Origin of the sequence: Corynebacterium sp. MSK150 (assembly GCF_030229215.1) — a bacterium.
GTDB lineage: Bacteria > Actinomycetota > Actinomycetes > Mycobacteriales > Mycobacteriaceae > Corynebacterium.
The window spans coordinates 57,672-173,014 of record NZ_JASPHM010000003.1 but is presented as its reverse complement, the minus strand read 5'-3'; the positions used below and the strand labels follow the sequence as shown (position 1 = coordinate 173,014).

107 protein-coding genes and 1 tRNA gene (2 of these 108 cut by a window edge) are annotated in these 115,343 nt (G+C 58.7%); 27 read left to right on the top strand and 81 right to left on the bottom strand.

The annotated features are described in order from the left end of the window. Nucleotides 1-591 carry the start of a DEAD/DEAH box helicase gene (locus QP941_RS03170; RefSeq protein WP_284867976.1) on the bottom strand. The gene continues 708 nt to the left of window position 1, outside the view, so the window shows 591 of its 1,299 coding nt (coding positions 1-591); its start codon is at nucleotides 589-591; the stop codon falls past the left edge of the window. A 109-nt stretch (nucleotides 592-700) separates the two neighbouring features. After that, nucleotides 701-2,152, bottom strand: coding sequence for an NADP-dependent phosphogluconate dehydrogenase (gnd, locus tag QP941_RS03165; RefSeq protein ID WP_284815933.1), 1,452 nt, complete (start codon nucleotides 2,150-2,152; stop codon nucleotides 701-703). Between the two features lie 59 nt (nucleotides 2,153-2,211). Here gnd and QP941_RS03160 point away from each other — a divergent pair, with 59 nt between their 5' ends. Next, complete coding sequence (locus tag QP941_RS03160; protein ID WP_239278834.1) at nucleotides 2,212-2,658, top strand: PaaI family thioesterase; 447 nt, start codon at nucleotides 2,212-2,214, stop codon at nucleotides 2,656-2,658. On the opposite strand, the gene QP941_RS03155 is transcribed toward QP941_RS03160, so the two are convergent. After that, nucleotides 2,655-3,821 carry a saccharopine dehydrogenase family protein gene (locus QP941_RS03155; RefSeq protein WP_239278833.1) on the bottom strand — a complete coding sequence of 389 codons (1,167 nt, stop codon included), beginning with the start codon at nucleotides 3,819-3,821 and terminating at the stop codon, nucleotides 2,655-2,657. The two genes, QP941_RS03160 and QP941_RS03155, sit on opposite strands and share 4 nt — an antisense overlap. A 23-nt stretch (nucleotides 3,822-3,844) precedes the next feature. Continuing rightward, nucleotides 3,845-4,918, bottom strand: a complete 1,074-nt coding sequence (locus QP941_RS03150) for a magnesium and cobalt transport protein CorA (protein ID WP_239278831.1) — start codon at nucleotides 4,916-4,918, stop codon at nucleotides 3,845-3,847. A gap of 108 nt (nucleotides 4,919-5,026) precedes the next feature. On the opposite strand from QP941_RS03150, the gene QP941_RS03145 reads away from it, so the two are divergent. Continuing rightward, entirely contained in the window at nucleotides 5,027-5,629 is a 603-nt protein-coding gene (locus QP941_RS03145) for a class I SAM-dependent methyltransferase (RefSeq protein WP_284867975.1), read from the top strand. Here QP941_RS03145 and QP941_RS03140 read toward each other — a convergent pair. From QP941_RS03140 to QP941_RS03125, 4 genes are all read right to left on the bottom strand, one after another. Then, the gene (locus tag QP941_RS03140; protein ID WP_284867974.1) at nucleotides 5,626-7,161 is read right to left on the bottom strand and encodes a bifunctional hydroxymethylpyrimidine kinase/phosphomethylpyrimidine kinase; all 1,536 of its coding nucleotides are present in this window, start codon (nucleotides 7,159-7,161) and stop codon (nucleotides 5,626-5,628) included. The two genes, QP941_RS03145 and QP941_RS03140, sit on opposite strands and share 4 nt — an antisense overlap. Then, nucleotides 7,154-7,783, bottom strand: coding sequence for a thiamine phosphate synthase (gene thiE / locus QP941_RS03135; RefSeq protein ID WP_284867973.1), 630 nt, complete (start codon nucleotides 7,781-7,783; stop codon nucleotides 7,154-7,156). The genes QP941_RS03140 and thiE overlap by 8 nt, the downstream gene beginning before the upstream one ends. Next, nucleotides 7,784-8,596 (bottom strand): hydroxyethylthiazole kinase, encoded by an 813-nt coding sequence (gene thiM, locus QP941_RS03130; RefSeq protein WP_284867972.1) that lies wholly within the window; start codon nucleotides 8,594-8,596, stop codon nucleotides 7,784-7,786. 244 nt (nucleotides 8,597-8,840) lie between these two features. Beyond that, a complete protein-coding gene (locus tag QP941_RS03125; RefSeq protein ID WP_284867970.1) occupies nucleotides 8,841-10,184 on the bottom strand; it encodes an NAD(P)/FAD-dependent oxidoreductase in 1,344 nt (447 codons plus the stop codon). 233 nt (nucleotides 10,185-10,417) lie between these two features. Between QP941_RS03125 and QP941_RS03120 the strand changes: the two genes are divergently transcribed. Then, nucleotides 10,418-11,731 (top strand): class I SAM-dependent methyltransferase, encoded by a 1,314-nt coding sequence (locus QP941_RS03120; RefSeq protein WP_284815929.1) that lies wholly within the window; start codon nucleotides 10,418-10,420, stop codon nucleotides 11,729-11,731. Nucleotides 11,732-11,757: 26 nt separating this feature from the next. Here QP941_RS03120 and QP941_RS03115 read toward each other — a convergent pair whose 3' ends face one another. The 3 genes from QP941_RS03115 to QP941_RS03105 all read right to left on the bottom strand — a co-directional run bounded on the left by QP941_RS03115 (nucleotide 11,758) and on the right by QP941_RS03105 (nucleotide 14,129). After that, the gene (locus tag QP941_RS03115) at nucleotides 11,758-12,666 is read right to left on the bottom strand and encodes a Dyp-type peroxidase (protein ID WP_284867969.1); all 909 of its coding nucleotides are present in this window, start codon (nucleotides 12,664-12,666) and stop codon (nucleotides 11,758-11,760) included. A gap of 582 nt (nucleotides 12,667-13,248) precedes the next feature. Continuing rightward, nucleotides 13,249-13,413 carry a hypothetical protein gene (locus tag QP941_RS03110; protein WP_284766470.1) on the bottom strand — a complete coding sequence of 55 codons (165 nt, stop codon included), beginning with the start codon at nucleotides 13,411-13,413 and terminating at the stop codon, nucleotides 13,249-13,251. A gap of 14 nt (nucleotides 13,414-13,427) precedes the next feature. After that, the gene (locus QP941_RS03105; RefSeq protein WP_284867968.1) at nucleotides 13,428-14,129 is read right to left on the bottom strand and encodes a YceI family protein; all 702 of its coding nucleotides are present in this window, start codon (nucleotides 14,127-14,129) and stop codon (nucleotides 13,428-13,430) included. Between the two features lie 475 nt (nucleotides 14,130-14,604). On the opposite strand from QP941_RS03105, the gene QP941_RS03095 reads away from it, so the two are divergent. Further along, on the top strand, nucleotides 14,605-14,988 hold the full coding sequence (locus QP941_RS03095) for an RNA polymerase-binding protein RbpA (RefSeq protein ID WP_023021567.1): 384 nt from the start codon (nucleotides 14,605-14,607) through the stop codon (nucleotides 14,986-14,988). Nucleotides 14,989-15,066: 78 nt separating this feature from the next. Here the strand turns inward: QP941_RS03095 and QP941_RS03090 are convergent, their stop codons facing one another. The 3 genes from QP941_RS03090 to QP941_RS03080 are packed head-to-tail and all read right to left on the bottom strand — an operon-like array spanning nucleotide 15,067 to nucleotide 18,097. Further along, a complete protein-coding gene (locus QP941_RS03090; RefSeq protein ID WP_150850620.1) occupies nucleotides 15,067-15,960 on the bottom strand; it encodes a polyprenol monophosphomannose synthase in 894 nt (297 codons plus the stop codon). A gap of 5 nt (nucleotides 15,961-15,965) precedes the next feature. Further along, on the bottom strand, nucleotides 15,966-17,492 hold the full coding sequence (lnt, locus tag QP941_RS03085) for an apolipoprotein N-acyltransferase (RefSeq protein ID WP_502869194.1): 1,527 nt from the start codon (nucleotides 17,490-17,492) through the stop codon (nucleotides 15,966-15,968). Nucleotides 17,493-17,494: 2 nt separating this feature from the next. Further along, a complete protein-coding gene (locus QP941_RS03080; protein ID WP_284867966.1) occupies nucleotides 17,495-18,097 on the bottom strand; it encodes an FxsA family protein in 603 nt (200 codons plus the stop codon). Between the two features lie 85 nt (nucleotides 18,098-18,182). Here QP941_RS03080 and QP941_RS03075 point away from each other — a divergent pair, with 85 nt between their 5' ends. Further along, nucleotides 18,183-18,968 (top strand): precorrin-3B synthase, encoded by a 786-nt coding sequence (locus tag QP941_RS03075; protein ID WP_284867965.1) that lies wholly within the window; start codon nucleotides 18,183-18,185, stop codon nucleotides 18,966-18,968. Nucleotides 18,969-18,982: 14 nt separating this feature from the next. On the opposite strand, the gene QP941_RS03070 is transcribed toward QP941_RS03075, so the two are convergent. The 13 genes from QP941_RS03070 to QP941_RS03010 all read right to left on the bottom strand — a co-directional run bounded on the left by QP941_RS03070 (nucleotide 18,983) and on the right by QP941_RS03010 (nucleotide 34,224). Continuing rightward, nucleotides 18,983-19,729, bottom strand: coding sequence for an SDR family oxidoreductase (locus tag QP941_RS03070; RefSeq protein WP_284867963.1), 747 nt, complete (start codon nucleotides 19,727-19,729; stop codon nucleotides 18,983-18,985). After that, on the bottom strand, nucleotides 19,729-20,856 hold the full coding sequence (locus tag QP941_RS03065) for a M24 family metallopeptidase (protein WP_284867962.1): 1,128 nt from the start codon (nucleotides 20,854-20,856) through the stop codon (nucleotides 19,729-19,731). Before QP941_RS03065 ends, QP941_RS03070 begins: the two co-directional genes overlap by 1 nt. A gap of 32 nt (nucleotides 20,857-20,888) precedes the next feature. Beyond that, entirely contained in the window at nucleotides 20,889-23,705 is a 2,817-nt protein-coding gene (locus tag QP941_RS03060) for a DEAD/DEAH box helicase (protein ID WP_284867961.1), read from the bottom strand. Between the two features lie 21 nt (nucleotides 23,706-23,726). Continuing rightward, complete coding sequence (gene tatC / locus QP941_RS03055; RefSeq protein WP_502869193.1) at nucleotides 23,727-24,821, bottom strand: twin-arginine translocase subunit TatC; 1,095 nt, start codon at nucleotides 24,819-24,821, stop codon at nucleotides 23,727-23,729. 108 nt (nucleotides 24,822-24,929) lie between these two features. Then, the gene (gene tatA / locus QP941_RS03050) at nucleotides 24,930-25,193 is read right to left on the bottom strand and encodes a Sec-independent protein translocase subunit TatA (protein ID WP_005324774.1); all 264 of its coding nucleotides are present in this window, start codon (nucleotides 25,191-25,193) and stop codon (nucleotides 24,930-24,932) included. 96 nt (nucleotides 25,194-25,289) lie between these two features. After that, on the bottom strand, nucleotides 25,290-26,246 hold the full coding sequence (locus QP941_RS03045; protein ID WP_239278815.1) for a helix-turn-helix transcriptional regulator: 957 nt from the start codon (nucleotides 26,244-26,246) through the stop codon (nucleotides 25,290-25,292). A gap of 2 nt (nucleotides 26,247-26,248) precedes the next feature. Beyond that, nucleotides 26,249-27,235, bottom strand: coding sequence for a helix-turn-helix transcriptional regulator (locus tag QP941_RS03040; RefSeq protein ID WP_284867960.1), 987 nt, complete (start codon nucleotides 27,233-27,235; stop codon nucleotides 26,249-26,251). Nucleotides 27,236-27,271: 36 nt separating this feature from the next. Continuing rightward, nucleotides 27,272-28,690 (bottom strand): Pup--protein ligase, encoded by a 1,419-nt coding sequence (pafA, locus tag QP941_RS03035; protein ID WP_284867958.1) that lies wholly within the window; start codon nucleotides 28,688-28,690, stop codon nucleotides 27,272-27,274. After that, nucleotides 28,690-28,881 carry a ubiquitin-like protein Pup gene (locus QP941_RS03030; RefSeq protein ID WP_239278812.1) on the bottom strand — a complete coding sequence of 64 codons (192 nt, stop codon included), beginning with the start codon at nucleotides 28,879-28,881 and terminating at the stop codon, nucleotides 28,690-28,692. Before QP941_RS03030 ends, pafA begins: the two co-directional genes overlap by 1 nt. Nucleotides 28,882-28,925: 44 nt before the next feature. Further along, nucleotides 28,926-30,458, bottom strand: a complete 1,533-nt coding sequence (gene dop, locus QP941_RS03025) for a depupylase/deamidase Dop (protein WP_284867957.1) — start codon at nucleotides 30,456-30,458, stop codon at nucleotides 28,926-28,928. Further along, nucleotides 30,455-32,020, bottom strand: coding sequence for a proteasome ATPase (gene arc, locus QP941_RS03020; protein WP_284867956.1), 1,566 nt, complete (start codon nucleotides 32,018-32,020; stop codon nucleotides 30,455-30,457). Before arc ends, dop begins: the two co-directional genes overlap by 4 nt. An 85-nt stretch (nucleotides 32,021-32,105) precedes the next feature. Next, nucleotides 32,106-32,942 (bottom strand): tRNA (adenine-N1)-methyltransferase, encoded by an 837-nt coding sequence (locus tag QP941_RS03015; protein WP_005324783.1) that lies wholly within the window; start codon nucleotides 32,940-32,942, stop codon nucleotides 32,106-32,108. Nucleotides 32,943-32,970: 28 nt separating this feature from the next. Continuing rightward, nucleotides 32,971-34,224, bottom strand: a complete 1,254-nt coding sequence (locus QP941_RS03010; protein WP_284867954.1) for a M18 family aminopeptidase — start codon at nucleotides 34,222-34,224, stop codon at nucleotides 32,971-32,973. Between the two features lie 46 nt (nucleotides 34,225-34,270). On the opposite strand from QP941_RS03010, the gene QP941_RS03005 reads away from it, so the two are divergent. After that, nucleotides 34,271-35,101 (top strand): RecB family exonuclease, encoded by an 831-nt coding sequence (locus QP941_RS03005; RefSeq protein WP_284867953.1) that lies wholly within the window; start codon nucleotides 34,271-34,273, stop codon nucleotides 35,099-35,101. Between the two features lie 12 nt (nucleotides 35,102-35,113). Here the strand turns inward: QP941_RS03005 and QP941_RS03000 are convergent, their stop codons facing one another. The 9 genes from QP941_RS03000 to QP941_RS02960 form a co-directional block, all read right to left on the bottom strand. Beyond that, complete coding sequence (locus QP941_RS03000; RefSeq protein WP_284867952.1) at nucleotides 35,114-36,781, bottom strand: formate--tetrahydrofolate ligase; 1,668 nt, start codon at nucleotides 36,779-36,781, stop codon at nucleotides 35,114-35,116. A 140-nt stretch (nucleotides 36,782-36,921) separates the two neighbouring features. Continuing rightward, nucleotides 36,922-38,229, bottom strand: a complete 1,308-nt coding sequence (locus QP941_RS02995) for an anaerobic C4-dicarboxylate transporter (RefSeq protein WP_284867951.1) — start codon at nucleotides 38,227-38,229, stop codon at nucleotides 36,922-36,924. Between the two features lie 353 nt (nucleotides 38,230-38,582). Beyond that, nucleotides 38,583-40,142: an aspartate ammonia-lyase gene (gene aspA / locus QP941_RS02990; RefSeq protein WP_239274247.1), complete on the bottom strand. Its 1,560-nt coding sequence runs from the start codon at nucleotides 40,140-40,142 to the stop codon at nucleotides 38,583-38,585. A gap of 110 nt (nucleotides 40,143-40,252) precedes the next feature. Beyond that, complete coding sequence (hisG, locus tag QP941_RS02985) at nucleotides 40,253-41,098, bottom strand: ATP phosphoribosyltransferase (protein ID WP_284867949.1); 846 nt, start codon at nucleotides 41,096-41,098, stop codon at nucleotides 40,253-40,255. A gap of 29 nt (nucleotides 41,099-41,127) precedes the next feature. Next, nucleotides 41,128-41,391, bottom strand: a complete 264-nt coding sequence (locus QP941_RS02980; RefSeq protein ID WP_204609052.1) for a phosphoribosyl-ATP diphosphatase — start codon at nucleotides 41,389-41,391, stop codon at nucleotides 41,128-41,130. Nucleotides 41,392-41,443: 52 nt separating this feature from the next. After that, on the bottom strand, nucleotides 41,444-42,166 hold the full coding sequence (locus QP941_RS02975) for an HAD family hydrolase (protein ID WP_284867948.1): 723 nt from the start codon (nucleotides 42,164-42,166) through the stop codon (nucleotides 41,444-41,446). A gap of 126 nt (nucleotides 42,167-42,292) precedes the next feature. Then, on the bottom strand, nucleotides 42,293-42,676 hold the full coding sequence (locus tag QP941_RS02970) for a hypothetical protein (RefSeq protein WP_005324796.1): 384 nt from the start codon (nucleotides 42,674-42,676) through the stop codon (nucleotides 42,293-42,295). A gap of 24 nt (nucleotides 42,677-42,700) precedes the next feature. Continuing rightward, entirely contained in the window at nucleotides 42,701-43,939 is a 1,239-nt protein-coding gene (gene mshC, locus QP941_RS02965; RefSeq protein ID WP_284867947.1) for a cysteine--1-D-myo-inosityl 2-amino-2-deoxy-alpha-D-glucopyranoside ligase, read from the bottom strand. Nucleotides 43,940-43,964: 25 nt separating this feature from the next. Next, on the bottom strand, nucleotides 43,965-44,819 hold the full coding sequence (locus tag QP941_RS02960) for an undecaprenyl-diphosphate phosphatase (RefSeq protein ID WP_284867945.1): 855 nt from the start codon (nucleotides 44,817-44,819) through the stop codon (nucleotides 43,965-43,967). A 66-nt stretch (nucleotides 44,820-44,885) separates the two neighbouring features. Between QP941_RS02960 and QP941_RS02955 the strand changes: the two genes are divergently transcribed. Next, nucleotides 44,886-45,932, top strand: coding sequence for an NHL repeat-containing protein (locus QP941_RS02955; RefSeq protein ID WP_284867943.1), 1,047 nt, complete (start codon nucleotides 44,886-44,888; stop codon nucleotides 45,930-45,932). A gap of 4 nt (nucleotides 45,933-45,936) precedes the next feature. Then, a complete protein-coding gene (locus QP941_RS02950) occupies nucleotides 45,937-47,052 on the top strand; it encodes a quinone-dependent dihydroorotate dehydrogenase (protein WP_239278800.1) in 1,116 nt (371 codons plus the stop codon). Between the two features lie 90 nt (nucleotides 47,053-47,142). On the opposite strand, the gene QP941_RS02945 is transcribed toward QP941_RS02950, so the two are convergent. Together QP941_RS02945 and QP941_RS02940 are read right to left on the bottom strand one after the other, a co-directional pair. Further along, nucleotides 47,143-47,535 carry a hypothetical protein gene (locus tag QP941_RS02945; protein ID WP_239278799.1) on the bottom strand — a complete coding sequence of 131 codons (393 nt, stop codon included), beginning with the start codon at nucleotides 47,533-47,535 and terminating at the stop codon, nucleotides 47,143-47,145. Continuing rightward, complete coding sequence (locus QP941_RS02940) at nucleotides 47,535-48,074, bottom strand: YbhB/YbcL family Raf kinase inhibitor-like protein (RefSeq protein WP_284867942.1); 540 nt, start codon at nucleotides 48,072-48,074, stop codon at nucleotides 47,535-47,537. The genes QP941_RS02945 and QP941_RS02940 overlap by 1 nt, the downstream gene beginning before the upstream one ends. A 227-nt stretch (nucleotides 48,075-48,301) precedes the next feature. Between QP941_RS02940 and QP941_RS02935 the strand changes: the two genes are divergently transcribed. From QP941_RS02935 to QP941_RS02925, 3 genes are all read left to right on the top strand, one after another. Continuing rightward, a tRNA-Leu gene (locus tag QP941_RS02935) sits at nucleotides 48,302-48,387 on the top strand. A gap of 78 nt (nucleotides 48,388-48,465) precedes the next feature. Continuing rightward, entirely contained in the window at nucleotides 48,466-49,182 is a 717-nt protein-coding gene (locus tag QP941_RS02930) for a TVP38/TMEM64 family protein (protein ID WP_284867941.1), read from the top strand. Between the two features lie 54 nt (nucleotides 49,183-49,236). Continuing rightward, nucleotides 49,237-49,815: a MarR family transcriptional regulator gene (locus QP941_RS02925; protein ID WP_284867940.1), complete on the top strand. Its 579-nt coding sequence runs from the start codon at nucleotides 49,237-49,239 to the stop codon at nucleotides 49,813-49,815. Here QP941_RS02925 and QP941_RS02920 read toward each other — a convergent pair. Beyond that, entirely contained in the window at nucleotides 49,812-50,651 is an 840-nt protein-coding gene (locus QP941_RS02920; protein WP_200435636.1) for a DUF3097 domain-containing protein, read from the bottom strand. The two genes, QP941_RS02925 and QP941_RS02920, sit on opposite strands and share 4 nt — an antisense overlap. Before the next feature lie 33 nt (nucleotides 50,652-50,684). Between QP941_RS02920 and QP941_RS02915 the strand changes: the two genes are divergently transcribed. Next, entirely contained in the window at nucleotides 50,685-51,458 is a 774-nt protein-coding gene (locus tag QP941_RS02915; protein WP_284867938.1) for an Rv1486c family protein, read from the top strand. Here the strand turns inward: QP941_RS02915 and QP941_RS02910 are convergent. From QP941_RS02910 to QP941_RS02900, 3 genes are all read right to left on the bottom strand, one after another. Next, nucleotides 51,455-52,528 (bottom strand): ferrochelatase, encoded by a 1,074-nt coding sequence (locus tag QP941_RS02910; protein ID WP_284867936.1) that lies wholly within the window; start codon nucleotides 52,526-52,528, stop codon nucleotides 51,455-51,457. The genes QP941_RS02915 and QP941_RS02910 overlap by 4 nt on opposite strands. 31 nt (nucleotides 52,529-52,559) lie before the next feature. Then, nucleotides 52,560-54,014, bottom strand: coding sequence for an NlpC/P60 family protein (locus QP941_RS02905; protein WP_284867934.1), 1,455 nt, complete (start codon nucleotides 54,012-54,014; stop codon nucleotides 52,560-52,562). 1,714 nt (nucleotides 54,015-55,728) lie between these two features. Then, nucleotides 55,729-56,193, bottom strand: coding sequence for an Rv1476 family membrane protein (locus QP941_RS02900; RefSeq protein WP_284867933.1), 465 nt, complete (start codon nucleotides 56,191-56,193; stop codon nucleotides 55,729-55,731). 328 nt (nucleotides 56,194-56,521) lie between these two features. On the opposite strand from QP941_RS02900, the gene acnA reads away from it, so the two are divergent. Together acnA and QP941_RS02890 are read left to right on the top strand one after the other, a co-directional pair. After that, the gene (acnA, locus tag QP941_RS02895; RefSeq protein WP_284867932.1) at nucleotides 56,522-59,335 is read left to right on the top strand and encodes an aconitate hydratase AcnA; all 2,814 of its coding nucleotides are present in this window, start codon (nucleotides 56,522-56,524) and stop codon (nucleotides 59,333-59,335) included. Nucleotides 59,336-59,527: 192 nt separating this feature from the next. After that, nucleotides 59,528-60,103, top strand: a complete 576-nt coding sequence (locus tag QP941_RS02890) for a TetR/AcrR family transcriptional regulator (RefSeq protein WP_284867931.1) — start codon at nucleotides 59,528-59,530, stop codon at nucleotides 60,101-60,103. Between the two features lie 75 nt (nucleotides 60,104-60,178). On the opposite strand, the gene QP941_RS02885 is transcribed toward QP941_RS02890, so the two are convergent. The 5 genes from QP941_RS02885 to QP941_RS02865 form a co-directional block, all read right to left on the bottom strand. Further along, the gene (locus tag QP941_RS02885; protein ID WP_284867930.1) at nucleotides 60,179-61,315 is read right to left on the bottom strand and encodes an ATP-binding cassette domain-containing protein; all 1,137 of its coding nucleotides are present in this window, start codon (nucleotides 61,313-61,315) and stop codon (nucleotides 60,179-60,181) included. Beyond that, nucleotides 61,306-61,998, bottom strand: a complete 693-nt coding sequence (locus QP941_RS02880; RefSeq protein ID WP_284867929.1) for an energy-coupling factor transporter transmembrane component T family protein — start codon at nucleotides 61,996-61,998, stop codon at nucleotides 61,306-61,308. The genes QP941_RS02885 and QP941_RS02880 overlap by 10 nt, the downstream gene beginning before the upstream one ends. Continuing rightward, nucleotides 61,998-62,744, bottom strand: a complete 747-nt coding sequence (locus QP941_RS02875) for an ECF transporter S component (RefSeq protein WP_284766500.1) — start codon at nucleotides 62,742-62,744, stop codon at nucleotides 61,998-62,000. Before QP941_RS02875 ends, QP941_RS02880 begins: the two co-directional genes overlap by 1 nt. A 146-nt stretch (nucleotides 62,745-62,890) precedes the next feature. After that, nucleotides 62,891-63,862: a nucleoside hydrolase gene (locus QP941_RS02870; protein ID WP_284867928.1), complete on the bottom strand. Its 972-nt coding sequence runs from the start codon at nucleotides 63,860-63,862 to the stop codon at nucleotides 62,891-62,893. A 21-nt stretch (nucleotides 63,863-63,883) separates the two neighbouring features. Continuing rightward, nucleotides 63,884-64,558: an NAD(P)H-binding protein gene (locus QP941_RS02865; protein ID WP_284867927.1), complete on the bottom strand. Its 675-nt coding sequence runs from the start codon at nucleotides 64,556-64,558 to the stop codon at nucleotides 63,884-63,886. 104 nt (nucleotides 64,559-64,662) lie between these two features. Between QP941_RS02865 and QP941_RS02860 the strand changes: the two genes are divergently transcribed. Next, nucleotides 64,663-64,932 carry an ACT domain-containing protein gene (locus QP941_RS02860; protein WP_179386521.1) on the top strand — a complete coding sequence of 90 codons (270 nt, stop codon included), beginning with the start codon at nucleotides 64,663-64,665 and terminating at the stop codon, nucleotides 64,930-64,932. Between the two features lies 1 nt (nucleotide 64,933). Further along, nucleotides 64,934-66,298, top strand: a complete 1,365-nt coding sequence (locus QP941_RS02855) for a PFL family protein (RefSeq protein ID WP_284766504.1) — start codon at nucleotides 64,934-64,936, stop codon at nucleotides 66,296-66,298. Nucleotides 66,299-66,322: 24 nt separating this feature from the next. On the opposite strand, the gene QP941_RS02850 is transcribed toward QP941_RS02855, so the two are convergent. The 9 genes from QP941_RS02850 to QP941_RS02810 all read right to left on the bottom strand — a co-directional run bounded on the left by QP941_RS02850 (nucleotide 66,323) and on the right by QP941_RS02810 (nucleotide 75,670). Beyond that, nucleotides 66,323-67,645 (bottom strand): DUF2254 domain-containing protein, encoded by a 1,323-nt coding sequence (locus QP941_RS02850; RefSeq protein WP_284867926.1) that lies wholly within the window; start codon nucleotides 67,643-67,645, stop codon nucleotides 66,323-66,325. A gap of 6 nt (nucleotides 67,646-67,651) precedes the next feature. Then, nucleotides 67,652-69,283: an ABC-F family ATP-binding cassette domain-containing protein gene (locus QP941_RS02845; protein ID WP_239277722.1), complete on the bottom strand. Its 1,632-nt coding sequence runs from the start codon at nucleotides 69,281-69,283 to the stop codon at nucleotides 67,652-67,654. Nucleotides 69,284-69,397: 114 nt separating this feature from the next. Then, nucleotides 69,398-69,805: a metal-sulfur cluster assembly factor gene (locus tag QP941_RS02840; RefSeq protein WP_239235298.1), complete on the bottom strand. Its 408-nt coding sequence runs from the start codon at nucleotides 69,803-69,805 to the stop codon at nucleotides 69,398-69,400. Continuing rightward, nucleotides 69,806-70,258, bottom strand: coding sequence for a Fe-S cluster assembly sulfur transfer protein SufU (gene sufU / locus QP941_RS02835; protein ID WP_005324831.1), 453 nt, complete (start codon nucleotides 70,256-70,258; stop codon nucleotides 69,806-69,808). Beyond that, nucleotides 70,255-71,502, bottom strand: a complete 1,248-nt coding sequence (locus QP941_RS02830) for a cysteine desulfurase (RefSeq protein ID WP_284867925.1) — start codon at nucleotides 71,500-71,502, stop codon at nucleotides 70,255-70,257. The genes sufU and QP941_RS02830 overlap by 4 nt, the downstream gene beginning before the upstream one ends. 45 nt (nucleotides 71,503-71,547) lie before the next feature. Further along, a complete protein-coding gene (gene sufC / locus QP941_RS02825) occupies nucleotides 71,548-72,306 on the bottom strand; it encodes a Fe-S cluster assembly ATPase SufC (protein ID WP_284766507.1) in 759 nt (252 codons plus the stop codon). A gap of 30 nt (nucleotides 72,307-72,336) precedes the next feature. Further along, nucleotides 72,337-73,491 carry a Fe-S cluster assembly protein SufD gene (gene sufD, locus QP941_RS02820; protein ID WP_005328395.1) on the bottom strand — a complete coding sequence of 385 codons (1,155 nt, stop codon included), beginning with the start codon at nucleotides 73,489-73,491 and terminating at the stop codon, nucleotides 72,337-72,339. A 5-nt stretch (nucleotides 73,492-73,496) separates the two neighbouring features. Beyond that, nucleotides 73,497-74,936 (bottom strand): Fe-S cluster assembly protein SufB, encoded by a 1,440-nt coding sequence (gene sufB / locus QP941_RS02815; protein WP_005324837.1) that lies wholly within the window; start codon nucleotides 74,934-74,936, stop codon nucleotides 73,497-73,499. Then, nucleotides 74,933-75,670: a helix-turn-helix transcriptional regulator gene (locus QP941_RS02810; protein ID WP_284867923.1), complete on the bottom strand. Its 738-nt coding sequence runs from the start codon at nucleotides 75,668-75,670 to the stop codon at nucleotides 74,933-74,935. The genes sufB and QP941_RS02810 overlap by 4 nt, the downstream gene beginning before the upstream one ends. Before the next feature lie 269 nt (nucleotides 75,671-75,939). Here QP941_RS02810 and mptB point away from each other — a divergent pair, with 269 nt between their 5' ends. The 5 genes from mptB to QP941_RS02785 all read left to right on the top strand — a co-directional run bounded on the left by mptB (nucleotide 75,940) and on the right by QP941_RS02785 (nucleotide 81,562). After that, complete coding sequence (mptB, locus tag QP941_RS02805; RefSeq protein WP_284867922.1) at nucleotides 75,940-77,664, top strand: polyprenol phosphomannose-dependent alpha 1,6 mannosyltransferase MptB; 1,725 nt, start codon at nucleotides 75,940-75,942, stop codon at nucleotides 77,662-77,664. A 6-nt stretch (nucleotides 77,665-77,670) separates the two neighbouring features. Continuing rightward, entirely contained in the window at nucleotides 77,671-78,600 is a 930-nt protein-coding gene (locus QP941_RS02800; protein WP_284814743.1) for an ABC transporter ATP-binding protein, read from the top strand. A 57-nt stretch (nucleotides 78,601-78,657) separates the two neighbouring features. Further along, nucleotides 78,658-79,422: an ABC transporter permease gene (locus tag QP941_RS02795; RefSeq protein WP_284814741.1), complete on the top strand. Its 765-nt coding sequence runs from the start codon at nucleotides 78,658-78,660 to the stop codon at nucleotides 79,420-79,422. A gap of 69 nt (nucleotides 79,423-79,491) precedes the next feature. Further along, nucleotides 79,492-80,520 (top strand): COX15/CtaA family protein, encoded by a 1,029-nt coding sequence (locus QP941_RS02790; RefSeq protein WP_284766512.1) that lies wholly within the window; start codon nucleotides 79,492-79,494, stop codon nucleotides 80,518-80,520. A 64-nt stretch (nucleotides 80,521-80,584) separates the two neighbouring features. Beyond that, a complete protein-coding gene (locus QP941_RS02785) occupies nucleotides 80,585-81,562 on the top strand; it encodes a quinone oxidoreductase family protein (protein WP_284867921.1) in 978 nt (325 codons plus the stop codon). 85 nt (nucleotides 81,563-81,647) lie between these two features. Here QP941_RS02785 and QP941_RS02780 read toward each other — a convergent pair whose 3' ends face one another. Continuing rightward, on the bottom strand, nucleotides 81,648-82,592 hold the full coding sequence (locus QP941_RS02780) for a heme o synthase (protein WP_284867920.1): 945 nt from the start codon (nucleotides 82,590-82,592) through the stop codon (nucleotides 81,648-81,650). A gap of 348 nt (nucleotides 82,593-82,940) precedes the next feature. Here QP941_RS02780 and tkt point away from each other — a divergent pair, with 348 nt between their 5' ends. From tkt to pgl, 5 genes are all read left to right on the top strand, one after another. Continuing rightward, nucleotides 82,941-85,013, top strand: coding sequence for a transketolase (gene tkt / locus QP941_RS02775; RefSeq protein WP_284868004.1), 2,073 nt, complete (start codon nucleotides 82,941-82,943; stop codon nucleotides 85,011-85,013). Nucleotides 85,014-85,040: 27 nt separating this feature from the next. Beyond that, entirely contained in the window at nucleotides 85,041-86,126 is a 1,086-nt protein-coding gene (gene tal, locus QP941_RS02770; protein WP_284867918.1) for a transaldolase, read from the top strand. Between the two features lie 99 nt (nucleotides 86,127-86,225). Then, complete coding sequence (gene zwf / locus QP941_RS02765) at nucleotides 86,226-87,758, top strand: glucose-6-phosphate dehydrogenase (RefSeq protein ID WP_284867917.1); 1,533 nt, start codon at nucleotides 86,226-86,228, stop codon at nucleotides 87,756-87,758. A gap of 14 nt (nucleotides 87,759-87,772) precedes the next feature. Next, a complete protein-coding gene (locus QP941_RS02760) occupies nucleotides 87,773-88,708 on the top strand; it encodes a glucose-6-phosphate dehydrogenase assembly protein OpcA (protein ID WP_284766515.1) in 936 nt (311 codons plus the stop codon). Nucleotides 88,709-88,750: 42 nt separating this feature from the next. Then, entirely contained in the window at nucleotides 88,751-89,512 is a 762-nt protein-coding gene (pgl, locus tag QP941_RS02755) for a 6-phosphogluconolactonase (RefSeq protein WP_284867916.1), read from the top strand. Nucleotides 89,513-89,657: 145 nt separating this feature from the next. Here pgl and secG read toward each other — a convergent pair whose 3' ends face one another. The 4 genes from secG to gap all read right to left on the bottom strand — a co-directional run bounded on the left by secG (nucleotide 89,658) and on the right by gap (nucleotide 93,241). Further along, nucleotides 89,658-89,891, bottom strand: coding sequence for a preprotein translocase subunit SecG (gene secG, locus QP941_RS02750; protein WP_005324856.1), 234 nt, complete (start codon nucleotides 89,889-89,891; stop codon nucleotides 89,658-89,660). A 184-nt stretch (nucleotides 89,892-90,075) separates the two neighbouring features. Beyond that, complete coding sequence (gene tpiA / locus QP941_RS02745) at nucleotides 90,076-90,858, bottom strand: triose-phosphate isomerase (protein WP_225746913.1); 783 nt, start codon at nucleotides 90,856-90,858, stop codon at nucleotides 90,076-90,078. 39 nt (nucleotides 90,859-90,897) lie between these two features. Then, nucleotides 90,898-92,115, bottom strand: coding sequence for a phosphoglycerate kinase (locus tag QP941_RS02740; protein ID WP_284867915.1), 1,218 nt, complete (start codon nucleotides 92,113-92,115; stop codon nucleotides 90,898-90,900). Between the two features lie 118 nt (nucleotides 92,116-92,233). Then, nucleotides 92,234-93,241: a type I glyceraldehyde-3-phosphate dehydrogenase gene (gap, locus tag QP941_RS02735; RefSeq protein ID WP_239277695.1), complete on the bottom strand. Its 1,008-nt coding sequence runs from the start codon at nucleotides 93,239-93,241 to the stop codon at nucleotides 92,234-92,236. Between the two features lie 540 nt (nucleotides 93,242-93,781). Between gap and QP941_RS02730 the strand changes: the two genes are divergently transcribed. Then, nucleotides 93,782-95,428 carry an L-lactate permease gene (locus QP941_RS02730; RefSeq protein ID WP_502869192.1) on the top strand — a complete coding sequence of 549 codons (1,647 nt, stop codon included), beginning with the start codon at nucleotides 93,782-93,784 and terminating at the stop codon, nucleotides 95,426-95,428. A 132-nt stretch (nucleotides 95,429-95,560) separates the two neighbouring features. Here the strand turns inward: QP941_RS02730 and whiA are convergent, their stop codons facing one another. From whiA to pyrF, 20 genes are all read right to left on the bottom strand, one after another. Next, complete coding sequence (whiA, locus tag QP941_RS02725; RefSeq protein ID WP_284867914.1) at nucleotides 95,561-96,550, bottom strand: DNA-binding protein WhiA; 990 nt, start codon at nucleotides 96,548-96,550, stop codon at nucleotides 95,561-95,563. A gap of 174 nt (nucleotides 96,551-96,724) precedes the next feature. Further along, nucleotides 96,725-97,708: a gluconeogenesis factor YvcK family protein gene (locus QP941_RS02720; RefSeq protein ID WP_284843927.1), complete on the bottom strand. Its 984-nt coding sequence runs from the start codon at nucleotides 97,706-97,708 to the stop codon at nucleotides 96,725-96,727. A 23-nt stretch (nucleotides 97,709-97,731) separates the two neighbouring features. Then, nucleotides 97,732-98,613, bottom strand: a complete 882-nt coding sequence (gene rapZ / locus QP941_RS02715) for an RNase adapter RapZ (RefSeq protein ID WP_284868002.1) — start codon at nucleotides 98,611-98,613, stop codon at nucleotides 97,732-97,734. A gap of 40 nt (nucleotides 98,614-98,653) precedes the next feature. Beyond that, entirely contained in the window at nucleotides 98,654-100,729 is a 2,076-nt protein-coding gene (gene uvrC / locus QP941_RS02710; protein WP_284766519.1) for an excinuclease ABC subunit UvrC, read from the bottom strand. A gap of 3 nt (nucleotides 100,730-100,732) precedes the next feature. Continuing rightward, a complete protein-coding gene (locus QP941_RS02705) occupies nucleotides 100,733-101,281 on the bottom strand; it encodes a PH domain-containing protein (RefSeq protein WP_284867913.1) in 549 nt (182 codons plus the stop codon). Nucleotides 101,282-101,356: 75 nt separating this feature from the next. Next, nucleotides 101,357-101,836: a 6,7-dimethyl-8-ribityllumazine synthase gene (ribH, locus tag QP941_RS02700; RefSeq protein ID WP_239277687.1), complete on the bottom strand. Its 480-nt coding sequence runs from the start codon at nucleotides 101,834-101,836 to the stop codon at nucleotides 101,357-101,359. 29 nt (nucleotides 101,837-101,865) lie between these two features. Then, on the bottom strand, nucleotides 101,866-103,128 hold the full coding sequence (locus tag QP941_RS02695) for a bifunctional 3,4-dihydroxy-2-butanone-4-phosphate synthase/GTP cyclohydrolase II (RefSeq protein ID WP_284867912.1): 1,263 nt from the start codon (nucleotides 103,126-103,128) through the stop codon (nucleotides 101,866-101,868). Nucleotides 103,129-103,139: 11 nt separating this feature from the next. Continuing rightward, on the bottom strand, nucleotides 103,140-103,754 hold the full coding sequence (locus QP941_RS02690; protein WP_284766521.1) for a riboflavin synthase: 615 nt from the start codon (nucleotides 103,752-103,754) through the stop codon (nucleotides 103,140-103,142). Between the two features lie 35 nt (nucleotides 103,755-103,789). Further along, the gene (gene ribD / locus QP941_RS02685) at nucleotides 103,790-104,812 is read right to left on the bottom strand and encodes a bifunctional diaminohydroxyphosphoribosylaminopyrimidine deaminase/5-amino-6-(5-phosphoribosylamino)uracil reductase RibD (protein ID WP_284867910.1); all 1,023 of its coding nucleotides are present in this window, start codon (nucleotides 104,810-104,812) and stop codon (nucleotides 103,790-103,792) included. After that, the gene (rpe, locus tag QP941_RS02680; protein ID WP_284867909.1) at nucleotides 104,812-105,480 is read right to left on the bottom strand and encodes a ribulose-phosphate 3-epimerase; all 669 of its coding nucleotides are present in this window, start codon (nucleotides 105,478-105,480) and stop codon (nucleotides 104,812-104,814) included. Before rpe ends, ribD begins: the two co-directional genes overlap by 1 nt. Before the next feature lie 19 nt (nucleotides 105,481-105,499). Continuing rightward, nucleotides 105,500-107,053: an RsmB/NOP family class I SAM-dependent RNA methyltransferase gene (locus tag QP941_RS02675; protein ID WP_284843923.1), complete on the bottom strand. Its 1,554-nt coding sequence runs from the start codon at nucleotides 107,051-107,053 to the stop codon at nucleotides 105,500-105,502. Then, complete coding sequence (gene fmt / locus QP941_RS02670; protein ID WP_284867907.1) at nucleotides 107,050-107,997, bottom strand: methionyl-tRNA formyltransferase; 948 nt, start codon at nucleotides 107,995-107,997, stop codon at nucleotides 107,050-107,052. Before fmt ends, QP941_RS02675 begins: the two co-directional genes overlap by 4 nt. A 76-nt stretch (nucleotides 107,998-108,073) precedes the next feature. Next, nucleotides 108,074-108,586: a peptide deformylase gene (gene def / locus QP941_RS02665; protein WP_284867906.1), complete on the bottom strand. Its 513-nt coding sequence runs from the start codon at nucleotides 108,584-108,586 to the stop codon at nucleotides 108,074-108,076. Nucleotides 108,587-108,685: 99 nt separating this feature from the next. After that, complete coding sequence (locus tag QP941_RS02660; protein ID WP_284843920.1) at nucleotides 108,686-110,725, bottom strand: primosomal protein N'; 2,040 nt, start codon at nucleotides 110,723-110,725, stop codon at nucleotides 108,686-108,688. A gap of 11 nt (nucleotides 110,726-110,736) precedes the next feature. Further along, nucleotides 110,737-111,969, bottom strand: coding sequence for a methionine adenosyltransferase (gene metK, locus QP941_RS02655; RefSeq protein WP_239277672.1), 1,233 nt, complete (start codon nucleotides 111,967-111,969; stop codon nucleotides 110,737-110,739). A gap of 110 nt (nucleotides 111,970-112,079) precedes the next feature. Next, the gene (coaBC, locus tag QP941_RS02650; protein ID WP_284867905.1) at nucleotides 112,080-113,327 is read right to left on the bottom strand and encodes a bifunctional phosphopantothenoylcysteine decarboxylase/phosphopantothenate--cysteine ligase CoaBC; all 1,248 of its coding nucleotides are present in this window, start codon (nucleotides 113,325-113,327) and stop codon (nucleotides 112,080-112,082) included. 129 nt (nucleotides 113,328-113,456) lie between these two features. Further along, nucleotides 113,457-113,759 (bottom strand): DNA-directed RNA polymerase subunit omega, encoded by a 303-nt coding sequence (gene rpoZ, locus QP941_RS02645; RefSeq protein WP_284867904.1) that lies wholly within the window; start codon nucleotides 113,757-113,759, stop codon nucleotides 113,457-113,459. Between the two features lie 40 nt (nucleotides 113,760-113,799). Beyond that, the gene (gmk, locus tag QP941_RS02640) at nucleotides 113,800-114,369 is read right to left on the bottom strand and encodes a guanylate kinase (RefSeq protein WP_049378220.1); all 570 of its coding nucleotides are present in this window, start codon (nucleotides 114,367-114,369) and stop codon (nucleotides 113,800-113,802) included. Nucleotides 114,370-114,377: 8 nt separating this feature from the next. After that, nucleotides 114,378-114,698 (bottom strand): integration host factor, actinobacterial type, encoded by a 321-nt coding sequence (gene mihF, locus QP941_RS02635; RefSeq protein ID WP_005328460.1) that lies wholly within the window; start codon nucleotides 114,696-114,698, stop codon nucleotides 114,378-114,380. A 259-nt stretch (nucleotides 114,699-114,957) separates the two neighbouring features. Then, on the bottom strand, nucleotides 114,958-115,343 hold the 3' portion of the coding sequence (pyrF, locus tag QP941_RS02630; protein WP_284867903.1) for an orotidine-5'-phosphate decarboxylase. The gene runs 454 nt beyond the window's last position; the window shows 386 of its 840 coding nt (coding positions 455-840); its start codon lies beyond the right edge, outside the window — the gene reads right to left on this strand; it ends in the stop codon at nucleotides 114,958-114,960.

Here is a 115,343-nt window from a genome sequence, read left to right as displayed (position 1 = left end):
CACCAGCTTATTGACTTCGCCGTCAAGCGTCGCCGAAAACAGCAAGCGCTGGCCTTGCACCGGAGTTAGGCGCAGAAGCCTGCGTACCTGGGGCAAAAAGCCCATATCGGCCATCTGGTCGGCTTCATCCAGTGCAGTAATCTGGACCGCATCCAACTGCAGCTTGCCCTGGTCAATGAGATCCTGGGCACGGCCAGGGGTAGCAACAAGAACATCAACGGGGCGGGCGAGGGAGCGGATATGGTGATTAATGTTTACCCCGCCCACGACAGCGAGCACTCTTAAGCCCAGCGTTGCCGCAGGTTCATCAAGGCGCTGGTGAATTTGAGTAGCCAACTCGCGGGTGGGGGCGAGGATGAGCGCACGGGGATGAGCAGGCTTGGACGCGCCTGTTCCGGCAAGGCGGGCGAGCATAGGCAGGCCAAAGGTATAGGTTTTGCCCGACCCGGTTGGGCCGCGGCCGAGTACGTCTTTGCCTGCGAGGGCGTCGGGAATCGCGGCTTTTTGAATAGGAAACGGTTCGGTAATGCCTTGGTTGTGCAGAACGTGCACCAGGCGCTGGGGAAGGCCGAGATCGGCAAAAGTAGTCATCGCTTTCCCATCCTATCGGCAGCGTGTCGGATCGCCGCATTCAACGGGAAAGACCTGCTCGGAAACGTGATTGGGGCCCCGAAGGGCCCCTGAACACGTCACTGCGAATCTAGTCGGTCTGGGTCAGGCTGCGGTCACCGGACCACTCAATGTGGAAGGTGCCCGGCTTGTCGGTGCGCTTGAAGGTATGGGCGCCGAAGAAATCGCGCTGGCCCTGAATGAGAGCGGCCGGCAGGCGCTCGGCACGCAGGCTGTCGTAGTAGGAGAGGGACGACGCAAAGACCGGTGCCGGAAGTCCCAGCTGGGTAGCGGCGACGACCACGCGGCGCCAAGGGTCGATGAGGTCTTCCAGCTCGCCCTTGAAGTAGGGATCGAGGATGAGGGCGGGCAAGTCCGCGTTATTGTCATAGGCTGCCCGGATGCGATCCAAGAACTTGGCGCGGATGATGCAGCCGCCGCGCCAGATGGTTGCTAGATCGCGCGGGTCAACGTCCCAACCAAATTCTTCGGATCCTGCCTTAATCTCGTCAAAGCCCTGGGAGTAAGCAATGAGCTTGGCGGCATAGAGCGCGCGGCGCACATCCTCGATGAACTCGGCCTTGTCCACGTCCAGGGCCTTGATGGTGCCGGCGGGAAGCTGGCCTTCTTGGGCGGCGCTGCGCTGCGCGGTGGAGGAGGACAGCGCGCGGGCGAAGACGGATTCGGCAATACCGGTAATCGGAACGCCGAGCTCCAATCCATTGATGGCAGTCCACCGGCCGGTGCCCTTCTGGCCGGCGGCGTCCACGATGACGTCTACAAGCGGGGCGCCAGTCTCCGGATCCTTTTGGGCCAGAACCTCGGCGGTGATTTCAATGAGGTAGGAATCAAGGTCGCCGGAGTTCCATTCGCGGAATACCTCTGCGATTTCGGCCGGCTCCATGCCTGCGCCATAGCGCAGCAGCTGATAAGCCTCGCCGATGACCTGCATATCGGCGTACTCGATGCCATTGTGGACCATCTTGACAAAGTGGCCGGCGCCGTCCGGACCAATGTGGGTTACACACGGGGTGCCATCCACATTCGCAGCGATGGACTCAAGAATCGGGCCGAGGGTCTCCCACGACTCCTTGGGGCCGCCGGGCATGATGGAGGGGCCATTGAGCGCGCCCTCCTCGCCGCCGGAGATTCCTGCGCCGACGAAATGCTTGCCGCGGGCGGCTACGTCCTTCTCGCGGCGAATGGTGTCAGTGAACAAGGCATTTCCGCCGTCGATGATGATATCGCCATCATCCATGGCCTCGGCCAGCTGATCGATGACCGCATCGGTGGCCTTGCCAGCCTTGACCATGATGATTGCCTTGCGTGGGCGCTCCAAAGAAGCCACAAAGTCCTCGATGGATTCCGAAGGCACGAAGTTGCCTTCTTCACCGTGGGTCTCAATGAGCGCATGGGTCTTTTCAGGGCTGCGGTTATACACCGCTACGGTATTGCCGTTGCGGGCAAAGTTACGGGCCAAATTAGAACCCATGACCGCCAATCCCACGACGCCAATCTGAGCAAGTTCATTCTTATCAGTCATGCTGCCTATCCTACGTCACTAGGATGCGAGGCTGGCATCAATGGCTAGGCTGGTGGACTATGTCGGATACGCAGAAACTCAATGACTTGCTCCACCTCGCGCACACGCGAGTGCTCAATGCAGAAGAACTGGAGTCTCTCAATGCCTTAAACGGCGGCCTTGCGGCATTGCTAGGACTGCAGTTCACCTACGTGGGCCCGCGCGAGGCCCGGGCGACACTGCAGGTGCTGCCGGAGCATCACCAGCCCTGGGGAGTAGCCAACGGCGGGTTGTATTGCTCTATCGCAGAAACCGTGGCCTCCATTGCCAGCGTGGCGGCTGCCGACGCTCCCGCGGTCGGCGTCAATAACTCCAGCGACTTTATTCGATCCACAGGTGAGGGCGAGTTAGAAGCCGTGGCTACGCCAGTGCAGCTAGGCGGCCGCACCCATGTGTGGAGCGTCGAGATGCGGCAAGGCCGCGAGCTTATCGCCCGCACCACCTTGCGCACAATGATTCTGCGCTAGTTTACCCGAGCGGCGGTAAAAGACATGCCGTGGGCGGAAAGCCGCTGCAGATAAGGCTTTCCAAGTCCGGTGGCCGGGGTGAGTACGCCGCCTGCGCGGTTAGTACCGGAGCGCGAATCGAGCAAGCAGAGCGCAGCCTGGCTCAGCATCATGGCGGTGACTTCATAGCCTGGGTCGCCTTGTGCTGACACAGTTGCTCGCCAGCGTTCGCCATCTTCGGTAATGCCGTGGTGGCTGACTTGGAAATGCGCACCGCTAGGTCCGGGTGTGGGCAGAACCTTTTCCACCAGTGGGCGCAGGCGCGACTGAGTGCCATCAAAAAGTAGCTTGGTGGCGAGCGCCAGCCCATAGGCGCGTGCGCGACCGAGAAGACCGGTGCCAGCCCACCATGCTTCCTTGTAAAACAGGCGTGTGCCCCACGCGCGCCCCAGCAGAGCGTTAGAGCGGCGCACCACGCGGGTATTGAACATGGACATGAAAAAGGGGCCTACCCAGCCCACACCGTCGACTTCTTTAATTTCGAAGTCCTTCTGGAGGCCGTCTAAGCGTGGCCCGGCCTTGGGATCCGGGTCCAGGGAGTAAGGATTGTGCAGGTTGCGGGCTACCTCTTTATCCGCGTGCGCGGCATGCGAGACCTGCAGGGAAGACTCGATTGTGCCCGGAGAGATTCCGCCTTTGAGCTTGTCGACGACCATCTGTACTCGTGCAAACGGCTTTCCTGCCGCCTGGTAGAGATTGAGCATGCCAATATCTGAGGGCACGGAATCAAAGCCGCAGGAGTGAACGATGCGCGCACCCGTGGATTGGGCGGTGGCGTGGTGGGAATCGATGCTGCGGCGAATAAAGGGAACCTCACCGCAGAGGTCAACATAGTCCACGCCATGGCGCGCGCAGGCGGCAACGACGTGGCCGCCATACAGGCTGTAGGGGCCGACCACGGTGATAAGCACCTTGGTACCTTCCACCATGCGCTCCACAGCGGCGGCATCATCGGCGGCGGCGATGGCGATGTCCCAGTGCGGATTGAGTTCATCGCGCAGCGCGGCTAGCACCGGTCGGTTCCGGCCGGCCAGAGTCACAGAGGGCGCGTTAATCGAGGCAAGGTAGCGCGCCACCAATTGGCCGACCAGCCCGGTAGCGCCATAAACAGTGATATCGCTCATAGCGCACCAGCGTACCGGAGGGATTAGAGCCAGTGGTTCTTTCGGAACCAAGCCCACAGGCCCACAACGACCAAGATCATGATGATAATCGCCATGGGGTATCCCAGCGCCCAGTGTAGCTCCGGCATAATGTCGAAGTTCATGCCGTAGATACCCGCCACCAGGGTAGGCGCGGCCCACATGCCTACGACCGCGGAAATGGTGCGCATATCCGAGTTCTGTTGCATCGTTACCTTGGCTACCGAGGCGTCGATAAGCGAGGTAAGGCGCTCATCGAAGCTGGATACTTGGTCCTTGACCACGAGCTCATGGTCGTTGACATCGCGCAGGTAGGAGCGCAGTTGCTTTGAAATTAGATCCTTGTGGTCAGAGACCATGGATTTCAGTGCCACCGAAAGTGGGTCAATGGCATGCTTCATCTCCAGCACCTCACGCTTGAACATGTAGATGCGGTCTACATCAAACTTGAGGTTCGGGGTAAAGATTTCTTCTTCCAGCTCATCGACCTCGATACTGATAAGGCGGGAAATCTCCGAGTAGCGGTCCACCATCATGTCCAGGATCTTCCAAGCCATGGCCACTGGGCCGAGCTCCACCAAGTCCTGCTCATCTTCCACCGTATATGCCAGGTTGGGTAGCTTTGCCCCGTGGCGGACGGTGATGATGAAGTTGGAGCCCATAATCATCTGGATCTCGCCGGTAGAAATGATCTGGCGCTTATCCGTGACCTCGTCATGATCGCGGTAGTTCACCGAACGCGCGACCACGAAGAGCTGATCATCGTAGCGTTCGAGCTTAGGGCGTTGATGGGCCATAACGGCGTCTTCTACGATGAGTTCGTGGATGCCAAACTGGGAGGCCACTTTGGTCATCTGGGACTCGTAGGGCTCATGCAGGCCCACCCAAATAAATCCGCGGCCGTATTCCTCAATGGCTTCCAGAGCGGAGCTGGTGGAATATTCCCCGGGAAGCGCCTCGCCATCCACAAAGACGCGGCAATGTTCGATGGCGCGCTCCGGTGGTACCAGCAGGGAAGTGGGCTTACTAGGAGGCTCGGGTTTCTTGCGGCCCCTAAAGGGTGAAGGTACGGATGGCATCTTTTCAGCCTCCTTTGCGCGGTAGTGCGGATATTTTCCCAATGGGCAGGCGGCGATTTTACGCAGCGGGTAAATCTTACACCGAAGCCGGGTAATATAATCGAATCTATGCCTACGTGGAAAGAAGTAACCGAAGCTAATCCCGAGCACTCCCATAACTTTGCTCGCAAATGGAAGGTGCTGGCTGCACAGGGTAAAGACATCAATGGCGAGGCCCGGCTTATCGACGCCATGGTGGAGCGCAACTCCACCATCCTCGATGCCGGCTGTGGCACCGGCCGCGTCGGCGGCGAGCTGCTTCACCGTGGCCATAGCGTTGTAGGCGTCGACGTAGACCCCATTCTCATCGAGCACGCTGAGCACGATTTCCCAGAGGGGCAATGGTTCGTGGGAGACCTGTGCGAGGAAGAGGTGCCAGAAGGTCCCTTTGATATCGCCGTGTCTGCCGGCAATGTCATGGGCTTTCTAGCAAAGGAAGGCCGCGAGCCCGCTCTGCGCAATATCTATAATTCTCTCAAGCCCGGTGGTCGCCTCGTCACCGGCTTCGGCGAGGGCCGTGGGTGGGAATTTTCTGATTTCCTCGACATGGCGCAGAAGGTGGGCTACCGAGTCGACTTCACTTTCTCCTCGTGGGACATGAAGCTCTTCTCGGAGCATTCCACCTTCTTAGTCGCCGTTCTTTCGCGCCCTGGGTCGGACTTGCTGGCCTAAAAGCGCCTATCGGCTTGGTCGAAGAAGTCGACCTCATGGTGGCTGGCGGTGATATAGGCGCGCTCGGCCCGGAGGCGGGTGCACTCATCCGCCCCGGCGAGGGCTTGTTCAACGATGTCGAGGCTCGCGCGAACCCCGTTAAGGAAGTCCTCGCCGCCGTACATGGAAAGCCACGAGTGATAGGGGTGCTCAGGGGAATCAAATTCAGCAAGGTGGAGGCCTACCTCTGCATACAGCCAATAGCAGGGCAGTACCGCCGCAGCGCCCACCACGTAGTCATCCGTATGCGTCGAGCGGATGAGGAAATCCGTATAGGCGCTAGTAACCCGGGAGGCTGCGGTCGTGATATCGCTCTCGAGCCAGCCCCGGTGCAGCTCGGCCTCCACCGCCAAGCAATCATGCGCTCCCTCAGCCCAGTGCAGTTGCTGTGCCGCTTCCGGGGCTTGGCTGGCGAGGCGAGCCAATGCCTTGGAATAAGCATTCAGATACTGGGCATCTTGGTCGAGGTAGAAGCCAAAGGCATCCTTTTCCAACGCTCCCGTGCCCAAGGCCCGAATAAAGGGCAGTGCCTTGATAGCCTCCCAGTGATCCCCGGCTAGGTTCCACAGGCGTTGCGTGTGTGGGCCGGCTGCGGGAACGCGGGGCTGGTCGACGCTTTCCGGTTCTACCAGCTTGCCGGATAAGTACGGCTGGGGCAGGGTAGAGGCCGCCTGCATGAGACGCTGCGAGCGGTGCAGATGGTCCACGGGTCCGTGTCCCTTGCCCACGTGAAGCGCATCCGCATTAGCAATCGCCTCGTGCAGCCATTGGGTGGACCACGCCAGAGCTGCCGCGGGGCTATCGCCGGCTCCCAGGCGGGTGGCTAGGGCAGAAGAAAGGGAACAGCCAGTTCCGTGCGTATTCTTCGTGTCCACTCGGCTTGCGGCAACGCGGTGTACCAACCCATCCGCATTGACCACCGCATTGTCGGCGATGTCGGCATGAAGGTGCCCGCCCTTGACGACGACCGCGGTATTAGCAGCCTTTGCCCACTCCTTTGCCGTGGCAATCGCCTCTTCTAGGTCGCTCGCCTCGTCCGTCTGGGTAAGGACTGCCAATTCCTTCAAGTTCGGGGTGATGAGATCCACCTGGGAGCAGAGATCGCGCACGGCCTGTTCTGCTTCCTTCTCCAGCAGGCGATCTCCGCTGGTAGCCACCATTACCGGATCAAGTACCACGGGGACATCGTCCGGCAGGCGCCGCAGGAAGTCTGCGACCTTGGCGGTAATGGCGGCGTCGGCAAGCATGCCAATCTTTACCGCATCAATCTCCACATCGTCGATGACGGAGTCTAGCTGCTCCTGCAGAAAGTCCACCGGTGGTATGTGGACGCTGCGAACACTCTGAGTGTTTTGAGCCACCAACGCCGTCACGACGCTCATACCGTAGCCGCCTGCGGCAGAGATGGATTTCAAATCGGCTTGAATGCCGGCTCCGCCGGTGGGATCAGTACCGGCAATGGACAGTACTCGGGGATAGATCCCTTTAGCCATGGAAAGCCTCCTTAAGGTGGGCGGCGGCTGCTGCGGGGTCCTCGGCCGCCATGATGTCGCTGACTACGCAAATTCCGGCAAACTCGCTGCCCGCCAGCTCGTGCGCATTATGGGTCTTGATTCCGCCGATGGCGACGGACTCGATGCCACGCTCATGTGCGGCGTGAGCGAGTGCTGCGGCCGCAGCCGTACCCATGCCGGCTGGGGCGTTTTTCTTCGTTGCAGTCGAATGCACGGGCCCGATGCCGATGACGTCTGGGCGCGCATCGTCCGCAATAGCAGCAAGCTCCTCGTTACTGCCGATGGATAAGCCAATAAGCTGTCCCTCACCCAGCTTCTCTCGGGCCTCGCGAAAAGCCATATCATCCTGCCCAATGTGCAGGTGGCAGCCGAGCTTTGCTGCCACCTCTACGCGGTCATTGATGAATAGCGGGACATCGCCCAGTACGTCAAGCAATTCGCGTGCGGTGCGCTCGATCTGTTCATCGCTAGCTTCCTTGTCCCGGAGCTGGACAACGGTAACACCGCCGCGTACAGCCTCCTGCACGATGGGGACCACGTTGTCTCGCCCGCCAGCCAGATCTGGATCGGTGACCAGGTAGAGCGTCCAGTCAATAGCCACTTAAACCTCCTCCACATCAGTGAGCCTGACTAGGCCCTCGATATCCGCGGTCGGAACACCATAGAGCGCATCCAGCCAAGCAACGGCAAAGGAGCCGGGGGCGTGGTGCTTCTCGGCGGCCACGCTTCCCGCCGCACTAACGTGCGCGTGGGCGGCGATGATCGCTTCGAAAGGATCCTCCCACGCGGCCAGATATGCGGCGCAGATAGCACCGAGGGAACAGCCAGTACCGATGACGTTTTGGAGCATCGGGTGCCCTGATTCGAGGTAGACGGCACGCGTTGTAGCGCCGACGTGGACGATAACGTCTCGTGGGCCGGAAATGGCCACGACGGCGCCGGTATCCCTGGAAAGTGCTACTGCCGAATCCAGGGCGGCTTCCACGCCATCGGTAGATTCGACGCCTCGGCCGCCCCGTCCGGTTCCTGCGAGGGCAATGATTTCTGAGGCATTGCCACGGATTGCGCCCGGGCCAAGTGGCAGCACCTCGCGCATGAAGTCGGTGCGGTGGCTCAGGCCGCCGGCGCCTACCGGATCGAGTACCCAGGGGGTGTGGGCGGAGTTCGCCCCAGCGATGGCCTCGCGCATGCCGCCGTATTGCTCTGAGCTGGGCGTACCGCAATTGATGAGTACGCCGCTGGCTACCTGCGCAAATTCGCGCGATTCCTCTGGCGTATCGACCATTGCCGGGCTAGCCCCGATGGCCAGCAGGGCGTTGGCGGTGACGTTGCTGACGACCTTATTGGTCAAACATTGAATAAGCGGCGTGGACTCGCGCACAGCGTCGTGTGCGCGCAGAAAAGCATAATCCACAACTATCCCTTCGCTAGTTCTAACTGAGTGCAGGTTCGATGGGTATTTCTCAGCCGCACCGTGTGTGGCACCCCATGTTGCGTGTCTCAGCCTAACAAAGGTCACGGAAACTATGTGCGAAAACCAGCGTCCGGGTATCCAGTTGTGGAATCGCCGGCGCTAATAACGGGTAGTCCGGGAAAATAAAAATCGCCGCCCGCAGCCTGCGTGCAGCAGGTGGGGCGGCGATGCGAGCGATGAGATATTACTTCTCGTTCTTGTTAATGATATTGCGTGCGATGCGCTGCTGGGTGGTGATTTCCAGATTGCCGCGGTCGCGGGAGAGGATATTGGTTGCCCAGTTAACCAGCACGGCTAAGCGGCTGCGCAGACCAATAACGTAGGTCAGGTGCAGGCCAAGCCATGCTACCCAACCGGCAAAGCCACCGAACTCGGTCTTGCCCAGCTTAACGACGGCGTTGAAGCGCTTGACGATGGCCATGGAGCCCTTGTCAAAGTAGTCGAAGGCTTCCTTCTCATTAGCGGTAGATTCCTCGTCCACCTTGGCCTGAATGAGCTTAGCGACGTGCGCGCCACCCTGGATTGCAACCTGTGCCAGACCCGGCAGGCGGTTGAGGGAGATCATGTCACCGACCATGTAGACGTTATTGTGCTCGCCCACGGTCAGGTCCTCGTTCACGGAGACGCGACCTGCGCGGTCTGCCTCGACGCCAGCCTGCTCTGCAACCATATTGCCCAGTGGGGAAGCGGCCACACCAGCAGACCAGATCTTGGTAGCACCCGTCAGGGTGGTCTCCTCCTCGGTCTTCATGTCCTTGTAGGTGACGGTGTCCGCGGTTACATCGGTCACCATAGCGTTCAGGTGCACCTGTACGCCTTCCTTCTCCAAGGTGCGCTGAGCCTTGCGGCCTAGGCGCTTACCAAATGGCGGCAGTACCTGTGGGGCGCCATCGAGCAGGTAAATCTTGGCAGAGGTGGTGCCGTAGTTGGAGTAGACATCGTTGAGGGTACGGTTTGCCAATTCGGCAATCTGGCCGGTGAGCTCAACGCCGGTTGGGCCAGCACCAACGATGATGAAGGTGAGCAGGCGCTCGCGCTCTGCGGGGTCGTCGGTAAGCTCAGCCTTTTCAAACGCCGAGATGATGCGAGAGCGCAGCTCCAAAGCATCGTCCAAGGTCTTCATGCCTGGGGCGAATTCAGCGAAGTGGTCGTTGCCAAAGTAGGACTGACCGGAACCTGCGGCGACAACCAGGGAGTCATAAGCATAGGTGCGGGAGAACTCGTCCTGCTCGGCGGTCACCGTCTGATCCGCCAGGTTGATATCAGTTACCTCAGCGTTGACGAAGTGGACGTTGTCCTGATCGCGCAGCAGCTGGCGGGTGGAAGGGGCAACCTCACCGGCAGAAATCATGCCGGTTGCTACCTGGTACAGCATCGGCTGGAACAGGTGGTGGTTCTTCTTATCGATGAGGGTGATTTCCACATCGGCGTTCTTCAGCTTCTGAACGGTGTTGAGACCACCGAAGCCGGCGCCAACCACGACGACGTGGTGACGGCCGCCGTTAGGACGATAAGGGGTATCATTCATGGATTTAATGCGACCTTCCTTAAGAAAGCTAATGTTTAGTACCCATACAGTCTAAACACTTCAAACAGAACGCGCATACTTAATGACTGATAAACTTCCGCCGCTCCGTTGCGGTTTCCGTGGGAAGAACCGGCGCGGCTATGCGGAGCGCCTAAACCGGGGTGCGCACAAAGCTGACTAAGGTTGTTCCGGATAGTGACTTCCTCCGCCCACCAAGGAGCGCACCTGGCATTATGACTTTTACCCGCCCTGAGCATTTGAGCTCTATCGATGCAGAATCCTGGCCCAATGTGGCTACGGTGCCCGCACCTCGTTGGCCTGGAATGAAAGCCCGCCGGGCAGAGGCTGAATTTGCCAAGGCCTGCGATGATGCCGGACTAGAACTAGACCTCGAAGCCGAAGGCGGACCAGATCTCAAGGTGGGGCATGATGCCTTGTTTGAGCGCATTGCCGCTAGCGGTTGGCTGGGATTTGCGGAAAGTTATATGGCAGGAGAGTGGACCGTTACCTCTTCCTCGCAGCTAGTAAAGGTGCTCGGCCGCCTATTGGGAGTGGGTTACCTTCCCAAAGCCAAGATGCTAGGTGCTGGTAAGTCGGAGCCAGGGGAGCTGCCGCTGGAATTGGTTCGGCTTTATGCCGGCGATGGATTAAGCCATGTAGGTGGGATATTTTCCAGTGGTGTACCGACCACCATTAGGGAAACGGTGGAAAGCTATAGCCCCAAGGCCGGCCGCAAGGAACCGAAGAGCCACTTCGTCGATGTCACGACGCTGAGTGAGCCCACAAGTGTGGACAGGGATGATCTGGGAGATGCACAGCGCCGCGCAGCGGATTGGCTGCTAGACGCTACCCGTACCGGCGCCGGAACCCACCTGTTGGTGTACCCGGCTGCCGGAATGCAGCCCGCGATGCGGGCGACTAAGCGGCGCGCTACAGTGGACGTTTTGACAAGTGATGTGGACCAAATGAGCCACATGCGCGAGGCCCTCGTATTCGAGGGAGCAGACGATTCCATCCATGTCGAGCGCATTCCCGGTGTCGTCCCGAACCCCAAGCAGTGGCACGGGCACTATGACGCCATCGTCACCGTAGAAAAGGTAGAACAACTCAGCGCTAGTGAGCGCAAGGAGTACATCCGCGCAGTCGACCGCTTCTTGACGCCTGATGGCCGGGCAGGAATCCAGTCCATCGTGGCGACCGAGTCGATGACTGAGGCCGGTAGGGCCTCGCTTCAGGCTTTGCGAGCCTATGTGTGGCCGGGGTTGGACTATCCGCTCACCACCGAGATGCACCAGCTAGTAGATAAGAACTCCAACCTGCGCATCGTGTCCGAAACGCACGTGGGCACCCATTACCTGGAGTCCCTGCGTCAGCAGCGATCCTTTTTTGATGGGCACCTACGGGAGGCAGCGGCCGCTGGATTCGACCCAGTCTTCCGCCGCTTGTGGACCTTCCAATTTGCCCTCCGCGAGGCCCTTATGACGCTCGGGATGATTGACTCGGTGCAATTTGGGTTGGCCCACCGCAACCGCGGGGGCCGGCGTTAGGCGGGCGGCCGTTAGGCAGGTAGCCCTTAGGCCGGCGGCAGCTCGTCGAAGTTCTTCATCAGATCCGCGCTGGGCACAAAGAAATTGGTGCCTGTAAGCGCGGTGGAAAAGTCCAAGATGCGGTCGTAGTTTCCCTCCGGCTTGCCAATGAACATATTGCGCAGGCGCTCCATGACGTTTTCTGGGTCCTTGGCATAGCCGATGAAGTAAGTGCCCATCTCACCCGCGGCGAAAGAGCCAAAGACCATGTTCTCGCGGTAAATATCTTCCTCTAGGTCATTGAGGGCTACGTGAGAATTAGTGGGCTTGGTATCGTCATCCAACTCGATATCGTCGGCCTTGGTGCGGCCGATGACCTTTTCTTGCTCCTCGGTGCTCAGCTCGTTCCACTTGGCTAGGTCGTGGATATATTTTTGGACGGTGACATAGGAGCCACGGGGGTAGTCGGCGTCGTCGCCAAGCAGCACGGTATCTAGTGCCTCTTCGGCGAGGGGATTGGCGGTGCCATCCACAAAGCCCAGCAAGTCGCGTTGGTCTAGGTACTTGAAACCTTGGGTCTCATCGATAACCCTGGCGGCATCGCCCAGCCGATCCAATACCTGGCGGGCCATCTCATGGCACAGGTCATAGTTATTTGCACGGAAGTGCAGAAGAATATCGCCTGGCGTGGCCGGGGCCTTATGCGCGGCGTCAATTGCCTCAAATTCCTTCAGGCGTTCGGGCATAGGTGCACTGGTCAAACGTGGCCACATGGAGGCACCAATGCCAACTACGGTATAAAGTTCGCCTTCGGTATAGCGGAAATTGACGGACTTAAACAGTCCGGCAAACCCCGTGAGCATATCGCGGGTGGCTTGCTCACCGCCGTCCTTGATCTCAAGGACAAGAAAGAGAGCTGCGCGGGAAGGCTTATCTACTACGTGCTGAATTGTCATGGTGCCAATTTTACGCACTCGTCTGCCTTTCAGGACGCCAGCGGGGTGGGATTGCCGCTTGGTGGAGGCCATCTCAGGACCGCGACAGCAAGCCATGTACGACGATAGAGCAACGAGAGGGAACCGCACCCATCTTTAAATTGACATAATGTACATTATCGGACAATTACAGATATCCGAAGGCCACCGTGTGTCGCTCCCATATGCGCCCGAGTGCTAACTCATCTTTCCAGCCCATCTATTGGGCCCCGGTTCAGCTTCCTTCAATTTCCGCGCGATGTTACGGCGCTTTGCTTGGCGACGCCCCGCGGTCTCCGCCGCGCCATGCACCGGCCGCCAGACTCAGGCCCAGGTATGGATTCCGGCTGTAGCTCATTAGGGCTCGGGTTTACGACAGCGGGCCCCATCAGTCTTTCGGGACTTCTTCATTCAGCGGCCAACCGTTATTGGCGGCGTATCGCTCGGCGACCGAAAAGCTGATATCGGGCAAAAATATGCTCTTCTAGTGGGGTCAACTACACCACTATATAACGTCACATTGACGTTATTCGGGGAAGTTCCCTCAACGCCGTGAAGGTCTCATTAGCGATTCCGGTAAGCGCTCCACAGCTGCCAGATAGTCAACAGCGCCAAAAGAATCGAGATGGCCACAATGACCCACATCTGTTGAACGGCTACGAAAATGGTAAACCCGATGACGACGACGAGGCGCAGCCACATAAACGGGATAATCTGACGGGAATTCACAGGCTAGGCCCTCGCTAGTTCTTCTCGAAGGAAATGCGGAGATTTACTTCGCCCTTTTCCTCGACCTTCGCGGCGAGCATCTCCGGGGTCTCTACGCCGTAATCAAGGCGATCAACTGGCACGGTGCCGCCGATAACGATCTGGTCTCCATCGCGAAGGACGTCAAACTCTTGAGTGATCTCGTGCGTCTTATTCTTGATCGTCAGATCGCCGGTGAGCTCAACCTTGCCAATGGTGCCGTCATCCGGGACGTCGGCAAGCGAGGCCGGCTTAGTCAGCTCAAAAGAAGACTCCGGGAAAAGCTGGGTCTCAAAGAGCTTGGACTTCATGTTCTGGTCGCGGACCTTCTTATCCGTGGTCAGCTCGTCCATATCAACGGTGACCGTGGCTGTTTTCAGGGTGGAATCAGAAATATCCGCCTGGCCGGTTACCTCCGTGGTTGATCCCGATGTGGTGGTCTTTTCCGCAGGTAGAACCTCATTAAAGGTAAAACCAACCGAGGTATGATTATTAGCACGGCCCTTGGCTACCTCCCAGGTGCCATCGAGCTCCGTTGATGCGGCCATTGCGCCGTCGGCAGAAACTGGTTCGGTCTTTACTCCGGCGCCCTTGAAGAGTGAATACACCATCGGGCCAATGGCCACGGCGGTGAGCAACACAATCAAAACCACAAAGATGGTGATGACGAGCTTGCGGTTATAAAAAAGCTTTTTCATCTTCTATCGAAGTCCTTCTAGACGTCGCGCCAGGGCAACAAGCTCTTCGCACAAACCGGCAAGCTCCTGCGCACTAGCGCCTTCCTCCGCGGCGGTGTTGATATCTTCTGCGGAACAACGTAGTTCAAAAAGTCCGTCGCGCAAACTCTCTGCCTTGTCTGGAGTAAGGATCACGGCATTGGCGGGAATTCCCGTGCCACTGACGTTATTTCTTTGCTCATAAGCCCGCTGCTTGCAGGAGGCGCTGCAAAACTTCCGTGGCCGTCCCCTACCGCCTTGGTCAATGTCCTTCCCACACCATTGGCAGGAACCGACGTTGCGTTCACGACTAGCTGTACGGATCACCCGATACACTTTAGTCCATTTTGGGCGGGCTGGGAACAAAGACGCGTGGGTGTTCGTTATAATTAGTAGCTCTTAGGCGAAGTTTTGCTTCGCACTCAATCAGGGATCTCTTTGAAAAGGATGATGTTGCATGGCAGATCGCGTACTCCGTGGCAGCCGTATGGGCGCAGTCAGCTACGAAACCGACCGCGACCACGACCTCGCACCGCGCCAGATGGTGAAGTACCGCACCGAAGACGGCGAGATTTATGAGGTGCCTTTCGCGGATGATGCTGAAATCCCTGAAGAATGGATGTGCAAGAACGGCAAGCTGGGCCACCTGGTAGAAGGTGAAGGCGTTGAGTCTAAGCCCGCTAAGCCACCACGCACCCACTGGGATATGCTGCGTGAGCGCCGCTCCATCGAGGAGCTCGATGAGCTGCTTGAAGAGCGCATTAACCACCTGCGCTCCCGCCGCCGTTCCGCAGCTCGCCTCTTGAAGGAACAGCAGGAGCAGCAGCAAAAGAACTCTTAAAGTTCTGCGACAGCATAAGGCCCGTACCTCCCTAGTCTAACTAAGGGACGGTACGGGCCTTATGCGTTGCGGTGGCGCCTACTTCTTGAGCTGCGCAATCTGGTGCTTTGCCAGATGGCCAATCTCGCTGGCGAAGTCAGAAACCCAGCCGGCACCCTTGCGGGCCTGAACGTTGAGGTCATGAATGGAGCCGTCCTTGACCTCACGGTTGACCAACTTGGACACGGCGCCACCGAAGTCCTGCAACTGCTCAGCGCGATGAGCAACGCCCCACTTGGTTACCTCGAGCAAAGAATCCTTCACGAAGGAACCATCGAGCTTGGACTCGCCATATTCGCGTTCGGTGAAGGTGATGGGAACCTCGCGAACGTCGAAGCCAGCCTTGACGGCACGGAAGGCCAAATCCACCTGGAAGATGTAGCCGGCCTTGGACAGCTCATCAAAGTCGATGGACTCGAGCAGCTCGCGGCGGAACGCACGGTAACCGGCGGTCATATCGGACAGGCCAGCGCCCAGCGCTACGGAGATGTAGATATTGCCAAGGCGGGAGAGGTACTCACGAGAAGCCGGCCAGTTGACGGTCTCGCCACCTGGGATATAGCGGGAGCCGATAACCAGGTCCGCGCCCTTGTCCACCTCTTCCAGCAGCAGGTGAAGCTGTTCCGGGGCATGGGAGCCGTCTGCATCCATCTCACACAGCACCTGATAGTCGCGCTCCAATCCCCACTCAAAGCCGGCGATATAAGCGCCTAGCAGGCCGCCTTTGCCCTCGCGGTGGAGAACGTGGATGTGGTCATCCTGTGCTGCGAACTCATCGGCCTTGTCACCAGTTCCATCGGGAGAGTTATCGTCCACGATGAGGATATGGACCTCTGGGACGGCCTCACGGACGCGTCCAGTAATGAGAGGAAGATTTTCGATCTCGTTATAGGTCGGGATGATGACCAAGGTCGAGGATTCAAGCGTGCTCACAGTGTTTATGCTCCTACGTATGTATCTGTGCCGGAGCGGCGCGGGGTGCGTCGCAGGCGGTTTGTGCGCAAAGCTACCAGTGCGCAGACTGTTCCAATAATAACCATGAGCCATTGCAGGGGCGAACCAAACCTCACGGAAAAGGTCTCGCCGCTACGCAAGGGCAACTGCTCTACCAATGCCTCCGGCGTGAAAATCTCCGTGGACTGGCTAACGTGTCCATCTGGGTGAACAATGGCGGATACTCCAGAGGTCGCCGCCACCACCACGGCTCGATCCGTCTCCATGGCACGCAATCGGCTCATGGCCAATTGTTGGTAGGTCATATCGGAATAGCCAAAGGTGGCGTTATTTGTGGGAGTAGTCAGTAGTTGTGCACCATTTTTCACCGACTCCCTAAAGGCGCTATCGAAGGAAACTTCGTAGCACGTTGCCACGCCAACCGGCACGCCCGCCATGGAGACCACACCTGGGCCGTCACCGGGCTTAAAATCGCCGGCGAGGTCCACATAGTCAGAAAACTTGGCAAAGAAATCCCGCATGGGCATGGTTTCACCGAAGGGCTGCAGGTACTTCTTATAGTGATGGTCTCCCACCGTATGTCCGGGAGCAAAGACCTGCATTGTGTTGCGGGCTCCCACCTCATCCCGCGTAGCGGTGCCAACCAAAACAGGTGCATCTATCGCATCGACGGCACCACTGATCGCCGTGGCTGCCTTGCCGTCACGGAATGGATTGATATCGGAGGAGTTTTCGGGCCAGATGACTAGGTCAATGTCCTTTTCGCGTGCGGCCAGCTTCTTTGTTTCTGCAACGTGGTTGTTGAGGACCGCCTGGCGTTGCCCGGCAAAGTCTAGGCCCATGCGGGGTACGTTTCCTTGGATTGCGGCAACCTTTGCTTCCCCGACAGTCAAATCGTCTCGGTTGATGCCTAAGCCTGCCACCGTCGCGCTTGCAAGGGGAAGGATAGCTGCTAGGAGTGCGGAGCTCTTGGCCTTCCATCCGCGTTGAATCAGGAGCGCAGCGAGACCGCAGCCGCACAAAACTGTGGCTGCGGTAATGAGCGAGGTTCCACCCCACGGCGCCAGGTTGGCTAGCGGTCCGTCGACTTGTCCCCAAGCCAATTTCACCCAAGAGAAACCGCCGAAAGGTACCGAAGAACGCAGCACCTCCACCGCGAGGTAGAAGAACGGGAAGGCAATAAAACCGTATTTCCACCGCGCTACCGCCGCGCCGCCAAGGCCCAGCACAATGGCGTATACCGAAAGCCATACGGCCAAAGCGATGTATGGCCCGCTGCCCACCAATTCGCCGATCCATGGCAGTGTTAGCAGGTACAGCACGAGCGAATGCGCGACTGCAAGAAGCGCGCCTACACGGGCGGAAACGTGCCTAGTTCCCCACGGCAGCAAGCTCGCGTACAGCAAGCCCACGCCCACAATGGCAGCCCACCACCAGCCACGGGGCTCGATGGCGGCATACGTGAGCAGACCAGAAAGACCCGCCACTACGAGGCGGGCAAGAGTCAGCATCACTAGTTCTTTCCGCCCTTGGACTCGCCTCCGGAGGGTCCGAAGTCATCTGGATCCAGGTTCTCACTCCAGCGGCGGATCTCTTCCTCATCCAACACCTCATGCGGGCCAGCGTCCTGCGTGCTGGGGTACCCATTTTGGGTTGCTTGGCCACGTCCAAAGGAGCCAAAGTCGCCATAAGAGTCGTGCTGCTGCGCCATTGGGGTGGCCTCGTAGATTTTAACGCCCATGTTTTCGATCTTGCGGTACAAAGAGGCCGCCATCAACGTGCGGAAGACGGCGCGGGTCGGCGAGAAGATAAAGAGGGCTCCGAGGATCGTCGTCAAGAAGCCCGGCAAAGAAAGCAACATGCCGCCTACCAAGGTAAGGCCCACATTGCTGGCGGTCTTGCCCACATTGCCGCCGCGAACCACGTATGCGCCGTCCCCAGTGCGTTCGACCTGCTTTCCCATCAAACGGCGCACTTCAATGCCAGCGATGGACATTCCGAAGAACATGGTGACAAAGAGTGCGATAAGCGCCCAGCCAACACCGATCCATTGAGAAACGGCCCAGAAGGTCAGGGTCTCTGCGACCATGTAGAGAGCAAAATACATAAACGGCATGGCCTCAGTCTAACGAGGCAGACTGATAAAGTGCTGGCAACACTCATGCGCGAAGGTGCAGCCGCGGCAGGTTAAACTAGTGCGCATGTTTACTCCTGCGCTTTTTGAAGACCCCAAATACGGCGCGTGTATCCGCATCCACGTTGCCGGTGGCAGCACCCACGCCCAGGATTGGGTCACTTTGGCGCAGTGCGCCAGTGCTGTTGCGGATGGGTATGTCTACATCGACCGGTTTTCTGCAATCGAGCTGCGCAGTATTAAGGATGCGGAGGCACTCAATCAGCAGCTCCAGCAATTGCAATTGCGCGCCACGGCGATGCCGGTGCTGGCTTCGCCTTTGTCAGCGGAGGCCAAGCAAACGGCCCAGGACATCGCGGCCGAGCTGGAAGCGACGGAAGGCGGTCCCGGACTGGCCGTTATCGCCCACGACGACGTACCGACCGGCGCGGCCGCAGTCAGCCTTAGCATCGACGGGGACGGAGCCCTGCGCCTTGAGTGTTCCCCGCTTGGCGACGCCCCCTCTGCCCCACTGACTCCGCACGCTGCCGCCCGACACTATGAGGCGGTGCTCCAAGGCACCGAATCCCTAGAGCATAATGCCTCCGCCCTGGCAGAGCCCGGCCCCATTGGTTGGCTGGATCAGCATTCGCCCGCTGGCATTGTCGATTTGGGTGCGGGCGTGCACCGCGGCGCCATCCCTGCTGAGTTTGCGCACCTGATCGGCCAGTTAGAGGTAGACATCACCGTCACCCCGTGGGGCGGATTAGTCTTTCACAATATTGCCGAGGGTGACGCCGAAGTGGTACTGCGCGTACTCGCCCCACGCGGTTTTATCTTCGACATCAACTCTCCCCTGCTACGCGCAGACTAAAAGGAACGCAGATTTTAGCGCGGCATGTGCCGCCAGAGTGGGCGCGGTACAAGCCGCATGACCCACGCGAGGCCCTGCAGAGCCCGAGGAATCCATATGGTGTGCGAACGCGGCTTACCCCGCCGTGCATCGCGGTCAATGCAGCCGACAACTGCCTCAGCCACATCTGCCGGACGCACGGAAAGTGGCGCCGGCTTCATTCCTTCCGTCATGCTGCCGATGACAAAGCCAGGGCGCGCAGTAATAAGGCCTACCTGGCTGCCGTGCAGCTTGTCCGCCAGCCCCTGACAAAAGGCATCAAGACCAGCCTTGGTAGATCCGTACACATAGTTTGCCCGGCGGGCCCTCCAGCCTGCTATCGAGGAAAAGGCAACGATATGGCCGCGGTCCATTCGCTGGGAAACCAGCGTAAGCAGTGAAATCTGCGCGGCATAATCGATTGTGGCGATGTCGACCGCGTGGAAAGCATCGCGTTCTGCCCGCTGCTGATCGCCCAAGATGCCAAAGGCGACGACAGCAAGCTCAAGGGGGCCTGCCAGCTCTATGGCGCGATCGACAACCCCGGGGTGAGACGGAAAATCTGCGGCGTCGAAATCAAGCAAATGCACGCTGCGCGCACCCGCCGCCCGGAGCCGGCCTTCCACGCCTTCCATACCGTGGGTGCCACGAGCGGCGAGCACTATATCGTGGCCTGGGGCTACTCTCCTAGCGATTTCTCCGCCAATATCGCTGCGGCCGCCCAGAATCAGTACGCCAGCCATTAACGGACGTCACGCGGAGCTTGGTTGAGGGACTCGTATCCGTCATTGGTCAGCACCACGATGTCTTCCAAGCGCATGCCCCACTTGCCTTCCAAGTAGATACCCGGCTCAATGGAAAATGCCATGCCTTCTTCCAAGGCGAGATCGTTGCCTTCCATAATGAAAGGCTCCTCGTGCGTGGACAGGCCGATGCCATGTCCGGTGCGGTGGACAAAGTAGTTGCCCCAACCGGCTGCCGAGATCGCCTGGCGGGCAATGGCATCGATGTCTGCGGCAGTGCTGCCGGGGTGGGATGCTGCGCGGGCGGCAGCTTGGGCGTCGGCAAGCACGCCATAGGCATCCTGGAAATCCTGCGGGGCCTTGGAAATATCCCCGCCCACTACGTAGGTGCGGGTGCAATCGGAGTGGTAGCCGGAAGGCAAAGTGCCTCCGATATCGACGACGACTGGCTCGCCCTCAGCCAGCAGGCGATCCGAAAAGCTATGGTGCGGGTTGGCACCGTTGGGACCTGAGCCGACAATAACGAAATCGATAACGGAGTGCTCCTGCAAGATGAGTTTTTCCAGCTCGTGGGCCACCTCGGCCTCGGTGCGGCCGGCCTGCAAAAGCTGCGGTACCTGCGCGTGGACCGCGTCAATGGCATGGCCGGCCTTGCGCAGCTCAGCAATCTCAGCCTCGTCTTTGCGGGTAAAGAGTTCGGCCAGTGCGTAAGTGGCCAGTTCAAAGCTGGCGTGTGGAAGCAGATCTTGGAAACGCAGCACGTGGTCTGCAGTCAGCGACTGCCCCAGTGCTACCTTGCCTAGTCCGTCGCCTGCGCCACGCAGTGCAAGCTCATATGGATTTTCTCCGTCATTCCAGCCACGCAACTCTACATCTAGCTCACCTACTGGAGCAGCCTTGATATCGGTGATATCGGTATTAGGCGCGGCGATCCATGCATTGCCCTGCTGAGGCACGACCAAGACCGTCAAGCGTTCGTGGGAAGAAACCCAGGAGCCGGTGAGGTAGGCAAAGTCTGGTCCCGTGCCAATGAGGAGCAGATCGATGCCCTTGTCTGCAGCCGCCTTTTGGGCGACGTGCAGACGCTGGGCGTAGACATCAGCGGAAAAAGTCTGAGTATCAGTCATACCCCAGAGTCTACTCGTCCGCGCCGCGGATTTTAGGCGCCAATGGCTACGACACCGCGCTGAATTGCGTCGATGGCCCGGCGGGCGTTGCGTTGAATTTCGCCGTCGTACCCCGTCTTAGCCACTTGTTGCAGCAGGTCGATGACTTGGCGGCACCAACGGACAAAATCACCGGGGGTGAGCTCGGCGCCGGCTTCGTTTGCCGCAGCCATGCAGTAGCCCAAAGGTGCGCCGGCCGCCCATTGGTGTACCGCCAAGGCGAATCCGGCCTCTGGTTCACGGGTGGGCGGCAGCCGGTGGCGCTGCTCATCAGCGGTAAGTTCGGTGTACACGCGCCACGTGGCATTCATAGCGTCAGCCATGCGCTCGGTGGCGGCTTCCGGTTGCCCACTGGTGGCCTTGCGGTTTTCGAAACAGCACAGGGAGGCAACGCCGGCAAGCTCAGCGGGATCGAGTTCATCCCAAATTCCGCGCTTGAGGCATTGGGCCACGAGCAAATCGGATTCGCTGTGAATTTTGGCAAGGCGCTCGCCTTCTTCGGTGATAACCGGCGTGCGGTCCGCGCCAACCCCGGTGAACTCGACGTAGTCCATCTCAGCGAGGAGGTCCACAATGCGCTCGAAGGTGCGACCCAAAGTATCCGTAGCCTTGTTGACTTTGGACTGGAGCTTGTCCCGATCACGCTCGCGCCGTGCTAGCTTTTGTGCGAGGCCCGCCAGCTGCTCGCGGTCAGTAGCCGGCCAATCGTGAGCTGGATGAGCACGCAGTGCGTCGCGCAACTGACCTACCCGCTTATTTGGCCGAGCGCGGGTATGCGACTTCATGCGCTTGGGCCGGTCGAAGTGTTCGCGGTGCAAAACATCCTGCACATATCGGGTATTGCGGCGCGGGTTCTTGCGCACCGGCTTGGGGATCTTGATGCTACCGACTTGGATCGGTGGGTTATTGATTCCGGCTGCATCGATACGTCCCGACCACCCGGACTCAGTGGTAATCCACGGGCGGGGATCCGCGGTTTGGTTAGCGGGAGTAACAACCGCGGCGAGAATTGGACGCTTCTTGCCGGGCATGGCAATAACATCGCCCAGCTGCAGGCGTCCCAGTACCGCAATCACCTCTTGGTTGCGCTGGTTGGCACTATCGATTTTTGATTGCTTTTCTTCCGCTGTGAGCTCGCGGCGCAGGCGGACATAGTCCATGAGAACCTCGGCGGGATCTTCTCCGTCCTTAGCAGGCGGTGCAAGTGAGGCCACGGCATCATCGAGCTGGTTGCGCAGTTCTCGCACGCGATGCTCGGCGCGTTCAATCTCGCGAGTTTCCTCCACGACGGAGCCATCGGCCTGGAACTGCGCGAAAGACTTTTCCAAAAGGCGGAGAGAATTCTCGAAACCAAGCATTCCCAGCAAATTGATCGCCATATTGTAGCCCGGTGCAAAAGTGGAAATGAGAGGATACGTACGGGTAGAAGCAAGGCCAGCTACTTGACGCGGATCCATGGCGGGGGCCCACTGCACGACTGCATTGCCCAACGTATCGATGCCACGGCGACCTGCGCGGCCAGTCAGCTGCGTGTACTGGCCTGGGGTGAGATCGACGTGCGCCTCACCATTGAACTTGATGAGCTTTTCTAGCACCACGGTGCGCGCCGGCATATTGATGCCGAGTGCGAGCGTTTCAGTAGCAAACACGGCGCGAACGAGGCCGCGTACGAATAGGTCTTCCACGATGTGCCGGAAGGCGGGCAGCATACCTGCGTGGTGCGCGGCAAAGCCGCGGGACAGGGCTTCGCGCCAGCGCTTAAAGTCTAGGACCTGCAGATCTTCTTCAGGGATACCTTCCACACCCGCATCGACGATGTCCTTGATGTGCTGTGCTTCCTCTTGTGAGGTAAGCACCATGCGGCTGCGCAGGCACTGATAGAGAGCGCCATCGCAGCCTGCACGGGAGAAGATGAAGGTGATCGCCGGAAGCATGTCCTGCGATTGCAATACCTTCAATACCTCTGGGCGGCCTAAGGGGCGATAGCGATCCTGCTGTCGGGCGGCGCCGGAGCGCCCCCTTCCCTTACCGTGGAATTCGCTGCGTCCGCCACCCTTGTGACGCGCACGCGCACGAAAGCCCTTGCCGGATTTATAGTCTGCGCGACCATCGTCGGTATCGCCGGCTTCAAGGCGCTGGATCCTACGCTCTAGCTCGGAGTTGACCTGGCCGCCAGATTCTGGCTCGAAGAGCGGATAAATCTTGCGCCCCAGCATCATCCACTGGTCGAGGGGAACTGGGCGGTGTTCGGAGACGATGACGGTGGTATCGCCGCGCACGGTAGAAAGCCAATCGCCGAATTCTTCCGAATTGGACACTGTGGCAGATAGGCCGATGATGGAGACATGATCCGCGAGGTTGAGGATGACCTCTTCCCACACCGCGCCGCGGGAGGCATCAGCCAAAAAGTGGATCTCATCCATGACCACGTGGGTCAAGCGATCGAGGGCCGGCGATTCTGCGTAAATCATATTGCGCAGCACCTCTGTGGTCATGACGACGATCTCTGCATCAGAGTTGATCGATACGTCGCCGGTGAGCAGGCCTACGGCTTCTTCGCCATGCTCTTCCACCAAGTCGTGGTACTTCTGATTGCTCAAGGCTTTAATCGGCGTCGTATAAAAGCACTTGGTTCCCCGGCTCAGCGCCAAAGAGACAGCAAATTCGCCCACGATGGTTTTGCCGGCGCCGGTCGGCGCGCAGACCAGTACGCCGTGACCGTCCTCCACGGCTTGGCAGCCCTTTACCTGGAACTCATCCAACGGGTATGGCAGGGCTGCGGTAAAAGAATCCAGATGAGTTTCAGTCATGACTCCCCAGGCTACCCGTGCCTAGAGGACATCGTCGAAAAAGCCGCCGCCGGTCGACGGAGCGTCCTTGCCACCGGTGGTCCACGTCTGCTGCGGCTGCTGCTGTGCCTGTTGTACTGGCTGTGAAACGGATTGAGTGGGTCCCGGTGAAGGGTTTACTCTGCTCGGCGCCTCGACAGGGGTTGGCCCGCCTATGGCTCCTGGTCCAGCGCCAAGTGGCGAAGCAGTCTCATCATCGAGATCCATCCACTCGGGGCGTTCGCGCTGCATGCGCTTATCGTGGAGGCGGCAGAACTGGAATGCGATCTCGATGAGCAAGATCAGTGAACCAGCCAGTACCACCATCGAGAAAGGATCCTGGCCTGGGGTGACGAAGGCGGCGAAAATCATCACGACGACAATGATGATGCGACGCTTGTCTTTGACGTGTTCATATTCGAGCACGCCAATAAGGTTCAGGGACACGATAAGCAGTGGGATTTCAAAGCTGATGCCAAAGATGAGCAGCAGAGCCAGGAGAAAGTAGAAATATCGCTCACCGGTCAGGGCCGCTGTTTGATACTCGGCGCCGATACCCATGAGGAATTCCAAACCCACGGACAAGATGAAATAGGCCAGCACAGCACCGGCAACGAATAGGCCCACCGCGGCGCTGACAAAGCTCAACGTGTAGCGGCGCTCGTTCTTATGGAGACCAGGCACAACGAAGGCCCAGACCTGATACAGCCACACCGGCGAGGACAATACGGTGCCGGCCAAAGCGCCTACTTTCAGGCGCAATAGGAGCATTTCAAACGGGCTGGTGGCCAATAGACGGCACTCGCCGTCCGCGCTAAAGGAGGCGCGCTTATCTGGGGGCAGCGCACAATACGGCTCTCGTAGAATTTCGCCCAACGGAGACAGCCCGAATGGGGCTCGTTGGTACCAAATGAACCCAATGATGGCCCCGACGACAACCGCTAACACGGAAATAATGATGCGACGGCGCAGCTCCTGCAGGTGCTCCACCAAGGTCATCTCCCCGGTAGGGTTCTTTTGCTTGCGCGAAAAGCGCAGCTTACCCTTGACGCTCTTGCTTGCCTTCTGGGGAGATAGAGGCTGTGACTGTGACGACATCAGTGTGGCTCTTTCAACGCAAAGAAGCGAACACTTCCCTACTGCACGGATTGCGGGTGCATATCCGCGCGCTGCAGGGGTGTTCGCGCGACGACAGGTTAGGGGCGTTTACTGCTGAGTATTGGTGTTGTTCTGCTGGCCCGGCTGCATGTCTGGTCGGTTCCAGAATTCCTCATCGGACTGCTGCTTCTGGTTCAGCTGTGCTTGAGACTGAGAACGCTGGGCATCCTCGGAATGCATCTCATTGACCTCAGACTTGAAGATGCGCGCGGAACGGCCAATAGAGCGTGCCAATTCCGGCAACTTCTTTGCACCGAAAAGCAAGACGATGGCAAGAACGATCAGGCCGATTTCCATAGGTCCTAGGCTCATGGAGAAACCTCTTTCAACTAGTGCACCAGCATGCCGGAAAGCATCACCGCCGGCTTTTTGCCAGCGAGCAGGCGCAGTAAACGGGCAAGTAACTGGCTACAGAGTATAGCCGCTCAATGCAGTGTTTCCTCGCTCCGCAATGAGGTTTACCACGGATTGAGGAGCCACTACCCGCAACCTATCAGCCTGAGCAAGGGCAAAGCGAATAAGCCAATCCACTGATCCCATAGGCATTGTTGCAGCTATTTCCCCATTTCCCAGGTCTTCGCCCAGACGCATATCGTAATACTCAGCCAGCCACGTGAATTCTTGGTTAATTGCTAGTTGCACGGTGTCTCCATCGCCCAAATTAAAGGGTGAGGAGGCATCAAAGTCGAGTTCCTTCAGGTGCGGCTGAGCCTTTTCCTCCGTGAGGCATGCGCTTCTAATGCGGTCTATGCGAAAGGTGCGATGGGCTTGCTTAGCTTCTTCCCACGCAGCCAAGTAAGGCTCAGAATCGACAATAAAAATGCGGGCTGGATCCACTACCCTTTCGGATTCTGCATTCGAAGAAGCACTCCAGTAGTGCAGCCGGATCCGCTTTCGTTCATCAACCGCCTGGGACAAAAGCGCCTGGATATCCGTCTCTTCAGGGGCTGGAGTAGATAGCGAATCATAAATGGCAACAGTTCTTTCATCCATGATGCCGCGCAGCTTAGCGGCGGCGGATTCGACCGCGCGGGCGTCGATTAGCCCTGGCATCGCCTGCAAGGACTCCAAGGTAAGAAGCAAGGCACCGGCTTCGGTTGGGGTGAGCCGCAGTGCCTGGCTTAAGCCTTGATCATTATGGATGGTTACCCCATCGCGATAGCTAAAGGAGAGATCGATGAGGTCTTCGGTATTGCGCCCCGTGCCGGAGCAAAAGAGGCGATCGAGAGCTTCCTTCAGCTCGCCGGGTTCCATACCTAAGTCCTTGGCCGCTTCCATGGGCGTCTTGTCGGGATGATTCTTGAAGTACGGAATCAGGTTCAAAGAGCGCACGAGCGCCTGGAGCTTCTGTGATCCATCAGCCATGACTAGCGTCCTTCCTGCGGATGTGCTGCCCTGCGCAAAAGGGAAACGACCTCCTGGCGTACTTCGGCTGGTTCCACCACTTGTACCTCCGGCGCATACCCAGCCGCGGTGCGTACGAGCCAGTCTTTATCCACCTTGCGCAGCATCACCGTGCCGTCGGGCTGCTGCTTGCCGGCATCCATAAGCTCCCGCGCCTGCCCCTCAGGGATGACAAGGCGTGCATCCACCTTTTCCCCGCGTTGCAGTGCACGCTCTACTAACACCTGCAAATCTTCAGTTGGATTGGTGTGCTCCGCGGGATCGTGCGAGCGTTTGATGTCAGAGACGCGGAGGGCCCGAAAGACGCGCGGTTCGTTGCGGTCCACATCGAATCCCACGAGGTAGATGCGGCTGTCGCGGTTGACCACTCCCCACGGGTCCATGACACGGCGTACCGGCTCAGTAGCCGGATTAGCACGGTAGGAAAACGTAATGCGCAGCTGATTGCGCACCGCAGCGAGCACCGCGGTGATGATTTCTGGGGCGAGTCGCGTGATGTCATTGACCGCCGTGTATACCGGTGCGCCTGCGAGGTTGCGGGAGGCGCCGCTAGCAGCAATCTTCGTCCATCCCGACAGGGAAAAATCGCTTAAGCCTCCGGTGGTACCCACGCCTCCTGCAATGCCTAGAACCATGGCCTCCTCAGGGGAAAACTCCACCGGAGGAAGCTGGTAGCTGCTCGAGTCGAGGCGATAGCGCGCACCATCTTCGCTGCCGGAATGCACGATAGGTACCCCGGCGCGCTGGAGGGTTGCGATATCTCGTGCCAGCGATTTGGCGAAGGCTTCATCTGATTTATCGCCGTATCCTGCCACATGCCGGCGAATCCAGGAGGCGGTGCGATCAGGGCTACCGCCGGAGTTGGCGGCGCCCTGTAGCGCGAAAGAGAGGTTGGTGAGTCTTTCTACCGCCTCATCATGCCGTTTCGGCGCGGGGTTGTGTGCTGCCACGTGTTGTGTTGTCTCCCTAGTGCTACTCGTATGCTTCTAGCTGTGGTGTAGACGCATATAGTCTAGCAACGCCTCGACCCGATCATCGTCGGCCACGAAGGGGTCTAGAAGCTCCTCGGTGCGTGGCTCAGGCCGGTTGACCTTAAGGCGCGTCCAGTCAACGGTGACGTTGGCCCCGAGGCTACGGGCAGCGGACAGGAACTGCCCGCGCAGCGCGGCGCGAGTGGTCGCGGGCGCGGTGTCCATGGCGCGTTCGATGTCGGCGTCCGAAATCCACCGATCAATAAGTCCCTTACGCTGCAGTACATGAAAGAGCCCGCGGCTCGGCCGGATATCGTGGTAGGTCATATCAATCTGGGCGAGCTTGGGGTGGTCCCACTGACCACCCAGCCGTGCGCGGTAGCGCTCGAGCAGTCCCAATTTGATGACCCAGTCGATTTCTCTGTCCACGCCGGAGAAGTCTTGAGTCTCAATGGCGTGCAGCATGCGCTGCCAGAGATCCACCACGCGCCGCATTTCTGCGGTGGGAGTGCCGGCGTCTTCCCGTTCTTCCAGCCATTGGGTTGCGCGCTGGCATAGTTGCTGCTGGACCTCGAGTGCGGTGACGGATCCCCCTCCTGCGAGCGGTAGTTCGGTCAAGCCCGTCATATCGCGCGCGATGGCGCGGATATGGTGAATGGGTTTTTCGATGTCGAACTCCGGTAGGTCAAATCCGGCTTCCAGCATTTCCAGGATGAGCAGCGTGGAACCGACTTTTAGGGCCATGGTGGGCTCGGCCATGGTGGAATCGCCCACGATGACGTGCATGCGGCGGAAGCGCTTGGAATCGCCGTGTGGTTCATCGCGGGTATTGATGATGGGGCGTGAGCGGGTGGTGGCAGAAGATACACCTTCCCAGACTTGGTCTGCGCGTTGCGAGAGCAGGAATTGGGCAGGCTTATCGCCCTTAGCGGGCTGCACCATGCCGGCGCCGCAGATGAGCTGGCGGGTAATAAGGAACGGAAGGAGCGCCAGCCCCAAATCCTTGAGCACCATGTGGCGGCTGATGAGGTAGTTTTCGTGGCAGCCAAAGGAGTTTCCGGCTGAATCCACGTTGTTTTTAAACAGGTACACCGCGCGCGGGTGCCCCTCGGCAGCAAAGGTCTGCTCCGCTTTTTCGCCCAGCCGGTTGACTATCGCATCGCCAGCGCATTCATAGGCCAGAAGCTGGCTCAAGCTATCGCACTCGGCGGTGGCTACCTCGGGGTGGGATCCGACGTCGAGATACAGGCGGCTCGCGTTGGTGGAAAAGATATTAGAGGAAGAATGTTCCTGAACGATGGGCCGGAAAAGCACGCGCGCCGCTTCATCAGGGCTCAGGACGCGTTCTCCTGGGCCCGCGCTGGTGGTTAAGCCATATTCCGTCTCGATGCCCATGATGCGACGGGCGAAGACGGGGCGCTGGTCACCCACCATTACTGCCCGCCCTTTTGGACATAAGAACGAACAAATTCCTCGGCGTTGTTTTCTAGCAGTCCATCGATCTCATCGAGCAATTCATCGGTGCCGGCAGTATTGATGCTCAGCTGTGTGGAGGTAAACTCCTCCTCCCCCGTGGAGTCATCGCCGCCGTTGCCGCCGGTGACCTGCGATTGGTGGGTTGACATGGTATGAACGTCCTTTCCTTCGCTTCTGCCTCGATGTCTGACTATTAGTTACGGTACTCGGGCTGGATACCGCTGTCAGTTAGTCCCTGAAGAAGATCCTCCACCGTAGGTGCGGCGTCGATGATCTCCTCGCACTGGGCGCGAGTCAGGCTGGTGGTCTCATCCATCGGAACCGTGGCCCAGGGTGCCGCGGTTTGCTCGCCTAACCGCACCGTGAGGCTTTGCCAGCTCGCGGCAATGATGTCCTCACCGAATTTCTGCGTCACTCGGCCGCGGAAATACGCCCGGGTGTCCTCTGGCGGAATGGTGGCGGCGTCTTCAATCTCTGCAGCGCTAAAGAGCTGCCGCATCTGGCCTTTACGCACCAGCGCGTGGTGTAGCGACTTTGCCGGATCGATCTCCGCGTACTGCAGGTCAATAAGCCGCAGCTTTGAGTCGGCCGGGTCGATACCGCGGTCGAGGTAGCCCTTGATCAAGCGATACTTCGCCACCCAATCCAACAGGTGCGCTGCCTGCATCGGGTCCTTTGCCAGAAGTGCTACGGCCTCGTCCCAAGCCGCAAGCACCTTGTGATCGGCTTCTGTGCGTGGGGTTACGCGGGCGCGGTATTCAGCGAGGATTTCTAGGGCGGTGAGATGGCGGGCGTCGGCAAGCTCGAGGCGATGCTGAAGGGAGAGGTCGCGGCTGACGCGCGGGACCTCCGCCACGGCATCCTGCAAGCGGAGATCGCTAAAGTCCACACCCTGCTCAATCGCATCGAGCACTAGCGAGGTCATGCCTAGTTTGAGCAGCGTGGAGGTCTGCGACATATTTGCATCTCCGACGATGACGTGGAGGCGCCCATAGTCCGCGTGCACCGCATGCGGCTCGTCGCGGGTATTGATGATGCCGCGATTAAGGGTGGTCTCCAGCGAGATTTCCTGCTCAATATAGTCAGCGCGCTGGGAGATCTGGAATCCCGGCTCCTCGCCAAACTCGCCGATCCCCATGCGTCCGGCGCCTATGACTACCTGGCGGGCCACGAAAAACGGGATAAGGGCCTGCGCCATAGTGTCAAAGTCCGTGGCACGGGAGTACTGATAGTTCTCGTGCGAGCCATAAGACGCGCCCTTGCCGTCCACGTTGTTTTTATAGAAACGCAAAGCAGGGCACGGGTCATGGTTGGCAAGGACGGACTTTCCTTGTGCGCTGAGGCCCGCTACGGCTGCGCCGGCTTGCAGGAGCGTGGCGTCCCCTGCGGCGTCGTAAAGCGTGGCGTCCCAAGCATTAGTGCATTCCGGCGCGGAATATTCTGGGTGTGCGTGGTCCACATAAAAGCGCGCGCCATTGGCCGTGACTACATTGGCTACCCCGATGGCGTTGGGGTCCACCACGGGCACGGTGTGGTAGCGCTTGAGATCGAAGCCGCGGGAATCGCGCAGCGGGTGTTCCTCGGCAAAATCCCAGCGCGAGCGCGCCCCAGTGTGCATCGCGGCATACGCTACCACCGCGTGCGTGGAAGAAATGATGGGCGAATACTCCGGCAGCTCCGGGGTGGCGATGCCGTACTCGGTCTCGATACCTACAACGCGGCTCATGCGCTCCTCCTAGCGGCCAGTAGCTCCACCCGCTCAACGCGAGCACCAGCATGGTCTTGGGAGATGATCTTGGTCCACTCCTCGGGGTTGGTAGAGGTGGGCACGTACTCGGATTCCGCGCGCTCGGTCGCGATAGCCTGGAGCAAATGCTGCTTGGCGATGCCCCCTTCGCGCCCGCCTATCCCCTGCTCACTGCCCGCACGCTGTTGCAGTTCGTCCTTGATAGCCAGCTTCTTGGCGCGGGAGAGGATATTGGCAATCATCGCGCCGGAGACGAAGTCCCGGTAGTGCAATACCTCGCGCTCGCCGCTGGAAAAGTGCAGCTGCACAAAGGGGCGATCGGCATAAAGCTCGTCCACCGCAGTGCCGATAAGTTCCTCTAGCGTGCCCTGGTGCGGCACGGATTCTGCAAAGTGGCGGGCGAAAATCTCGCGGGCACCCTGTTTACTCGGCCGGTTAACCCGGATCTTGATATCGAGCCGCCCGGGGCGCATGATGGCTGGGTCGATGAGCTCCTCGCGGTTGGTAGCGCCAATAACGATCACATTGGAAAGGCTCTCCACGCCGTCAAGTTCTGTGAGCAGCTGCGGCACCACCGTGGTTTCCATATCCGAAGACACGCCTGAGCCACGGGTACGGAAGATCGATTCCATCTCATCAAAAAAGATGACCACCGGACGGTCGGAACTCAGCTGGGCTAATTCACGAGCGCGCTCAAAGATGAGGCGGATGCGGCGTTCCGTTTCCCCTACATACTTATTGAGCAGCTCTGGGCCCTTGATATTGAGGAAGTAACTCGGCCCATCACTGCCCAGTTGCTGCGCCAAAGAATGGGCCACGGCCTTAGCAATAAGCGTCTTACCGCATCCTGGCGGGCCATAGAGGAGGACGCCCTTAGGCGGCTGTAGCTCGTAGTGGTGATAGAGGTCCGGATGAATAAACGGCAGTTCCACGGAATCGCGGATCTGGGAAATCTGCTCATCGAGCCCGCCGATGTCCTCATAGCGCACATCGGGGACCTCCTCAAGGGAGAGCTGGGAGACCTCCGTCTTTTCCACCTTTTCCAGCGCGATGGCGGCCTTGGGGTCGACCAACACTATCTCGCCTGCTGCCACGCGGGTTTCCTCGCGCAGTGCCTGCGATAGCAACACCACTTTTTCCTCGCCAGAGGAGTTGGCCACGATAAGGCGGCTCTCTCCCAGGCGCTCCACCACGGTGGCGAGCTCACCCGTGCGCTCGGGCGCGCACCCTTCCACCACTACGAAGCCATCGCCCAAGCGAACCTGCTGGCCGGCCACTAGGCTGCCCGGTTCCACATTGGGCGAAACCTTAAGCTGCATCACGCGGCCGTTGGTGTAGACCTCCGCGGTGGTTCCCACCTCGCTGTGGGTGGGCGAATAGCCTAAGAAAACGCCGTAGGTCGATGCCGGCTCAGCCAGCGCGTTAAGCTCCGCAAAAAGCTGCTCGAGCTTCCCACGCGATTCTTTTAATAAGCCCGCCAACTTCTGATTGCGGGCAGCAAGCTGGCTAATTTGCCGCTTATAGTCCGTGGCTTCATCCATGCCCACTACTCTAACGCGGCCCAGTCGGCGAAAGAGGGTACTTGCGCTTTAAATTCTGGGCGCTGAGGTGAGCCTATTTCCAGCTTTACTTGCGGGCGCGGCGCTGCGGGCGCGGCGGGGTCACGCCATCGGCCAGGCGGCGGGTCCAGATAAGGAAGGCGGTATGCGCATTCATACGGTGCTCCGGGCGCGTAGCCAGGCCTTCAACCTTCCATTCGCGCACCAGTGATTCCCAGGCCTTAGGCTCGGTAAAGCACTTGAGCTCGCGGATTCCTTCCATGACCTTCATCAACTGCGGCACCGTTGCCACGTAGGTCATGAAAACACCACCGGGGATGAGGAGATCGCGCACGGTCTCCAAGTGCTCCCAGGGCTCGAGCATATCGAGGATCACGCGGTCTACCGGCCCACCCAAGTCCTCGGCGGTGACATCTCCTAAATCGCCGAGGCGCGGCGACCACCACTCGGGCTGCTCGCCAAAGTATTCCTTGACGTTATCTACCGCATACTCGAGGTGGTCATCGCGCACCTCATAGGAATACACATGCCCCTCTGGCCCCACGGCGCGCAGCAGGGACATAGACAGCGCACCGGAGCCAGCGCCGGCCTCGAGCACGCGCGCGCCCATGAAGATATCACCCTCTACCAAAATCTGCGCCGCATCCTTGGGGTAGATCACCGCAGCACCGCGTGGCATGGATAGCACATGGTCCACCATCAGGTGGCGGAAAAGCAGGAAGGAGGAGCCAAGGGTGGACTCAATGACCGAGCCCTCGTCCATACCCACGATGTCATCATGGTTAATGATGCCCTTGTGGGAGTGGAACTGGCCTCCTTCTTCCAGAATAACCGTGTAGTGGCGCCGCTTGGCGTCGGTAAGCTGCACGCGGTCGCCATAGGCAAAGGGGCCGGAATAAGCCATGTCTCAAGACTCCTCGAGGTTGCGGTTACTATCCCACCAAGTATGCCTCAAGTGCCTGCGCGAGCCATACTTGGTCCCGCTCGCCCACCATTTCACGCGCCGAGTGCATGGACAGCATGGGCACGCCCACATCCACGGTATCGATGCCCAAACGCGTCGCCGTAATGGGGCCAATGGTCGAGCCACAGGGCACATCATTATTGCCCACAAACCGCTGCACCGGCACGCCTGCCTTCTCGCATGCTGCTTCCCATAACGCCACCGTGGTGGCATCGGAGGCATAGCGCTGGTTGCCATTGATCTTGGTCACCGGGCCCTTGCCGATGATCGGATGGTGCGTGGGATCGTGCTTGCCCACGTAGTTGGGGTGCACCGAATGGGCTGCATCGGCCGAGACACAGCTCGAGCGGGAGAACATCTGGAAGCGTTCCTCCTCGTTGGCCCCCAGCGCCCGCGCCGTGCGGGTAAGTACATCCGCCAGGATGGGACCGCCCGCGCCGTAGCGCGAGCTCGAGCCCACCTCTTCATGGTCAAAGGCCATCATGACCAGGACGTCTTTGCCGTGATAATTTTCGGCGGCCTTCTTCATCGCTGCGAGCGAAGCGTAGACAGAAGACAGGTTATCCATGCGCCCAGCCGCAATGAACTGCTCGCCCGCGCCAAAGAATTCGCCGCGAGCGGCATCGGCCGTAATCAGGTTGAAGGAAGCAATATCCTGCTTGGCGACGCCCGCCTTCTCCCCCACTACCTGCAAGATGGATGCCTCCGGGTCACCCACGCTCAAAACCGGCTGCATGTTGTGCTGACGGTCCGGCTTGAACTCATCCTTGCGGTAGAGGTGGATTGCCAGGGACGGAAGGCGCAGTACCGGGCCAGTATTGACTAGGTGCCGCGTACCATCCTTGGTGACAATCTGCCCGGCCACGGTCAGCTCCCGGTCAAACCAGGTATGCAGCAGCGCACCGCCATAGACCTCTACTGCCACCTGCTGCCAGCCGGCCGCAGAAAAGTCCGGCGTGGGCTTAAGAACCAAGCCCGGCGAGTCCGTATGCGACCCCACGATGCGGAAACCAGAATTCTTATCCGCACCCTCTGGCACGTACCACGCCGCTACCGCGCCGCCGCGCACCATGACATGGCCGCCAGGCGCAGCGGACCACTGCGTTCCCTCATCCTGTACCTCAAATCCCGCCTCGTGCAGCTGGCGGCATACCTCATCGGCAGCGTGGTACGAAGAAGGAGAAGCAGCAATGAAATCTAGGAAATCTGCGGTATAACTCATACCTCCTAGCTTGCCACGAATCGCGCGGCGATAGGCTAGATACACCATGGCTACTTCATCTACACCCCGCCCACTGGCCCTATCGCCCTCGCGCGCCTCCGACTATAAGCAGTGCCCGCTGCTCTATCGCTTCCGCGCCATTGACAAGTTGCCCGAGCCCAAGACCATCGCGCAGGTCAAAGGAACCCTTGTGCACGCCGTTTTGGAAGAGATGCACAAGCTACCGCGCGAAGAGCGCACCTATCCTGCCGCGGTGAAGATGATTAAGCCCTCCTGGGCAGAGATGACCGCCAAAGACGAGGAACTTTTAGAGCTCGTGCCAGAAGAAGACACCTACGACTTCTTCGTCGCTGCCAGGGAACTGCTCAAAGGCTATTTCCAGATGGAAAATCCCCAAGGCTTTGATTGCCAAGAAACAGAGATGTACGTCAATACGGTCCTGCCCAATGGCGTCCCCGTCCGCGGCTTCATCGACCGCGTGGACCGCGCCCCAACTGGCGAGCTCCGAGTCGTGGATTATAAAACCGGCAAGAAGCCACTTCCCCGCTATTCCCAGGATGCACAGTTCCAGATGCGCTTTTATGCGCTGGTCTACTGGCGCATTCTAGGCACCATTCCCCACCAATTGCGCCTGATGTACCTCAAGGTGTTGGACTCGATGTTTCTTAGCCCAAACCGTGAGGAACTCGAATACTTCGAGCGCGATCTCGGCGAGCTGTGGGCCAAGATTGAGGCCGACGGGCGCGCCGGGGACTTCCGTCCGAAGCCTTCCAAGCTCTGCGGCTGGTGCGCCCACCAAGATCTCTGCCCGGAGTTTGGCGGCACTCCGCCGCAGTACCCGGGCTGGCCGGGTTCCGCGGCGGATACGAAGGACTAGCGCCGCACCAGCCTAGAAAAGGCCCGAAATGGTGCCTTGCTTATCGACGTCGATATTATTGGCCGCCGGCTTCTTCGGCAGTCCCGGCATCGTCATGACGTTGCCTGTGAGCACAACGATAAATCCCGAACCGGTGCGCGGCAGTAATTCGCGCACGTGCAGCGTATGGCCTTCCGGCGCCCCCAGAGCAGAGGCATCGTTGCTGAAGGAGTACTGCGTCTTAGAGATGACCACCGGCAGCTTATCCCAGCCATTGTCCTGGATGTACTTGAGATCCTTGAGCGCCTTTGCCCCGTATTCCACACGGTCTGCGCGATAGATCTCGCGCGCGATGGTCTCGATGGAGGCCTCGATTCCCTCCCGCGGATCGTAGAGCTGCTTGGCTCCTCCCTGTAGGTTCTCCAGCAAGGTCTCTGCCAGCTTGGTAGCGCCTGCGCCACCCTCGGACCAGACATTGGCTTCCTCCAATGCCACCCCGAAGTCTTCGGCCCACTGCCGCATAAACTCGCGTTCTGCCTCGGTATCGGACCAGAAGAGGTTGAGCGCTACCACCGGTTTGATCCCGAACTTGCGCAGGTTTTCTACGTGGCGCTCTAGGTTGACTATGCCCGCCTTGAGGGCATCCAGGTTTTCCTCAGTGAGCTTATCCTTGGCCACACCGCCGTTGTATTTCTGCGAGCGGATGGTGGCAACGACCACGGCGCCAGCAACATCTAGGTCGCCAAAGCGCGCCTTAATGTCGACGAACTTTTCTCCGCCGAGGTCGGAGCCGAAGCCGGCCTCGCTTAAGACGATATCGCCAAATTGCAGTGCGGTGTGGGTGGCCAACAGGGAGTTGCAGCCGTGCGCGATATTGGCGAACGGACCACCGTGTACCAAGGCCGGCACGCCGCCAAGGGTCTGTACCAAGTTGGGGTTGAGGGCATCACGCATGAGCGCCGTGAGCGCACCTTCCGCTTTCAAATCACGCGCAGTAACAGGGCGCTGATCATAGGTGAAGCCGATGGTGATATCGCCGAGGCGCTTCTTTAGGTCCTCGAGGTTCGTGGCCAAGCACAAGATGGCCATGATTTCGGAGGCCGCAGTAATAGTGAAACCGGTTTCTGCAGGCACACCGTGAGCAGGACCGCCCAGACCGGTCACCACGTTACGCAGGGCACGGTCGTTGACGTCCATGCACCGCTGCCATGTCACGCGCCGCGGGTCGATGCCCAGGGCGTTGCCTTGGTGGATGTGGTTATCAATGATGGCGGCCAGGGTGTTGGTTGCAGAGGTAATGGCATGAAAATCGCCGGTGAAGTGAAGGTTGATGTCTTCCATGGGGACAATCTGTGCATAGCCGCCGCCAGCCGCGCCGCCCTTAATACCCATTACTGGTCCTTGGGAGGGCTCACGCAGGGCAACGATGGCCTTCTTGCCCAACTGATCCAGGGCGTCGGTAAGGCCGATGAGCACGGTAGACTTGCCCTCGCCGGCAGGTGTAGGCGATACGCCGGTGACAAGCACCAGCTTGCCCTGGTTTTCCTTGGAATAGTCCACCTTGGTGATATCGACTTTGGCTTTGGTGGTGCCATAGGGAATCACGGCGTCGGCAGGAATGCCTGCCTTGGCCGCGATCTCCGCGATTGGCTGCAGGTGGTGGGCTTGGGCGATTTCAACATCGGATGGCTGAGTAGTCATGTCCTTAGCCTACCGAGCTCGCGAGTTAAATAACCCGCATTTTTGAAAGAAAGTGAATTGAATCAATCTTCCTGTCCACGCTGCGATCCAAAAAGGCGCCCCTGCAGGGGCGCCTTCCGGGTGGACTTGTCGTCTACCTCTTAAAGGATGACGAGGCCGAATGCGTAGCCCAAGAGGACAGAAACTGCGATGCTGACCGTGCCTGGGATAAGGAATGGGTGGTTGAATACAGCCTTGCCGATTCGAGTCGAGCCGGTATCGTCCATCTCCACCGCTGCCAGCAGCGTTGGGTAGGTCGGCAGGATAAATAGAGCCGAGACGGCTGGGAAAGCAGCGACTGCGGTAAGGGGGCTTACGCCCAGAGCCAGGGCTGCTGGCATGAGGGCCTTGGTAGTAGCGGCCTGCGAGTACAGTAGCGCTGCGGCGAAGAACAAGACCACCGCGAGCAGCCACGGCGAAGACTCAATAACGCTACCAGCCATAGACTGAATATCGTCCATGTAGTGGTTGATAAGGCTGGTACCCAACCAAGCAACGCCTAGCACACAAATACATGCGGACATACCGGACTTAAATACCGGCGTATTGAGAACATCCCCCGCCGGGAACTTCGACATCATGACGATGATGGTGGCCGCAGTGAGCATAACCGTCATAATCGCCTCATTACGTGGCAGGGTTGGTTCTGCGATTAGCCCGACCTGCTCCGAGGTCAGCGTGGCCCATGCCATCACGATGACGATGGCTACCAGGAACACCAGAACAGAAGCCTTGGCACCCTTCTGCGGCTGGAAGTTCTCAGCCCCCAGTGGTTGCTTAACCAAGCCTTGCGCCTTGCGCTCCTGGTACACCGGGTCATCATCTAGTTCCTTGCCAAACTTATTAGCAATCCACGCAGCTGGGAAGATAGACAGGAACGTTGCCGGAATGACGACTGCTAGCACCTGCAAATAGCCCACTCCAGCTGGCTCCAACAGGCTGGCTAGGAGAACCACTGCGGCAGAGATAGGCGAGGCACAAATTGCCATCTGAGAGGCAACTACCGCAATAGAAAGCGGGCGTGAAGGGCGAACCTTGCCTTCTTTAGCTACCTCAACAATGACCGGTAGCGTGGAGAATGCAGTGTGGCCGGTACCGGCCAGCACCGTCATCAACCAAGTAACGATGGGCGCGTAGAACGTAATCCGCTTCGGGTTTTTGCGCAGAAACTTTTCTGCAATGTGCACCAGGTAGTCCATGCCACCAGCCCTCTGCATCGCGGCGATGGCGGCAATGACGGTCATGATGATACCGATGACGTCGAATGGGATGTCTTCCCTAGTAATGGGGACACCGGTGAGACCAAGGGCCAACACACCGAGGCCGCCGGCCATACCGATACCAATTGAACCAATCCTCGCGCCCAAAAAGATGGCGGCGAGAACGATGACTATATGAACAATAACCATGGACATACTCCATACGCTCTGTATGCAAACTAAGGGCACGCTTCTCCATACAGAGTGCATGCCGTCCTCAACATCTTCTATTTTGCACCTGTCACGGTGATTTATTCACTCGAATTGTCCGTTTGTGTTGATTCCCACATGTATTTAGTGTCTCGTTATAAGACGGTCGGTATCCTTCTCCGCATTCGCCCAGCACAGGGCCGTAGAAAGAAACTAGCTACCGCCGATTCCATGCACGCAAAAGACCCCTACAGCCTTCGCCAGTTTTCCTTGTACATCAAGAAACATGGCAGAGACCGTGGGGGTCTACTATGCGGGGCGCTATGCCCTACTGCTTCTCAAAAGCCGAGTCTTTAGTCCTCGTCGATGAAGAGCTGACCGCGGAACTCTGGGTGCATGAGGTTTTCAACGGACAGAACCTTGTTCAAGGTAGCCTCATCGAGCAAGCCCTTCTCCAAGACGAGTTCCTTGACGCCCTTGCCGGTCTCCAGGGACTCCTTGGCAATCAGGTCACCGTTGTGGTGGCCGATGAACGGGTTCAGGTAGGTGACGATACCGATGGAGTTTTCCACGTACGCACGGCACACGTCTGCATTAGCGGTAATGCCGGTGACGCACTTTTCGTGCAGGGCATCGACGGCGTTACCCATGATGCGAATGGACTGGAACAGTGCCTCGCCGATGACCGGCTCCATGACGTTGAGCTGCAGCTGGCCAGCCTCAGCGGCCATGGTGACGACGTGGTCATTGCCGAAGATCTTGAAGCAGGTCTGGTTCACAACCTCCGGGATAACCGGGTTGACCTTACCCGGCATGATGGAGGAGCCGGCCTGACGGGCAGGCAGGTTGATCTCAGCCAGGCCAGCGCGCGGGCCGGAAGACAGCAGGCGCAGGTCATTACAGATCTTGGCAAGCTTCATTGCTGCGCGCTTGATGGTGGCGTGCAGCAGCACGTAAGCGCCACAGTCAGAGGTTGCTTCAATGAGATCGCGGGCGGTCTTCATCTCCAAGCCGGTGACCTCAGACAGAGCTGCGGTGACCTGGTGGCGGTAGCCGGCCGGGGTGTTCACGCCGGTGCCGATTGCGGTTGCGCCCAAGTTGATCTCGAGCAGGCGACGCTGTGCATCGCGCAGCAATGCCTGCTCCTCGTTCAGGTTATTGGCAAAGCCTTTGAACTCATCACCCAAGGTCATTGGAACCGCATCCTGAAGCTGAGTACGACCCATCTTCAGGATGTCCTGGAACTCATTGCCCTTGACCTGGAATGCGGCACGCAGACCATCCATGCGCTCAATGAGGTGATCCACTGCTGCATGCAGACCCAAGCGGAAGCCGGTCGGGTAAGCATCGTTGGTGGACTGGGACATGTTCACATCATCATTCGGGTTGATGATGTCATAGGAGCCCTTCTCCTCACCGAGGTACTCCAGTGCGAGGTTGGCAACAACCTCGTTGGTGTTCATGTTCAGCGAGGTACCAGCGCCACCCTGGAAGACGTCCAGCGGGAACTGATCCATGCAGCGACCCTCTTCCAGGATCTGGTCACAGGCCCAGATGATGGCTTCAGCCTTCTTCTTTGGCAGAACGTGCAGGCGGCGGTTTGCCATGGCGGCCGCCTTCTTGACCTGGACCATGCCGCGGATGAAGTGCGGGATGGTGTTGATGGTCACGTAAGAGATCTGGAAGTTCTCCATGGCGCGTACGGTGTGCACACCGTAGTAAGCGTCAGCGGGAACTTCCAAGGAGCCAAGAAGGTCGGTCTCGGTGCGAGTCTTCTTGCTGGAGTTCTTCGGTGCCTTTTGTTCGGCCACCTTCTGCTGTGCGGCGTGAGTGGAAGTGTCAGCTTCCTTCTTCTTCACGTCCTTTGCTGCAGACTTGGTGTCCTTTTCTTCTTTCTTAGAGGACTTTGCCATGATGGCTCGGCTCCTTTGCCTGTCGAGACTTATATTCGAATGAGTAACCTCAAGCGCTAATGTTAGCCACGACTGAATCTATTTGGGCCGACCCAGAGAAATTGATCCCCCTAAAAGCGGGCGATGCGTAAATCGGAAGCCAAAATCGCTTCCGCACCGAGTTGGGAAAGTCGGTCCATGACTTGGTTGGCTGGTTTCTTCGGAACCATCGCTCGCACTGCCACCCAGTTCTCACGCGCTAACGGCGACACCGTAGGACCGGTCAATCCTGGAGTAATACCAGCGGCTGCGTCGAGGTTGGATTGAGCGATGTTGTAGTCGATCATTAGATATGTGCGAGCGTGCAGAATTCCCTGAATGCGGTCGAGCACTACCTGCTCTTCCTCCGTAACTTCTACCCCTGTACGCTTAATAACTACCGCCTCGGACTCAATGATCGGGTCCCCGAACGGCGCTAACCCTTGCTGGCGCAAAGTAGTACCAGTTGACACGACATCAGCAATAACATCGGCAACGCCGAGCCGGATGGAAATCTCTACAGCCCCGTCCAATCGAATAACATCGGCCTCAATCCCATGTGCGGCAAGGTTCGTGCGGACAAGGTTGGGATACGACGTCGCAATCCGCCGCCCGGCTAGTTGAGAGATATCCCACTCCTCCCCCTGCGGGGCTGCGTACTGGAACGTGGAGCCACCGAAGCCTAAAGGCAGCACTTCATCAAAGCTCGCTTTAGAGTCAAGTGCCAAGTCCCGGCCCGTAATGCCTAGGTCTAAGACCCCGCGGGCGACATAGATGGCAATATCTTTCGGCCGCAGGAAAAAGAACTCTACTCCGTTATCGGCGTCTACTACGTTGAGCGCCTTGGAATGCCCGCGGCCCTTGTAACCGGCCTCTGTAAGGATTTCCACGGCAGCTTCTGACAACGAGCCCTTATTCGGTACAGCAATCTTGATCATGCGGATCCTTCTATCCTGTGGGGTGTTGCCTAGAGGTACTTATAAAGGTCTTCAGGGGTAAGTCCGCGCTTAAGCATCATGACCTGAGTCCAATAAAGCAGCTGGGACATCTCTTCCGCCAGCTCATCGTCGGACTGATATTCTGCGGCGATCCATACTTCCCCGGCTTCTTCGATGATCTTTTTACCGATGAAATGCTCGCCTTTATCCAGCGCGGCAACGGTGCCAGAACCAGCTGGACGCTGGTCGGCCTTCTCGGCTAGTTCGGCGAAAAGAGTCTCAAAGTTCTTCACGTCTACCTATTGTTCCACAGGTAGATAGAGAATGTAGGGGAACTCTGAATTTCTATTGCCGCGCCGAAATCTTAGCGAACCACTCATAGACGTCAGTGGCCTTAGCTCCCGCGAGGTGCCGCGAATCGCGGAGGCTAGAGATTTCGGTGGCCTCGGTCGGGACCTCAACCTGATCATCTTCGGGCAAACCGATAACCGCACAGCCGGCATCAACGGCGGCGCGCATGCCGGTTGCGGAATCTTCGAAAACTAAGCACTCCGCGGGATCTGCTCCTATGCGGCGGGCGGCCTCGCGGTACATATCCGGCGCTGGTTTGCCGGCAGGAACCTCATCCCCGCAGATAGTATCGACGAAATAGTGCCGCCCCAACGCATTGATAGCAGCGTCAGCGACATTGCGCTCGGTATTGGTAGTGACCATCATAGGCACCCCATCGGCTTTCAGTTCCTCAAGCAGTGCAGGGATTCCCGGGAAGATTTCCAGTTGACGAGCAAAAAGGCCTTTGACATAGTCAAACATTCGGGCGCGGTAGCGCTCACTGTCACCGGGTTGCAGCGAAACTCCCGCATTATCCGCGCAGATTGCCAAGGTGGTATCAAAGGTCGCGCCCACAGTAGCTAGGCGTTGGGTGGGAGTGAGCCGTTTGCCCAGCAGTTCTGAAAGATAAAACGTTGCCTCCGCCCAGAGGGGCTCCGAATTGGTGAGGGTGCCATCCATATCCCAGAAGATGGCGGCGGGCTTAGTCAGGTTGGAAGCGGCGGCGGAGTGCGGCACGAGAATAAAGCTAGCTTTCTCTTTCAGGAAGGAAATAGTGTCACCGTCTACAGTCAAGCACACGGCGGAAAGAGCCAGCCGCGCAGTTAGCGCGAGCTGGCGCTTACTAAGGCGGAAGGGTCAGAACTAAAAATCCAGTTCCGGAATCTGCGACAGGGCTTCATCGTCTGCTCCGGTGGCCGCGCTGGCGTTATAGATAAGCTCAGAGAGCTCTTCCTTTTCCTCTGGCTCGAGAACGGCATCGTGTTGAGCGCGATTAAAATCTGCCAACTTGCGAACGGTCTTGGACAAGACAGTGACCAACTGTGGTCCGTCTGGATCGTCCGGAAGAGCATCCAGCCCATCGAGCATCTGCTCAAGGTGGCCGCGCAGCTCTGGGAGGACGTTGGCGTCAAACGGGGCCTCCCAGAACTCCTTTTCCTCTTCCTTGAGGTAATCGCCGGTGGCGAAGGACTTCAGGTCACTAATAAATTCATCTACGGTGGGCTGGAAATCGGCGCGAATGCTCATGGTGTAGATACTGCCCTATCTTGCCTAAGCCCGCACGCCGAGGAGCGAATTTAGTGCGGTGCGAACCAAATCGTCCGCCCCGTCCTCGTCCGTGCCGCGGTCGGCCTCTGCCCACTCATCCACGGCATCGAGAGCAGCCGGGGTATCAAGGTCGTTCGCGATTGCGGCACGCAGCTTGGCGACGACCTCTTCGGCCCCTGCCATACTGCCCGGCTGCGCCAGGGCCTCCCGCCATGCGGCGAGGCGGCGCTTAGCGCCGTCGAGCACCTCGTCGGACCAGTCGCGCTCGTCGCGGTAATGGCCCGCGAAGACACCCAAACGGATAGCGGAGGGATCTTCACCCGCTTCTACGAGCTTGTGAACGAAGACGAGGTTGCCCAAGGACTTAGACATCTTGACCCCGTCGAGACCGATCATGCCGGTATGCACGTAGAACTGTGCCATGCGATCAACGTTGAGGGCGGCCTCGGCGTGGGCAGCGGAAAACTCATGATGTGGGAACTTCAGGTCGGTGCCGCCACCCTGGATATCGAAGGAAGAACCCAAGCGGTTGGTAGCGATGGCGGAACACTCAATATGCCAACCCGGACGGCCAGGCCCAAAGGGCGACTCCCAGGCTGGTTCGCCCTCGCGGTGGGCACGCCAGATAAGCGCGTCGAGCGGATTTTTCTTCCCTGGGCGGTCGGGATCGCCGCCGCGCTCAGCAAAGAAGGTGCGCATCTCTTCGGCAGAGTAATTGGACTCATACCCAAAACGCTCGGTGGCCTCGATGGAGGCGTAGATATCTGGGTGCTCGGGGTCGTCTACGACGTAGGCCGCTCCGACGTCGAGAAGCTTCTGCACCATTTCCACGATTTCATCGACGGCCTCCATGGCACCGATGTAGTCCTGCGGCGGGAAAACGGAGAGCAGCTCCATATCGGAACGGAAGAGGTCAATTTGAGAAGTGCCGAGCTCACGCCAATCTACACCGTCGCGTTCGGCACGTTCGAATAGCGGATCATCGACGTCGGTGATGTTTTGGACGAAGTGAACTTTCTTCCCGGCATCCAGGAACGCCCGGTAGATAAGGTCAAAGGTCAGGTAGGTGGCGGCATGGCCCAAATGGGTGGAGTCATAGGGCGTGATGCCGCACACGTACATGGTGGCGGTATCCCCTGCGACCTCTACGGGAGCGATGTTTTGGTTCGCAGAATCGTACAAGCGCAGCTGTGCCGCATCACCCGGCACAGGGCGGAAGGAAGGTAGTGGCCAAGAATGCATAGCCACCATACTAACGCGGTGCGCCTTAGAGCGGCTGCAGGACTCCCAGTGCCAGGAGGATCATGACGAGCACGCCGACCGGGATGCGGTAAGCGGCAAACCACGAAAAGGAGTGGTTGCCCACAAACTTTAGTAGCCACGCAATCGAGGCATAACCCAAGGCAAAGGCAATGCCCGTACCGACCAAGAGCTGGAGACCGGAGGCGGACTGGCCGGTTTCGGGAGAAAAGGCGTCGGGAAGCGAGAAAAGGCCCGAAGCCAACACTGCCGGAATGGCCAGCAAGAAGCTAAAGCGCGTGGCTACCTCGCGGTCCAGGCCCAGGAACAGACCACCGGAAATGGTGCCGCCGGAGCGGGAAACACCCGGAATGAGCGCCAAGCATTGGCACAGGCCCATAACAATGGCGTCTTTCATGGTCAACTGGTCAAAGCTGCGTTCCTTCTTACCCATTTTTTCTGCAGCGATGAAGACCAAGGAGAAGAGAATGAGCATTGCGGCGGTAATCCACAGGTTGCGCAGGGCGCCACGAATCGCATCCTCGAATGCGAGGCCGACAATTCCGATGGGAATGGAACCCACGATGACCATCCACCCCATGCGCCAGTCCTGGCCGCGAGAGGACTTATCAGCCCAGCCGCGGAACCAGCCGGAGAGAATTTGCCAAATCATTGGGGCAAAATAGACCAGCACAGCCAGCTCCGTACCTAGCTGGATAACTGCGGTGAAGGACGCGCCGGCGTCGTTGCCCCAAAAAAGTTCGGAAACAATGCGCAGGTGACCGGAGGAACTTACCGGAAGAAACTCGGTAAGCCCCTGCACGATGGACAAAACAATGACCTGCGCCCAAGAAACAGCGTCAGTTGCGGTATTAGAAATCACCCGCTTCACACTACAGCCGCGCTGGGCTTCGAGTTTTTACAACGCGCGCTGTTAGGATTAGTAGCCGTGAAATCTCAATCTGGCTCCGCACTTATCCTTTCTAGTTTGCTGGCGCTTAGCGCCACCACGTTGGCCGCCTGCCAGCCCGAAGTGGGCGTGGGCGCCGATCCAGAGACCGCGGTCAAGGGCAATGCCACCCCAGCGGCCTCCCCGGCTAAGGCGGATCCGGAAGGCACTGTGGTCGACCTTAGGGCAGACATCACTGACCTTGCCGCCTTTGATGACTCGCTGGCAGTGCGCACCAAGGACGAGCTTCTCATCGGTAGCCAGAAGGATTTTGAGGGGAAGAAGGCTACCTCGCTAGACATTTCTGCGGAGTGTGGTGACCTCAGCTCATCTGCCTCGGGCTTCGTCCTCGCCTGCCCAGATAAGGTTCTCCTCATCGATCCTGCATCCCCGGATTCTCCCCAAGAGGTCAATATGGAAGAGGACTCCCCCGTTACCGCCGCCACTCAGCTATCCAGCGGCGAGATCTTCGCCACCTCGGCCGCTTCCACCACGGTAGGCATTTATAAGGACGGCAAGCGCGACGGAGATATCGAGGTGGAAGCTGGCTCGGACCAGCTATTGGCCGTGCCCAATTCCTCGGGCGATGACGGAGTGGTACGCATCCACCGAGAGGATTCCACCATCCAAAACGTGGACTGGACGAATGATCGCGCGGGCGGCCGACTGCGCGTTGGCCAGGGAGTCGGCAGCATCGCGGTGGGCGATAAAGGCGTGGTCCTCGCCTCCGATACCGAGGGCGGCCGCTTGGCCGTCTACACCTCTGATGACGTTGTCCGCCTGCACCAATACGGCAACGTAGAGGGCACCCCTTGGGGCGTAGCCTGGGACAAAAAGCGCAATCTGGGGTGGGTGAGCGCCACCGATACCAATAAGGCTCATGCCTATGAGATAGACAAAGGCGTACCAGAGCTGCGCGGAGATCTCTCCACTCTGCCGGATGCGCAGAATATTGCCGTGCTTGGCGACGGCACCTTTGTCGCCGCCTCCGCCACCGGCCACGGGCTGCAGTTCGTGGACACCCCGCACCTGAAGAAGGAGTCCTAACACCATGACCAGCACTATTGACCAACTGCGCGCGCAGGCCTACCAGCTTGCTCTGCGGGGCATGTTTAAGCTGAGCCCAGAGCGCATCCACGAGATTATTAACACTGCGCTCAGCGGGCTGCAGGCGGCCGGGCCAGCTAACCGAGCCCTGGCAAAGATCCTGCCGGTCAATGATCCAGTGCTGCGCCAAGAGGTCTTCGGAGTAGAATTCCCCCGCCCGTTGGGACTTGCCGCCGGGTTTGATAAGAACGCCGCAGCTGCTGATACGTGGACTCCCATTGGTTTCGGTTTTGCAGAGTTGGGCACCGTCACCGCCCAAGCACAGCCTGGCAATCCTGCTCCGCGGCTCTTCCGCCTGAAGGCCGATAAGGCCATCTTGAACCGGATGGGCTTTAACAATAAAGGTGCAGCGGCCGCCGCAGAAAACCTGCGCAAGCGTCGCTACAGCGATGTCATTGGCATCAATATTGGCAAAACCAAAGTCACCCCTGCCGAGCATGCAGTAGAAGATTACCGCCGCTCCGCGTCGGTATTGGGCGACTTGGCAGATTTCCTGGTGGTCAACGTTTCTTCGCCGAATACCCCGGGCCTGCGCGACCTGCAAGCAGTGGAATCGCTGCGCCCCATTCTCTCCGCCGTGCAAGAATGCACCGCGGTTCCGGTGCTGGTGAAAATTGCCCCGGATCTTTCTGATGCTGACGTTGACGCCGTGGCAAACCTAGCCCTCGAGCTCGGGCTCGACGGAATTGTAGCGACAAATACCACCATTTCCCGCGAGGGACTCAAGACTCCAGCCGCCGAGGTAAAGGAGATGGGTGCCGGTGGCGTATCCGGCCCTCCGGTAGCCGAGCGCTCCCTAGAGGTACTGCGCCGCCTCAATGAGCGAGTCGGCGACCAGCTCACCCTCATCTCCGTGGGTGGCATCTCCACGCCGGAGCAAGCATGGGAGCGCATCACTTCCGGTGCTTCCCTACTGCAGGGCTACACCGGTCTCATCTACGGTGGTCCGGACTGGATCCGCGATATCCACCGCGGCATTGCCGCTCAAATCCGTGCCCACGGTTTGAGCAATATTTCCCAGGCGGTTGGTTCCGGCCTCCCCTGGAAGCCTTTGGATTAGTCCGACCCAAGGTTGCACAACACAAGGTCCGCCTACCTCTCCTGCTGCACGCAGAGGAAGTAGGCGGACCCTTAATCTTTGCGGTGCTGACTAGGTCTGCGACATGGCGCTGCGCTTGAGAATCAGTGCGCACAACACCGCGAAGCCGGCGTAGAACACGACCCAAAACTGTGGTTGCGTGAATAGGATATCGCCGGGCACAAAGCGGCTTGCTGCAATAATCACAATGGCGATGACCAACGCTGCAACCTGCGCGCGGCTCCCCGCCTGACTTTTGCTCATGGTACTAAAGGCGCCGACGATGATCGCGGCGACAATAATCGCCACTTTGGAATACGTCCATTCGAAATCGGCACCCCAACCATCCGTGAAGACGGAGATTAATGCAAAGAGGACCAGCACGAATGCGACCACCATGAAGGCGCCGCCCACCCGCAGCGCCGTCGGCGGGCTAGGCTGCGATGAAGTAGAGCCACTAGCCATTACTTCGCCTCGTACCAGCCCCACAAAATGGCGCGACCAAGAGCATGGAAATGCAGGTTGAACCCAAGCACGGTCGGCGAAGCATCTGGATCGATATCGAGCTTCTCTACGTCGACTGCATGGACGGCGTAAAGGTAGCGATGCGGGGCGTGTCCGACAGGCGGGTTCGCACCGAAGTAGGTGCGCTCGCCCGAGTCGTTGCGCAAGCTGATGACGCCGTCAATACCCAAGTCCTCGGCGGCACCGGCATTGGTAGGCAGCTCGCTTACCTCGACGGGGATATTGAACGCCGCCCAGTGCCAGAAACCAGAAGCCGTTGGCGCATCGGGGTCGAAACAGGTCACGGCCAGGGACTTGGTGCCTTCCGGCAGTCCAGACCAGGCAAGCTGAGGCGATACGCTCTCTGGGGCGCGGAGCTTTTCCTGCAGCTCGTCTCCTTCCACCACATCAGTGGACGAGAGAACGAAGGAAGGGACATCGCGCAGCGGTGCGTAAGGATCTGGACCAGGAAACCGGGAATCATCTGCGTAAGAAGTCATAGACCCATTTGTACCCCACCTCACAAGGCGATGTCGATGTGGTGTAACCGCCGCGGCCTGCATAAATTCTGCTGCACACGTGGAAAGCCCCTACCCAGACTTACAACCATGTATTTCCACACGCCGTTAATATTTGCTTTTTCATGCCACACGCAGGCGATTTGTAAAGCAAGCCTCGAGCAGGATACAGTATCGGAGTGCCCAGCCGAGAGGCTGACAAACACCCTGCCCGGGTGGCGGAATGGCAGACGCGCTAGCTTGAGGTGCTAGTGTCCTATTAACGGACGTGGGGGTTCAAGTCCCCCCTCGGGCACAACGGACCGGCGGTTACCACTAAGGTAGCCGCCGGATTTTTCTATTCAGTACTCCCACAAGGACTACGATCTCCCCCATGACCACATTTTTGAGTTGGGCGCGCAGCTTCGGCCAGTTCCTCATGTCGCTCGCCCAGTCCGCCTGGCGATCAATTCTCCAGTGGTCGATGCGTCGTTGGGTAGCCGTCCTCGCCACCATCGCCACCGGCGCGATACTCTTTTACTTCTTTGATCTGCCGAACGTGTCCCAGCTTCGCGTCGCCTCCACCCGCTATGGTGCGTGGTTTCCTCTCCTTTTTATCCTAGGTTATGTCATATTTACGCAGCTTCCATTTCCTCGGACGTTGTGGACGGTAGCCGCAGGAATACTTTTTGGCCCATGGAAGGGCCTCGCCCTCTCCTTGTGCGCCTTGACGGTGTCAGCGGCCCTCTCGCTCCTCATCGTCCGCACGCTCCTCGGAGACTGGATCCGGCCGCACCTAACCCACCCAGCAGTGTTTAAAATCAATGCCCACTTAGAGCGGCGCGGCTGGCTGGCCATCGCTTCGCTGCGGATGGTGGCCGGCGTCCCCTTCAGCCTCCTGAATTATATTGCCGCACTAACACCCGTGAAGCTTAGCCACTTCACCGTGGCCACTCTCCTCGGTTCCGTCCCAACTACTGCCCTCGGCGTCTTCTTCGGCGATGCCCTCACCGGCCACACCTCGCCCAGCATCATTGTTGCCATGGTAGCTTTTGCCGCCATCGGTATGGGCGGGCTGTATATGGATTCACGTCTACCCACTCGCCCATAAGTCAAGTACGAGCGGTAGACTAATTCGCAATTGGTTCCTTAAGGAGGATTTTCTGTGCTTGCTGTCCACGCTCGCTACCGGGGCCGCTCCGTGCGTCGCGCAGAGTTGGTCCAACGCTCCGCAACGGCTCTATCCACCCTCAAAGGTGTGGGCGAGTTCCACGTGCTCGGCGTGGAAGATATTTGCGCCGTAGTTGATTCAGCAACTGCCGTGTGCGACGTGGTCATGGCCTTGCTTGCCGACGGCGACTGGGCCATCGGCATCGGCATTAGCCCCGGCAACCAAGAAGATGAGGAAGGCGCGCGCCAAGTAGCAACCGCTGCATTGCGGAAGTCCGCCCGCATGGGGCAGGTCTACGCCAAACTCAATAAGCGCGGCCGCGCCTCGGAGGCGAGCGATATTGCGGCCACCTTTGCCCTGCTTGGATACGTTCTGCACAAACGCACCATCGAAGGGCGTGAAGCAACCTCACTCGTCCGTGCGGGGCTCAACCAGAATGAGGCCGCCGAAGAGCTAGGAATTTCCAAGCAAGCCATGTCGCAACGCCTCCAAGCGGCCGGCTGGAGCGCGGAAATGGCGGGGTGGCAGTTGGCCGTCAACCTCATTGAACGCGCCAACCTTACCCACCCCTAGAGCAAATCAGACTTGCTCAACTCAGGTGTAGTAACGAAGTCCACGAGGCGCTCCACGGCACCGATCAGGCTGGAGTCTAGGTCGCGGAAGGAATGTACGGCGTTATAGACATGACGCCACCCATCCTTCGGGTCGCTCCACCCCACGCGGCGGCAAATACCGGTTTTCCAATCCTCGCCGTAAGGCACATCGGGCCATTCACGCAGGCCGACGCGCTGCGGCTTTACCGCCGCCCAGATATCGATGAAGGGGTGTCCAGTTACCAGGACATGCTCTCCCACGGTTTCCGTTAATCGGGTTTCTTTGGAGCCTTGAACCAAGTGATCCGCCAATACTCCGACCCTGCGGCCTGGCCCTGGCTGAAACTCTGCGAGGCGCGCCTCCAAGTTGTCCAAACCCTCGAGGTATTCGACTACCACGCCTTCCACACGCAGGTCGTGGCCCCACACTTTTTCTACGATGGCAGCATCATGCACGCCTTCTACCCAAATGCGCGACGGCGCGGCGACTTTAGCCTCCACATTCTCTACGCGGCGGGAGCCGGAGTTGGACTTACGAGGAGCCTGCTTTTCGACGTACCGGGTAAGCGTCACAGGTTTTCCTTCCACCAGGAACCCGCCTTTAACCAGGTTAAAGACCCGTTCTACGCCGTGGCGATCCTCAAGGCGTACCACCTCACCGAAAACGGTTTTATCCACGCCCATAACAGCGCCCACAAAGTCGTCGCCGCGCACTTCCACTACCATTCCGGGCTCGGCTGGCACTTCTGGGTACTGGCGCGGCTTCGACCGCGAGTGGCCAGCAAAAATATCTCCGCCATAAGGATCAAAACTCATGGCCCGTTAGTCTATCTACTAGACTGGCTCGCCATGGATATGCGCGCCGAAGTATGGTCACCTTTACAAAACACTGCCGTATGGCTTGGCTCGTGGCTGTGGGGACATGAAACCACCGATGACCTACTGGACGCGCTTACTGAACTAGGCGGACGTCCAGAATGCTGGGACGAATCCCCCTTCGTCGATCTATTAGCCATGCTGCGCGCGGAGACCACCGAGCTCACCGCTCATCGCGGTGTACGTGCAGAGCCTATTGTGCGTCTCGCACTGTCCGGGCCAGGCGAGCCGCCCGCATTGCCTGCAGGATCGGAGTCCTATCGCGCGGCCACACAAAGTTCTGCCGGAGCAATCATAGTTCGTACCAATGATCCCTTGCGTAACTTAGTCCTCGTACCCCACATTCGCCACAGCCATACTGCGTGGCAAGTGGTCGTCGAAAAGCAGCAGCTCCCCGCGCCCGCCTGGCTAAGCCCCGGTGAAGCCGACGCACTCCTCTCTCAAGCAACCAATGAGTCCGCCGATCTCATCGCCGCAACTGGGTATAGCACCGAGGCCTTGCCCAGCCCACGCCTCACCGTGGGAACCCTGAGCGACTTCTATGACACGCCCGGCCTTCCCCACTCAACGCCAGCTCGAGCAGCCAAGCTCTTTGCCCGGGCCGACCGAGTGGCCGCGATCATCGAAACCGTTACTGACCGCATCAATGACCACAGCCTTGATCCACAATTGCTTCGCTTGTGGCGCCATATCCGCCAGGCGCGCATGACGGGCGTGTCTTATGCGCTTGGAGAATTTGCCCGTTAGCGGGACCAGATATCGCAGCACCCCGCTGCACACGGCGCACCATTGACTGTGCACCCTTGCGCCGTGACACTCCCGCTGGTCTCCCACTCGCGGCCTTGCTCTAGTTCATCGATGAGATCAACCACCATCTCCGCAAACCTTGGAGTCGGACCCGCTGTCCGGGTGCGCAGAACTTTGACACCCATCTCGTCTGCTGCCTTCTGCAGCTCGGAATCGAGATCCCAGATGACCTCCATATGGTCTGAGATGAAGCCAATCGGACACACCACTACTGTGTCCACGCCTTCGTTGTTATGGATGTTGGTGGTGTGGTCAACAATGTCTGGCTCGAGCCACGGAGTGCGTGGATTGCCCGAACGTGACTGCCATACAAGGTCATAGTCAGAAATACCGGCTTGTGCGGCCACCAACCGCGATGCCTCAGCCACCTGGCGGGAGTAAAGGTTTTTATCGCCTTCCGCGCCGCCCACGTTATCGTGCGCGACGGGAACCGAATGGGCGGTAAATAGCAAGCGAGTGGCTTCCTTCACGTCCTCCGGAACCTGTCCCCAGACCTCTGTGACAGCGGCTGCCATTTCGGCCACGAACTTCGGATGATCGAAGAATTGGCGAATCTTAGTAAATTCAATGTCCGGCAAACCCTGCTCCGCCAGATGCTCACGCATCTGCTGAATGTCCTCATCATATTGCCGGCATGCGGAGTACCCACCCCATGCAGAAGTAGCGAAGACAGCTACCTTTCGCACCCCGTCCTGAGACATCTTCTCCGCAGTCTCGCTGGCAAAGGGATGCCAATTTCGATTGCCAAAATAGACCGGTAGATTATGTCCGCGTTTTTTCAACTCACTATCGACATGATCGATGATTTCGCGGTTAAGCGCATTGAGCGGACTTACCCCCCCGAAGTGGTAATAGTGCTCGCCCACCACTTCTAGCCGCTCGCGAGGGATACCTCGGCCTCGGGTTACGTTCTCCAAAAAAGGAACGACCTCCTCGTTTCCTTCCGGGCCACCGAAAGAAAGAACGAGGAGGGCGTCGAAGTTTTGGACATTCTGTTGTGCGTCAGTCATGCCCTAAACCATACCAACCAAAAGTTGGAGATTAGAGAAGGCGCACGACATCGGGAGTAGCGCCACCCCAGCGAACTGGAACTACTGAAACAGTCTGACCAGACTGTGGCGCTTCAATCATTTGGCCGTCGCCTAGATAGATAGCTACGTGCTGGCTTCCACCAGCTCCGTAGAAGATGAGGTCACCGCGCTGTGCATTCGCGCGAGGAACCTTTTTGCCCTGCTGGTACTGCGCACCAGTGTAGTGAGGAAGGTCCAGGCCGGCTGCCGCATAGGCGTACTTAACTAGTCCCGAGCAGTCGAAGCCAGACTGGCCGAAGTCGCCGAAGGAATCAGCCACACCACCATCGCGAAGCCCACCAGTAGGACCATTATTATCGCCGCCACCCCACACATAAGGGACGCCGACCTGAGACTCAGCGCGAGAAATCACGGCCTCGATCTGAGCGTCTCGGCCCGCGTCTGCACCGGTGGTACTTTCCTCAACTTCAGACACTTCATCCACTTCGGGGGCGTCAACGCTGGCGGCAGGTGCAGTATTCGGGCTGCCCAAACCTAGCAAGTCAGACGAGCCCTGCATGAGGGTGCGCACATCGTCTTCATCAACCGCCGCGGCAATATCATTCGCAAGTCCGAGCGCATCGTTCACAGAGGACCCAGTGCCGAAATCGACGTTCTGGAACGTCGGAGTAGCACCCTTGTTGAGGGCGTTTTCAAAGTCCGCCTCTGGAGCAGTCTTCTCCTGCTCAGCAACGGATGGTTCCTCCGGGTTCTCTGCAACGTCCGTGCCGCCCGTAACCTCAGGCGTTCCACCCTCTACCACCTCATCGGTAAAGGTCTCAGACTTGTCCTCACTCGTCAAGTCTTGTGGGTTGACCGAGAAGGTATTAGTAGAGACCTCGGAATCAAGATTATCACCTTGATTTGGCGAGACTGGAAGAGAATCCTGCCGCGAGAGCTGTACCCCGCTTGCCCCCTCCCCCTGGGACGTAGCCTGCTGCTGGCGGGCAAAAGTGGCTTCCGCAAACCTTTGGGTAGCGTTTAGCCGCGCTTCATTCTGGGCCAGCTCTCGACGCTCCTGCGCAACACGATTCTCGGCTTCTCGCTTTTCCTCGCCCGCCTGGCGCAGCTCATCTTCCAAGCTGGCAACATACTCTTCGTTAGTCCCCGGCTCGCCGTTCACTTGTTCCAATTGGGTTCGAATCTGAGCAATACGGTCTTCCGCTCCGGAAACATCTGCTTCCGCGCGACCCAGCTCTGCCCGGGACTCCTCTACAGCGCCTTGCAGTGAATCCGCGTTGGTAACTGCACGGTCAATTGCTACGTGGTCTGATTCTTGGTCCTGGACCGTACCTGGGCTTGGCGTCGATACTTCATCGGCGCTTGCTGGGGCTACGGTGGAAAGTGTTGAAATGGCTGCAGTACCTGCTACTGCAGCAATGAAAGCGCGAACATGTCGAATGCGCGGAAGGCGGATGGTGGCCACTGAAATACTCCTAGTCTGGGCCCACCCTGCTCCTTTAGTGAGAGTCCACGAAGACATCCGGGCATAGGAATGCCCGGGCTCCCCGCCTGCATATTTCGCACAAACACAGACGTTATCGCATGCCTACTTGAGCAGCCTAGAGAATCGCCTCGAGTAGATATCAATAGATACGCGAAGCGAACCCCTGGTGCCCGCAGACACTAGAGCGGTAATTGTTGATGGACTGCCTACATTGGCTGAGACTTCACTCCGGGTGTGCTCTTTCGGTGGACCCTCAGCAGACTTAGGGTTTTCATGTTGGAACTAGAGAGAGTTAAAGACGATTGCTGCGCCGTTACTGGACGACTCAAACCGCTACTGTTTCCCCACAACAGCGATATACAGACAACTTGCACTCTGGCAAGAGAGCCTAAAGGTCTACTTGCGTGAGTCCGACAAGTCGGCCACAAATGGTCTACAACTATTCTCTGTTCAAACAAATTCCCACGACTGCGAAATCCACTTCTATTCTTGCGCTGCGCGCGACATACGCTCCAGGATGCGTCTAACAACCCGCGATTCCGTATGCCCCGATCACGTCTTCGTTGCACTGAGCACCGTGAGAACTGCTCTACGGGTTCTGGCAGACCTCGCCGCGGCGTCGACCGGAATCCAAAAGGTCTAGCCTTTTAGTACTACCGAGCCGTCGAGGGCAAGCAGCCACAAACCATGAACAGGCCGCACGAGGCTGACCCTTGTGGAGTGATTCGGCGTTCCCGGACTCTATCCCTATGGACCCCTTCGTGCGCACCTTCTGTGCCAACAGGCTTTCAGCCTTAGCCATATAAAGGTTCGCACCAAAATTTCCACACGGTGGAGTTCTAATGAACGCGTCTCACCTCATAAACGGAAGGTGGGTTGATGTGTAATTTTTTCGAACATTGCAATCGCTCAAGTTCTTTGCCTGCGTCCCCAATCACTTTCGATTGGTCCCGGTTCATTGACTTCCAAGAACGGCCACTCGACGTTCTAACCTTCGCTCGAGGCGTGCTTCCCCACATACCCGTGCGAGTCCTCTCGTGACAGTCAAGGCTAAGCCCATGAACCCAGGAAGCAAGAAATGTCTCCTGAGTCGACAACCGAACCTTACGTCACGACACGCCCGTTTCGCACAATTTTCCCGCAATTCACGTGAGTCAAGTTAATTAACATGACTCAACATGTGCACCTAACCTGCAATGATTTTGTTACCATCCCGTTATTGTGACTTTAATCACTCGCTAGCCAGAGTTCCATACGCTCTACCGGCCCCAGCTCGACCACAACTCGGACAACAGAGCCACTCCCCCACCGGGCGTCAACCCCTAAGGGTTTACTTTGGCCACTCCCCCGCCCCATTCACGATCCCCAATTAGGTACCCGGTTCAAGCTGAGCCCAGGCCGAACTTCTGCCTCCCCGATCCACAACCGGTCTTCTCGACACGCCGTGAGTGAACGAAACCGCGCCATTCACATTCACCCGGAGTTCTTCGGTACCCACCTTCGGGCCAGTTGCTCGAATTTTTCACACATCGGAAACTCGCAAAAGTTTCGCTCTTTAAAGCGATACTTTTTCGAACAAACTTAACTTTCAGGGAGTGTTTGTCGAGTCTTGGAAAGTGAAGTTCCGCAGTGCTCGCGCTACCCTATTTGCCTGACCGACCCAATCGGGATTTACATAGAGTCTTTTCATCCTCTAGACCCCGCGCCGCCTGGCCGCCAGAAAAGAGCTGACCAAAACAATTATGGCGATTACGGCAATCGCCCCCACTACTGCGCCCACAGGGAAGCTGATTTGGTCTAGTCCCTTGTAGTACTCAGACAGAAGGTCTACTTGTTCAATCCCAGGCGGGATCTGAGCCTGCACCGACTCAATGTCAGCACGGCTATAAATGTCACTAACGGAAGAAACATGGCGAGGGGTTTGTACGATGACAGTATTCAAACCTGTCGCATCTTGGAGCTCTTGGGCGATGTCACGGACATCAGGTGACCGATCAGCCATCACATCAACCACGGCCACCCCGTCACCGTCTCGCAAGCCTTGAGCTACCTCCGCGTTGAGCTGTGCATCTTGGCCGAGCGCTGGGGACGTATAGGCCACGCCGTCCTCTTTCAGCTGGCTTGCCAAATCAGCTACATCTACGCCCGCAGGAACCATGCGTATCTCTTCCTTATATATAGGGCTCCTAAACTTCTTCTCCCCAAAGATACGGACAGATCACAGCAACCCATTTCCTCAACTCGCCGATTTTCTTGAAAAGGTGAAAACAGAACGCTTGTACTGTTACAATGGCAGCGACCGAAGGTTTTAGCCTCTACAATATCTAGGTGAACCATCGCGTTCTTTGTCGCCTTCAACACAGCGGGCCCCATGGTCGCGTCGAGTCACACTCGTGACCGTTGACGCTGAGCACTGCCCCGCTGTGACGACAGGCGGCGAGTACCAAACAGAACACACTGTTTATTAACAAGGAATGGAGCTCCCTGTGACTGAAAGCTTGAACTCCTTCGAGGCCAAGAAGACCCTTGACGTCAACGGCAAGTCTTATGACTACTTTGACATCAACACCGTCTCCGGCTTGGAGAAGTTGCCCTACTCCCTCAAGGTGCTGGCAGAAAACCTGCTGCGTAACGAGGACGGCAAGAACGTAACCAAGGATCACATTAACGCCCTGGCAAACTGGGATCCGGAAGCAGAACCGGACACCGAAATCCAGTTCACCCCGGCACGCGTCCTCATGCAGGACTTTACTGGCGTTCCTTGCGTTGTTGACCTCGCTACCATGCGTGAGGCCGTCTCCGCACTGGGTGGCACTCCGGATCAGGTCAACCCTCTCAACCCGGCCGAAATGGTCATTGACCACTCCGTCATCGTTGAGGCTTTCGGCTCTACCGATGCGCTGGAAAAGAACGTTGAAATTGAGTACCAGCGCAACGAAGAGCGCTATCAGTTCCTCCGCTGGGGTGCCGAGAACTTCTCCAACTTCCGCGTTGTCCCTCCGGGAACCGGCATCGTCCACCAGGTAAACATCGAGTACCTGTCCCGCGTTGTATTCGACAACGAGGGCCTTGCTTACCCGGATACCTGTATCGGTACTGACTCCCACACCACCATGGAAAACGGCCTGGGCATTCTGGGCTGGGGCGTCGGCGGCATCGAGGCAGAGGCTGCCATGCTCGGCCAGCCGGTGTCCATGCTCATCCCGAAGGTCGTCGGCTTCAAGCTGACCGGTGAGATTCCTACCGGCGTTACTGCAACCGACGTCGTTCTCACCATCACCGAGATGCTGCGCGAGCACGGCGTTGTTCAGAAGTTCGTTGAGTTCTATGGCAACGGTGTTAAGTCTGTCCCGCTGGCAAACCGCGCCACCATCGGCAACATGTCCCCTGAGTTCGGTTCTACCGCTGCAATCTTCCCGATTGACGAGGAGACCACCAAGTACCTCGAGCTCACCGGCCGCCCGCAGGAGCAGATCGACCGCGTCGAAGCCTACGCCAAGGCACAGGGAATGTGGCTGGAGGAGGACGCTCCAGAAGCAAAGTACTCCGAATACCTCGAGCTGGACCTGTCCACCGTTGTTCCTTCCATCGCCGGTCCGAAGCGCCCGCAGGACCGCATCCTGCTGACCGAGGCCAAGGAGCAGTTCCGTAAGGATCTGGCTAACTACACCACCGACGAGGTTTGCGTTGACGAATCCTCTGTCGAGGCAAAGCGCATGTCCGCAGAAGGCGGCGCCCCAGCTATGGAGGACGTCACCGGCGGCTTGAACAAGGCTCGTGAGGGTCACGGCGAGTCCTCGGCTACTGGCGCGAAGGGCCGTCACTCCAACCCAATTACCGTTGAGTCCCAAAACGGTGGCGAGTTCACCTTGGACCACGGCATGGTTGCCATTGCCTCCATCACTTCCTGTACCAACACCTCTAACCCATCCGTCATGGTGGGCGCAGGCCTTATCGCCCGTAAGGCAGCAGAAAAGGGCCTGCAGTCCAAGCCATGGGTTAAGACCATCTGCGCTCCTGGCTCCCAGGTTGTTGATGGCTACTTCCAGCGTGCAGACCTGTGGAAGGACCTCGAAGCCATGGGCTTCTACCTCTCCGGCTTCGGCTGCACCACCTGTATTGGTAACTCCGGCCCACTGCCGGACGAGGTTTCTGCAGCTATCAACGAGAACGACCTCGCTGCCACCGCGGTACTTTCCGGTAACCGCAACTTCGAGGGCCGTATCTCCCCGGATGTCAAGATGAACTACTTGGCTTCTCCAATCATGGTCATCGCCTACGCTATTGCCGGCACCATGGACTTTGACTTTGATGCACAGCCGCTGGGCCAGGATAAGGAAGGCAACGATGTCTTCCTGAAGGACATTTGGCCATCCCCGCAGGAGATTGAGGACACCATCCAGTCCGCTATTTCCCGCGAGATGTACGAGGCCGACTACGCCGACGTCTTCAAGGGCGACGATGCTTGGCGCAACCTGGACGTGCCGGAGGGCGAGACCTTCAAGTGGGATGAGGATTCCACCTACATCCGCAAGGCTCCTTACTTCGATGGCATGCCAACCGAGCCGAACCCGGTTGAGGACATCAAGGGCGCACGCGTGCTGGCAAAGCTGGGCGATTCCGTCACCACTGACCACATCTCCCCTGCTTCCGCTATTAAGCCGGGTACCCCGGCTGCGCAGTACCTCGATGAAAACGGCGTTGCCCGCCAGGACTACAATTCCCTGGGCTCTCGTCGCGGTAACCACGAGGTTATGATGCGCGGTACCTTCGCGAATATTCGCCTGGCTAACCAGCTGGTCGACGTCACCGGTGGCTACACCCGTGACTTCACCCAGGAAGGCGGCCCGCAGGCCTTCATCTTCGATGCTTGCCAGAACTATAAGGAAGCCGGCATTCCGCTCGTTGTCATTGCTGGTAAGGAGTACGGCACTGGTTCTTCCCGTGACTGGGCCGCTAAGGGCACCAACCTGCTTGGTGTGAAGGCTGTTATCACTGAGTCCTTCGAGCGTATCCACCGTTCCAACCTGATTGGCATGGGCGTTATCCCACTGCAGTTCCCGCAGGGCGAGTCCCACGAGTCCTTGGGCCTGGATGGTACGGAGACCTTCGACATCGAGGGCATCTCCGCCTTCAACGATGGCTCCATCCCGAAGACCGTCCACGTAACCGCTACCAAGGAATCCGGCGAGGCCGTGGAGTTCGATGCTGACGTTCGCATCGACACCCCGGGTGAGGCTGACTACTTCCGCCATGGCGGCATCTTGCAGTACGTTCTGCGTCAGATGGTCAAGAACTAAGCGTCTTCGCGCAGTCCTTTAGCCCACCCGAGGGGAGCTAAAGAACTAAGTTCTGTCGACAACGCGGGGTTGCACCGCCCTCCCCAGGAAGGGCAATGCAGCCCCGCGTTTCGTCACGTCGATTTTATTTCTTATTTAAAATTACTGATTAAAATTTCTTTAGACATCCCCCATTAAGGAGAGTTCCCTACTATGCCCATCGTGAGCGAATCTGAACTTAGCCGCCGCCGGCACGACATTCTCGTAGGTGCCCGCCGCTGCTTCGCAGAGCACGGGTACGAGGGAGCGACTGTACGGCTACTCGAACAAGCTACGGGTAAGTCACGTGGCGCAATTTTTCACCACTTCGGTGACAAAGAGTCACTATTCCTTGCCTTGGCGCAAGAAGATGCCGCTCGTCAGGCCGAAGTCGTGGCTCAAAATGGCTTGGTGGAAGTCATGCGGGAAATGCTCCAGCATCCTGAGCGCCACGATTGGCTCGCCACTCGCTTGGAAATCACCTCCCTGCTACGCACTGACCCCTCGTTCGCCGCTCGGTGGAAAGAAAATCAATCGGTTCGTGATGAAGCCGTTCGCACACGATTGGCATCTAATGCGGATAAGGGTCGCCTACGAGATGATGTAGGAATCGATACCTTAGCCATCTATCTTGAGGTATTTATGGATGGATTCATTAATCGACTTGCCTTGGGCGATACCGCGGAGCTGGAAAATGTTCTTGACCTAGTAGAGCAATCCATCCGCGGTGCTCAGGCGAGCCCACAGTAGCCCCATACAACTACTTTTGCTCCCGGCAGCGTCTTAACTGATGTTAGAAGTAGCCGGGAGCAATTTTGTATGTGCTTATAGCTGCTGCGCCGGCAGTGTCTTTTCCATTACTTCGGCATAGGTTTCTATTTCAGCCACAAAGGTAGGATCGTGGCAGGTAACCACGAGGGAACTGCCGGACTGCAGTGCGTAGTGGATGAGTTGGTGCATGAGCCAGCGGTCGGCAGCGGAAAGCAAGGTGTCTGGTTCGTCGAGCAGGACCACCTGTCGGTGCTGCCCGATCACGTGGGCAATTTGCGCAAGTCTCAGACGAGACGATGATAAATCGAGAGGATGATCTGCAGGATTAAGTCCCAACAGGTTGCGCAAGGTGTCATTGGGGACGAACTCCTCCACCGTTGGAAACACCGCCTGATCAAACGGCGATTGCAGAGCAAGAGCGGGTGGATTCGGGACTAATCCGGCGCCATCGAGCCCAGCAGCAGCCCGCAGGAGCGTGGTCTTGCCACTGCCATTATCGCCTCGCAGCCACGTAACCGCGCATTTCGCGATAGGGATTTCTACCGGTCCGACGTTGAAGGAAGTGCCACGGGGCTGAGAAAAGTGCCACCATCTCTTCTTTGCTGCACCCCTAGATGCCGTTAGCGGACCGATACTCCCCGTCCGGGGGCTTGCAGGAACCTGTGGTAAGTCGACGGCCGCTACGAGTGGGTCTGTTCCAATGATGTGCCCACCCAATTCTGGCCAGGAAGCACTAGAAATAGAAATGACGCAGGTTTCCGGCATTGCCTGCAAGAGCCGAACCACTTGCGTGCGCGAGTTTGCGTCTAGCCCGGCTGCAGGCTCGCACACAATCATGACCTTTGGCTCGCGAATGGCGACACTGGCAGCAGCAAGCCTGCGTGTTTGGCCACCGGATAGCTGTGTTGGATCATGTTCGCAGTAGTCAGACAGGCCCACAGCGCGAAGCATTCGCTCCCCGCGCCGCTGCATTTCAGGGGCAGGCACGCCGGCATTTTCGAGGCCTAAAACTACTTCTTCGATGCAGGTTTCCCGCAGGAAGCTAATCTGTGCTGAGGCATCCGTGCCGATAATGGCTTCGGTAGATAGCTGCTCGGCTAGGTGCACGGCAACGTCTTCGACGGCTGTGTCAGGTTCGACGAGTACTTGATAAATGGCCCCTGGGGTGGGCTTAATGCGGGCTAGATCCATGTTGCAATCACCACCGCAAAGCTAACTAGCGGAATGACTAGGCGTACGACGCGAGAGACTATGGAATCGGCAACAGGACGCAATATTGTGCGTTGCCCTTCTTGGTCGAATCCGACGGCAGCTAGGGCCTGGCCACGTTGGGTTCCTTGGGTAAGGAGGCGAGCGATAACGGGAATAATGACGCGCGAGATGGTATTGCGCCAGGTCACGGTGATGCCGGCGAGCTGGTTGGCTTCACGGACGCAACGCCATGCGTGCGCACCTTGGGGCAGGGTTTGTAGGGAGGCTCCGACGATATACGCGACCTTGTGGCCAGCGCGCGAAACTTGCAGCCACTTGGCGATATCAGCAATGCGCAGCACTGCCATGGCCGCGATAAAGCAGGCCATGAGGGCGCAGAACCGCAGGCTGAGGGTGGCGGCGAGCACCAGGCCGTCGCTTGTTACCAGTGGCAGCACTGGGTCATCACCGTAGGGGGCGTGAATGACCAGCATGGAAAGAGCCGCTGGGGCGCTTAGCGCCATAGTTGTCAAAATCACGGAGGCGTTGCGGGTAGCGGCAGTACCGCAGGCTAGGGCGAGAAGCACTACGCTTGCCGACGCCACCGGGTTATTCAGCGCCAAAGTAAGGATCCAGCCGCAGGCCGCGATGGTGACAACGGTGGCGGGATGAAGGCCCTGCATTAACGTGGCTGGAGAGATTCTCGGGTGCGCTGCGGCAATGCCTTGACCGCTGCCCAGACAATGAGGAAGACCAGTGCCTTATCCAGGGGATCCGAAATAAAGGACTGCAGCGTAACCGAGGCGATGAGGGAATTGCCCAGTTCTCGGAAGAGCGAAACAACTGCGCCCGTACCAAGACCTGCGGTACCGCCATAAACAAAGGCAGCCACTGGTGCGGCGAGCATGCCGGAAATGATGCCGATGATGGCGCCGCTGAGAATGACCCACCAGACCTTGGTAAAAGCGCCCTTCTTGATCACCAGTCCGGAGAGGAACCCCGTGGCGGCAGACACGGCGGCGAAGGGCAGAGCGGCAGGGTTCAACAGTCCCCATACGACGGAGGACAACGTACCAGTAGCCAATCCGGCGATGGGTCCCGCGAGCGCGGCTACCAGGATTGTTCCCACGGAATCGATATACAGCGGAACGCCGATAGAACCGATGATTTCGCCAACAACAATATTGAGCACTAGCGCCACCGGGATAATGGCGATGGTTCGCGCCGGTAGCGCCGGAACGGTGCCGGTGAGAAGGAGCCCGGCGCCGACGAGATAGCCGGCGAGCGTAATGAGCGCCTCTGTCGAGCCGGCGACAGATTCCCAATCAGTAGGACGCAGAAGAACCAGATAAATCCAGGTCGCGGCGACGATGAGCGCACCCGCGATGACTATCGCCTTGCGGGCGGGGGTGAGAGAAAGCTGTGACACAGTAAAAGTCCAAATCCATATACCGAAAAATGGGCAAGATAAGCGACGACCGCGGATGGTGCTGCTTTCCTATGTCACCTCGGAAAGCGAGCTCGCACGGCACGTGCGCCGCGGATAATAGTAGAGGCTCTGCGTGTTAAAAGCCACTAATGCGAAGCCAATAGCGTCAATCCCCGCTCGCATTCGTGGTGTGCGGCCTCTATATCTGCGCTTGTTACCAAACGCGCGTTGTGGGCGCGGCCCCAATGGTTGCGCAAATCCGCAACGCTCGTGCCACGCAGCAGTGGCGATTCCGCCTCGACGTCCACGGTGGTTTCTGTCGCTTCATAAGGGATGCGCCCCAGGGCAATCATGCAGGTCAAGAGGTCGTGGATTTGAGCTTGATATCCCTCCCCTTGTGCCTGGTGGAATTCAAAATAAAAACGCAGCACGTCCGGCAGGATTTGTGCCGTGGGGTGCTCCCCCAACAATTCCAGGACATCGTCTAGGCGCTGCGGGGTGATGAGAAACTGTTCCGTTACTTCGAGGGAACACAGCGTGGTGAGAACGCGAGGGGCGGTTGAATGAAAATGTTGGGCGGCGGCGTGTGGATCCACCCAAAAGTTCCACTCGGCAGTTGGCGTGGTGTTTCCGCGGTAATTGACCGCGCCGCCCATGATGGTGATGGCGCCGAAGCGCGCGGCAGCTTCGCTATGGGTTGCTTCGAATGCAGCAAGGTTAGTGACCGGCCCGGAAACGATCAGCTGCAGATCGTCGTGGGTGGCTAATGCTTCTTCCCATACCTGCTGCCAATCGCGCTGTTGCAGCCTGGCGGTGGCAGCGGGGGCATGTGCGTAGCCCAGCCCCGTTGGGCCATGGGTCTCAGGGGTGGTGGTGAGATCTACCTTGAGGGGTTGGGGTAGGCCGGGGGCTACGGGGACGTCGGCAAGCGAGCACAGGTCCAGAATCCAGCGGGCATTAGCCGCGGTCTGGTGAGCCTCGACGTTGCCTGCCGTGGTGGTAACCCCCACCAGCTCAATCTCACCGGCATGATGCAGACCCGCCAAGTACATGAGGGCGAGGCAATCATCGATGCCGGGATCGCAATCAATGAGTACAGCTGGTGGCTTAGTAGTCATAATGCCAGCCAGTCTAGCGACTTACTTGATAGAGCTCACCGGATTGTCGCCATCAACGAAGGCAAGCGGGGAATCCGGCAGGTTGTCGCGGCCAAGGGCCTCGACGATGACGTCCGCAACCAGCTCGCGGGAAGAAGTCAGAGACTCCTTCAGCTTCTTATCCTCAATCTGCTCAATGCCCTTGGCTGGTTCCTCGGTCAGCATCGCTGGCTTGAGGATGAGGTGCGGGTAGCTTGCCTGTACAAGGCGGTTGTCTACTTCCTTCTTAGACTCCACGTAGGCATACCACTTCTCATCGGCAGGATCCGTGGTGGCTACCTGGGAGCCGACATAGGAGATCATCACATAGGCAGGCACATTCTTGCCCTCCTGCTGCAACTTATCCATCGCGTCGAGGGTAGCGAGGGCACCATCGCGGTCAACGGCCCAGGTGAGGTCTGCCCCACCTCGGCCGCCATTGCCGGCGCCCCAGACTACAGCGTCATAAGCGGCGAAAAGATCTGCCCACTGATCCACGGTTTGTTCAGTAATATCCGCCATAACCGGGGTCGCGCCGAGCTTTTCAATCTCGGCCTTCTGCTCTGGATTGCGGATGAGGGAGTCGACCTCGTGGCCGGCGTCAACCAGCTTAGGGGCGGTCAGCAGTCCGACCTTGCCGTGTCCACCGATGTACAGAATCTTCTTCTTATCAGTCATGCCTCCCCACCGTAACAACGGCGCGGCCGGCGTGCAGACGCCCTCACCTATCTGGCACGCACAAACCACCGCGGCGTGCCCGGCAAGCAGATAGACTTGTCTGCATGTATGCCATTATGACCGTCACCGGCGCCGATAGCACCGGCATCATCGCCGCGGTGACCACTACCCTTGCAGAACTCGATATCAACGTCATCGACGTCTCCCAGACGCTCATGGGCGGATACTTCACCATGATCCTGCGCGTCGAATTCGATGCGGACAAGGTCTCCATCCAGACCATCAAGGAGCGCATGCGCCCCGTGGCGGAGGAAAAGCACCAGTCCATCCGCATTCAGTCCGAAGACCTCTTCACCGCCATGAACGAGATTTAGAATGAGTACGCGTTTTAATACCACCAATATCTTGGACACCATCGAGATGATTGAGAACTATCGTCTCGATATCCGCACCGTGACCATGGGCATCTCCCTCCTCGGATGCACCCGCTCCACCATGGAGGCTACCTGCCAGGCCATCTATGACCGCGTCACCCAGCAGGCAGGGCGCCTCGTCGAGGTGTGCGAAGGCATCGAGGGCGAGCTCGGTATCCCCATCGTCAATAAGCGCATCTCCGTAACCCCCATCTCGTTGGTGGTGGCCGGCGTAGAGGGAAACCCCGTTGATGCAGCGAAGGCGCTGGATAAGGCAGCCAAGGAGGTTGGCGTCAACTTCGTGGGCGGCTATTCCGCCCTAGTAGAAAAGGGCGCCACGACCGCGGAGCAAAAACTCATCAGCTCCATTCCGGAAGCGCTGGCTACAACGGACGTTGTGTGTTCCTCCGTAAACATCGCCAGCTCCCGCGCCGGCATCAACATGGATGCGGCGAAGAAAATGGGCGAGGTCATCAAGGAAGCGGCCGAGCTCACTAAGGATGATTCCGCCATAGCATGCGCCAAGCTGGTGGTCTTTGCTAACTCCGTGGGAGATAATCCTTTTATGGCCGGCGCCTTCCACGGCATTGAGGAACCCGATTGTGTGGTCTCCGTGGGCGTTTCTGGCCCGGGTGTGGTCGACCGTGCCTTGGGCTCGCTCGAGGGGGCCAGCTTAGACCAGGTTGCAGAAGAGGTGAAGAAGGCTGCTTTCAAGATCACACGCGCCGGGCAGCTGGTGGGCACCATGGCCTCGGAGCGCCTGGGCGTTCCTTTCGGCATCATCGACCTTTCGCTTGCCCCGACCGCCGAGTTGGGCGATTCGGTTGCGCACATCTTGGAGCACATGGGCTTAGACCAGGTGGGTACCCACGGCACTACTGCAGCCTTGGCTCTGCTTAACGACGCCGTTAAGAAGGGCGGCATGATGGCTTGTTCCCGCGTGGGCGGGTTGTCTGGTTCCTTCATCCCAGTTTCCGAAGACAAAGGCATGATCGACGCGGTCAAGTCCGGCTCCATTTCCATGGACAAGCTGGAGGCCATGACCGCTATTTGCTCGGTTGGCTTCGACATGATTGCCTTGCCGGGCGATACCTCGGCCGCGACGATCTCGGGCATGATCGCCGATGAGGCCGCCATTGGCGTGATGAACCATAAAACCACCGCGGTGCGCGTCATTCCGGTACCTGGCGCCCAGGTAGGCGACGAGGTCAGCTTTGGTGGGCTTCTCGGCTACGCCCCCGTCATCCCGGTCAATCAAGTGGGCAATGCGCAGTTCATTAACCGCGGCGGCTTCATTCCGGCCCCGGTGCATGGATTCCGCAACTAGCGCCAGCGAGAACCGCGCCGCGGTCTAGTCCGCGGCGTGCTCCTCGCCCGGCTTATCGGATTCCGCCCACGCAGCTAGGTTGGCCTGGAAGTGCTGGTAGGAAGCCTCCAACTGTTTCAGCTCCACCTCGCCGCCTACTTGGCGGCGAGCATCGGAGTAGATGGCCTGGGCGGCGTCGTCAAGCACGCGCCGGCGTTCCGCCGTGCGAAGAAGGGCAACGACCTTAGCGAGGTTATCCAGCATGCTGAGGTAAATCTCCGCATTATCGGCCGCATCGCGCCGAATCTGTGCAAACATCGCATCGACGATTTCGGCATAGCTAAAGGTCTGATAATCCAGCCGAAACTCGCCGCCCACATGCACAATGCCCTGCGGAAGCCGCTTATCCCCAATCACCGTAAGAATCTGGGTAAAGCGGTCAATGATGTCAATTACCGTAAATGGGTCATTAACGCCGGTGCTCAAAGCGCGGGCGGCAATCTCAGCAAGGTGACGGGCGGTAAAGCGTGGATCGTGGGCGGAGGCGTTTTCGCGGTGCTGCGTAAGCACGATATGACGTTCTATATCTTCCGGCAAACGTGGCACGCCGTGGGCAATGACCTCGCCTTCCAATACGAGGTCTCCCGGTGCCACGCCGAGGTGCACCGCGCAATTCTCCCGCGCCGCAGCCTGCGCGATGGCGTCATAATCCACGAATTTGAGATAGCCAGTCTCACTACTGCGGCGCTTTTCCGCGTTCGTGTAGAACTCTGGCCCCGGCGCTTTTACTTTCTCCTCCTCCTCACCGCGGCGGATGAGCCGGCGCATGTGCTCTTCTACGTCTTGGGCAACCACGTGCACCACGTGGGACATGCTGATGGATTGCGCAATATGCACGATGAAGTAGATGAGGAAGACAACGCAGGCGATGGCCAGCAGCACCGTTACGGCTACATTGAGGGAAGGAACATATTCTTCTTCCCCACCGCCGCCGGTACGGACCGCGCGCAGGGACAAGAGCGCAAAAATAAAGGTTGCCAGGTAGATCGCCAACGTGGATTGAATGGAGCGATCCTTTAAAAACTCATGCAGCAACCGCGGGCCCATCACCGTGACGACACCGGATAGCGCGGTCAGCGTGATGAAAAAGACGGTGCCGGCCAAGGATAATGACGAGGTTGCTACCGCGCTTAAAATCCCTTGCGCGCTATCGGCACTGCCGTCATAAAAGGGCGTGGCCGACACATTAAAATTGCTACCCACCGCAATGAGCAATTCCGCACCGACTGCGGCGAGGGCCACCGCCACGGCGGGGATGAGCCAAAACTTTTCCCGCCAGGCGGGCATCCTCTCCAGCAGCGTTTTCATAAATCCCTAAGCTAGCTCCACGATCTCCATATAGTCATCGGACCACAGGTCCTCATCACCATCGGGCATGATGATCACGCGTTCCGGATCCAGTGCCTTAACCGCACCCGGATCGTGCGTCACCAGCACCACAGCGCCCGTATACGTTTTCAGTGCATCAAGCACCTGCTCGCGCGAAATCGGATCCAGGTTATTGGTCGGCTCGTCTAGCAGCAGGACGTTCGCGCGACTGGAGACCAAGGCGGCCAGTGCAAGGCGTGTCTTCTCGCCGCCGGAGAGGGTACCCGCCGGTTGCTCAAGCTTCTCGCCGGAAAACATAAAGGCACCAAGCAGGCTGCGCAACTCCTGCTGATCCGCATCCGGGCAGGCATCGATGGTGTTTTGCCACACGGACTTATCCGGGTCGATGGTGTCATGCTCCTGCGCGAAGTAGCCGATACGCAGGCCGTGGCCGCTGACGATGCCACCTTCACCATCGGTGCGTTCCACACCGGCCAGCAATTTCAACAGGGTGGTCTTACCTGCACCGTTGTAGCCGAGAACAACCACCCTAGAACCTTTGTCGATAGCGAGGTCTACGCCCACGAAAACCTCCAGCGAGCCGTACATCTTGGTCAGGCCCTTGGCATTCATTGGCGTCTTGCCGCACGGCGCCGGCTCGGGGAACTTAATATTGGCCACCTTATCGGCCACGCGGACTTCATCGAGCTCGCTCATCATGCGTTCAGCACGGTGGAGCATCTGCTTTGCCGCAGCGGCCTTGGTTGCTTTGGCGCCCAGCTTGGCTGCCTGCTTTTGCAGTGCAGACGCCTTCTTTTCCGCATTGGCGCGCTCTCGGCGGCGCCGCGCTTCATCGGTAGCACGGGCATCGAGGTACTTCTTATAGCCCATGTTGTACACATCGGCCTCGCCGCGGACCGCGTCAAGGAACCACACCTTGTTGCACACGGCCTCCAGCAGCTCAACGTCGTGAGAAATCATAATGAGCCCGCCCTCATGCTTGGACAGGAATTGGCGCAGCCACGTAATAGAGTCCGCATCCAAGTGGTTAGTCGGCTCATCCAGGAGCAGGGTGGTCTGGGACTTGCCAGAGCCTTCGGTAGCGGCAAAGAGGATCTGCGCCAGCTCCACACGGCGGCGCTGGCCACCCGAGAGAGTCTTGAGCTGCTGATCTAGGACACGCTGTGGCAGGCCCAAATTGTCGCAAATCTGCGCACACTCGGAATCAGCCTCATAGCCGCCGAGCGACTCGAATTGCTCCTCTAAGCGGGAATACTTACGGATAGCCTTATCCCGGAACTTATCGTCTGTGGCCGATTCCATGAGCTCTTGTTGCTTGGCCATGCGGCGCTTAAGATCATCCAGACCGCGTGCGGAAAGAACGCGCTCGCGCGCCGTTTGCTCGATATTTCCCTCGCGGGAATCCTGGGGCAAATAACCAATGGGACCCGAGCGAGTCACAGAACCACCATAAGGCTCCGTCTCCCCTGCCAAAATGCGCATGGTCGTCGTCTTGCCCGCGCCGTTGCGGCCGATGAGGCCGATTCGGTCGCCAGGCTGCACGCGCAGGTGCTGCCCGGGGGCGTCGAGAAGCGTGCGCGCTCCTACCCTGACTTCGAAATCATTGGTTACAATCACGAAGAAATAGTCTAGCAATTGACGCGGCCAACGCTAAGACGCACTAACGCCCCCACCAGCCACTTCCCGAATCCGAGAAATGCGCTGTTGGGGGCGTGTGATTAATACGCGATTTTAAACCGCGAAGCCAAGTGCCTGAAGCTGCTCGCGGCCCTCCTCAGTAATCATCTGCGGACCCCATGGCGGCATCCATACCCAGTTGATACGGACGGCATCGGCCAGCTTATTGGCCTTAACGATGTCTTCCACCTGCTCTGCAATGACATCGGTCAGCGGGCACGCCGGCGAGGTCAGCGTCATATTGATCATGACGATCTCCTTGCCATTGTCCTCTTCAAACCAAAGATCATAGACAAGGCCCAGGTCAACGACGTTAATGCCGAGCTCGGGGTCAATGACATCACGCATGAATTCGGTGACATCAAAGGCCTTAGAGATCTGCTCTTCAGTCTGCTCCGGGCGCTCGCCGCTGCCGGAGAATGAAGAGCTCTCGTTCTGATAAGGATCTACGGGTTCGGTCATCTAGTTCTCCACTTCAGTTAGTGCATCTGCGGATGCAGCCTGGAAGGCCTTCCATCCGAGGAGGGCACACTTGACGCGCGCTGGGTACTGGGACACGCCGGCGAAGGCAACACCGTCACCGATGAGGTCTTCATCGCCCTCTTCTTGTCCACGCGAGGTAATCATCTTTTCGAACTCGGCCAGCTTCTCATTGGCTTCCGCAAGCGGCAGTCCAACGATCTCTTCAGCCATAACCGAGGTAGAAGCTTGCGAAATGGAGCAACCTTCCGCGTCATAGGAGACGTCCTCGACGGTCTTACCGTCGTCGGAAAGGCGCACGCGCAGGGTGAGCTCATCGCCGCAGGACGGGTTCACGTGGTGAACCTCGGCCTGATATGGCTCCCTCAGGCCGGCGTGTTGGGGGTTCTTATAGTGATCCAGGATGACGTCCTGGTACATGGAATCTAAGTTCATGAGGCAACTCCAAAGAATTCGCGGGCAGCCTTGATTGCGTCCACCAGCTTATCTACTTCTTCCTCGGTGTTATAAAGGTAGAAGCTAGCGCGGGCGGTGGACTGTGCGTCGCAGGCACGGTGCAGTGGCCACGCACAGTGGTGGCCAACGCGAATGGACACACCGTGGTCATCGAGGACCTGGCCCAAGTCGTGCGGGTGAACGCCCTCCACAGTGAAGGAAATGGCGCCACCGCGATTTTCGGTGGTCTCTGGACCGATGATGCGCAGACCAGGGATTTCCTTGAGCTGGCGCAATGCGCGCTCGGTGAGCTTCTTTTCGTGCGCGTGGATATTGTCCATGCCCACTTCTTCCAAGAACTTCACCGCTGCGCCAAGGCCAACCACCTGGCTGGTCATCTGCGTGCCCGCCTCAAAACGCGTCGGCGGCTCGGCAAAGGTGGTCTCTTCCATCTTGACGATCTCAATCATGGAGCCACCGGTCAGGAAGGGCGGCAGCTTCTTGAGCAGGTCATCCTTGCCGTACAGCACGCCCACGCCGCTGGGGCCACACATCTTATGGCCGGAGAAGGCTGCGAAATCCACGTCCAAGTCGTGGAAATCCACCGCCATATGTGGCACCGACTGGCAGGCGTCAAGGACAACCATGGCGTCCACCGCGCGGGCGCGGCGCACCAGTTCATCCACGTCCGCCACGGCACCCGTGACATTGGATTGGTGAGTAAACGCAACTACCTTGACGGAATCATCGAGCTCGAGCGAATCGAGATCGATACGGCCGTCTTCGGTCATGGAATACCACTTCAACGTAGCGCCGGTGCGAGCGCACAGCTCCTGCCACGGCACCAAATTGGCGTGGTGCTCCAATTCGGTGATGACAACGGTATCGCCCTCACCCACGTAGAGGTCCCCCGCGCGCTCGTCGCTCAGCGCATAGGCAACTTCGTTCAGGGCCTCAGTGGCGTTTTTGGTAAAGGCGATTTCGTCGCGGTCCGCGCCCACAAATGCGGCGATAGCTTGACGCGCGGACTCGTAGGCATCATCGGCCTCTTCTGCCAGTTGATAGGAACCGCGGTGTACAGGGGCGTTCGTGTGCAGCACAAACTCCTCTTCCGCCTTCCATACCGGCAGCGGGCGCTGGGAGGTAGCACCCGAATCCAGGTACACCAGTGGCTTATCGCCACGCACTGTGCGCTGGAGAATCGGGAACTGTTCCCTAATTGCGTTTACATCAAATCCAGACATGAATCTTCTTTGGATAGTCGCGGTTGACCGGCCGAGGGTCGGTCCTTACTTGAGGAACTGGTCGTAGCCGTCAGACTCGAGCTGGTCTGCCAATTCAGCGCCACCGGTCTTGATGACGTGGCCGTCAGCGAAGACGTGGACGAAGTCCGGCTTCACATAGTTCAGGATGCGCTTGTAGTGGGTAATCATCAAGATGCCACCATTGGTTTCCTTCTGGTAGCTATTGATGCCGTCAGACACGATGCGCAGGGCGTCAACGTCTAGGCCGGAGTCAGTCTCATCCATGACTGCGAACTTCGGCTTCAGGATATCCAGCTGCATAACCTCGTGGCGCTTCTTTTCGCCGCCGGAGAAGCCTTCGTTGACGGAGCGGGAGATGAAGGACTTATCAATCTTCAGGTTCTCGCGGGCCTGGGTAAGCTCCTTGTTCCATTCGCGCAGCTTCGGTGCCTCGCCGCGAATGGAGGTGACTGCGGAGCGCATGAACTGGGAGACCTTTACGCCCGGTACCTCAGTTGGGTACTGCATCGCCAAGAAAAGGCCGGCGCGAGCGCGCTCATCGACGGGCATCTCCAGCAGATTTTCGCCGTCGAGAAGCACCTCGCCCTCGGTGACCTCATACTTTGGGTGGCCGGCGATGGTGTAGGACAAGGTGGACTTGCCTGAACCATTCGGACCCATGATGGCGTGGATCTCGCCGGAGTTGATGGTCAGGTTAACGCCCTTGAGGATTTCCTTCGGCTCGCCGCCTTCTTCCGTCGGCAGCACCTGGGCGTGGAGGTTCTTAATTTCCAGAGTAGACATAATGTGTGTGGTTTTCCTTCTATGAAAGCTTTAGGCGGAGATCTTTTCCAGTTCTTCGGAAATGCGGTTTTCCAATTCCTCGGACAGGGACTGCACCGGGATGCGGTGGATGACCTCATTGAAGAAGCCACGGATGATGAGGCGGCGGGCTTCAGCCTCTGGAATGCCGCGAGACATCAGGTAGAACAACTCGATGTCATCGAAGCGACCAACGGTGGCCGCGTGGCCTGCGCCGGTAATTTCACCGGTCTCAATCTCCAAGTTAGGGATTGCGTCCGCGCGAGCGCCTTCAGTCAGAATCAGGTTGTTGTTGGTTTCGTAGGTATCGGTGCCCTGTGCATTGGAGCGGATAAGGACATCGCCCACCCAGCAGGTGCGGGCCTCATTGTCCTTGGTGCCCTGCAGTGCGCCCTTGTACAGGACGTGGGAGCGGCAATTAGGGACAGAGTGATCTACCAACATGCGGTTTTCAAAGTACTGGCCTTCGTCAGCGAAGTAGACGCCCAGCAGCTCTGCGTCGCCGCCCTGCTCGGTGAAGTTCACGCGAGGCACGATACGTACCACCTCGCCGCCAAAGATGGCGGAGTTGTGGCGCAGCACGGAATCGCGGCCGAGCTGTGCCACGTGGTTAGACAGGTGTACGGCATCGTCTTCCCAATCAACGTCAACAACGACGGTCAGGTGAGCACCATCGCCCACGATAAACTCGACGTTATCCGCGTGGGTGCCAGAGCCGACGTACTTCAAGATGACGGTAGCTTCCGCGTGGTGGCCTACCTCGATGGAGGTAGCGCCAAAGGAAGTTACGCCCTCGCCCTTGCCGGTGTAGGTAATGACCACGGGCTCTTCCACCTGAGCCTCGGCGTCAATGGTGACAACCTGGCCTTCAGGCATAGAAGTCCACGCCTGTGCCGCAACGCGGTCAGACGGGGTACCAACGCGGCCCAAGCGCTCGTCATCGCGAGCGACGGTCTCGGAGCTTACACCTGGATGTTCGCTCACGGTGACGTCCTGTGCCACTGCCTCAGCGAACTCGCCATTGTGCAGTCCACGGAGCTTGCGCAGGGAGACAAAGCGCCACACCTCATCGCGGCCGTGCGGCACCGGGAAGTCCTCCACGTTGGTGGAGGTAAAGACATCACCCTTGGTGATCTTATCCGGGTTGAATTCGTTCGAAGCGACCATTTTCTTTAGCCGACCGATCCTTCCATTTGCAGTTCGATGAGGCGGTTGAGCTCGAGGGCGTACTCCATCGGCAGCTCCTTAGCAATCGGCTCAACGAAGCCACGCACGATCATCGCCATTGCTTCTTCTTCCGCAATACCGCGGGACATCAGGTAGAACAGCTGCTCCTCAGAAACCTGGGAAACAGTTGCCTCATGGCCCAGTGTGACGTGGTCATTGCGGATGTCGTTATACGGGTATGTATCCGAACGCGAGATATTGTCCACCAGCAACGCATCGCACTCGACGTTAGAGGTGGAATGGTGCGCGTTCTGATTAACCTGCACCAAGCCGCGGTACGCGGCGCGGCCGCCGGCACGGGCAACCGACTTAGACACGATATTGGAAGAGGTGTGCGGAGCCATGTGAGTCATCTTGGCACCCGTGTCCTGGAACTGGTTCTCACCAGCAAAGGCAACGGAGAGAACCTCGCCCTTGGCGTAAGGACCGGTCATCCATACGGCCGGGTACTTCATGGTGACCTTGGAGCCAATGTTGCCGTCGACCCATTCCATGGTGCCGCCTTCTTCTACCTTGGTGCGCTTGGTCACCAAGTTGTAGACGTTGCTGGACCAGTTCTGAATGGTGGTGTAGCGGCAGCGGCCGCCCTTCTTCACGATGATCTCCACTACTGCGGAGTGCAGCGAATCAGACTTGTAGATAGGAGCGGTGCAGCCCTCGACGTAGTGCACATATGCGTCCTCGTCGACGATGATGAGGGTGCGCTCGAACTGGCCCATATTTTCCGTGTTGATGCGGAAGTAAGCCTGCAGAGGAATATCTACGTGCACGCCCTTGGGCACGTAGATAAAGGAGCCACCGGACCACACTGCTGAGTTCAGCGCAGAAAACTTATTGTCGCCGGCTGGAATAACGGTGCCGAAGTACTCCTTGAAGAGCTCAGGGTAGTCACGCAGTGCGGTATCAGTATCCACGAAGATGACGCCCTGGCTCTCCAGGTCCTCACGGATCTGGTGGTAGACAACCTCGGACTCGTACTGGGCTGCCACGCCGGCAACGAGGCGCTGCTTCTCTGCCTCTGGAATGCCCAACTTATCGTAGGTGGCCTTGATGTCGTCCGGGAGGTCTTCCCAGGTCTGGGCCTGCTCTTCAGTGGACTTCACGTAGTACTTAATCTGGTCGAAGTCGATGCCAGACAGATCCGCACCCCAGGTGGGAACGGGCTTCTTATCAAAGATGTTGAGGGCCTTCAGGCGCTGGTTAAGCATCCATTCTGGCTCGCCCTTCTTGGCGGAAATATCGCGTACTACATCTTCGTTCAAGCCGCGGCGAGCAGAAGCACCAGCCGCGTCCGAGTCGTGCCAGCCGTACTCATATGCACCAATGGAATCAATGATTTCATCATCGGTCATCTTGTTCTCGGGTGCCGATTGTGCCTGGGTCATGACTCGCTCCTTTCAGTATTTGTATTAACGGGTGTCAAGGGGATGTTCGTGGTACAGATCCCGTGGCCGCCAGCAATGGAGGCCAAAGGCTGTACGTGTTTGCCTAATAGAGCAGAAAAGACTTCTTGTTCCGCCTCACACAGCTCTGGATGCTCGGCCGCCACGTGGGAGACCGGACAATGATGCTGGCAGATTTGCACTCCCTGACCAGCGCGGTCCACCGTGGCGGCGTACCCGTGCTCGTCCAAAACCTCGGCCAGCTTACGGGCCACATCCTCTACAGATTCGCCCTCTTCTATCAAGGGACGCACATCTGCAACGAGTCGCTCGAAGCGGACTTTGGCAAAGCGCTTAACAGCCTCAGACCCGCCGACGTCGCGGAGCGCCGTCAAGGCATCAGAGGCCAAATCATCGTAGGCGTGGCCGAATTGCGCTCGACCACGATCAGTGAGGCGGAAGTGTTTGGCTGGTCGCCCGCGACCAGACCCGCTGCCCGTTGAGCCGCGAGTAACTGGGCGGCGGCGCACAACCTCCGTCAGTTCCTCTTCCACCAAATTGTCTAAGTGCCGGCGAATTCCGGCAGCAGAAAGGCCAAGGCGTTCACCCAAGTGGGAAGCGGTAACGGGCCCGTCCTTCAGCAGCAACAGCATCACCTGCCGGCGGGTATCACCATCCGTAGTGCGGGATTCCTTAGCCGCCTTGTAGGTAGTTTCTACACGCTCAGGTGCACTCATGCCGGGACCTCCCTTCGCGCTTCGGTCACTTACAGTCGCCCTGCAACCGACTCCCGTAGTTCCGAGAGTCGCGCCGCAGTCCAACTGCGCCTCCTTTATTAGACAACACTAGTGTTCCTTAATTCATTCCAGAATGCCACCATTGGCCATTCTTCGGCGTGGCACGGGGGTGGCCAACTCCCCTCATCGCCACGACTGGCGGCGCTGCCCACGCTAAAAGAGCGCCCCTGCTGGGGTTGAGACGGAGGATTCGCGTAAGGTCTTATCCCATGACAGGCAAATTCCGCGGCTTTCTTTCCGGCGTCAAGGCCGAGCTGCCGCAGCTGGGCACCGCTGGTTCTCGGTCTGCGCGACTGCACGCCGAGGACACCGGAGCCGCAGAACCTGATTCTCGTTTTGATTTTGTCCCCGCCAATGCGGATGGTCTAAAGCGCACCACCACCGCACAATGGCGGACATTTTTTATCCTGCGCTGGGTAGGCACAGTGGGTTCTCTGCTTATCGCCTTCGGCGCGTTAGGTGCCGGCGCTCTCCCAGTAGTGGGAAACCCCTATGACAACGTGCCCTTCGGCTCCCTCATGTCTCGCATGCTGCAGACCTCTTCTGCCATAGTCATGGTGGGAGTAGGCCTGTTGGTGGCCGCCTGGGTTTTCCTTGCCCCTTTTGTAGGCACGCCGCTGCGCCAACCCCAAGAAGGTGCCCTCACACCAGCGCGCGCCCGCCGGCTCGTGACCATACACCAGCTGTGGCGCACGTGGGCCGGTTGGGTCCTCCCGCTGATTTTTACTGCCCCGCTCTTTACCCAAGACATCTACTCCTATTTGGCCAACGGTTCCATCGTTATGCAGGGCATGGATCCGTATTCTGCAGGACCGGTGCAATTGCTTGGCGCGGGTGATGAACTCGCCCGATCCGTACCGTTTATCTGGGCCAACTCCCCTTCCCCCTATGGCCCCGTAGCGCTCGGGCTCGCTGGAGTGGTGAGCGCAGTTACCTCAAATTCCATCCTTCTAGGAGTTATCGCCCACCGCCTCCTATCCATCGCCGGCATCATGGTTGCTGGGTGGGCAATTAGCTGTCTCGCGCGACGCTGCCGGGTATCTCCAGAATCTGCGCTGTGGCTCGGCATTCTCAACCCACTCACTATCTTGCACCTGGTGGGCGGAATCCATAATGAGTCCATCATGCTGGGCCTGCTCTTGGTAGGCATGGAGCTGGGCCTGAGGGGCGTCGACAAGCTAGAAGAGTCCACGCGCAGTGCCTACCTAGCACTAATTGCTTCTGGATTTTGTCTGTCCTGCGCCGGAATGGTCAAGGTTACCGGCTTTATCGGAATGGGCTTTGTGGGGATGGCGTATGCCCGCCACCTGATAGACAAGGACGGCGCATCACGCTGGAAAGCCTTGGCCTATGCCATTGCCCTGCAGCTAGTTATCTTAATCGCAAGCATTGCCCTTATTAGCGCCTTGACCGGCATTGGCCTGGGGTGGATCACGGGACAAGGCGGGGCGGCCTCCATCCGCTCGTGGCTTTCGACCTCCACCGCCGTAGGCGTGGGTACCGGCTTCATTGGAATGCTGCTGGGCCTAGGTGACCACACCGAAGCGATTCTCACCGTTACCCGTACCTTTGGCGTGCTGGTGGCAGTAGCTTTCATGGCCCGCATGCTCTTTGCAACGTTGCGCGGCCGCATCCACCCTGTGGGAGGACTCGGCACCGCCTCCTTAGTGCTGGTTATCTTCTTTCCCGTCGTCCATCCGTGGTACATCCTGTGGGCGGTACTGCCTTTGGCCGCATGGGCCAACCGGCTTATTTTCCGTTTCTGCGTCGTGGCTTATTCGGCAGCTATGAGCTTCTTTGTGCTGCCACGCGGCCTCGGGTTGCCGCCCAGCACCATCATCGTCATCTATGTGTCAGCTGCCTGCACGTTTGCCGTCATTGCCGCCCTGTGGTGGGTTGCAGTGCGGCGCAGCGGAATCCGTGTCCTAAACTAATCCCACGTGAATTCCATTTCAGCCGATCGCCCAGCCCTCACCATGGACAACGTGGTGAAAAAATATGGCTCCACCACCGCCGTTAATGGTCTGAGCCTTAGCGTTACCGCAGGTGAGATCTTTTGCCTCCTTGGTCCCAATGGCGCTGGAAAGTCCACGACGATTGAGATGTCAGAGGGTTTTATCCACCCCACCAGCGGCACTATCGACGTTCTGGGACTAGACCCGAGTTCCGCACCGGACAAGGTGCGCGAAAAGGTCGGCATCATGTTGCAGGGTGGTGGTTCCTACTCCGGCATTCGCGTTTTGGAAATGCTAGAACTTTCCGCTAGCTACAGCGCCCATCCCCTCTCCCCGCACTGGCTACTGGAAACGCTCGGGCTTGAAGGAGTAGCCCGCACCCCCTATCGCAGACTCTCCGGCGGGCAGCAGCAACGGCTTTCCCTTGCCCTAGCAATTATCGGTCGGCCCGAGCTAGTTTTTCTCGATGAGCCCACCGCCGGCATGGATGCGCAATCCCGTTTGGCGGTGTGGGACCTTGTTCGAGCCCTAAGGCGCGATGGCGTCACCATCGTTCTTACCACCCACCTTATGGATGAGGCGGAGTCACTAGCGGACCGAGTGGCCATCATGGATCATGGCCAGCTAGTAGCCCACGGCACCCCCGCGGAACTTACCTCGCAGTCGGACTCGGCAGGCCTTAGTTTCAGCACCGATATCGATGTTGATGTGGAGGCTTTGGCTGAGGCTGGAATTCGGGCGACCAAATCCCGGCCGCTGCATTACCGCTTGACCCAAGCCGGCACGCCCGAGACCATCGCTACGCTTACCGCCGAACTTGCCCGCCAAGGAGTCCTGCTGCGGCGCCTAGACGCGGCTCACCGCAACTTGGAGGAGGTCTTCCTTGACCTTACCGGCCGCCATTTGCGCAGCTAGCTGCACCCTCCGCCAGGACCGAATTCAACAAACTGCGTTGCGGAAAGAAGCCACCACATGAGCACTACCTTTAACACTGGAACCTTTACCCCGGCCCCCAAACGGGCCAGCGCCGGCGCCATGTTGCTCGCGCAAGGAAAGATGGAAGCAAAACTCATGCTGCGCCACGGCGAACAGCAATTGTTGAGCGTCATCATACCGCTGGCCTTGCTCATTGGCGCGGCCCACCTGGAGTCGCTCACCGGACATGGCTTGCACGAGGTATTTCCCATGGTGCTTGCAGTAGCGGCCACCTCCGCAGGCTTTACCGGTCAGGCCATTTCACTTGCCTTTGACCGGCGCTACGGGGCCCTTAAACGCACCGGCGCGTCCGGTGTGCCAGCATGGGCCATTATTGGCGGCAAGATCCTCGGCGTGCTCACCATGGTGGTATTCCAAATCCTCGTCTTGGGCATAGCTGCCTATATCCTGGGTCTCCGTATCAGCCCGGGCGGGGTGCTGCTCATGATCCTTTCGCTATTTTTTGGCGTTGCGGCTTTTACCGCCATGGGGCTGCTACTCGGCGGAACCCTCAGCTCTGAGGTGGTACTCGCACTGGCCAACCTCATCTGGTTCCTGCTCCTCGGCGTAGTCGGGTGGACCCTCTACTCCCAGGGACTGGGCGATAATGGCATCCTCAACGCAGTGCCGACTGTCGCCCTAGCAGGCGCGCTTACCGACGCCTCAAATTCCGCCTTCCCCAGCCTCGAGCTCCTATCCTTGTTGGCGTGGCTTGCGGTGACGTCGTTCGCTGCGGTCCGTTGGTTCCGCTTCGATGGCTAAATGTGACTTTTGTCCGGTTCCTTTCGAAACGAGAGGAATTTTTATGCCCAAAATCTTCCGACTAGTAGGATGCTATGCGTGAATTACTGGACGAAGATCAAGCGCTTCTTTAAGGAAGCCGCCCCTACACTGCAACAGCAGCGCCTCATCGCGCTCATCCTTCTCTTGTGCCAGGGTGGCATCACCGTGTCTGGTTCCATTGTCCGCGTGACCGGCTCGGGATTGGGCTGTCCCACCTGGCCGGAATGCCAACCAGGCTCCCTTGTCCCTATGGAAGGCGCTGCGCCTGCTCTCCACCAGGCCATCGAGTTTGGTAACCGCCTGCTTACTTTCGTCGTAACCGCAGCGGCTGTCGCCGCCGTCATTGCCATGCGCATGGCGCGTCGCCGCGCAGAGCTCAAGGTATACGCCTGGCTCAACGTCGCCGGCATCGTCCTGCAGGCGATCATCGGCGGTATCTCTGTCCACCTAGACCTACGCTGGTGGTCGGTGGCACTGCACTTCCTGCCTTCCATGCTCTTGGTATGGCTAGCGGCAATGCTCTATTCCCGCATTTTGGAACCCGATGACGGAACGCCACGCGCTCGCTTCCCTCGGGCGATTCGCCTCCTTGCAGCGGTCGCTACCGTTGCCCTGAGCATTGTGCTGATCACCGGCACGATGGTTACCGGTTCGGGCGTTCACTCTGGCGATTCCGGGGTGGGAATGGAAGGCCGCCTGCAGGTAGATACCGAAGCCATGGCTGTCACCCACGCCATGTGCATGTACGTCTACCTGACGCTAACGGTTATTACCGTCTTCCTGCTTTATAAGAACCGCGCACCTCAAGACGCGAAGAAGGCTGGCTGGGTCCTCGTTGTATGCATCCTCATTCAGTGGGCAGTAGGCGTTTACCAGTTCTACATGAGCATTCCGCGCTGGACTGTCCCCTTCCATATTGGCCTCTCCTCCTTCGTCACCGCGTATACCGCCCTCCTGTGGGCGCACGGTGTACGCCGCACCGACGGCACCGCGGATCTCATCACCGGCTCTCCCAGCGGCGATGAGAAGTACGCGGCGCGCCAAGCATCACTCGAACAAGAGCTCGCGACCGCTTAACCCGTAATACTCCCAGCCGGCCGAAGTACTGCACTCGGCCGGCTTTTTGCGCTAGCCTGACCATATGCACGCAATTCAGGTCACAGAAACCGGCGGACCAGAAGTACTTCGCTATACCGAAGTTCCCGCCCCCACCCCTAATGACGATGAGGTATTGGTGGACGTCATCATGGCTGGCGTCAACTACATCGATACCTATTATCGTGAGGGTATCTATAACGCGGCCACCCCGTTCATTCCCGGATTCGAAGGCACCGGACGCGTTGTCCACGACCCCAAGGGGGAAATTGCCGAGGGCACAATGGTGGCCTGGAACCAGGCTTTTGGCTCCTACGCTGAGCAGGTCTGCGTCCCACGCGAGGCGCTAGTAGCGGTCCCGGATGATTTCCAGCCAGAAGTCGCTGCCTCTATGCTGCTGCAAGGCATTACCGCACACTATTTGGCGCATGGCGTTTATCAACTGGGTGAAGGCGCTTCCTGCCTGATTACCGCCGGCGCCGGCGGTGTAGGCCAGATCCTCACTCAAATGGCATCATCGCTCGGCGCTACCGTCTATACGGTGGTCTCCACGGACGAAAAGGAAGATCTCTCTTACGCAGCCGGTGCGAATAAGGTATTCCGTTATGGCGATGGACTCGCCGAGCAGGTCCGTCGCTACAACGGTGATAAGGGAGTCGACGTGGTTTATGACGGCGTCGGCAAGGCTACCTTCCAAGAGTCGCTCGAAGCAGTACGCCCCCGTGGCACCGTCGCGCTCTTCGGCGCCGCCTCTGGCCCAGTTGAGCCTATCGACCCGCAGCTGCTGAACAAGCATGGGTCTATCTTCCTCACCCGGCCTTCCATCGGCGCATGGACAGCCCAAGAAGGCGAGTTCCAAATGCGTGCCCAGGCGGTCGTCCAAGCTGTTATCGATGGCGATCTGAGCTTCAACGTCACGGCCTCCTACCCACTGGAAGATGCCGCTGCGGCCCACCGCGATCTCCAAGAGCGCAAGACTACCGGTTCCATCGTGTTGCGCGTCCAAGCTGGCGATAAAGCCTAAACCCACCCACAAACGCCAAAAGCGCGGGAAAAGCAGCTGTGCTTTCTCCCGCGCTTTCGCTTTATCCTTGGGTAATTGGGCGCAGTTAGAATAACGTGGCCGACCAGCCGAGCATCCGGCCTAGTGGCTCCCAGCCCAATACTGCGTCGATGGACAGCCCAATAAAGAGCACCGAGAGGTAGTTATTGGAGTAAATGAACAGGCGCATCGGCTTCACCTTGGCGCCGTTCTTGACTCCCTTGTGCAGGCGGATAGCCATCCACAGGAATACACCGCCGGAAGCAAGTGCTGCGACCAAGTAAATCCACGATGCAGCGGGGACGATAAGTAGGGTCACGATAACCGTGCCCACGGTATACCACACGATCTGTCGAGTGACTTCCTTCTCATCAGCCACTACGGGCAGCATCGGCACGCCGGCCTTGCGGTAGTCTTCCTTGTACTTCATGGCCAGCGCCCACGTGTGTGGCGGAGTCCAAAAGAAGATGATGAGGAAGAGCACGATTGCCTGCCACCATCGGTCAGGCTCTCCAGCAGGAGCGTTATCCCGGATAACCGCCCAGCCGACCATCGCGGGCATGCAGCCGGCCAAGCCGCCCCAGACGATATTTTGAGCATTGCGCATCTTCAAAAACTTGGTGTAGACGAAGACGTAGAAGAAGTTCGTCAAAACCACGAAAAAGGCCGCTAGCCAGGAATGGGCAAGGACGCCCAACCACAGCACGGAGATAATCAGCATTACCCAGGCGAAAATTGCTGCGTTCCGCTTGGAAATCGTGGCCCTTACCAGCGGGCGGGCCCTCGTGCGCTGCATTTTTTGATCCAGCTCGTAGTCCACGACGTTATTAAACGTGTGGGCGGCAGCAGCACCCATCCAACCGCCGAAAATGGTCGACACGATAAGCCAGATATTGTCTGAAACGGCCTCCACGCCGCGTTGTGCTTGGAGCATCGCCGGGATTGCGGCCACGAGGAGGAGTTCAATGATCCTCGGTTTCGTTAGCGCAAAATAGGCCTTGATGGTCTCCAAGGGATTCCTCCACTATCTGAACGTTGGTGAACTGTGCCCCGCACACTCCCTGCGCGCGGTCACCCATAGCGGTCGCACAGGCCCGTGAAAAAGTTCCAGTTCTCTCACTCACAATTTTCGGCGCAAGGGCGAAAGACTACAAGCCTACGGCCGCTAGATTCAGTGCGCGCTCTAGCGCCCACGCGCACTCCACTTAGCCATGCCAGCATACCGTTTATGCCGAGCTTTCTATAATTGCGCACCGCCGGTTAAAAAATTACTAGACTGAATAAAGTTAAGTACTTTTTGCCTAGACGTAAGCGAGGCTTTCCTGTGTCGAAAGATAAGTTGTCCCCAGAACTCCAAACTATGGTCGAGCGCCGTTATCCGGAGGATTGGTCGGAGTTTGACACCCGCGCCGTCGACACCGTGCGAGTACTAGCCGCAGATGCTGTACAAAAATGCGGTTCCGGCCACCCCGGCACCGCTATGTCCCTCGCGCCCCTCGCCTACACCTTGTACCAGCGTGTCATTAACCATGATCCCGCCGATGTGCACTGGGCCGGCCGCGACCGCTTCGTTCTGTCAGTTGGCCACTCTTCCCTCACCCAGTACATCCAGCTTTACCTGGGCGGCTTTGGCTTGGAAATGGACGATCTCAAGCAGCTGCGCACGTGGGGATCGCGCACGCCTGGCCACCCTGAGGTGCACCACACCGATGGCGTGGAAATCACCACCGGACCGCTTGGCCAAGGCCTTGCTTCCTCCGTGGGCATGGCAATGGCGGCACGGAAGGAGCGCGGCCTTTTCGATCCTAAGGCACCGGCCGGCGAGTCTCCCTTCGACCACTACGTCTACACCATTGCTTCCGATGGTGACCTACAGGAGGGCGTTACCGCCGAGGCCTCTTCCCTGGCGGGTACGCAAAAGCTCGGCAACTTGATTGTCTTCTGGGACGATAACCGCATCTCTATTGAGGACGATACGAATATTGCTTTCAACGAAGACGTGGTAGCCCGCTACGAGGCCTACGGCTGGCACGTCCAAACGGTCGAATCCGGCGAAGACGTCGTAGCCATTGAGGAGGCTGTCAAGGCCGCTCAGGCAGAGACCGAGCGCCCGTCCTTCATCCGCGTGAAGACCGTCATCGGCTACCCGGCCCCGAATAAGATGAATACCGGCGGCGTTCATGGCGCTGCGCTGGGCGATGACGAAGTAGCTGCCACCAAGGAGGTCTTGGGCTTCGATCCGGAGCGCAGCTTTCATATCGACGACCAGGTCATCGAACATACCCGCAAGCTGCGCGAGCGCGGCGCCGAGAAGCACGCCGCGTGGCAGAAGAAGTTCAACGAATGGGCTGCAGCCAATCCGGAGAACAAGGCACTCTTTGACCGCATGCAGGCGCGCGAATTACCGCAAGGTTTCGACGCTGAATTGCCGGTGTGGGAACCGGGTGAATCTTTGGCCACCCGCAAAGCTTCTGAAGCCACCATCCAGGCATTGGCCGCTTCCCTTCCTGAGATGTGGGGTGGCTCTGCTGACCTTGCCGGCTCCAATAACACCGTGATTAAGGGCGCGGACTCCTTCGGCCCCGCAGCCATTACCACCGATATGTGGTCGGCTCAGCCGTTTGGCCGCAACCTCCACTTCGGCATTCGCGAGCACGCGATGTCTGCGATCATGAACGGTATTGCTCTGCATGGCAATACCCGCGTTTATGGCGGCACCTTCCTTATCTTTTCCGAGTACCAGTACCCCGCTGTGCGCCTGGGCTCGTTGATGTCTACCGATACCTACTATGTCTGGACCCACGACTCCATCGGCTTGGGCGAGGACGGCCCGACCCACCAGCCGGTAGAGACTCTTTCTGCCCTGCGCGCTATCCCGAACCTATCCGTTATTCGCCCGGCCGATGCCAACGAAACCGCTCAGGCCTGGGCCGCAGCTCTCGAGTACAAGGCTGCGCCTAAGGGCCTGGCACTGAGCCGCCAGGGACTGCCGGTACTGGAAGGCACCAAGGAAAAGGCTCATGATGGCGTGCGCCGTGGCGCTTATGTTCTGGTGGAAGAATCCAAGGAAACACCAGACGTGATCCTCCTCGCTACCGGCTCTGAGGTGCAGCTTGCTGTCGCCGCCGCTAAGGAACTGGAGGCCGCCGGAACAGCCACCCGCGTTGTCTCCGCACCGTGCCTTGAGTGGTTTGATGAGCAGGATGACGCATACCGCGAGTCCGTGCTTCCTAGCGAAGTGCAGGCCCGCGTTTCCATCGAAGCCGGCATCGCTATGCCGTGGCACAAGTACACCGGTTCTTTCGGCCGGACCATTTCCATCGAGCACTACGGCGCCTCTGCTCCTGCGGGCGAACTCTTTGAGAAATTTGGCTTCACCACTGCAGCGGTTGTTGAAGCGGCAAAGGAATCGCTCGCGGCCGTAAAAAAGTAGACCTCCAGGACTGGATAAGGAGTAATCATGAACCACATTTCCGAACTCGCCCAACTGGGAACCTCAACCTGGCTCGATGATCTTTCTCGCGAGCGCCTAGTTTCGGGCAATCTCAAGGAGATAATTTCCGCTAAGTCCATCGTGGGAGTTACCACCAACCCGGCGATTTTCGCTGCGGCGATGACCAACGGCACCGCCTACGACGCCGAGCTTTCCACGTTGAAGGAAGCCAAGGCCACCGCCGATGAAGCGGTGTACGCATTGGCAATCGAGGACGTCAAGAATGCCTGCGACCTCTTTGCGGATATCTACTCCTCTACTAACGGTGCGGATGGCCGCGTGTCCATCGAGGTCGATCCACGCATTTCTGATGATGCTACCGCCACCCTTGAGCAGGCGCGTGAGCTGTGGAACAAGGTTGATCGTCCCAACGTGATGATTAAGATTCCGGCCACCACCGGCTCCCTTCCGGCCATCGAAGATGCCTTAGCGGAGGGAATCAGCGTCAACGTCACCCTTATTTTCTCCGTGGATCGCTACCGCGATGTCATTGAGGCTTTCCGGACCGGACTCAAGCGTGCCGCCGAAGCAGGCAAGGACGTCTCCACCATTCACTCCGTGGCTTCCTTCTTTGTTTCCCGTTTGGATACCGAAGTGGATAAGCGCTTGGAGGCTATTGGTAGCGAGATTGCTCTGGCACTGCGAGGCAAGGCGGGCGTCGCCAATGCGCAGCGTGCCTATGCACTCTTCCAGGACGCCTTGCTTAACGACGCCGACTTGCCCGAGGGAGCCCACCTCCAGCGTCCGTTGTGGGCTTCTACTGGCGTAAAGAATCCGGAGTACCCAGCCACCTTGTACGTATCGGAGCTGGCTGGACCGCATACGGTCAACACCATGCCAGAAAAGACCATCGATGCGGTTCTTTCCGAGGGCAACCTTCACGGCGACGCCCTGTCTGATAGCCGCGAGGCTGCAGAGGACGTCTTTGCCCAGCTAGAAGAGGCCGGCATTGATTTCGATGATGTCTTTGCAGTGCTGGAGCGCGAGGGCGTAGATAAGTTTGTCGCTGCGTGGGAGGAACTGCTTGCTTCCATTCAGGAGCGACTCGCGTAAACTAGCCGTGTGACTTGTGCCCCGCCGAGAATTCGGCGGGGCATTCTGCCGCTAAAATATTAGCGAGCTTAAAGCCCATAAACTCAGGAAGGATTCTTCGTGACCGACTCAGCCGCTTGGGTCAACCCCTTGCGCAATGCCAGCGACAAGCGATTGCCGCGAATCGCAGGACCCGCGGGCATGGTCATCTTCGGCGTTACCGGTGACCTAGCATATAAAAAGCTACTGCCCGCCATCTACGACCTAGCGAGCCGTGGTCTCCTCCCCGCTGGCTTTACCCTTGTGGGTTATGGTCGTCGCGACTGGGACAAGGTCGCATTCTGTGACTACGTTCGCTCAGCCGTCATCGCTGGCTCACGTACCGAGTTCAATGAAGATGTCTGGCAGCATCTATCCCAAGGCATCGAATTTGTGCAAGGTTCCTTCGATGATGCTGGATTCGATCGCCTTTCGGCGCGTTTGGGCGAGCTTGATCGCGAGCGCGGCACCGGAAGCAACTGGGCATACTACCTTTCGGTTCCCCCGGAGTTCTTCTCTAATATCTGCCACCAGCTGGAGCGGGTGGGCATGGCCAACTCCTTCGAGGACTCGTGGCGCCGGGTAATCATTGAGAAGCCTTTTGGCCACGATCAAGAGTCTGCCCGCAAGCTCAATGAGATTGTCAACGCCGTCTTCCCCGAGTCCGCGGTCTTCCGCATTGACCATTATTTGGGCAAGGAGACGGTGCAAAACATCATGGCTTTGCGCTTTGCCAATCAAATTTTTGAGCCCATGTGGAACGCCCACTACATCGATCACGTCCAAATCACCATGGCCGAAGATATTGGCCTGGGCGGCCGCGCTGGCTATTATGACGGCATCGGTGCGGCTCGCGACGTCATCCAGAACCACCTACTCCAGCTCTTGGCTCTAGTTGCGATGGAAGAACCCTCCTCCTTCGAGCCCGAGGCCCTGCAGGCAGAAAAGGTCAAGGTGCTACGCGCTACCCACGCTGTGCACCCGCTAAATAAGACCACTGCTCGCGGCCAGTACTCCGCCGGCTGGCAAGGCTCCGAGTTTGTCAAGGGCTTGCGCGAAGAAGAAGGCTTCGATCCGGAGTCCACGACGGAGACCTATGCAGCCTGTACCTTGGAAGTCAACTCTCGCCGCTGGGGAGGAGTACCCTTCTACCTGCGCACGGGCAAACGCTTGGGCCGCCGCGTGACCGAGATTGCGCTGGTATTCAAGGCGGCGCCAAATCAACCATTCGTTGACGGCCAGACCGATGCGCTGGGCCGAAACGCCGTAGTCATCCGCGTACAGCCGGATGAAGGTGTCACCATGCGCTTTGGTTCCAAGGTGCCCGGTTCCACCATGGAGGTCCGCGACGTCAATATGGACTTTGCTTATGCTGAGGCCTTTACCGAGGAATCTCCGGAAGCATACGAGCGGCTGATTTTGGATGCCCTCCTCGATGAGTCCTCGCTCTTCCCCACCAACGAAGAGGTGGAACTTTCCTGGTCGATTTTGGATCCCATCATCGATTACTGGGCCGAAGCTGGTCAGCCGGAGGAATACCGCGCTGGCACATGGGGCCCGGAATCCGCCGATAGAATGTTGCGCCGCCGGGGCCACTCCTGGCGCCGCCCATAGGAGGGACGCAGACAATGATTATTCCATTGCCCAACACCACTACGCGTGAAATCTCCAAGAAGCTAGTAGAGGCCCAAGAGCATTACACCCTTACTACCGGCCGAGTACTTACCCTAATCGTGGCTGCCCGCGAGGACGATGATCTGGAAAACATCCTGGCCTCCGTGCGCGATGCCTCCCACGAGCACCCGTCGCGCGTTCTGGTCGTCGTGACGGGCGACCCGCAAGCAGATACCCACCTGGACGCGCAGCTTCGCGTGGGTGGTGAAGCAGGTGCTTCTGAGATGGTCATCATGAAGTTGCACGGCGCCTTGGCAAACCAGGACGAGGCGGTCGTTACTCCACTGCTGCTTCCCGATACCCCCTTGGTCGCCTGGTGGCCTACCTTGTGCCCGCCCGATCCAGCTTCCAGCTCGGTGGGCAAACTGGCTCAACGCCGCATCACCAACGTTGCCTATGACGGACGCGTCACTGGCGAAGATCTGCGCACCTTATCCGCCGGTTACACGCCGGGCGATTCCGATATGTCCTGGGCCGCCATCACTTTGTGGCGCGGGGTCGTAGCCTCCGCATTGGACCGCCATCCTCACGAGCCCGTGCAGTCCGTCGAGGTGGCGGGCCCTGCGGGCCACCCAGCGCCAGACTTCGCGGCCGGATGGCTCCTCGATCGTTTGGCAGTCCCCGTCCACCGCACTGTGACCGATTCTCAGGAGCTGCACTTCCCAGTGACCCACTTGCGGTTTAATCGGGAAACGAGCCACGTCGACGTTGATGTCGTCGACGAGCGCACGGTGCGTGTGTGCGTTCCAGGTTCCCCGGATTCCTTGGTGAGCCTTAGCAAGCGCTCCCAAGCTGAGGTTCTCTCTGAAGAATTGCGCCATCTGGATGCCGATAAGACGTATGCGCAAGCGCTCCGTGCGCTCGCCCAAGTAGACTACAGTAAGCAGTAAAACGGCTTAACTCTGATTCTTTGCAAAGGATAGCGATACCTCATGGTAACTCTTCACCGCGTAAGCGATGTGGATGACCTTATCTCCCAGGCCGCGCTGAAATTCGTGGATACCGTAGCGCGCATCCAAGCCGCCGGTGGCGGGCTCCACCACGATGGGGTCGCGCGAGTTGTCCTAACCGGCGGTGGCGCTGGAATTGGCGTTCTTCACGAGCTGGCTCGTTTGGATTTCGCGGCACAGCAACAAGGCGAGAATTTTCCCGCCCAACGCATCGATTGGTCGCGCGTTCACGTCTTCTTCGGCGATGAGCGTAATGTACCCGTCTCTGATGCAGATTCTAATGAGGGTCAAGCACGCAGTGCCTTGCTCAACCACGTAAATATTCCAGACCAGAATATCCATGGTTTTGATCTGGGCGCGGTGTCCATGGAAGCCGCGGCGAGTGCGTATGAGCCAGAGCTGAAGGAATTTGCCCCGAACGGCTTCGACCTCCATCTGCTGGGCATGGGCGAAGAGGGCCATATCAATTCCTTGTTCCCCCATTCTGAGGCGGTTCGGGAACAAGAAGAGCTAGCTGTTCCCGTTCACGACTCTCCCAAGCCGCCGAGCGAGCGCATCACCCTTACTCTTCCCGCAGTCAACAAGTCTGATCGTATTTGGCTTCTTGTAGCAGGCGAGGCCAAGGCGGAAGCTGCCAAGCACGTCGTTGAAGGCGCTGAGCCTGAAGAATGGCCAGCTGCAGGCGTGCACGGTAAGGAAGAAACCATCCTCTTCCTTGCCGATGACGCCGCATCCGAGCTCTAGGCACGTCAGCCTAGCGTGCAGCCGAGCTGAACTTTTGGCTCGGCGCCAAGAAAAAGCGCCGATACCGCTTCCCCACCTACAGTTCCCACAGGAAACCAGGAGGTTGGAAGCCGGTACCGGCGCTTTCGCTATTCCAGCTGGTGGCTTAAGCGAATGCCTGGATGAGGTTGAGGCCTACGATGCACGCAAGCCAGATAATTACCATGACCACGGTATAACGGTCCAGGTTCTTTTCCACGACGGTCGAGCCGGACAGGTTCGACTGCACGCCACCGCCAAAGAGGCTGGACAGGCCACCACCTTTGCCCTTGTGCAGCAGCACGAAGATGGACATCAAAATAGCTGCGATGACCAAGATGATTTCCAGTGCCAAGACCATGAGGATAATCCTTATTTCTAACGTGCGCCCTGCGGTTGACTCTCGCCACCCGCTAGCGCGGAATCGTACTTTTAGGCTTCGCGTACAGCGAAGCAATCACACCGGCCCACTGTACACGATGGCGCGGGCTGGAACCATTCCAACCCGCGCCTTAGCGCGAACCTGTGACGGGTGATAACTCCTGTTAGCTCAGGGCATTAGCTGCGTTGGCGGCCAACTTGGCAAACTCCTCGCCGACCAAGGAAGCGCCACCGATAAGGCCGCCGTCGACGTCAGGCTTGCTGACGATCTCTGCAACGGAATCAACCTTGACGGAACCACCATAGAGAATGCGGATACCTGCAGCAACCTCCTCGCCTGCGAGCTCCGTTACGAGCTCACGGATGGCGGCGCAGACTTCCTGGGCGTCGTCTGCGGAGGCAACCTTGCCGGTGCCAATCGCCCAAACTGGCTCGTAGGCGATGACAGTCTTGGCAAGCTGGTCTGCGCTCAGGCCGGCCAAAGAATTGCGGGTCTGGTTAACCACGTAGTCCACATGGGTACCGGCCTCGCGTACAGCCAACGGCTCGCCTACGCACACGATGGGGCTGATGCCATTGTCCAATGCTGCAGCTGCCTTCTCTGCAACGAGCTTATCGGTCTCGCCGTGGTACTGACGGCGCTCCGAGTGGCCCACAACCACCCAGCTGCAGCCGAGCTTGGCCAACATCTTGCCAGATACTTCACCAGTGAATGCGCCGGACTCGTGCTTAGAGATGTCCTGCGCACCGTAGGTGACCTGCAGCTTGTCGCCCTCTACCAGCGTTTGGATAGTGCGGATATCAGTAAACGGGACCATGTAAGCCACGTCGACCTTCTCGTAGTAGTCCTTTGGCAGGGAAAAGGCGAACTTCTGAACGGAGCCGATGGCCTCGACGTGGTCGAGGTTCATCTTCCAGTTACCTGCGATAAGTGGGGTGCGTGCCATGAATTTTTCCTCTCTTTCTGGCAAATTAAGAAGGCAGTTTTAGGCTTCCAGGACAGATACGCCCGGAAGCTCCTTGCCCTCGAGGTACTCGAGGGAGGCGCCGCCGCCGGTGGAGATATGGCTGAAGCCATCCTCGTCCAAGCCAAGCATGCGCACGGAGGCAGCGGAGTCGCCGCCACCAACGACGGAGAAGGAACCGTTCTTTGCGGTGGCGTCGATAATAGCCTGCGCTACACCAGCAGTGCCCTTGGAGAAAGCTTCCATTTCGAATACGCCCATCGGGCCGTTCCAGAAGACGGTCTTGGAGGAAGCAAGCACCTCTGCAAACTTTTCCACAGACTTTGGTCCAATATCCAGGGACATCCAGCCTTCAGGGATGCTATCGAGCTCGACCACCTGGGTCTCTGCATCCGCTGCGAACTTGCTTGCAGCAGCGAGGTCAACCGGAAGCACCAGCTTGTCGCCAAAGCGCTCGAGCAGGTCCTTGCAGTTTTCGATCTGATCTTCTTGCAGCAGAGACTCTTGGACGTTATACCCCTTGGCGGCCAGCAGGGTGTAGCACATGCCGCCACCAATGATGACCTTGTCTGCCTTGCCGGCCAGTGCTTCAATCACGCCGAGCTTATCCGAAACCTTGGCGCCGCCGAGGACAACCACGTACGGGTGCTCCGGCTCCTTGGCTACGGTGGACAGAACCGACAGTTCCTTTTCTACGAGCTTGCCCGCGTAAGCCGGCAGGCGCTTAGCGACGTCATACACAGATGCCTGCGCACGGTGGACAACGCCAAATCCATCAGAAACAAAAGCGCCGTTATCGGCTGCCAGAGCAACGAGCTCTTCAGCGAACTGGCCGCGCTCAGCCTCGTCCTTGGAGGTCTCACGGGGGTCGAAGCGGACGTTTTCGATCAACATCACATCGCCATCGTTGAGGCCGTTGGCACGCTCATGAGCATCTTCTCCGGTGACGTCGCCGGCTAGGGCAACGTACTGGTCAAGCGCTTCAGACAGCGCTTCAGCTACTGGAGCCAAAGAGAACTTAGGGTTTACCTCACCCTTTGGACGACCCAGGTGTGCGGAAAGAATGACCTTTGCACCACCCTCTACCAGTGCCTTGATGGTCGGAAGAGAAGCGTTGATGCGTCCGGGATCGGTAATGTTTCCCTCTTCATCAAGTGGAACATTGAAGTCAGAGCGGACGAGGACGTGGCGGGATTCGACGCCCTCCTTGAGAAGATCGTCAAGAGTCTGGAAAGCCATTATTTACTCCTTAAACAATTCGGACGGGTTAAAAGGCTATAGATAAAAGAATACCGGCCGCGACGCAGCGCCGTTTAGGCTTGCATCGCGGCCGGATCCTCATTGCTAGAGCTCTAGTTTAGAGCTTGTCTGCCACCAGGTTGGTCAGGCGAACGAGCTGGGAGGTGTAGCCCCACTCGTTGTCGTACCAGCCCAGAACCTTGACCAGGTTGCCGTTGGAAACCTTGGTCATGCCGGAGTCGAAGATGCAGCCGTGCGGGGAGGTAACAATGTCGGTGGAAACCAGCGGATCCTCGGTGTATGCGAGGGTGTCCTTGAGCTCGCCCTCAGCAGCTTCCTTCAAGGCAGCGTTGATTTCCTCGGCAGTGACGTCGCGGGAAGCGGTGAAGGTCAGGTCGGTAGCGGAGCCGGTGATAACCGGAACGCGCATTGCGTAACCATCCAGCTTGCCGTCCAGCTCAGGCAGAACCAGGGATACGGCCTTAGCAGCGCCAGTGGAGGTAGGCACCATGTTTACTGCAGCGGCACGGGCGCGGCGCGGGTCCTTGTGCGGAGCGTCCTGGATGCGCTGGTCGCCGGTGTAAGCGTGAACGGTGGTCATCAGGCCCTTTTCAATGCCGAACTTGTCATTGAGAACCTTTGCCATCGGTGCCAGGCAGTTGGTGGTGCAGGATGCTGCAGAGATGACGTTGTGGTTTGCCGGATCATAGGTGTCAGAGTTGACGCCGTAGACGAAGGTTGCGTCTACTTCCTTGCCCGGGGCGGAGATGATGACCTTCTTGGCGCCAGCCTCGAGGTGAGCCTTGGCGTCGTTGCCGTTGGTAAAGCGGCCGGTGGACTCGATGACGAGGTCTACGTTGTACTCGCCCCACTTGAGCTGCTTCGGGTCCTTTTCTGCGGTTACCACGATGCGGTGACCATTAACGGTAATGGACTCATCGTCGTGAGTAATTTCGCCATCGAAGCGGCCCAGCACGGAGTCGTACTTCAGCAGGTTAGCCAGCGTGCCGTTGTCGGTCAGGTCGTTTACTGCAACAACTTCGAGGTTGTTGTCACCCTGAGCGACTGCACGGAAAAAGTTACGGCCAATGCGGCCAAAGCCATTGATACCTACGCGGATAGTCACTGTATTTCTCCTCAAAGAGTCGAGTAAATGTGTGTACGGGTATGTGCGCGGGTCCTTCGATGAAGCCTGTGTTTGAGAAGCGCCCGAGCGTTTTCCCTTACATGGCCGATACTACCGAGCGTTTTTTGTCAGCGCAGGCTCCCAGCGACCTTAAGAACTAGTGGATGACAGACTTTCCAAAAGCGCGTACACTCTTTCCGATCCTTTTTATTTCCCACATACAAAACCGCTGGATAGGCCCGAACACGTGGGTTTATGTTGGGTTTACTCTGTTACCATGAGATATATCACTACTACACTTTAGGGGTTGCGCCCGCTTCTGTCCGATCGGACATTGAGAAATGCTGCCGTTGACTCCTATCAAGACGACCGTATTCTTTCCGTGACGCCCACCGCACGATATGCTTTCTTTACTCACTGGCTCACAAAGCGTTTAAGGCAACCCTTCCTGCTCTAGCGCCACCGTTAGTCACCGTGAGAATGCTTCAGGTGCCCGTAATTTCCTACGGGCAAGACCACCGTAGAAACCAAGGACTTCTCTTGTTCGAAATAAATACCTCTGCTGTGGGTGACAGCCTCGGGCTTACCGCCCTGGTGGCGATTCTCCCGCTCATTGCATTCTTTATCATGCTGCTTGGGGTTAAAGCACGCGCGCATACTTCTGGCGCCGTTGCCCTGGCAGTATCCCTCATTATTGCCATCGCCGGCTTCTCCATGCCGGTAGATATGGCTTTGTCCTCCGCCGTACGTGGCGGGCTATTCGGGCTCCTACCCATTGTCTGGGTCATCATTACCGCAATCTGGTTCTATGAAATCACCGTAGCCTCCGGGCGCTTCGAGGACCTGCGCAAGACCTTTGACCTTTTGGGTGACGGCGATATTCGCATCCAGGCTATCCTCATCGCCTTCTGTTTTGGCGGTTTGTTGGAGGCCCTCGCCGGTTTTGGTGCCCCCGTAGCCATTACCGCGACCATGATCATGGCCCTCGGTGTGAAGCCACTGCGCGCGGCTACAGTAGTTCTGATTGCTAATACCGCTCCGGTTGCTTTTGGCGCGGTTGGCATCCCGGTAACCACTGCGGGCGAGGTTGCCGGTCGCAGTGCCGAGCAAACCCACGACATTGCAGCACTTATCTCCTTGCAGGTGCTGCTCATCGCCGCCATCGTGCCATTCCTCATCGCCTTCATCTTGGACGGCTTCCGCGGTGTCAAGGAAACTGCCCCGGCCGCTGCCGTGATTGGCATTTCCTTCGCGTTGGCTCAGTGGTTGGCCGCGACTTTCTTTGCGTACCAGCTCACCAACGTCATCGCCTGCATCGTCTCTTTGGGCTGTGCTTTCGCCTTCCTCCGGGTATGGAAGCCGAAGGGCGTCAAGGAGTTGCGCGAGCGTCTCGAGCTTCCTGCCGCCGAGTCCACCACCGATCTCAACGGACGCCGTATCTGGATGGCGCTGCTTCCCTACGCCGTAGTGACCGTGGTCTTTGCCGTGGCCACCGCCGCCCCCGCTATCTTCGGATTCCTCAAGCTGCACTTTGCCTGGCCTTTGCTTGATGACGCGATTGTCGACGCCGACGGCAATCTCATGGATACCAGCTTCAGCTTCAATGTCTTTGGCAATCCAGGTACGCTCCTGCTGCTCTCGGGCATTATCGTTGCGGTTGTCTACCACTACTTCAATGAAAATGGCCGCTACAGCCTAAGCTTTGGGCAACCGGTGAGCGCCTTTGGGGACGTCGTCAGCCGCATGAAGTTCTCGGCCCTTACCATCATCTTGGTGCTGGCCTTGGCCTACACGATGAACTACTCCGGCCAGACTATTGCTATTGGTGAGTTCGTCTCTTCTGCCGGCAGCATCTTTGCGCTCTTCGCCCCAGTCCTGGGCTGGATTGGTACCGCGGTTACTGGCTCCGATACGTCTGCTAATGCCCTCTTTGCCAACCTGCAGGTTGCAGCGGCAGAGCGAATCAGCGTGAATCCTGACCTTATGCTCGCGGCCAATACCGCAGGCGGCGTTGTGGGCAAGATGATCTCCCCGCAGTCCCTTGCAATTGCGGCTACCGCCGTCAATATGGAGGGCAAGGAATCAGTCATCCTGAAGAACGTAGTGGGCTACTCCGTGGCTTTCCTAGCCATTGTATGCGTCATCGTGTTCTTGATGACCAACGTCCTAGGATTCCTCGTGCCCTAGTTCTTTAACGCTTCTGGCTAGCCGGTTGCGCACCTGCTAGCCGGGAAGGCACTAAAAATCTCCCCGCAGCTGCGTCTACCGCTTTGGTATCCGCACTGCGGGGAGTTCTTTTAATGTAAGCGAATCCGAGGGTCAGGATTCGTTGAAGAGGTCATCTGTAATCGCTTGGTTGGTATCGGGGATATCCAGCTCCTCGGCTCGCTTATCGGCCATCGACAGCAAGCGGCGAATACGCCCAGCTACTGCGTCCTTAGTCATAGGAGGCTCGGCCAAGCGACCCAGCTCTTCGAGCGAAGCCTCGCGGTGCTGAACTCGCAAGCGGCCCGCGTCTGCCAAGTGCTCAGGAACATCGTCACCTAAGATCTCCATGGCGCGGTCAACGCGCGCTGCCGCGGTAACCGCAGCGCGAGCAGAGCGCCGAAGGTTGGCGTCATCAAAATTGTCCAAGCGCCGAGACGTATCGTGCGCCTCCCGCTTAACTCGCTTCTTTTCCCAGCTCAATCGAGTCTCCTGAGCACCCATACGCGTAAGAAGCGCCCCGATAGCATCACCATCGCGTACAACGACGCGATCTTCACCGCGAGTTTCCTTGGTCTTCGCAGAGATACCAAGGCGGCGGGCGCAGCCCACCAGTGCCAACGCAGCCTCTTGGCACGGGCAGGTAACTTCCAGCGCGGAAGAGCGGCCTGGCTCCGTGAGACTGCCATGGGCAAGGAAGGCTCCGCGCCATGCTGCTTCGCTATCGGCGACGGTGCCGGAGATGACCTGCGGCGGCAGACCCACTACTGCATGGCCGGAGCGGGTGATAAGACCCAGCCGACGGGTCAACTCTTTCGCGCCGGTGGAAATGCGAACCGTTACGCGAGTCTTCTTGGTGATTCCTGCCGGGCCGGCGACATGGCTATCGGCAGTGATCCCATAAAGGTCATCAAGAGCGTTCATGAAGCGCCGCGCAATGGCGTGGCTTTCTAGCTCCAGCTCATAGGACATACTGTCACCGGAAATATCTAGTTCGCCGGCGAATCGCAACATCGCCGCCAGTTCGGCAGCGCGAGCGGACTGGCGTGGCACGACGACAGCCGTCAATTCTTCTTTGACCTGGTCGGTCAATGGTGTGGTCACCTAGTTCGCCCCATTTCTATTCTCACAGTCACAAAGTACGCATACCGGCTAGAGCCATTGCTTCCAGCCCAGTGCGGTGAAAGGATTTCTGACATCATACCGCGCGGGCTCGATCGCCGCGCAGTCGGTCGAGTGCGGCCGCTCGCACGATACCGCGGTGAATTAGCGCCGGTTCTAATCGCGAGTGCTGCGATAGTCCGAATATAGGTCCAAGAGCGCCGCAGACAGCTTTTCCGGATCGTGCTTATTGATGCTGCGACCATTGGCATCAACTTGGCTCACATCCGCGAAGGTAGCGCGAGCGCCTAGGGACTGCGCGGCGCGCTGAATATAGACGCGCTCACTATCGGTGGGCAAAGCCGCCTCGTCCACCAAAATACGGTCAATCCGCAGATCAGGGGCGTGCTGCGCGAGCACGTGCAAGTGACGCTCTGCGGAGAAGCCATGAGTTTCGCCCGGCTCGGCCGAAAGGTTCAAAACAACGACGCGCAACGCATCGGAAGCAGAAATCGCATCCACTACCTGCGGCACGAGAGTATGCGGCAATACCGAGCTAAACCACGAGCCTGGGCCGATGGTAATGAGATCCGCGCGCTGGATGGCATCAAGGGCATCCGGATTCGCGCTGGGTTGTTCGGGCACGATGCGCACGCGCCGCACCTGGCCCGGTGTGGAAGCGACCGCAACCTGGCCGCGGACCTGGCGCATGACACGGGGGTCGTCGTCAAGCCCGGCAACATCCGCCTCAATCTCTAAGGCTTGATTGACCACTGGGAAAACTCGCCCCTGGGAATTAGTAAGTTCTGCGATGGTATCCAGGGCAGCTTGATAATCGCCGAGCACATCCGTTAATCCCGCAATCATCAGATTGCCCACCGCATGCCCTGCCATAGCGCCATTGCCACCGAAACGGTGTTGCAAGGTTCGCGCCCACAAGTCCCCCACTGGGTCACTATTGGCCAAGGCAGCCAGCGCCATGCGCAAGTCACCCGGGGGAATGATTTCCAGCTCGCGGCGCAAACGGCCAGAGGAGCCGCCATCATCCGCGACGGTAACGATCGCAGAAATATCGGTCGCCTCGCTAAAGCGTGCGGACAGAAGGGTTTGATAAAGTCCATGGCCGCCGCCGAGGCAGACCATGTGTGAAGGATTGGTCATAAAAGCGTTAAAACTCCTGTGCTCTAGCCTCGTGCGATATCCCTATGCAAGGTGCTGACGTCCAAAGTGTCATTGTCCCGCAGTCGCGCCGCTATAGCCTCTGCGATGGCGACGGAACGGTGGTGGCCGCCCGTGCAACCGACGCCAAGCGTGATGAAGTTCTTGCCCTCATGGCGGTAGCCATCCAGCATGGTAGAAAACATCTGCAAGAAAGTATCCACGAACTCCTGCGCCGCTGGCTGCGAGAGCACATAGTGGGCAACCGGTTCATCCGTGCCGCGGTATCCCCGCAGTTCTGGAACCCAATAGGGGTTGGGCAGGAAACGCACGTCTACCACTAAGTCAGCATCGCGGGGCGAGCCATTCTTAAATCCAAAGGACTCAACGGTGACATGTTGCTTTTCATTTTGCATCTCACCAAAGGCCGCCTCAATGGCGCGGCGGAGATCATGAATGGATAGGTTCGTCGTATCAATAATCATATCCGCATGGGAACGCACGTCTGCCACCGCCCGACGCTCGCGTTGGATACCTACTTTGAGCGTGTCGCCCTCCTGCAGTGGGTGGGTGCGACGCACCGAATCAAATCGGCGAATGAGCACATCATCACGAGCATCCAAAAAGAGCACGGTGGGCTTCATATTTAGTTCCATAAGCTCATCCATAATCTCTAACAAAGACCCTGGAAACATGCGCGAGCGCACATCCGTTACGGCTGCTACCTTGCCCACCGGAGTTCCCTCTTGGTTGCACAGCTTGAGCAGGTCAACAATGGCGCGAGGCGGAATATTGTGGGCCACGTAGTAGCCCTTATCCTCAAACACTTTGGCAGCGGAACTCAACCCGCCGCCGGACATGCCGGTTATCAAAATGGGTGGAGTTTCGAAATGCGTCATGCCCAACAGTCTAGCGCTTTAGGATTCGCCGCTTCTAGGAGAACTCCACTTAGTTGCCCGAAGAATCATGCAAACTCTCGTAGACGGTCTGGGCCAGTTTTGGACCGAAGCCGTTTACCTCGCAGATCTCATCCACAGTGGCGGCCTTGAGCTTCTTCACCGAACCGAAATGCTTAACCAGATCGGTGCGCCGCTGCGGTCCCAATCCCGGCACGGAATCAAGAACTGAGGAACGCATCCGCTTTGAGCGCTGCTGCCGGTGGTAAGTAATGGCGAAGCGGTGGGCTTCATCGCGAATCTGCTGCAAGAGGAATAGCGCTTGCGAGTTTCGCGGCAGAATCACCGGCTCATCATCGCCGGGAACCCAGATTTCCTCGAGACGCTTGGCCAGGCCCACCAGGGTTACATCCACGATTCCTAACTCATCAAATACCTCTTGAGCTGCGGCCACCTGGGGCGCGCCGCCATCCACAATGAAAAGCTGCGGTGGATACGCAAAGCGGCGACCTGCTTCGGCGGATTCTTCCGCCACCTTCTCCTCTGCAAAGGACGACTCTTCTACTTCCTCATCCGGATGGGCCAGCTTATCTTGCTTGTGGCGCTTAAACCTTCGGCGCGTAATCTCTGCGATAGAACCGACGTCATCCGAGCGGCCATCACCAGCCGCCTCCTTGATGCGGTAGCGCCTATAGTCCGACTTCTTGGGCAGGCCATCTTCAAAGACCACCAGGGAAGCAACCACATCTGTGCCTTGAATGTGGGAGATATCAGTACATTCGATGCGCAATGGGGCTTGCTCCATGCCCAGAGCTTCTTGAATATCCTGCAAGGCCGCCGAGCGTGCGGTGAGGTCTCCTACCCGCTTGAGCTTATGCTGGCGCAACTGCTCCTTGGCGTTTTTCTCCACCGTGGCCATAAGCTGCTTTTTATCGCCGCGCTGGGGAACGCGCAGGTCCACCTGGGCACCGCGCAGCTCCTCCAACAACGCGACGACCTGCTCCGGTTCATCCGGCAGGGCCTGAACCAAAATCTGGCGTGGAATAACCTGCACGCGGCGGGATTTCATGTGCGATTCTTGGTCCACCCCGCGCCGCTTCACGTCCGCGGCGAGCGCAGCGTCTTCCTGCGCTTCTTGCTTCTCACGCTCTACTGCATCGGAATAGAACTGGATGAGGAAGTTCTGTACCAACGCTGGCAGCGCGGGATCAGGCTGCCCCTCTTCCAAGGGCTCTGAGCTTGCCTGATCTCCGGCGCGTTCGACTACCCAACCGCGCTGACCACGAATGCGCCCATCGCGGACATGGAAGATCTGCACCGCTGCCTCAAGTTCATCGGAGTTAAAAGCAATGAGATCAGCATCCGTGCTGTCTGTAAAGACCACGGCCTGCTGTTCCATGATCTTGTCAATCGCGCCTAAGTCATCGCGCAGGCGCGCCGCGCGTTCGAACTCTAGGTTCTCGGCGGCCTGCTCCATGTCCTGGGTGAGTTTGCGGCGCACTGAACCGGTGTTGCCATTCATGAAGGACACGAGATCGTTGACCGTCTCGCGGTGGTCTTCCTTGCTTACTCGGCCAATGCAGGGTGCATCGCACTTGCCGATGTACCCCAAAAGGCACGGACGCCCGAGCCGCTCATGCCGGTTATACACACCCTTCGAGCAGGTGCGCATGGGAAAGACGCGGGTAAGCAAGTCCAAGCTTTCGCGCACGGCCCAGGCATGGGAATAGGGGCCGAAATAGCGCACGCCCTTGCGCCGCGGGCCACGGTAGAAAAAGGCGCGAGGGACCGTCTCCCCGACCGAAACCGCGAGCATAGGATAGGTTTTATCGTCGCGGTACATGACGTTGAAGTGTGGATCAAAGCGCTTGATCCACGTGTACTCCAACTGCAAGGCTTCCACCTCGCTGGCAACTACCGTCCACTCCACCGAGTTGGCGGTGAGAACCATTTGGCGAGTACGCGGGTGCAGTTGCGTGATGTCCTGAAAATAGTTAGACAGCCGAGCGCGCAAGTTCTTGGCTTTGCCCACGTAGATAACGCGGCGGTTTTCATCGCGGAACTTATAGACGCCCGGGTCGGTGGGAATGGTTCCCGGAGCTGGGCGGTAAGTGGTGGGGTCAGCCAATTGTTAATCCTGGGGCATGTACTTGGCTTCCACGTCGCGGAAGCGGCGGACGTTGTCAATGACGGTGTCCTTATCGCCGGACTGCAACGCCCAGACGGGAACGAACTCGAACTCGGGCAGCTCAAGGCGTGCCATACGCTGGCCTACGGGGAAGGAAAGTCCGTAGACCACCTGCCACGGATAAAAGCGGGTGCCCACGATATTGCGGACCTCTACCCCATCCTCATTGGCGCGCAAGCGTGGACGGTTAAGAGCGATCCAAGAGAAAACGGAAATGAGAACACCAACGCCAGGGAAGGCGAATTTGTCGATGGTAGTCACGTGCGCACCGGTAAAAGACACATCCAAGGTGATTCCCATGAAGATATGGATGGCCAGAACGAGGATCACCCAGGCGATAGCCACCTTGCGCAAGAAGGGCGAGGTCGCCGTAAATTCCCACGGTTTAGAGGTGGTCTGTGCGAAGGGATCGGCACTGGTATAGGCCAATACTTCGGCGTCGCTAAGCTGGCGGCTGTGCTGCGGATTCTTTGGGGCCTGCGCCTCGTTCATGTGCATACTCCTTTGGGGCGCGCCCCGCCAGCCACCTTAGTGGTCAAGCATCGGGCGCTGACGCATTGCTAGAGGTTACTTCTGTGCTGCGTTTAGTGTACGCAACTGCAGCGCGGTATCTAAAGCCGCAATCATGGCTTCGGCGCCCTTGTTTTCTACCGAATCTGCAAAACCGGCGCGGTCAATAGCTTGCTGCTGGTCGTTAACGGTCAGGACGCCGTTAGCTACCGGGGTGGATTCATCGAGGGAGATGCGGGTCAGCGCCTGGGTGACGGAATCGCATACGTAGTCAAAGTGCGGGGTGCCGCCACGGATAACACAGCCTAGCGCCACCACGGCATCGTAGGCGCGGGCTGCTGCTTGGACGACAACGCCAAGTTCCAGGGCACCTACCACTCGGTATTCGGCAACCTCGGCACCATTATCGGTAGCGGTCTGCACTGCCTGGGCATGGAGCTGATCGCAAATTTCTGCGTTCCACGTAGCAGTAACCACGGCAACACGCAGTCCACTGCCATCTACCTGGGCAATATCAGGTAGTCCTTCTTTACTCATCGCTATCCTTTCGATTGGACGTCAAAGTTCTACTTATGTTCGGCGTCCCACTGGGCAACCTGCGGAAGGTCGTGGCCCATGCGGTCGCGTTTAGTACGCAAGTAGTCAATATTATCCGCGTGGGCAGGGGCTGCCAGCGGCGTGTGGTGGCTGGCGTCCACGCCAAAGCCACTCAGCCCCTCGCCCTTATGCGGATTATTGGTTAAGAGGTTTGCGGATTCTATGCCGAGATCGCGAAGGATCTGCCCGGCCACGGAATACTCGCGGGCGTCCTCGGGCAGTCCCTGCTCCAGGTTGGCATCGACGGTATCCATGCCCGAATCCTGCAGACGGTAGGCCTCCAACTTATGCAGAAGTCCGATGCCACGGCCCTCTTGACCGCGCAGGTAGATGACCACACCGCAGCCTTCTTGGCTGATAAGGCGCATGGACTCATGCAGTTGGGGCCCGCAATCGCAGCGCCGTGAACCAAAGGCATCACCGGTTAGGCATTCGGAATGGACGCGCACCATGACGTCGCGTGCACCCCGCAGTTGGGCGGGTTCCCCTACGACCAAAGCAACGTGTTCCTGCCCGTCTACCTCATGGCGGTAACCGATGGCGGTGAAGTGGCCGTATTCGGTGGGTAGCTCGGTGGTTACCTGGCGGGTGACTTGCGTTTCATTATGGCGGCGCCACTCGATGAGCTGCGCGATAGAGATCATGGAGAGTCCATGCGTATCGGCAAAGCGACGCAACTCTGGTGAGCGCGCCATGTCCGTGGGGTCATCTTCGGAGACGATCTCGCACAGCACACCGGCCGGGCGCAGGCCCGCTAAGCGGGCCAGATCAATGGAGGCCTCAGTATGTCCGTCCCGCTCCAGAACGCCGCCTGGGCGGGCACACAGCGGCACCACGTGGCCTGGCCGGGTGAATTCGCCCGGCGTGGTGTTGGGGTCTGCCAGACGCCGGATGGTTTCTGCGCGCGAGGTCGCAGAAATACCGGTACTACCCGTCGCTGCATCCACGGTCACCGTGTAGGCGGTGCCGCGAACATCCTGGTTGACCGCCAGCATCGGCGGTAGGTTCAGCCGGTTGCAATCTTCTGGCAGCAAGGGTGCACAGATATATCCAGAGGAATAGCGCACCATGAAGGCCACAAGTTCCGGGGTGGCTAGCTCTGCGGCGAAAATCAGATCGCCTTCGTTTTCGCGATCCTCATCGTCGATGACAACAACCGGCTTACCAGCGGCGATATCCGCGATGGCCTGGTCGATGGAATCTAGACGGATGGAATTCTCACTCGCGCTCATAAGGTAGCAGTCTAGTCCTTAGCCTCAGGGGGTTTAGCTTCGGGGTGAAGCATCTTTTCTACATACTTGGCCAGCACATCCACCTCGAGGTTTACCTCTCCTCCCACCGGCAAGGCGCCGTGAATGGTATCGCGCAAAGTGGTGGGGATAAGGGATACTTCGAACCAGTCGGGGCCCACGGCGCTCACGGTCAGCGAGGTGCCGCTCACGGCAATAGAGCCTTTTTCCACGACGTACCGGGCAAGCTCGGATGGCAAGCTAAACCGCAGCACATCCCAATTCTCGGAGCTAGTTCGGCTCTGCAGCGTAGCGGTACCGTCCACGTGTCCTTGCATGATATGCCCACCCAGCCGGGTGGTGGGAAGCAGGGCCGGTTCGACATTGACCGGATCTCCCTCGGCAAGGCGCCCCAGTGCTGTGCGGTCCAGGGACTCCTGCATCACATCCGCACAAAAAGTATCCGCAGACAGATCCGCCACGGTAAGGCATACGCCGTTAATGGCAATGGAATCACCCAGTGCGGCCTCCGCGACGGTACGCGGGGCACGAATGCTCAGGCGCAGCGCGTCTGCGTGCGGTTCCATTGCCTCCACGGTGCCCAACTCTTGTACTAGCCCAGTAAACACTTCCAACCTTTCTCGCTCACTGCTATGTCCAGCGTCTAGCGCACGTACTCAATAAGAACGTCATCACCCAGCGCCTTCATTCCCACCCGGCGGAAACGGGTGGCCTCTGCCAGCGTCTGAGTCACGGGGTGCGCGAGTACACCGCGGCCCTCGCCTAGCAAGAGTGGCGCAATATAGGCGGAGATAGCATCCACCAAGTCGGCCTTGAGGAAGCTGCTAGCCAGGCCTGCGCCTCCTTCCACGAGGACGTCGCGGGCACCGGTGGCGTAGAGCTCTAAGAGAGCTTCTTCGATGCTCTCGTACTGCTCGTACCCCAACTCGCGCAGGTGGCTTGCCGCATCGCCCGCCGATGCCAAATCACGCTTGCCGATGACCACCCGGCGTGGTTGGTGCGCGCGCAAGCTGCCGTCGTTAAAGCGCGCGGTGAGCGAGGGATTATCAGCCAGCGCCGTGCCGGTGCCCACCACGATGGCATCGCGGTGCGCCCTATCGGCATGCACCCAGTCGCGCGCCTCCTCGCCCGTAATCCATTGGCTGGTTCCATCGGCCGCGGCTGTAAAACCGTCCAGCGTTTGCGCGAACTTCAAAGTGATGTGAGGCCGTTGGGTGCGCACAGCGAATAGCCATGGCACCAAAGCATCCTCGGCGTGCGGGGGCTTTTCTAGCTTGGCGACGTCCACTCCAGCCTCCGCCAACACTTCTGCTCCACCCGCAGCCTGCGGGGTGGGATCGGCGTGGAGGTAGTACACGCGAGCCACGCCGGCATCGATAAGCGCCTGCGCGCAGGGACCCGTGCGGCCGGTATGCGCGCAGGGTTCCAAGGTGACCACGGCCGTGGCCCCGCGTGCTTTACCTCCGGCCTCCTGCAACGCCATGACCTCGGCATGCGCGCCTCCCACGGGCTGGGTGGCACCGACGCCCACAATTTCCCCAGCTGGCGACACGATGACCGCGCCTACCGGTGGGTTAGGGCTCGTGGTTCCACGGACTTCAGCACCCGCGGCCATTGCGCGCAATAGCGCAGCGGAGAGAGTGCTGTCTTGTAGCTCCGCACCCATTAGGTACCAGCCGCCAGATCACGCAGCTGCTTGACGACGCCGGCGGGATCGTCCGATTTGAATACAGCTGAGCCTGCCACGAAAGCGTCGCAACCCGCCTCCGCGGCTGCCTCGATGGTCTCGGGCGAAATGCCGCCATCGATCTCGATGACGGTATCAAAGCCCTGTTCATCAATCGCACGGCGCAGCTTACGGACCTTCTCCAACATCTCCGGCATGAACTTTTGCCCGCCGAAGCCGGGCTCCACAGACATCACGAGCACCTCATCGAAATGGTGCAGCTTGTCCAACCACGGCTCGATGGCGGTGCCTGGCTTGATGGAAAAGGCCGCGTGCACACCCAAATCGCGAATGCGCTTGGCCAAGTTCACTGCCGCCTGGTCATCGGCGACGGCCTCCACGTGGAAGATAATCGTATGCGCGCCCGCCTTGGCATAGGTCTCCACCCACTTTTCGGGTTCCTCAATCATGAGGTGGACATCTAGTGGCTTATCGGTGCTGCGATGGACCGTGGCCGTGATATCTGGGCCGAAAGACAGGTTGGGCACAAAGTGCCCATCCATAATGTCCACATGGACCCAGTCTGCGGTATCAATCGCCGCTAGTTCCTCGCCCAAGCGAGAAAAATCAGCGGCCAGGATGGAAGGGGAAATAATCGGTGCGGACATGCCCACCAGTCTATCGCGATTAGTCGGCTGCGCGGCGAAGGGCCGCAAAGAACATGGCGTCGGTACCGTGCCGATGCGGCCACATCTGCACGGATTTCTCATGGCCCACGTCTCCCATATCAGGAATGAGAGCATGTGCGTCGAGTTCTTCCGCGCCAAGTTCGCGCACAGCGCGGTCAACGATGCCCCGGGTTTCGCGCAGATCTGGCGAACAGGTGGAATAGATGACCACGCCACCTGGACGCACTAGGTTTAATGCGGAAGACAAGAGCTCGAATTGCAGCTGGTTGAGCTCGGTAATGTCAGACTCGGACTTGCGCCACCGCGCCTCGGGGCGGCGACGGAGGGCACCGAGGCCGGAACAGGGGGCATCGACAAGCACGCGGTCAAAGCCCTCCCCCACGCCGGGATTGCGGCCATCTGCCACATGGACGTCCACAGGTAAATCGCTCACCGTCTTCCCAATCAGCGCCGCTCGGTGCGGGGATACCTCCACTGCATCGACGTGCGCGGAGTCGATGCGGGCAAGCGCGCCCATCAATGCCGCCTTACCGCCGGGACCGGCGCAGAGATCCAGCCACCGGCCGGTATCCTCGCCCTCGAGGGGCGCCTCGCATACCGCGCGAGCAATCAGCTGCGAGCCCTCGTCCTGCACGGCCGCCAATCCTTGGCGCACGGGTTCCAATTGGCCGGGGTCACCGGATTCCATGTACACCGCATAAGGGGAATAGCGCCCCTCCTCATTGCCGGTCATCAGGGCCAATTCCTCGGCCGAGATTTCCCCAGGGCGCGCCACCAGATGCACCGAAGGTCGATCCGAATCTGCCGCCAGGGCAGCCTCCAACTCCCCTAGGCCCAACACGCGGCTAAACGATTCCGCAATCCAGGTGGGGTGGGCATGCTTAAAGGCGATGCCGGCGATTTCCCCCTGTGGAGCGAGCTTGTCCAGCCAGGTCTTAGCTGGCGTGCGCGTAATGGTGCGCATGATGCCATTAGCAAAGCCCTTGGCTTTGACTTCACCGGCGGCTTCTACCAAACGAACGGTGGTATCAACCGCCGCGTGTGGCTCCACGCGGGTATAAAGAACTTGATAGGTGCCTAGGCGCAAGGCATCAACCACGGCTGGGGAAATGGCCTCGAGGCCGCGCGAAGAGCACTCTGCGATGACGGCATCAACTACGCCAAGGGTGCGCAGCGTCCCGTAGGTGATTTCGGTGGCGAAGGCGGCATCGCGCCCCTTGAGCTTTTGCTTGCGTAGTGCCTTGGGCAAAATGAGGTTGGCGAAAGCATCATCCTCGCTTACCCTGCGCACCACGTCGAAGGCGACCGCACGCGGCGCATCCACGCCCGCAGCCAGCGCGGCCTGAATCAGTCCGCTTTCCTGGCGCTTGCCGGGACGCTGGCCCTTAGCAGCAGCCTGCCGGCCACTGTGCTGCCCACCGCGGCTACCATGCTGCTGCCGTTGCGGGCGGCCGCCGCGACCCTTCACACCAGCGGATTTGTGGGAGTCCTGCGGCTTACCCGCCGGCGACTTATCCCCGGACTTGCTGCGGGAACGGAAACCACCACTCATTGAAACTTCACCTCGGCATCCTTGCCTAGTCCGCGGGCCCAATCGGCCGCGTTCATCATCTTCTTTCCCGGAGGCTGGATTTTACCCAGCTGGACTGGCTGCGTACCGGTACCGATGAATACGGCATTCTTGGCAATGTGCAGCTGCCCTGGTTCTAGTTCCTGTGGAACCGCCGCCTCATCTTTGAGGCTAACCGGTCCAATCTTCACGCGGGCCTCGTCCCACATGGTCCATGCACCCGGACCAGGCGTATGTGCGCGAATGTGCCGATCGATGGCAAATGCCGGTTGGGTCCACTCCACGCGGGCCTGCGCGGTAGAGATTTTCGGCGCATAGGTAGCCTCACCCTGCTGCGGTTGTGCCTCCAGCTGCCCCGCCGCTAAGCCATCCATGGTGGCCACGAGCAGATCGCCACCGGAATAGGCAAGGCGCGTCAACAGGTCATCAGCAGTATCGGTGCCTTTAATCTCCTCCGTCACGGTACCGAGCACCGGGCCGGTATCAAGGCCCTCTTCAATGCGGAAGGTTGATGCGCCGGTCACGTCATCGCCTGCGGCAATGGCCGCCTGCACTGGTGCCGCGCCGCGCCATGCCGGAAGCAAGGAAAAATGCAGGTTTACCCAGCCATGCTGTGGTAGTTCCAGCAGGTCCTTAGTCACCAGATTGCCGTAGGCCACCACCGGAATCGCCTCTGGTTGCAATTCCTTTAAGCGGGCACGCAGCGCCTGACCGTCCTCCGAGTCAGGGCACAGGGTGGTTGGGGTCAATACTTCAATGCCATGTTCTTGGGCGAGCGCCTTCACTGGGCTCGGGTGAAGAGTGCGGCCGCGGCCCTTCTTCGCGTCTGGGCGAGTGATTACCGCCACCACCTCGTGCGACGAGGCAAGCAGCTTTTCCAAGGCCACAACGGCTGGCTCAGGGGTACCGGCAAAAATAATCCGCATGCGGGGAAACTCTCCTCTTAATATCGTTCAAAATACTAGGCTACAACGCCGCAACACTGCCGCCACAGCGAGTGGGCTACGAGGCGTTAAACCACTCGGATTCACGGATGGCGCGCATGGCCTCCTTGCGCACTGGCGCCTCCAAGCGTTGTAGGAAGAGCACCCCATCGAGGTGGTCCGTCTCATGCTGGATGCACCGAGCCATCAGTCCTGAGGCCACCATGGACACAGGGCGCCCCTCAATATCCTGGCCAGTCACAAAGACCTGGTTGAACCTCGTGGTTTCCGCGCTAATTCCCGGAATGGATAGGCATCCTTCCGGGCCTGTTTGCTGCTGCTCTCCCACCGGAGTCCAGACCGGATTGACAAGTGCCCCGCGCAGCCCAGATTGGGTATGCGAGCAGTCATAGACGAAGATTCGCTTCAAAATCCCCACCTGATTAGCCGCTAGCCCTACTCCCCCAGCTTTGTCCATGGTCTCGAGCATATCGCTCGCCAGAGCACGCAGACTAGCATCAAATTTACTAATTTCCTCCGCGCGGCTGCCCAAGACTGGGTCGCCGTAGATACGCAGCTCTCGAAGGGACATGGCAATCACACCTTTCTCATGGCACCGAGACCAAGCCGGCCGGCGGTGGCGGCTTCCTCCGTCGAGATTAGCGCATGAGCGCCTATGGCCCCGATATGGCTAACCCACGTGGATAGGGTCAACCACAATGCGCAAAGGCAGGTCATCCTTGCGGGCGCTGCGCGCGGCGTTGGCGCTGCGCAAAGCCCGCCCCAATTGGGACCGCGGCCCCAGCGGGGTGCGCACGACCAGCCGCTGCGGTGGGCCAAAGCGCTGGCTATCGTAGTCACCAGGCAGGCTCTGCCCCGGCGGAAGGGGAACTGGTCCTAATACCTCCGCGTGGTCTGGAAGATCCACAAGCTCGGCAAAGCCATCTAGGGATGCATCCGCACCGTCGATGGCAGCAAAATGCACCGCGGGTGGGAAGCGCACTTCGCGCCGGGCAGCAAGCTCTGCCGCGGCCGCGCCCACCATATCCCAACGCAGGAAATGCTGGACTACGGTGAGCGAGTCATCGGCCGCCAGGATTACTCGACCACCCTTGAAATGCGGCTGCACCAAGGTAGCCGCCTGCGCCCACTTCGCTAGGGTATCCTCCGTGGCGCGCAGGTCTTGCCGGTTGAGCAATGCCCCGGCATCCAAGAGCAACGCCGCGCCATAGGCTCCATCTTTTACTCTCGGTTCCGCACCAGGGGTGGCAATGACCAGCGCCGGCGCATTGTCCACCGCATCGAGCACCTTGTTTCCGCCTGAGACCACCACCCGCGTATTGGGAAAGGCTCGGCCCATTTCTTCCGCAGTGCGCTCCGAGCCCAACACGATGGCCCGCAGGCGCGGAGACCCACATTCGGTGCACCGATGCCGCGCCTCAATGCGACCGCACCAGCGGCAGGTAGGCATTCCCGCTTCGTCCGAGCCTGCGCTTGCCGACGCCCCCTTGGGCGGCAGCCCCAATGGCCCATTGCAATGCCGGCAGCGAGCCGGCGCTCGGCACTGGCCACAGGCCAAAATGGGCGCATACCCCTTGCGCGGGACCTGCACCAACACGGGCTCTCCTCTATCCAGCGCTTGGTGGGCGGCTTGGAAGGCCTGCGCCTGTACTTTTGTGGTGCCGCCCTGGAGGTCGCGGGCGATAGACAGACCGAACGACCCCACCGCCTCGATAGCCGGGCAACGCGCCGATATGGTCTGCTCTTTGGCCACCACGTCGTGCGCCCATCCTGATTCCACGAGGAGCTGTGTCTCCGCCGTCCGCGAATGGTTGGCCAAAACCATGCTGCAGCCTTCGAAGGCTGAGCGGGTGGTAAGTACTTCCCTCGCGTGGACGTAGGGCTTGAGGTTGTCGACCAAATTATCATTGCCATCATCGAGGATCACCGCCAGTTGCAGGTCTTTGACCGGGGCAAAAGCGGCGGACCTGGTACCAATGACCACGCGGGCTTGGCCCACTAGAGCGGAGAGATAGCGGCGATAGCGCGCCTGCGGGCCCATGCTATTTGTCAGCACCGTAATCTGCTTTGCCCCAAGTACCTGGCGAAGCGCGGCGTCTAAAGCATCAACGCCCTTCTGGTCCGGGGCGACGAGGAGAACCCCTCCTCCCCCAAGCGCCACTTTGGCAGCGAGTGCAGCCAGCGCATGTGCCCAATCATCGCCCGGGGCGATTTGCCAGGCGGCACGGGCGAGCTTGCCGGCCAGAATCGAGTCGACGAAAGCCTCGCCATGTTGATAGGCCGACCATCCTGATAGGTCGGGCTCGCTCGTGGTGCCGAGCTCCTCCCACGGGGTTTCTAGGTCGGATTCCTCCGCCTTGGCGTGCCGCGGCGGGATGGCGGAGCGGATAATGTCTGAGCGCACCCCGCCGTAGCGGTCAGCGAGGGCGTCGACAAGCCGGGCCAGTTGCGCCGGATAAACCTGGAAGGGTGAGATGATGCGCTCGATAAAGCGCAGGTTGCCGCCAAATTCAGAATCATGCCGGCGTTCTATGACAATCGCGTCCACCAAGCGCCCGTTGAAGCGGATGCGCACTTTAATCCCCGGTTGGACTTCTTCCGAGTCTGCCTCTTCAACGAGGTAATCAAATCCTCGGTCCAGGTGCGCAACCCCTAAAAGAGGCAACACCCGCGCAACCGGCTTCCGGGTGGCGGGTGTTTTCTTAGGCATAGGCCTCGATTCTACAGACCAGCGGCAGCACGCAATGCTTCCACTCGGTTCAACTGCTCCCACGGCAGCTCAACGTCGGTGCGGCCAAAGTGTCCGTAGGCCGCAGTTTGCGCATAGATGGGACGCAACAGGTCGAGCTCGCGAATGATAGCGGCCGGGCGCAGGTCAAATACCTGATTCACCGCAGCCTGGATATTCGCATCGCTCAGCCCTTCCTTGGCGGTACCAAAGGTCTCCACATACAAGCCGACCGGCTTGGCGCGGCCGATGGCGTAAGCCACCTGAACTTCAGCGCGATCTGCCAAGCCCGCGGCGACGATATTTTTAGCCACCCAGCGCATGGCATAAGCAGCGGAACGGTCCACCTTGCTTGGGTCCTTGCCGGAGAAGGCGCCGCCGCCGTGGCGAGCCATACCGCCGTAGGTATCGACGATGATCTTGCGGCCGGTAAGACCGGCATCGCCCATCGGTCCGCCAAGAATGAAGGAACCGGAAGGGTTGACCAACAAGGTCGTCTCTTCGGTGTAGTACTTGTCCAAGCCGGCGTCCTTGATAACCCATTCAAGGACCTCACTGCGCAAGGGACCTTCCAACCAAGCGCTATCGACCTCGGCATCGTGCTGCGTGGAAATGACCACGGTATCCAGGTGGGACGGCTCATTGTCGTCGGTATAGGCAAAGGTCACCTGGGTCTTGCCATCCGGGCGGAGGTGATCGACGATGCCTTCCTTACGTACCTGCGTCAGGCGGCGGGACAGGCGGTGCGCCAAAGCGATAGGCAGTGGCATGTACTCAGCGGTCTCATTGGAAGCATAGCCGAACATCAGGCCCTGGTCGCCTGCGCCAGCGGTATCGTTTTCGGCATCATAGTCCTCGTCATGGGCGCGGGCTTCAGTGGAGTTATCTACGCCCGCGCCAATTTCCTGGGACTGCTCGCCGATGGCGATATTCACACCGCAAGTGTTGCCATCAAAGCCGACTTCTGAAGAAGTAAAACCGATGGATTTAAGGGTGTCACGCACCAGCGCCGGGATTTCGACGTATGCCTCGGTGCGAACCTCGCCCACCACGTGGACTTGGCCGGTGGTTACCAACGTCTCAACGGCCACGCGGGATGCTGGATCCTTTTCTAGCAGGGCATCAAGGATGGCGTCAGAAATGGCGTCACAAATCTTATCGGGATGGCCTTCCGTAACGGACTCGCTGGTAAAAAGACGAGTTGCCACTGCAGCGTTATCAGTCACAAAAACTTCCTTATGTTCTCACTGTTGATTCGATGCTGTGGGTTTTCTACGCCCAAGCCTAATACCTCGCAAGCCTAGACCAAGCGGTCTATAAAAGCAATTTTAGTTGTCTACCCTTGAAACATTTCATTCACGGCCGAAAGAATCTGAGCGGCGACAACCTGCTTCGAGCCATGCTCCACGCGTTGCGGCGCGGAATCCGGGCGCAAGATCCACCCCTCGCTGGACTTTTGACCAAAGGTCTTTCCGCGCCCGACCTCATTGGCCATGAGCACATCGCAGCCTTTACGCGCAAACTTTTCCTGGGCGTAGTCCAAGGCGGACTTCTGAGTATCACCGGTTTCGGCGGCGAACCCCACAATTACGCACTCGGCAGGGATTTCCGAGCGGTTGCGCGCAACGACAAGCCCTTTGAGCACATCCGGGTTTTCCACCAGATGGAGCGTCGAGAGTGCATCGTCTGCCTGTCCCTTCTTCATCTTTGATTCGGCGACCACCGCCGGACGGAAGTCAGAGACTGCAGCGGCCATGATCACCACGTCCGCATCGCGGGACTCCTCGCGCATGGCGTCCTCCAACTCACGGGTGGAGACAATGTGCCGAAGCTTCGCGCCGCTTGGCACAGGAAGCTGGGCGGTATTACCCGCAACGAGGGTGACCTTGGCCCCCATCTGGGCGGCCCATTCCGCGAGCGCGAATCCCTGCCTGCCGGAAGAGCGATTACCCAAGTATCGGACCGGATCCAGCTCTTCCTGGGTACCGCCGGCTGATATGACGACTTTCTTGCCCTGCCAGGTGTGCTGCACTCGATAGCCTGCTAGTTCAGTACGGATAATCTCCGCGATTTGTTCCGGCTCCGGCAAACGACCTGGGCCAGAATCCTTGCCGGTAAGGCGTCCGTGGGCGGGCTCGATGACGGTAATACCGCGGCGCCGCAAAGTAGCCACGTTGTCCTGCGTAGCGGGGTTATGCCACATCTCAGTGTGCATGGCCGGGGCCACAATAACCGGGCACGTCGCGACCAATACGGTGGCCGTGAGCAAATCGTCTGCCCGGCCTGCAGCCAAGCGCGCGATAAGATCCGCGGTGGCAGGCGCAATGACCACTGCATCCGCATGCTGTCCTACGTTGACGTGCTGCACCTCATCCACGGCCTGAAACACACTCGTGGCGACGGGATGGCCGGACAGTGCCTCAAACGTGGCCGCGCCCACGAAGTTCAGTGCACTTTCCGTGGGGACAACGCGGACATCATCGCCCGCTTCTTTGAGGTTGCGCACGAGGTGGCACGCCTTGTAGGCAGCGATGCCGCCAGCGACGCCCAGAACAATATTGCGAGAGGTATCTTTATCAGTCACACCGCACGATGGTACCTGCCAACATAGACAAAGGCTCCACCCGCCGCGACCAAGAGGTGCACCCTAATTCGGGGATGCACATCCGTGGCGGCGCGTGGAGCCTTAAAGCTATTACACGCTGAGTGCTAGCTACTTGCCTTCCTCGTGGTCAAGCAGGCCAGCATCAATCTCGCGCAATGCGATGGACAAAGGCTTTTCGCCTGGCTCTGGGGTAACCAGCGGGCCTACGAACTCGAAGACACCTTCATCCTGCTCTTGGTAGTAGCTATTGATCTGGCGTGCGCGCTTAGCGGCAAAGATGACCAAAGCGTACTTAGAGGAAACCTTGTCCAAAAGCTCATCGATCGGGGGATCAGTAATGCCGATCGGATCATCAAATACTGGTTCCGCCCTTGCGGCTTCAGTGTTAGAAGGGGTGGTCACGTTAGTCACATGCACCTTTACATTGATTGAAGATGGTCAAAAAGGAGGTCTATGCCCGCAGGATATCACTAATGGCAGATACTGCCTCGTCCAGATCCTCGTTCACAACGACGTGATCGAACTCGTCCTGTGCGGCTAGTTCCTCATGCGCAGTTTGCAACCTACGGTCAATGACGTCTTGCGGCTCAGTACCGCGGCCGGTGAGCCGCTCCACAAGTACCTCCCATGACGGGGGTGCCAAAAAGACCAGGTCTGCCTCCGGCAGCGCTTTCTTAACACTCCGAGCACCCGCGAGGTCAACCTCAACGAGTACCGGCCGGCCAGCGGCCAAAGCTTCCTCTACCGGCTGGGCGGGCGTTCCAGAGCGCTGCAACCCGCCGTGGATATCAGCCCATTCGAGCATCTCCCCGGCATCGATTCGCTGCTGAAAGGTTTCTGGGGTGACGAAGAAGTAGTCGACACCGTCCTGCTCCCCGGGGCGGGGCTGGCGCGTGGTCATAGACACGCTGAAATACAGCCCCTCGACGTCACTGCGCAGACGCGAAACTACGGTGGATTTTCCCACTGCGGAAGGCCCCGCCAATACGACGAGGCGCCCGCGTGCAGTTGCGTCAGCCATGGTTGTGACTATTCGCCGTAGCCGAAACGCTCGAGGAGAGCACGACGCTGACGCTCACCTAGGCCGCGCAGACGACGGGTCTGAGCAATCTCCAGGTCCTCCATGATTTCCTTAGCCTTGACCTTGCCAACCTTCGGCAGAGCCTCGAGGAGTGCAGAAACCTTGGTCTTGCCGATGATCTCATCGGTCTCAGCCTTTTCGAGCACGTCCTTCAGGTCGGTCTCGCCGCGCTTGAGCGCAGCCTTGAGCTCGGCGCGAGCCTTGCGGGCCTCGGCGGCCTTTGCGAGAGCTTCCTTGCGCTGCTCATCAGTCAACTTTGGAAGGGCCACGGGTTTCCTCCGATTCATTAGATTGATTCTGTTACGTCTAGTACTTGGTACCAGATTACGGTTGCCTAACGCAGTTAATACACCGCGGAAAGTTATTAATAACCTTCGAGCAAACCGACTTCTGGCAATCCTAGCACTGCTCATTGAACGGTGACGATTAGCGGGTCCAAAAGCACGCCTATTTTAGCACGTCACCGCACATACCTTAAACAAAGTACCAGGTAAACGGCGCGGCTGTTAATCAGCCACGCCGCCTCTATTAGTCCCGAAACTCCGCCGCCACCTGAGCAGCTGCTTTGCGCAGGTCAGCGACGTCAGGACCTTGCTCCAGCACTGCTCGGGACACATTGGCAAATCCCAGCGATGGATGAGCAGATACAATGCCGTGCACCTGCTCTGGGCCAGCGCCCTGGGCGCCGACACCGGGCAGAAGAACTGGACCATTGAGCGCATCGAGGCGCGGCGGATTGTCCAACGTAGCGCCGACGACTACGCCGACATCGCCAGGCTTGTCGGCCTTGTTCGCCTCGACATTGAACGCGGCGCATTCATCGACGACGCCCTGAGCGATAGTGCTCTCCTCGCCCACCGGGACCGACTGGATGGCACGCGCCTCCGGGTTGGAGGTAGCGGCGAGGACGAATA

Excerpts from the sequence above, each read along its gene's own strand:
- gnd (WP_284815933.1), bottom strand. The coding sequence starts at position 2,152 with ATGACTGATAAGAATGAACTTGCTCAGATTGGCGTCGTGGGATTGGCG.
- QP941_RS03160 (WP_239278834.1), top strand. The coding sequence starts at position 2,212 with ATGTCGGATACGCAGAAACTCAATGACTTGCTCCACCTCGCGCACACG.
- QP941_RS03155 (WP_239278833.1), bottom strand. The coding sequence starts at position 3,821 with ATGAGCGATATCACTGTTTATGGCGCTACCGGGCTGGTCGGCCAATTG.
- QP941_RS03150 (WP_239278831.1), bottom strand. The coding sequence starts at position 4,918 with ATGCCATCCGTACCTTCACCCTTTAGGGGCCGCAAGAAACCCGAGCCT.
- QP941_RS03145 (WP_284867975.1), top strand. The coding sequence starts at position 5,027 with ATGCCTACGTGGAAAGAAGTAACCGAAGCTAATCCCGAGCACTCCCAT.
- QP941_RS03140 (WP_284867974.1), bottom strand. The coding sequence starts at position 7,161 with ATGGCTAAAGGGATCTATCCCCGAGTACTGTCCATTGCCGGTACTGAT.
- QP941_RS03125 (WP_284867970.1), bottom strand. The coding sequence starts at position 10,184 with ATGAATGATACCCCTTATCGTCCTAACGGCGGCCGTCACCACGTCGTC.
- QP941_RS03120 (WP_284815929.1), top strand. The coding sequence starts at position 10,418 with ATGACTTTTACCCGCCCTGAGCATTTGAGCTCTATCGATGCAGAATCC.
- QP941_RS03115 (WP_284867969.1), bottom strand. The coding sequence starts at position 12,666 with ATGACAATTCAGCACGTAGTAGATAAGCCTTCCCGCGCAGCTCTCTTT.
- QP941_RS03105 (WP_284867968.1), bottom strand. The coding sequence starts at position 14,129 with ATGAAAAAGCTTTTTTATAACCGCAAGCTCGTCATCACCATCTTTGTG.
- QP941_RS03095 (WP_023021567.1), top strand. The coding sequence starts at position 14,605 with ATGGCAGATCGCGTACTCCGTGGCAGCCGTATGGGCGCAGTCAGCTAC.
- lnt (WP_502869194.1), bottom strand. The coding sequence starts at position 17,492 with ATGCTGACTCTTGCCCGCCTCGTAGTGGCGGGTCTTTCTGGTCTGCTC.
- QP941_RS03080 (WP_284867966.1), bottom strand. The coding sequence starts at position 18,097 with ATGCCGTTTATGTATTTTGCTCTCTACATGGTCGCAGAGACCCTGACC.
- QP941_RS03075 (WP_284867965.1), top strand. The coding sequence starts at position 18,183 with ATGTTTACTCCTGCGCTTTTTGAAGACCCCAAATACGGCGCGTGTATC.
- QP941_RS03070 (WP_284867963.1), bottom strand. The coding sequence starts at position 19,729 with ATGGCTGGCGTACTGATTCTGGGCGGCCGCAGCGATATTGGCGGAGAA.
- QP941_RS03065 (WP_284867962.1), bottom strand. The coding sequence starts at position 20,856 with ATGACTGATACTCAGACTTTTTCCGCTGATGTCTACGCCCAGCGTCTG.
- QP941_RS03060 (WP_284867961.1), bottom strand. The coding sequence starts at position 23,705 with ATGACTGAAACTCATCTGGATTCTTTTACCGCAGCCCTGCCATACCCG.
- tatC (WP_502869193.1), bottom strand. The coding sequence starts at position 24,821 with ATGTCGTCACAGTCACAGCCTCTATCTCCCCAGAAGGCAAGCAAGAGC.
- tatA (WP_005324774.1), bottom strand. The coding sequence starts at position 25,193 with ATGAGCCTAGGACCTATGGAAATCGGCCTGATCGTTCTTGCCATCGTC.
- QP941_RS03045 (WP_239278815.1), bottom strand. The coding sequence starts at position 26,246 with ATGGCTGATGGATCACAGAAGCTCCAGGCGCTCGTGCGCTCTTTGAAC.
- pafA (WP_284867958.1), bottom strand. The coding sequence starts at position 28,690 with ATGGTGGGTGACCAGCGCCCCGTCTTCGCCCGTCGCATCATGGGCATC.
- QP941_RS03030 (WP_239278812.1), bottom strand. The coding sequence starts at position 28,881 with ATGTCAACCCACCAATCGCAGGTCACCGGCGGCAACGGCGGCGATGAC.
- dop (WP_284867957.1), bottom strand. The coding sequence starts at position 30,458 with ATGAGCCGCGTTGTAGGTATCGAGACCGAGTACGGCATCGCCACCCCG.
- arc (WP_284867956.1), bottom strand. The coding sequence starts at position 32,020 with ATGGATGAAGCCACGGACTATAAGCGGCAAATTAGCCAGCTTGCTGCC.
- QP941_RS03015 (WP_005324783.1), bottom strand. The coding sequence starts at position 32,942 with ATGGCTTATTCCGGCCCCTTTGCCTATGGCGACCGCGTGCAGCTTACC.
- QP941_RS03010 (WP_284867954.1), bottom strand. The coding sequence starts at position 34,224 with ATGAGTTATACCGCAGATTTCCTAGATTTCATTGCTGCTTCTCCTTCT.
- QP941_RS03005 (WP_284867953.1), top strand. The coding sequence starts at position 34,271 with ATGGCTACTTCATCTACACCCCGCCCACTGGCCCTATCGCCCTCGCGC.
- QP941_RS03000 (WP_284867952.1), bottom strand. The coding sequence starts at position 36,781 with ATGACTACTCAGCCATCCGATGTTGAAATCGCCCAAGCCCACCACCTG.
- QP941_RS02995 (WP_284867951.1), bottom strand. The coding sequence starts at position 38,229 with ATGGTTATTGTTCATATAGTCATCGTTCTCGCCGCCATCTTTTTGGGC.
- aspA (WP_239274247.1), bottom strand. The coding sequence starts at position 40,142 with ATGGCAAAGTCCTCTAAGAAAGAAGAAAAGGACACCAAGTCTGCAGCA.
- hisG (WP_284867949.1), bottom strand. The coding sequence starts at position 41,098 with ATGATCAAGATTGCTGTACCGAATAAGGGCTCGTTGTCAGAAGCTGCC.
- QP941_RS02970 (WP_005324796.1), bottom strand. The coding sequence starts at position 42,676 with ATGAGCATTCGCGCCGATTTCCAGCCCACCGTAGATGAATTTATTAGT.
- mshC (WP_284867947.1), bottom strand. The coding sequence starts at position 43,939 with ATGCATTCTTGGCCACTACCTTCCTTCCGCCCTGTGCCGGGTGATGCG.
- QP941_RS02950 (WP_239278800.1), top strand. The coding sequence starts at position 45,937 with ATGACCAGCACTATTGACCAACTGCGCGCGCAGGCCTACCAGCTTGCT.
- QP941_RS02945 (WP_239278799.1), bottom strand. The coding sequence starts at position 47,535 with ATGGCTAGTGGCTCTACTTCATCGCAGCCTAGCCCGCCGACGGCGCTG.
- QP941_RS02940 (WP_284867942.1), bottom strand. The coding sequence starts at position 48,074 with ATGACTTCTTACGCAGATGATTCCCGGTTTCCTGGTCCAGATCCTTAC.
- QP941_RS02930 (WP_284867941.1), top strand. The coding sequence starts at position 48,466 with ATGACCACATTTTTGAGTTGGGCGCGCAGCTTCGGCCAGTTCCTCATG.
- QP941_RS02920 (WP_200435636.1), bottom strand. The coding sequence starts at position 50,651 with ATGAGTTTTGATCCTTATGGCGGAGATATTTTTGCTGGCCACTCGCGG.
- QP941_RS02915 (WP_284867938.1), top strand. The coding sequence starts at position 50,685 with ATGGATATGCGCGCCGAAGTATGGTCACCTTTACAAAACACTGCCGTA.
- QP941_RS02910 (WP_284867936.1), bottom strand. The coding sequence starts at position 52,528 with ATGACTGACGCACAACAGAATGTCCAAAACTTCGACGCCCTCCTCGTT.
- QP941_RS02900 (WP_284867933.1), bottom strand. The coding sequence starts at position 56,193 with ATGGTTCCTGCGGGCGTAGATGTAGCTGATTTGGCAAGCCAGCTGAAA.
- QP941_RS02890 (WP_284867931.1), top strand. The coding sequence starts at position 59,528 with ATGCCCATCGTGAGCGAATCTGAACTTAGCCGCCGCCGGCACGACATT.
- QP941_RS02885 (WP_284867930.1), bottom strand. The coding sequence starts at position 61,315 with ATGGATCTAGCCCGCATTAAGCCCACCCCAGGGGCCATTTATCAAGTA.
- QP941_RS02880 (WP_284867929.1), bottom strand. The coding sequence starts at position 61,998 with ATGCAGGGCCTTCATCCCGCCACCGTTGTCACCATCGCGGCCTGCGGC.
- QP941_RS02870 (WP_284867928.1), bottom strand. The coding sequence starts at position 63,862 with ATGACTACTAAGCCACCAGCTGTACTCATTGATTGCGATCCCGGCATC.
- QP941_RS02865 (WP_284867927.1), bottom strand. The coding sequence starts at position 64,558 with ATGACTGATAAGAAGAAGATTCTGTACATCGGTGGACACGGCAAGGTC.
- QP941_RS02860 (WP_179386521.1), top strand. The coding sequence starts at position 64,663 with ATGTATGCCATTATGACCGTCACCGGCGCCGATAGCACCGGCATCATC.
- QP941_RS02855 (WP_284766504.1), top strand. The coding sequence starts at position 64,934 with ATGAGTACGCGTTTTAATACCACCAATATCTTGGACACCATCGAGATG.
- QP941_RS02850 (WP_284867926.1), bottom strand. The coding sequence starts at position 67,645 with ATGAAAACGCTGCTGGAGAGGATGCCCGCCTGGCGGGAAAAGTTTTGG.
- QP941_RS02840 (WP_239235298.1), bottom strand. The coding sequence starts at position 69,805 with ATGACCGAACCCGTAGATCCTTATCAGAACGAGAGCTCTTCATTCTCC.
- sufU (WP_005324831.1), bottom strand. The coding sequence starts at position 70,258 with ATGAACTTAGATTCCATGTACCAGGACGTCATCCTGGATCACTATAAG.
- QP941_RS02830 (WP_284867925.1), bottom strand. The coding sequence starts at position 71,502 with ATGTCTGGATTTGATGTAAACGCAATTAGGGAACAGTTCCCGATTCTC.
- sufC (WP_284766507.1), bottom strand. The coding sequence starts at position 72,306 with ATGTCTACTCTGGAAATTAAGAACCTCCACGCCCAGGTGCTGCCGACG.
- sufD (WP_005328395.1), bottom strand. The coding sequence starts at position 73,491 with ATGGTCGCTTCGAACGAATTCAACCCGGATAAGATCACCAAGGGTGAT.
- sufB (WP_005324837.1), bottom strand. The coding sequence starts at position 74,936 with ATGACCCAGGCACAATCGGCACCCGAGAACAAGATGACCGATGATGAA.
- QP941_RS02810 (WP_284867923.1), bottom strand. The coding sequence starts at position 75,670 with ATGAGTGCACCTGAGCGTGTAGAAACTACCTACAAGGCGGCTAAGGAA.
- mptB (WP_284867922.1), top strand. The coding sequence starts at position 75,940 with ATGACAGGCAAATTCCGCGGCTTTCTTTCCGGCGTCAAGGCCGAGCTG.
- QP941_RS02795 (WP_284814741.1), top strand. The coding sequence starts at position 78,658 with ATGAGCACTACCTTTAACACTGGAACCTTTACCCCGGCCCCCAAACGG.
- QP941_RS02790 (WP_284766512.1), top strand. The coding sequence starts at position 79,492 with ATGCTATGCGTGAATTACTGGACGAAGATCAAGCGCTTCTTTAAGGAA.
- QP941_RS02785 (WP_284867921.1), top strand. The coding sequence starts at position 80,585 with ATGCACGCAATTCAGGTCACAGAAACCGGCGGACCAGAAGTACTTCGC.
- tkt (WP_284868004.1), top strand. The coding sequence starts at position 82,941 with ATGGTCGAGCGCCGTTATCCGGAGGATTGGTCGGAGTTTGACACCCGC.
- tal (WP_284867918.1), top strand. The coding sequence starts at position 85,041 with ATGAACCACATTTCCGAACTCGCCCAACTGGGAACCTCAACCTGGCTC.
- QP941_RS02760 (WP_284766515.1), top strand. The coding sequence starts at position 87,773 with ATGATTATTCCATTGCCCAACACCACTACGCGTGAAATCTCCAAGAAG.
- pgl (WP_284867916.1), top strand. The coding sequence starts at position 88,751 with ATGGTAACTCTTCACCGCGTAAGCGATGTGGATGACCTTATCTCCCAG.
- secG (WP_005324856.1), bottom strand. The coding sequence starts at position 89,891 with ATGGTCTTGGCACTGGAAATCATCTTGGTCATCGCAGCTATTTTGATG.
- tpiA (WP_225746913.1), bottom strand. The coding sequence starts at position 90,858 with ATGGCACGCACCCCACTTATCGCAGGTAACTGGAAGATGAACCTCGAC.
- QP941_RS02740 (WP_284867915.1), bottom strand. The coding sequence starts at position 92,115 with ATGGCTTTCCAGACTCTTGACGATCTTCTCAAGGAGGGCGTCGAATCC.
- QP941_RS02720 (WP_284843927.1), bottom strand. The coding sequence starts at position 97,708 with ATGACCAATCCTTCACACATGGTCTGCCTCGGCGGCGGCCATGGACTT.
- QP941_RS02705 (WP_284867913.1), bottom strand. The coding sequence starts at position 101,281 with ATGAACGAGGCGCAGGCCCCAAAGAATCCGCAGCACAGCCGCCAGCTT.
- ribH (WP_239277687.1), bottom strand. The coding sequence starts at position 101,836 with ATGAGTAAAGAAGGACTACCTGATATTGCCCAGGTAGATGGCAGTGGA.
- QP941_RS02695 (WP_284867912.1), bottom strand. The coding sequence starts at position 103,128 with ATGAGCGCGAGTGAGAATTCCATCCGTCTAGATTCCATCGACCAGGCC.
- ribD (WP_284867910.1), bottom strand. The coding sequence starts at position 104,812 with ATGGGTGCGGAGCTACAAGACAGCACTCTCTCCGCTGCGCTATTGCGC.
- rpe (WP_284867909.1), bottom strand. The coding sequence starts at position 105,480 with ATGTCCGCACCGATTATTTCCCCTTCCATCCTGGCCGCTGATTTTTCT.
- QP941_RS02675 (WP_284843923.1), bottom strand. The coding sequence starts at position 107,053 with ATGAGTGGTGGTTTCCGTTCCCGCAGCAAGTCCGGGGATAAGTCGCCG.
- fmt (WP_284867907.1), bottom strand. The coding sequence starts at position 107,997 with ATGCGGATTATTTTTGCCGGTACCCCTGAGCCAGCCGTTGTGGCCTTG.
- def (WP_284867906.1), bottom strand. The coding sequence starts at position 108,586 with ATGTCCCTTCGAGAGCTGCGTATCTACGGCGACCCAGTCTTGGGCAGC.
- QP941_RS02660 (WP_284843920.1), bottom strand. The coding sequence starts at position 110,725 with ATGCCTAAGAAAACACCCGCCACCCGGAAGCCGGTTGCGCGGGTGTTG.
- gmk (WP_049378220.1), bottom strand. The coding sequence starts at position 114,369 with ATGGCTGACGCAACTGCACGCGGGCGCCTCGTCGTATTGGCGGGGCCT.